The sequence below is a fragment of the Caulobacter sp. DWR1-3-2b1 genome (genome assembly GCF_049895765.1).
Lineage (GTDB): Bacteria > Pseudomonadota > Alphaproteobacteria > Caulobacterales > Caulobacteraceae > Caulobacter.
The window spans coordinates 1-112,215 of record NZ_JAFCSZ010000004.1; the positions used below are offsets into that span (position 1 = coordinate 1).

Sequence of the window (112,215 nt, forward strand, 5' to 3'; positions counted from 1 at the left end):
TACTTCAAGATCATCGGCTGGGGCTGGGTGTATCTGTCGACGATCCTGGACGACTTCTCGCGCTACGTCATCGCCTGGAAGCTGTGCACGACCATGAAGGCGGGGGACGTCACCGACACCCTGGAGCTGGCACTCAGCGCGTCGGGCTGCGACCAGGTCAGCGTCAGGCACAAGCCGCGTCTGCTGTCGGATAACGGCTCAAGTTACATCTCGGGCGAACTTGCCAACTGGCTGGGCAAGCAGGAGATGAAACACGTCCGGGGCGCGCCATACCATCCCCAGACCCAGGGCAAGATCGAGCGCTGGCACCAGACCCTGAAGAACCGCATCCTGCTGGAGAACTACTATCTGCCCGGCGACCTGGAGGCCCAGATCGGCGCCTTCATCGAGCACTACAACCACGCCCGCTATCACGAGAGCCTGGAGAATGTGACGCCGGCCGACGCCTACTTCGGCCGGGCCGCCGACATCCTGCGCCGCCGCGCCAGCGTCAAGCGACAGACCCTCGAACATCGGCGCTTGCAGCACCGCAAAATCGCCGCCTAGATATCAACCCCAGATGAGGCCAACCCTCCGCTAAATCCGCGACCCGGCTGTCTCAAAACTTCTGACGACGTACAGATCACCACATCCGCCGGGACTTCCGCGCCTTCGCCCTGACCACGCCAACCCAGCTTTCGGCGGCCGAAGCGGCGGCCCCCGAACGCCGGTTCGGCTTCCGCGAGACTTGAACGAGCCTAGCCCCGCCTGACCATCAGCTTGCTGATCGCATGGACGAAGTTGTTGGGCGCGATCTCCATCTCGCCGGTCGCCTTCAGATCGGGGAAGCGCGCCAGGATCTGGCGATAGGCCTCCTCCAGCTGGATCTGGGCCACGCGCTTGCCGATGCAGGTGTGGGGGCCGTAGCCGAAGGCGATGTGCTTGCCGGCGTTGGAACGGCGTACATCCAGGCGGTCGGGATCGGGAAATACCTCCGGATCGCGGTTGGCCGCGCCGTAGTACATGATCACCTTCTCGCCCTCGCGGATCTGCTGTCCATTGAGCTCGACATCGGTCGTGGCCGTGCGGCGCATGTAGATCACCGGGCTGACCATGCGGATGAACTCATCGACCGCGCCGCCGAGCAGGCCGGGATCATCGATCAGGGCCTGCTTCTGGTCGGGAAACTCGGTCAGCAGCTTCATCGCGCCCGACAGGGTGTTGCGGGTGGTGTCGTTGCCCGCGAAGACGATCAGCAGCCATGAACCGTCCAGGTACTCATCGGCCAGCAGGGCGCCATCGACCTGAGCGCGGGCGATGGCGGTCATAAGGTCCTGCCTGGGGTCCTCGCGCCGCTTGAGCAGCATGGTCCGGCCGTAGTCGAACATCTCCTCGACATTGGTGTTGAAGTCCTGGACGAACTGCATCAGCTCCAGGGTCGGGGTGATCGGGGCGGCGGCCTGCTGCACGGCCAGGTCCTGGGCCCGCTCCAGATAGTGCATCCATTTCAGGAATTTGCTGCGATCCTCGGGCGGCACGCCGAGGATTTCGCACAGGGTAAAGAGCGGCAGCACGCTGGAGAAGTGCTCGACCATGTCGATGGTCGCCCCCCCCTCCAGCAGCGGCTCCATGGCGTCCAGCAACCGGGTGACCTCGCCCCGCACCGCCTCGGTGATCCCGCGCAGATAGGACGGGGTGAAATAGGGCATGTGCTCGCGACGCAGCTGCAGGTGATGCGGCGCGTCGAGATTGATCATGGTGTCCATCGACGCCCTAAACAGCAGGGCGTGGCGGCGGTCGGGCGGGCCCATGGCCATCAATATGCCGCCGCGCTGCGAGGAATAGGTGGTTGGGTCGCCGTTCACCGTCATGACGTCGTCGTGGCGGGTCACCGCCCAGAAGCCGGGGCCGCCATAGGGTTCGGCGTGCCACATCACCGGCGCCTCCGCCCGCATGCGGGCATAGTCGGCGAAGGGCTGGCCCTTGGCGAAGCGGAAGATGTCGGCGAGATCGACATCGGGCAGGGTTGGATAGGTGGTCCCGGCGCCCGGTCCGGCCTTGCCGTCCACCACTGTCTGGCTGATCAGATCCACGCGTCTTCTCCCGGGAACATCGTTCTTTGAGACGACGATAACCGGTAAAAACGGGGCGCCAACGGCGCCGCGACGGCAACTGACGCAAGGTGAGCCTTTGCGTTCCCGCAAGTCCCGCGCATTGTGACTGAACGCCGATCACGCGGACACACGCGGACGGCTCTTGGGAGGAAGAGATGACCGGGATCGTCGAGGCAGACTACATCGTGGTGGGCGCCGGTTCGGCCGGCTGCGTGCTGGCCGCGCGGCTGTCGGAGAACGGGCGCTTCAAGGTGCTGCTGCTGGAAGCCGGCGGCGACGATCGGCCGACCAAGAACCTTTCCCAGTTCGCCTCCAACCTGATGATCCACATCCCGGTCGGCTACGCCTCGACCCTGAAGGACCCCAAGGTCAACTGGCTCTACACCACCGAGCCCGACCCCGGCACGGGCGGGCGCCAGCATGTCTGGCCGCGCGGCAAGGTGCTGGGCGGCTCGTCCTCGATCAACGCCATGCTCTATGTGCGCGGCCAGCAGGCCGACTATGACGGCTGGCGGCAACTGGGCTGCGAGGGCTGGGCCTGGGACGACGTCCTGCCCTGGTTCCGCAAGGCTCAGCACCAGGAGCGCGGCGGCTGCGATCTGCACGCCACCGGCGGCCCGCTGAACGTCGCCGACATGCGCGACGGCAATCCCATTTCCGAGGCCCTGATCGAGGCCTGCGACCAGGCCGGCATCCCGCGCTACGACGACCTGAACGGCAAGGAGCAGGAAGGCGCCACCTGGTATCAGGTGACCCAGAAGAACGGCGCGCGCTGCTCGGCCGCCGTCGCCTATCTGCACCCGGCCATGAAGCGCGCGAACCTGCGGGTCGAGACGGGCGCCCTGGCCAGCCGCGTGATCTTCGAAGGCAAGCGCGCCGCCGGGGTCGAGTTCGTCCAGAACGGCGTCAAGCGCACCGCCAAGGCGCGAGCCGAAGTGATCCTGGCGGGCGGGGCGGTAAACTCGCCGCAGCTGCTGCAGCTGTCGGGTATCGGCAATGGCGAGCTTCTGCGCCAGCACGGGATCGCCGTGGTCTCCGACATTCCCGGCGTCGGCGAAAACCTGCAGGATCACTATCTGACCGGCGTCCGCTATCGCCTGACGGCCGGCACCCTGACGGTCAACGAGATGAGCAAGGGCGGTCGCCTGGCGGCCGAGGCGCTGAAATATGTGCTGTTCCGCAAGGGCCTGCTGACCCTGTCGGCCGCGCACGTCGCCGCTTTCTGCAAGTCACGGCCGGATCTTTCGGGACCTGACATCCAGTTCCATATCCTGCCGGCCACCATGGATCTGGACAAGCTGTTCAACGAACAGAAGATGGAGCTGGAAGGCTCTCCGGGCATGACCATCGCCCCCTGCCAGCTGCGCCCGGAAAGCCGGGGCCATATCCGCATCAAGTCGGCCGATCCGTCGGACTATCCGGCCATCTTCGCCAACTACCTGTCCGATCCGCTGGACCAGGAAGTCGCCATCGCCGGTTTGAAATGGGCCCGCAAGATCGCCGAGCAGCCGGCCATCGCCAAGTATGTGGACCACGAGATGAACCCCGGTCCCGGCTTCGAGACCGACGAGATGTTGCTCGAATACGCCCGCGCCTCGGGGTCAACCCTCTATCATCCGGTCGGCACCTGCGCGATGGGTGCCGGGCCAATGGCCGTGGTCGACGCCCAGTTGAAGGTGCGCGGCGTGGACGGCCTGCGGGTGGTCGACGCCTCGATCATGCCGCGCCTGGTCTCGGGCAACACCAACGCCCCGACCATCATGATCGGCGAGAAGGGCGCGGCGATGATCCTGCAGGACGCCAAGGCGATGGCGGCGGCTTAAGGCTCAGGTCAAGGCGGAGACCAGATCGGTATGGGCAAAGTCATCGCCGACAAACAGCAGGGGTGCCCCGCGCACCTTGGCCAGGGCGTAGGTGAAGGTGTCGCCGAAGTTCAGCTGAGCCGGATGCCCTGTGCCCTTGCCATAGGCGACCCTGGCCTGGATGGCTGCGCGGCCCTGGGCTTCATCGACCGGGACCAGGGTGATGCTCAGGGATTGCAGAAAGGCGTCAAGCCGCTCGTGCGTCACACCGCGGGGCCCCAGCACCGAAGCGGCTTCGACATAGCTGGCCATCGAGATCTCTCGCGACGGGGCCGCCACGATGCGGTCCAGCAACCTATCCCCGGCCGGCTCGCGCAGGATGATCGCGACGACCGCGGAGGTGTCGACGACCATCAGCTGCGTTCCGCGGCCAACAGCGCCAGATCCACGTCATCGCCTCCCGCCTCAATCCATTCTTGGCGAGTGACAGGTCGGCGGTCGATCTCTCCCCAGCTGTCGATCAAGCGATGGACGCTCTCGATGAGGGCGTGCGGATCTTCGACATTTTTCGCCCGCGTCCGCGCCAGCCGCTCGCGCAGGGCTACGGTCACGGCTTCCGTCATCGTCTCGCCAGTCAGTCGGGAGAGGTCGCGCGCCAGGCGGTCGGCCTCTTCGGTCTTGATGCTAAGCGCCATCACCGCCTCCGCTTCTAGACAACCAATCTAGATCAATCCGCTCCAGAAGTCATCCAAGGTTCGCTGGCATGCACCCCTACCTCCACGCTCAGACCCAACCGCAAAAGCCCGCCTACATCATGGCCGGCTCGGGCGAGGTCGTGACCTACGCCCAACTTGATGCGCGGTCGAACCAGGGGGCACAGCTGTTTCGGTTCCTGGGCCTGGAGACGGGCGACGTCATGGCCATCCTGATGGAGAACAACGCCCGGTTCTTCGAGATCGCCTGGGCGGCTCAACGGGCCGGACTCTACTATGTGTGCGTCTCGACCAAGCTGACGGCGGCCGAGACGCAGTACATTCTGCAGGACTGCGGGGCTAAGGTGTTCATCACCTCGACCGCCATGGGGCCGCTGATTGACGAGATTCCGGCGCTGGTTCCAGGCCTGACGCTCTACGCCGTCGGCGGCGCTCACGGTCTCTATGCAGACCTCGAAACCGCCCGCGCGGCCATGCCTGAAACGCCGATCAGCGATGAGAGCGCGGGTTCGGACATGCTCTATTCGTCCGGCACCACCGGCCGGCCCAAGGGGGTGAAGCCGGCCCTGAGCGGGGGGCCGATCGACGCGCCCAACGCCCTGTTCATGATGGCCCAGGGCCTGTTCGGCTTCAGCGGCGACAGCCTCTATCTGTCGCCCGCGCCGCTTTATCACGCCGCCCCGCTGCGCTGGTGCATGAGCGTCCACAAGCTGGGCGGCACGGTCATCGTCATGGAAAAGTTCGATCCCGAGGCGGCCTTGGACCTGATCGAGAAGCATAGGATCACCTGCGGCCAGTTCGTGCCGACCCACTTCGTGCGGATGCTGAAACTGCCGCCAGAGGTGCGAGCGCGGTACGACGTCTCGTCAATGAAATCGGCGATCCACGCCGCCGCCCCCTGCCCTGTCCCGGTCAAGGAACAGATGATCGCCTGGTGGGGTCCGGTGATCTTCGAATATTACGCCGGCACGGAAGGCAACGGCTTCTGCTGGATCAATTCGCAGAACTGGCTGACCCACAAGGGCAGCGTCGGCCAGGCGGTGTTGGGGACCTTGCGTATCTGCGACGAGAACGGTGACCCGCTTCCAGTCCGCACCGAGGGCGGTGTCTATTTCGCCGACGGCCCGGCGGTGAACTACCACAACGCCCCCGACAAGACCGCCGAGAGCTACAATCAGCACGGCTGGACCACCCTGGGCGACGTGGGCTGGGTCGACGAAGAGGGCTACCTCTATCTGACCGACCGCAAGAGCTTCATGATCATCAGCGGCGGGGTGAACATCTATCCGCAGGAGATCGAGAACCTGCTGATCACCCACCCCAAGGTGGCCGACGCCGCCGTGGTCGGCGCGCCGTGCGAGGAGATGGGCGAGAAGGTCGTGGCGGTGATCCAGCCGATGGACTGGACCGGTGACCAGACCGCCCTGGCCGAGGAACTGATGACCTTCGCCCGCGCCAATCTCAGCCATGTGAAGTCACCGCGCCGGATCGACTTCATGCAGGAACTGCCCCGCCACGCGACGGGCAAGCTCTACAAGCGGCTGATCCGGGATGCTTACTGGGCGGAAGGTGGTAAGCGGATCGCCTGAAGGCGACCTTGCCGAAGACGGCGGGTCATGGGATCAATCAAACAACTGTTTACAAAAGACGTGTTTGGGAGAGCGCCATGAGACAAGTCGCCTATGCGGATATCGCCAGCCTGGTCGGTCAGGAAGTCGGCGTTTCGGACTGGGTCGAGGTCAGCCAGGAGCGGGTCAACCTGTTCGCCGAAGCCACCGGCGACCACCAGTGGATCCATATCGATGTCGAGCGCGCCACCCGCGAGATCGGCGGCCCGATCGCTCACGGCTACCTCACCCTGTCTCTGATCCCGATGCTGGGGGCCGGCATCCTGCACGTCAACGGCGTGACGCGCGGCATCAACTATGGCTGCGACAAGGTCCGCTTCACCGGCATGGTCCGGGTCGGCAAGAAGGTGCGCATGCGCCAGAAGCTGCTGAGCGTCGAGCCGAAGGCCGGCGGCCTGCAGATGAAGAACGAATGCACTATCGAGATCGAAGGCGAGGAACGCCCCGCCTGCGTCGCCGAGACCATCTCGATCATCTACGGCGCGTAAACGGCTAAGCCCCTCCCCGTGAAGGGAGGGGTTCCAGTCCTCAGACCAACGGTCCTGGGATTGCGATAGGCGCCGAAGATCGCGTCGATCACCGGCAGGTCGCAATAGTTGAAAGCATCGACGTCGCGCTCGTGGTGCACGGCGTGCATCTCGGGTCGGCCCACGAACCAGCCCAGCCATTGCGCCCGCAGAAACGGCGTCGGAGTGCCGATTGTCAGGTAGAGCGCGTCAGCCGCCAGGCCGATCAGCGGCTAGAGCGTTTTCCGATAAGTGTGAAACGGTTACCGGATCGTGGTTATCGCCGAGGGCGCGATCCTGCTGTCCAAGGCGCTGAGGGACCCCATCCAGGGCGGTCGCCAGATCCTGCTTTATCGCGACACGATCCGGCTGATCCTCTCGGCCTAGCGTCCGGTCGCCGCCCGCAAGGCGGCGGCGGTTTGCGGGTTGGCCGGCAGGAAGGTCTCGATGGTCAGCTCCGGCACGGTGACGTCCAGCGCCCCGCCGAAGGTCATGGTGGTGGTCAGGAACGACAGCTCGCCGGCGGGCGTATTCAGCCTCAGCGGCACGGCGATCATGCCTTCGCCGCCGCGCGGGTGGGCCTCGCCGCCGGGATAGGCCGATAGCTCCCTGATCAGGTCGGCCAGCCCGGCGTCGCCGTTGTCGGCCAGCTCCCGGCGCAAACGCGACAGGATGTGGCCGCGCAGCTCGGCGAGATTGGCGATCCGGCGCGCGACGCCGTCGGGGTGCAGGCTCAGCCGCAGCACATTGACCGGCCCCTCCAGCAGCTTGGGGTCGACACCGTCCATCAGCAGCCCAGCCGAGGCGTTGTGGGTCAGCATGGTCCAGCGCCGGTCGATGGCGAGGGCGGGGAACGGCATGTGGGCTTCCAGCAGCGCTTCGACGGCTATCTTCTCTGCCTCCAGCCCCGGGTCGTCCAGCGGCCGCTCGGGGAACACGGGCGCGAAGCCCGCGGCGAGCAGCAGAGCGTTGCGCTCACGCAGCGGCACGCCCAATCCTTCGGCCAATCGCAGCACCATGTCGCGACTGGGCGCGGCGCGACCGGTCTCCAGGAACGACAGGTGGCGGGTCGAGATCTCGGCCTCGCAGGCCAGATCCAGCTGACTGAGCCGGCGCTTCTGGCGCCGGAAACACAGTCGCTCGCCGATGGTGGGGACGGCGATGGTCATGGCCGCGAACGGTCCCTAGAGCATTTTCCGATAAGTGTGGAACGGTTATAGGATCGAAAAATGCTCTAAACTTCCGATTTAGAGCCCTTTTCGCCCAAATCTGATGAAGCCATCAGGTCGGAAAGGGCTCTAGCGCTGCTGCTCCGGCCGGGTGCGTGGCGCATAGAACTGCTCCAGCCCCTGGGCCAAGGCGGCTCGCTCTTCGGCCGAGAGCTTCGTCGCGAACGCCGCGAGGGAGGCTTCCACATTCGTGCGCGCCTGACCATCGAGCGCTCTCGCCGCCGCCAGATGCTGGCTGGCCACTGCAGGATCGTAGGGCTTGGCCCTGAAGGCCTGCAGCCCCGCCTGCCGCTCGGCCCGCGCCTGGCGGACGATCGGCTGATTGCGCTGATTGGCCTCTCGCAAAGTTCGCCGCATCGCCTGCCGGCTCTCCTGGGACAGGCCCCGGCCGGCCGTCCAAAGCGGCGGGCGCTTCTCGCCCGATGGCGCGACCTCGGCGGGAAGTGACGGTCGCTGCGGCGGCCGCTGTGGCGGCGACTGGACGGGCGGCGCGATCACCCCCGCGACCGGCGCGGCGGGCGGGAGCACGGGCGGGACCTCGATAGGCGTCGGAGGCGTCTGGCGCACCCACAGCACGCCGACCACCCCGCCGACGAGAAACACGTTGAGCGCCGCCGAGACGATCAGGCCGATCAGCAGCGAGCGGGAAACGGTCATAGGGCGGCGGGCTCCTCGAGGGCCTCGGACAGGTCGGCGGTGAAGTCGGTGGCGATCACGCTCTGAGCTGGATGCGGGTCGGCATGACCTGCCTGTGCGATCATCACGCCGACAGCGACCCCCGCAAGTGCCGCGACACCCAGGCCAAGAGCCGCGCCCGCGCCCGCCAGCCAGCGGCGCGCGGCGCTTGCGGGTTGCGGCGCCGCGGCGATCAGCCGGCCCAGCAGGGCCGCGTCTGCGGACTGGGCGGGGGCGAGGTCGAGCAGGCGGTCCAATCGCGCGGCGTCGGCCAGCACCGCTTCCAGGCGCAGGGGTGCGACAGCGAGCAAGGCGCGCGCCGTCTCGCGCTCGGCCTCGGGCCAGCGAGCGACGTCGCCGCCATAGATTTCAGCCAGGTCGGCGAACCGTTCGAGGGTCATGGTCATGCCCGGACCTCCTTCATCGTCCCTGCCCGGCCAGATCGGCCAGTGACGCTTTCAGCGCCCGCCGGCCGCGTCCCAGAAGGCTTTCCAACGCCTCGACGCTGATGGTCATCAGGGCGGCGGCCTCGATATTGCCCAGCCCCTGGTGGTGGCACAGCACTATGGCTTCGCGCTGGCGTTCGGGCAGGGCCGCCAGCGCCGCCTCGACCCGTCGCGACAGGTCTCCGCCCAGCAGGCCCGCGTCCGGAGCCGGGCCAGTGTCGACCTGTTCCGGCGGCTCGGCCGTGATCGTCTCGCGCCGCTTGCGCAGGCGGTCGTAGCAGAGGTTCAGCGCCACGCGGTGCAGCCAGGTGTCGAACTTTGCGGCGCCCGGCCGCCAGGAACGCGCCTGTTTCCAGGCCCGCAGGAAGGTCTCCTGCGCCACGTCCTCGGCCTCGCCGGCGTCGTTCAGAATCCGGCGGGCCAGGGCGAGAACGCGCGGCAAGCGTCGGCCCAGCAGCTGACGAACGGCGGCCGGGTCGCCCCGGCCTACCCCCGTTAGCAGCGCCTCGTCGGGATCGCTCCCCTCGGCCGCCAAACCTCACCTCGCCGCGCGCAGACACATCAGATCCCGACCTTCGCCTTGCCGGCGCCGGTCTTCAACTCCGCCATCGTCAGGGCGCCGTCATTGTCGGCGTCCATGCGCTTGAAGCGGTTGGCCAGAAAGCCATCCATCTCGCCGCGCGACAGCAAGCCGTCATTGTCGGCGTCGACGCGCGACCACATGCGGTCGGCGCCCTTTCCGGTCTTCGCAGCGGCCGGGGCGGGTGCATCGGCCTTGGGCTTTCGCATCGCGGAGAACTCCGCGCGCGACAGCTTGCCGTCCTTGTCGGCGTCGAGTTTGGTCATCATCTGGCCGCCGCGTCCGGCTTGGAATTCAACCAAGGTGACCTTGCCGTCGGCATTGGCGTCCTGCGCGGCCGCGCCCTTCGGCGCCGCCAAGGCGGGGGCGGCGAGCATCAGGATCGCGCCGGCGGCGATCAGTTTCATTCTAGGCACGTGACTTGCGTCTCCGATGGGTTGAAGCCGTCCCATTGCCCCTTTCAACGTCAAGCCCTGGACTTTCCGTCGCGCCGCACGATCGTCTCGAACGCCGCCCGCGCCTCGGCCTTGGCCTTGGTCAGCTTGGTTTTTAGCGAGCGGAATTCGCGTACATGGCCGGCGCGAGCCAGCAGGGCGCGGAAGGCCTTGGGCTCGGTCTCTGGATCGCCGCCGTCCTCCAGCGCCACCTTGATCAGTTGCGACAGGTCCTGCTCCAGCCGCCACGCAGTTTCCAGTGACGCCAGGGCCGCGTCGTTAGCCAGGCCCGCCGCCCTCAGAGCCGCCAACGCCTCGCCGGTATTCTGCGCGAGAGGCCCGCCATCGGCCGCGTGTTTGAGCTGCAGGAACTGAGCCACGAACTCGATATCGACCAGCCCGCCCGGCGTCAGCTTCAGATCCCAGACACCTTTGCCGGGACGCTCCTGTTCCATCAACTCGCGCATTTCCAGTACGTCGACGACGGTCTTCGCCGGATCGCGCGGGCAGCGCAGGGCCGCTTCGATGGCCGCCTCGGCCCGGGCTTTGAAGGCCGGCGAACTGGCCCACATTACCCGGGCGCGGGTCAGGGCCAGCAACTCCCAGGTCTCGGCCTCGCGGGCGTAATAGTCCTCGAAGGCCGCAAAGCTGACCGCGACAGGTCCCTTGGTGCCCGACGGCCGAAGCTTCAGATCCACCTCGTAGAGCGTGCCCTCCCCTGTCGGCGCCGACAGGGCCGAAGTCAGGCGCTGGGTGAAGCGGGCATAGAAGCTTTCGGCGCCCCAGGCCTTGATCGACGACATGGCTGCCGGATCGTCCGCCGCATAGAGCGTCATCAGATCGAGATCCGACTTGGCGGTCATCTCGCGGGAACCTGCCTTGCCCAGGGCCACGACCGCAACCTCGCCAGGGAAGTCACCGCCGAGGCGGACGGTCTCGGCGAGCGCCGCCGGCGCCAGACCGCCAACGATCAGGTCGCCCAGCCCTGCGAAGGCGGCGCCGACGTCACGGGCTCCGGCCGTACCGCTCATCACCCGCACGCCGATGCGGAAGCTCTGGTCGCGGAACAGACGGCGGGCGGCGTTCATCGCGCCCTCGAAATCCTCGGGATCCCCCAAGGCGATCCGGGGCGCGATCTCCGGCGTCTCCATGGGTCCGAAGAAGGCGGGGTCCAGCAGGGCGTCCAAAGCCGTCGGTCTTCGCGCCAGAGTGGCGGCCAGACGGGGCGCAAAGGCCATGACCTCGACGATCAACTCGAACAGGCGCGGCTGGGCCAGGAACAGCGACTGGATCTGCACGCCGGAACTCAAGGACGCGAAGAAGTCGGCGAAGCGGTTGAAGGCGCTGTCTGGCGCGCCCGTGGCGTTGGCGGCGTCCAGCAGGCGCGGGGCCAAGCGGGTAAAGAGCTCGCGGCTCCGTTCGGTGCGGGTGGCGGCGATACGGCCGTGGTGCCAGCTGCGGATGGTGGCGGCCACGCGCTCGGGGCTGGAAAAGCCCATGCGCTTCAGCGTGGCCAGGGTTTCTGGATCGTCCTCGACGCCGGTGAAGACCAGGCTGCCAAAGCGCGAGGACAGTTCCTCCTCGCCCGCGAACAGGCGGCCATAGCGCAGGTTCACGCCTTTCAGGATCTTGCCGACGGCGGCGTCGAAGCTGCGCAGATTGTCGTGGTTCCACAACGCCCCGACTCTCTTCCGGTCGGTATCGGACTCCGGCAGCTTGTGGGTCTGGTCGTCGGCGATCATCTGGGCGCGGTGTTCCAGCGCCCGCAGGTCCGTATAGGCCTCCGTCAGCCAGGCCGCGTCTTCGGGTGTGACGTGGCCAGCCTGCGACAGGGCGGCGAGCGCGTCCAGCGTACGCGGTCCGCGCAGGTCGGGTTGGCGGCCACCCAGGATCAGCTGCTGGGTCTGGACGAAGAACTCGATCTCGCGGATGCCGCCCCGACCCAGCTTCAGGTCCGCGCCCTTGGCGGTCAGGCGGTCGTCGACCTTATAGGTGTGGATCTGGCGCTTGATCGAATGGATGTCGGCGATGGCGGCGAAATCAAGGTTCCGCCGCCAGATGAAAGGCTGCAGTTCCGCCAGGAACGCCTCGCCCTCCTTGATGTCGCCGGCCGCGATGCGGGCCTTGATGTGGGCGGCGCGCTCCCAGTTCTGGCCGACGCTCTCGTAGTAATCCATGGCCGCATCGACCGGCATGGCGGGCGGGGTCGAGGACGGATCGGGGCGCAGGCGCAGGTCGATGCGGAAGACGTATCCGTCGGCGGTGCGCTCTTGGAGGATGCGCCCCAGATGGTTGGCGATCCGCACGGCGACGCCCTGGGGTTCGATTCCCTCCGCGACCGGCAGCTTTTCGGGCGCGTAGAAGATCGAGAAATCGATGTCGCTGGAATAGTTGAGCTCGAAGGCGCCGTGCTTGCCCATGGCGATGCAGAACAGGCCCGGCGCGGGTCCGGCATCGGTGTCGCCAACCTGGGTCAAGGCGCCGCGATCGACCTCCAGCCGGACCGCCTGGGCCAGGGCGGCGTTCAGGGCGGCGTCGGCAAAGCGGGTCAGGGCGCCGGTCACCGCGTCCAGATCCCAGACGCCGCCAAGGTCGCACAGAGCGGTCAGCAGGTGCAGGTCGGCCTTCAGTTCGCGCAGCACGCGGCGGGCGGTCTCGAAGTCCGGCTCGGCGGCGACGGCATCGGCGGCGGTCAGGATCAGCGCCAGGCGCGCATCCGGATCGGTCTCGAGGATCGACGGCAGGCGGCGTGCGTCTCGCCGCGCCAGGCCGGCCAGATAGGGCGACGCGGCAAACACCGGGGCCAGGGCGGGCCAGGCGGCTTCGACGATGGCCGAGCGCTCGCCGACGCGCTTGAGCACCGCCTCGTGGGCGCGTTCGGCCGCCTTGGGATCGACGATGGGGCCGCACGGGGCGAGGCGTTCAAGCAGGCGAGTCATGGCGCCACCGTGGCCCGCCCGGTCGGCTTGGGCAAGACACACGCTTGACGGGTGATATTACAGTTGTAACCATTGGGCATCCAAACCCGAAAACAGACATCGGGACTGGCCTTGGAGGGGAAAGCGAAGATGATCGAACTGCTCGCCTTGGCTCTGACACGGGTGCAGCTCGCGGCTGCAGCCGCGATCGTGCTGGTTCTGTTGCTGCGGGTTCCGGTCCGTAATCTGCTCGGCCCGCGCCTGGCTTACGGGCTTTGGGCGCTGGTGCCCGCCGCCGCCGCGGCCAGCATCTTTCCCAGCCTGGCCGAAACTCTGGAAGTCGGCGCGCCCACCGCCCCGCTGGCTCCGGGTCTGGCGCTCAAGGTTCTGGTCCTGTGGTTGGTTGGCGTGGCGCTCTTCGCCGGCTTCATGCTGTGGCAGGAATATGCCTTCCGACGCATGGCCGCCCAGGGCAAGGCCGGGCCGGCAGTGATGGGCGCCTTGTGGCCCCGGATCGTTCTGCCCGCCGATTTCGAAGTGCGCTTCGACACCCGAGAGCGTGGCCTGATCCTGCTGCACGAGCGCACTCACATCCATCGCGGCGATCCCATCGCCAATCTGGTCCTGGCCGCCTGCCGGGCCCTGGGCTGGTGCAATCCGCTGATCCATCTGGGCGCGGCCTTCACCCGTATCGATCAGGAACTGGCCTGCGACGCCACGGTCCTGGCCCTGCGGAACGACATCCGAGCCGACTACGCCAAGGCGCTTCTGAAGGTGTCGATGTTTCGCACGTCCTCGCCCCTCGCCTGCGGTTGGGGAACCCACCCGCTGATCCTGCGGGTGAGTTCCCTCAAGCGTCACGAGCCCAGCCAACGGCGCGAGGTCGCCGGCTTCATCGGCCTGATCGTCCTGAGCATGGCGACCTTTCTGGCGGTGTGGAGCGTTGCGCCGCGTGGTCTGGAGCCGAGAGCCCTGGCGCCAACCATCGACATGGAGGCCGTGCACGCCGCTCAGGCCGCCAGGGGCTTCGCCCTGCCGTACAGCGCGGCGATGGTCGCGATGGCGTCCTCGGCCTCGCTTCGGCTGGCCGTCTCGTTGTCGTCGTTATAGCCCCAGGCCTCGGTCTGCCCGACCTGTTGCACCACGATGCCATCGCGTCGCGCCAGGATCGACACGCCCTTGTAGTAGAGGCCGTAATGGACCTCGTGTTGTGGGATCAGCCAGGCGATCTGGCCGCGCACCGGGATGATGCTCTCGTCCTTCCACAGCGCCCGCGCGCCATAGCCGGTGCAGTTGACCACCACCTTCTGCTTCAACACCGCCAGATCGGCAGGCGTGTGGAAGGTCATGGTCTCGATCTTGCCGCCGGCCAGCAGATAGTCGGTCATCAGTAGGTGAGCATATTCGGCGATGTTGAACTGCATCGACGTGCCGCGCCGCGCATAGGGCGTCGGGAACGGGTGGCTGCCCGCCGGCAGGTCCAGGCCTCGAGGCGTGATGTCGCGCACCCGCTCGACATATTCGACGAAACGCACGTCGTCCGGGTGGTGCGACCCTCCCCTCTGGCCCGGCGGATTATCGAACAGGGTGTAGCGATCGGTCCATTCCACAGGATCGCCGGCCATGCCCAGATAGGTCTGATAGGCCTTGTAGGAGGTCCGGCACATCTCCTCCCATTGCGCCTCGAAGCCCGGCGCGGTCGCGCCAACGGCGGCGATGCGGGAGTCGGGCGACCATGTACCGGTGGCGCGGGCCGAGCGCGTGTCGGGCGTGCGCTCGCTGGCATAGATGGTGACATTGGCCCCGGCCCGGCGCAGCAGCGTCGCCGTGGTCAGGCCCAGGGCGCCGCAGCCGATCACCGCGATGTCGCGCTCACCGGTCGACATGGCGTTCTTCGCCGCGATGGTCCCCGAACCCCAGGACAGCGACCAGCCGCTGCCGCCATGGCCGTAATTGTGGACCACGGTCTTGTCGCCCACGGTCTCCACATCGAGACGCGGCCCTGCCTTGCGGAACGGGCGCAGGCAGGCGGTAATCTTCGAGATCCGGTCGGGCCTCATGCGGATCGGCGCCAGGGTCGGCAGGGCGTTGAAGTCGCCGAGACCCGCGACCAACCCGGGTCGCACGATCTGGCCCGGCGCGCAGCCGGCCACGCCCACCAGGCCCAGCCCGCCAAGCCCGGCCAGAAAGCCGCGACGATTGCGGATCGCGTCGATTTCGAAAGTCACGCTGATACTCGCGTTCATGGATTAGAGCGCCACCTTGGACCAGCCTCGCGCGAGCTTCGACCCTGAACCGACGGCCATCCACAGTTGCGAGAGTCTCGCCACCGAAACCGGCGCCCTGCCCGCTATTCGATCCGTGGCAGCACCAGGGCGACCCGCAGGCCCGGCCCCATGCCGTTGTACTCGCCCGGTCCTTCGGCCAGTTCCAGCCGACCGCCGTGCGAGGCGGCGACGGCCTGGACCAGCGACAGGCCCAGGCCCGCGCCCGGTTCGCTACGGCTGTTTTCCAGGCGCACGAAGCGCTGGACGACGCGGGCGCGGTCCTCGTCAGGGACGCCCGGGCCGGTGTCGGTGATCGAGAACTCCAGCTCGCCGGACGAACGGCGGCGAGCCCGCAGCATGATCGCCCCGCCCGAGGGGGTATATTTGATGGCGTTGTCGAGCAGGTTGGCCAGAGCCTGGGCGATGAACTCGCGATTGCCGCGGATGTTCAGGGCCGGGGTGATCTCGGCCTTGAAGTCCAGCCCCTTGTCCTCGCACGAGAACTCGTAGAGCTCGGCCATGTCGCGGGCCAGTTCCGAGGAGTCGAAGGATGTCTGGTCGGGCGCCTGGCCGGCGGCCTGCAGGCGGGCGATGGCCAGGACGGCGTTGAAGGTCTTGAGCACGCCGTCGGCGTCCTGAAGGGCCGTTTCCAGCGCCGCGACAGGATCGCCCTTGCCGTTCTCGGCGTCGATCAGGGCCACTTCCATGCGAGCGCGCAGGCGTGTCAGGGGGGAGCGCAGGTCGTGGGCGATGGCATCGCCGGCGTGGCGCAGCCCGCCCATAAGTCGCTCGATGCGGTCGAGCATATCGTTGAGGCCCTCGGCCAGCTCGTCATACTCGTCCCTGGCGCCGCGCACCTTGGCCCGGGCGTGCAGGTCGCCCGCCTGCACGGCGGCGACGAGGTCGACCAAACCCTGCATGCTTCGCGAGACGTTGCGGCTGATCAGAACACCGCCAGCCAGTCCCAGGATAATGACCAGGGCGCCCGCGCCCCAGAGCGCCCGGACGATCTTGCGGACATAGCCCTCGGACGCGGCCACATCGGCGCCCACGAACAGCACTTCACCGCCCGCCAGACGCTCCTGCACGCCGCGCGCGGCGTTGCGCATCTCGGCGCCGTCGAGATCAACCTCGGTGACCTTGAAGCTGGACCAGCTGGGGCCATCCCCCTCGAAGTCTTCCAGGGGCGAGGCTTCGATCGAGCCCGAGATCCGCTTGCCGGTCTTGTCGGCCAGGAAATAGAGGAACGGCCGCTCGCCGGTGGCGCGCTCGACGATGGTCTGGTTCAGCGCATTGACGCCTCCCTGACGGTAGGCGGCCTCGAGGCTCTCCATCTCGCGGCTGATCTCGGCGTCGGCGCGGCGGTTCACCTCACCGGCCGTGGCCACGTAGATATAGCCCAGGAAGGCGCTGGCCGCCGCTGCGAACAGGGCCAGGAACAGCAGGGTCAGCCGAAACGGCGTGGTGCGGAGGAGGCGCGGCAGACGCATGTCGGGTCTCGGCGGCGGACCGCCCTATCTCTTAGGGATCGAGCCGGTAGCCCGCGCCGCGCACGGTCTGCAGCATGGCGCGGTCGAAGCCCTTGTCGATCTTGCTGCGCAGGCGCGAGATGTGCACATCGATGACATTCGTCTGCGGGTCGAAGTGGTATTCCCACACCTTCTCCAGCAGCATGGTGCGGGTCACCGACTGGCCGGCGTGGCGCATCATGAATTCCAGCAGCTGGAACTCGCGGGGCTGGAGATCGATCTCCTTGCCGGCGCGATGGACCGTGCGGTTGATGAGGTTCATCTCGAGCTCGCCCACCTTCAGGGTGGTGGCGACAGCGCCGGTTTCGCGACGGCGGGACAGGGCCTCGACGCGGGCCGTCAGTTCCTGGAAGGCGTAGGGCTTGACCAGATAGTCGTCAGCGCCGGCCTTCAGGCCGACCACGCGATCGCTGACCTCGCCCAGGGCCGACAGGAATAGCACCGGGGTGTTGTCGCCTTCGCGGCGCAGGGTCTCGACGACCTCGACGCCATCCTTCTTGGGCATCATGCGATCGACGATCAGCACGTCGAAGCCGCCCTTGCCTGCCTCCTTGAGGCCCAGCTCGCCATCGGCGGCGTGAACGCACTCATAACCGGCCTCGGTGAGGCCGTGCGCCATGGCGGCGGCAGCCTCGATATCGTCTTCGATGATCAGAATACGCATCAGCCAATCCCTCATGCGCCCAGAAGCGGAAGACTGACGTTCTCCCGATTCGACCCTGGGGCGCGACCGTTGGCGATGGATACCGGTTTTGGGTCCGTCCGTCCCTTAAACCTTGGACAGATACAAGAAGTCCCGCCCCGGAAGCTCCGGAGCGGGACATAACCTAGCGCAGCGTTGCTCAGGCCGTGGCTACGGCGCGATCTTCAGCGGCACGAAGACCGGGCGGCCCTGACGGATCACCTTGGCCAAGACACTGGTCCGGCCACCCTTTTGAGCGGCGGAGATGGCGCCGGCGACTTCGCTGGTCGAGTTGACCGCCACGCCGCTGACGCTGGCCAGGACATCGCCCTTCACCAGGCCTTTCTCGCCCGCATCAGAGTCGGCCTTGACGCCGACGATCAGCACGCCGCGCACTTCGGGCGCGATCTTGTAGGTGGCGCGCGCCGTCGTATCGAGCGGCGCCAGGGTCAGGCCCAGGGCTTCGAACTTCTGGGTCTGGGGCTTGTCAGGGGTCGCCGGAGCGCCGCCGTCTTCACCGTCGTTGTTGGTCGCGCCCAGGGCGTCTTCGGCCGGACGAACGCCCGATTTGACCTCGACGGTGCGAGGCTTGCCGCTGCGCAGGATCGACATGCGGATGATGTCGCCCGGCTTGGCCTTGGCCACTTCGCGGGTCAGTTCCGAACCGCTCTTGACGTTGACGCCGTTGACAGCGGTCACGATGTCTTCCGGCATCAGGCCAGCCTTGGCGGCGGGCGCGCCGGCCACCAGTTCGGCGATAATCGCGCCCTTCACGTCGGGCATGCCCTGGGCTTCGGCCATCTCTTCGGAGAAGTCCTGGATGTTGGCGCCGATATAGCCGCGCACGACCTTGCCGCCGGCGATCAACTGCTTGGCGGTCGCCTCGGCCACGTCAGCCGGGATCGCAAAGCCGATGCCGACCGAGCCGCCCGTGGGCGAGAAGATCGCCGTGTTGACGCCGATCACGCGGCCATAGATGTCGAACGACGGGCCGCCGGAATTGCCCCGGTTGATCGGCGCGTCGATCTGGATGTAGTCGACAAACCGCGACGAGCTGTCGTTGAGATCGCGGCCATAGGCCGAGATGATCCCGGCCGTGGCGGTGCCGCCCAGGCCGAACGGGTTGCCGATGGTGATGACCCAGTCGCCGACCCGCGGCTTGGCGGAGTTCTCGAAGTCGACATAGGGAAAAGCGGCGCCCTTGGCCTTGGGGTCAATGACCTTGATGACCGCCAGATCGGTGCCTTCGTCGCGGCCGACCACGGTGGCCTTCAGCTCGCGGCCGTCCTTCATGACGACCTTGATCTCGTCAGCGTCGGCGACGACGTGGTTGTTGGTGACGATGTAGCCTTCGGCCGAGATGAAGAAACCCGAGCCCGAGGACTGCTGCTTGGGCGCGGCGGGGGACTCATCCTCACCATCGGCGCCCGGCTTCTGGCCGCGCGGCACGATGTCGAAGCCTTCCAGGCCAGGAATGCGCGGGCCGCGCGAGGGGCTGGCCTTGGAGGTCACGTCGATCTGGACAACGGCCGGGGAGACCTTCTCGAAGATGTCGGCAAACGACATAGGCGCGCCGGGTGGGGGGGCAAAGGACGGCGCAGCCGCCGTCGAGACGCGGATGGCGGCGGGGACCTCGGCCGCGCCGGCGGTCCCCATGCGCATGCCCATGCCCGCAAGAGCTGCGGCGGCGACGCCCGCGCCAGCAACGGCGCCTACAATAAAACCCGACTTCCTAGCGGTCATCTCTTGTCTTTCCTCACCCGCGACGCAGAGCGCCGGGACCTGTTCGCCCTCGGCGCTCGGCGCCGAAGAACTTTCTTCGCAGACGAACCTAGTCGCGATGGCGTAACGCGCAATGGTTCTCGAATTATCTTTCCGTCACGCGGAAGGTGCTTCTTGCGGTGTCTTTTCGGCGCAATCGTGGCCTTCGTCTTCCAGCAAGGCCGCCAGCCGAGTTTCCTCCTCCGAAGACAGGTCCGCCACATCCTCCGGTTCGGCGACCCCATCGTCGCCTTGCCGACGCAGAAGCGCCGCCATAAGCCCGCCGCCGGCGGCCAGAATTCCCAGCGGGGCCAGCCACAGCACGAAATTGCCGGCCGAGAACGGCGGCTTCAGCAGCACGAACTCGCCATAGCGCGCCACCAGGAAAGTGCGGACTTCGCGATCGCTACGGCCCTTGGCGATCTCCTGCCGGACGATTCGCCGCAGGTCGCCGGCGAGGTCGGCCTGGGAGTCGTCGATCGACTCGTTCTGGCAGACCAGGCAGCGCACTTCACGGAACAGGACGCGAGCGCGGGCTTCCTGGGCCGGATCCGGCAGGCGTTCGTTCGGCTCGGACGCGGCCGCCATGCAGGCCACCGCGGCAAGGGCGATGAAGAACAGCTTCAATCGTGAAGACAAGCCGCGCGCGAGCCTGGAGATGAACGAGTGTTCGCGATCATCTCCACCATCGTCATCCCGGGACTTGTTCCCGGAACCCATGGTCCAGCCCGCACGGAAGAGGGCTTTTCTGTCCCGCCCTTGCGGCGGCGCGATGGGTCCCGGGAACAAGTCCCGGGATGACGGGGATTGTAGCTGCGCCGTCATGCTCCCGCCTCTTTGGCGCGTCGCCCGACGCCCAGCCGCAGCCGGCGATCCGACAGCGACACCGCCCCGCCGATGGCCATCAGCAGCGGGCCAAGGAAGATCAGCCGCACCCACGGATTGACGTAGCCGCGCACCAGCCAGGCCGGCTGACCGCCCTCCCCGGCCCGGCGCTCGCCGAGCACGATATAGAGGTCGTCCAGGCCCTTGGGGCAGATATGGACCTCGGAGGTCGTCTGTCCGCCGGTCGGATAAAACCGGCGTTCGGGTTGCGCCTTGCAGACCAGCCGTCCGGCCTTGTCGGTAATCAAGACCAGGCCGCGCTCGGCCAGGTAGTTGGGACCCTCGACCGTGCCGACATCGGTCAGGGTCAGCGTGTAGGCGCCCAGCTTGAACGACTGGTTCAGGCCAAGCGCCTGGGCCTGCTCGACCCGCCAGGCGGTCTCGAAAGACGCGCCCAGAACGAACACGCCCATGCCGGCATGGGCCAGGGTCGTACCCCACGCGCCGCGCGGCAGGCCCGTGGCGCGCCGCCAGACCTGCGCCATCGGAGCGCGCAGAAACTTCAGGCGCTCGGCCAGCTCGACCAGCGCGCCGCCGATCAGCCAGAAGCCCAACGCGACCCCGGCGCTGGCCAGGGCCTTGCGCGGGGTGATGGCGGCATAGGCGACCAAACCCAGCAGGGCGGCGGCGGCCAGGGCGACCCACAGACGGCGCATCACCGCCGAGGCGTCGCCGCGCTTCCAGGCCAGCAGAGGTCCGGCTGGCAGGATGGCCAAGGCCAGCAACATCAGCGGTGTAAAGGTCAGGTTGAAGAACGGCGGGCCCACCGACACCGCCTCGCCGTCGATGGCCTCGCGGATCAGCGGATAGAGGGTGCCCAGCAGGACCGTTGCGGTGGCCGTCGACAGCACGATGTTGTTGAGGACGATGGCGCTCTCGCGGCTGACGGGAGCAAACAGGCCGCCCGAGTTCAGGCCCGGGGCGCGCAGGGCGAATAGCAGGAACCCAGCTCCCGCCGCGACACCCATCATGATCAGCAGCAAAACGCCCCGGCTAGGGTCGACCGCGAAAGCGTGGACGCTGGTCAGCACGCCCGAGCGGACCAGGAAGGCGCCCAGCATCGAGAAGGTGAACGCCGCCAGGGCCAGGAAGGCGGTCCAGCCCGGCAGGGCGCCGCGTTTTTCCATGACGATGGCCGAGTGCAGCAGGGCCGCCCCGATCAACCAAGGCATGAAGCTGGCGTTCTCGACCGGGTCCCAGAACCACCAGCCGCCCCAGCCCAGCTCGTAATAGGCCCAGAAGGCGCCGAGCGTGATGCCGATGGTCAGCAAGCTCCAGGCCGCCAGGGTCCAGGGCCGCACCCAGCGCGCCCAGGCCGCGTCGATACGACCGTCGATCAGGGCGGCCATGGCCAGGCTGTAGACCACCGAGAACCCGACATAGCCGGCGTAGAGAAACGGCGGATGCACCGCCAAGGCCCAGTCCTGCAACAGCGGATTGAGCGAACGGCCCTCGATGGGGACCTCGGTCAGCCGGGCCATCGGGTTGGAGGCGAAGACGGTATAGGCCAGGAACATCACGCCTACCGCGCCTTGCACCGCCACGGCATAGGCTCGCAGACGGGGCGGCAGGGTCGAACCGAACAGGGCCATGGCCGCGCCATAGCCGGTCAGAACCAGGCACCACAGCAGCATTGAGCCTTCGTGGCTGCCCCAGGCTCCGGCCACCTTGAACAACAGCGGCTTGGCGGTGTGAGAGTTGGACGCCACATTGGCGACCGAGAAGTCCGAGGCCACGAAGGCCCAGACCAGGCAGGCGAAGGCGACGGCCGTCGCTCCGAACGCCGCCAGAGCCGCGCCGCGACCGGCTCCGGCCAGCATGGGCGCGCGCCGAACGCCGGCGATCGCCGACAGGCCGCTCTGCGCGACCGACATGATGAGGGCGAGGACGAGGGCGAAGGCGCCCAGTTCGACGATCATGGGCGATCCTCCCCCCGTGGGGGAGGAGGCCGAAGGCCGGAGGGGGGCGTGGTCGAGGGCTGGGTTGAACGACTTCCCCCTCCGTCGCCTGCGGCGACACCTCCCCCTTGGGGGGAGGATCCGTAGGCGGGCGGGCCGGAGCCCTCGCCGCGCCACTCGCCCTGCTCCTTTAGAGCCTTGGCCACTTCGCGTGGCATGTAGCGCTCGTCATGCTTGGCCAGCACCTGTTTGGCGACGAAGATGCCCGAGGCGTCGAACGATCCTTGCGCCACGATCCCTTGGCCCTCCCGGAAAAGGTCCGGCAGGTCGCCGTGGAACCTGACCTTGGCGGTCGCCTTCTGGTCAGCCACCACGAACTCGACGTCGCCGCCCGGATATTTGACCACGCTGCCGGCCTGGACGAGGCCGCCCAGCTGCACTTTGCGGCCGGCCGGGACCTTGGCTTCCTGGGCCTGGGCGGGCGTGTAGAACAGCGAGATGGCGTCGCGCATGCCATACAGCGCCAGACCCACGGCCAAGGCCAGCACCGGAGCGATGGCCAGCAGGATGGTCAGGCGACGACGCGCTTTGCGGGATTTCGGCCGGAAGCTCATGGAACGGACTTTGCTTGGGGCGGCGTCTGGGCGGCTTGACGCAAAGCAGCCAGAACCTTTGGCTGATCGGCGTAGCGCCGGGTCGCCGAAGTCATGGCAGCGTCGCGCTTGGCGGTGTCGCCCAGCACGGCATAGGCCCGGACCAGTCGCACCCAGCCATCGGGATCGTCGGGCGAGGTCTTCAGGCGCGCGGCCAGGCCATCGACCATGCCGGCGATCATGCCCTGGACCTGGGCGGCTTCTTCGGGCGCGGCCTGGGGAGCGGGAATGCCGCCGGCGGCCTCGACCTGGGCGATCTCGCGGTTCATCGCCTCGCGGCGCGGGTCCTGGATCGCCAGACTGGCGGCCAGGGCGCGCCAGTCGGCCAAACCTCCGGCCACGTCGCCGTCGCCGATCTTGCCCCGCCCCAGATAATAGCGGGCCGACAGACTGTTTGGGTCGATCTTCAGGGCTTCGCGGAAAGCCAGCCTGGCGTCGGGGCCGACCTGACCCTTAGCCTCGGCCACAAAGGTCTCGCCAAGTCCGGTCCACAGGTCGGCGCGACCGGGGGCCAGGCGCACGGCCTTGCGCAGGGCCTGTTCGGCGCCGGCCAAGTCGCCCGAGGCGGTGCGGGCCAGGGCCAGGTGTTTGAGCGGTTCGGCGTCGTTGGGGCGCTGGGCGGCGATGGTTTCCAGCACGGCGGCGATGCGCGGCGGATCCAGCTGGCTGGGGTCGGTGGCGCGCCACTCGGCCACGCGTTTTGCATAGGGCTGGTCGGAGAAGCCCGGCGATCCGATGAACACATAGGCCGCCACGGCCAGCAGCGGCGCGACGGCGGCGGCGGTCACGGCGATCCGCCGCGATCCGAGTCCGTCCCGGGACCAGGTCTCGGCGGTGTCGGCGGCGGCCAGCAGGCGGCGGCCCGCCTCGGCCCGGGCGGCCCTATGCTCGGACTCGTCCAGCAGGCCGCCTTCGGCCAATCGGTCGATCTCGCCAAGCTGGCGCTTGTGGGTGTCCAGATCGGCCGAAGCGCCGTCGACGGCACCCGCGCGCGCCGCGCCGCGCAGAACCAGGGCGCCAGCCGCGGCCGACAGTCCGGCCGCCGAGATCCAGAAAGCGATCATGGGCCGCGTGTTAGCTTAAGGAAGCGATCCGCCGTTAGCGAAAAAAGCGCTTAAGGGACGGCGCGTCAGGCGGCGATGGCGGCGGCGGCGCGGCGGCGGACGATCTCGGCGGTCTTGTCGTCGCGGGTATGGGCGATGAAGCCGGCGGCGATGTCGAGATATTGCTGCGCCAGGGCCGGATCGCCGCCTTCGCCGGTGCGCGCCGCATAGAGGACGTCCTCGATATACTGATCGAGCCGGCTGTTGAGCTTTTCCAGAGCCTTGCCGCGCGTCGAGCCGTAGCCGCTCTGGGCCGCGCAGGGCCGCAGATGTTCGATGAAGATCAGGATGGCGGTGGCGCGGCGCACCAGCGCCTCGTCCGGCGGCGAGGTCAGCTTGGGCACGCCCTTGCCGCCCTTCTTGCCCAGGATCGAGATCGGTTTGGTCGGCAGGGCGTCGCCCAGTTCCTTGTCGGCGGTGCTCATCCGCAGCTCGACGACCTGGGCGATCTGCTGCTTGTACTTGCCCAGGCGCCGGCCCCAGGGGCCGTCCTTGGCGATGTTCACCGACTGCTCGAACTCGGTGATCTGCAGGGACACGCGCTGAGCGGCCATGGCCGCCTCGCGACCCAGCTTCTCGCCCTTGTCGAGGTCGAAGTCGCGGATCAGGTTGATGGAGGCGTCGATCTCGGCCAGCACGCGCTCGCCGAAAGAGCTGACTTCCGACGAGGCCAGATAGCGGTCGTTGGGCCGGTCCATGACCGCCGAGATCACCCGCAGTATCCGCCAGTCGTCAGGCAGATGGGCGGCCAGCATGTCGAACAGGCGCGCGCCGGAATCCTCTCGGATGGCGCAGGCGTCGCGATAGGCCAGGCGCGCGGCGGCGGCGCGTTCGCCGCTCATCCGGCTGACCCATTCGGACAGCTTGGGCAGGGCCGCACGGACGATGTGGCTGATCTCGAGGCAGTGGATAAGTTCCTCGGTTCCGCCCAGGCCGCGGGCCGCGTCGAAGGCCTCCTGCTCGGCGTCGCGCAGGCCCCGCGCGGCCATGCCGCACAGGTCGCCGAAAACATCCGGCGTTCCCTGCTCGAGGTCCCACGGATTGCACTTGGCGCCGGCTTCCTCGATGCGCTGTGGCGCGATGGTCTTCAGCGCCTTCCAGAGGAATGGGAGGACGCGCGGCGAAAAGCTGATCTGTCCGGGGCCGCGCACCGCGCACATCGGCACGATGGGAGCCAGGATGTTGTTGCGGACGAAGCGGTCGCTGGTCTCGTCCTCGACGAGACCGCGCACCTGCGCGAGGCCGCCAACGCTGCCGACGCTGGCCAGGGCCAGCTCCAGGCTGCGCAGGGCAGAGTCGGGCGCAGTTTCCACCAACATCCGAACGATCTGCAATTTATGCGCAGCGATTGCGGCCATGATCCCCCGCCGGATCGAAAAGACCGACAGCGTCAACCATGTTGGCAACGAGGTTAAGACTTTCCCAAACCCGTCAAAAAAGTCTCCGCATTCGCCGCTTCGCCGGAGGACGGAAAGGCCAAGGGCGCCAGAGGTTTAGCCCTGAGACGATATACGCCCTGCAACACAACCTGCGCGACAAGGAGTCGCTAGGTTTCCGCACGCGGAAGGTCGAGGCAAACGCGCAATCCGCCCAGCGGCGATTCACCAAGCGTCACCGATCCGCCGTAGGCGCGGGCCAGTTCGTCGACGATGGAAAGACCCAGGCCAGATCCCGGCGTGTGCTCGTCCATGCGCTGTCCGCGCTTGAGAGCATCGACCCAGCGTTCAGGCGGCAGGCCGGGACCGTCGTCGTCGACGATCAGGGTCCAGCGCTCGGCCGTGGTCGGCGTCGCCTCCGCGCGGATCTTGCCCTTGCACCATTTGCCGGCGTTTTCCATGACGTTGCCGGCCAGCTCCATCAGGTCCTGCTTCTCGCCCTGGAAGCTCAGGTCCTCGGGGCAGCGCCAGTCGATCTCGACGCCCTTGTCCTGGAAGATCCGCTCGAGGGTCACGGCCAGCTCGTCGAGGATCGGCTCGACCGGGGTGCGCTCGCCGAAGGTCTGGGAGCGGGCGGCGGCGCGGGCCCGGCGCAGATGGTGGTCGACCTGCTCGCGCATCACGTCAGCCTGGCGCGTCACCACCTCAGCCAGACTTCCCGGAGCCAGGGGGGCCGGCTGCTGGCTGGCCTCGGTCAGCATTACCGACAAGGGGGTCTTCAGGGCATGGGCCAGGTTGCCGACATGGGTGCGCTGGCGCTCGACCACTTCCTGATTGTGCGCCAGCAGCGCGTTCAGTTCGAGGGCCAGGGGCTCCAGTTCCTCGGGATAGGTGCGGGTGAGGCGCTCGGCCCTGCCGCGCCTTACCGAGGCGACCTCGCGGCGCAGCTGGAACAACGGCGCCAGGCCCACCCGCACCTGCACGACCACCGCGAAGATCAGGCCGCCGCCCAAGAGCAGCAGGGCCAGGGCGGTGATCCGGCCAAATCGCCCGGCGTCGGCGTCGATGGGCGAGCGGTCCTCGGCGGCGATGAACACCACAGGATCGGCGTGACCGGGCAGTTGGGTCAGGATCGCGGCGGCGCGCAACGGCTTGTCCTGCGGTCCGCGCATCTCAAAGAACAGGGTCTTGCCCGGGGCGGCCACCAGTCGATCGACCTGTTCGGACGACACCATCAGATCGCTGTCGAACAGCGAGCGCGAGCGCTCGATCACCTTCAGCGAACCGGCCTTCGTCTTGTCGAAGATCGTCCAGTAGCGGCCCGAATAGGCCCGCGTGGCGCGGATATCGGTCAGCGCGGGAGCCCTGACCTGGCCCTCCTCCACCGTCGACAGGGCGTAGAGGTCGTCGGTCAGCACGGCCAGGGACGAGTCGAAGCGGCGGATGGCGGCGTCACGGAACTGGGCGGTCAGGAAAGCGCCGGCCGCGACCAGAACCACGAGGTTCCAGACGACGGCCAGCAGCACCAGCCGACGAACCAGCGAGGGCCGGCGAAGGTCAAACACCGCTTAAGCTCCCGCTCGCAGCGTCACTCGGCCGCCTCGCCCTCCAGCGGGGTCAGGCGATAGCCCAGGCCGCGCACCGTTTCGATGCGGTCCGAACCCAGCTTCTTGCGCAGACGGCCGATGAACACCTCGATGGTGTTGGAGTCGCGGTCGAAGTCCTGATCATACAGGTGCTCGACCAGTTCGGTGCGGCCGATCACCCGGCCCTGGTGCATGATCATGTAGTGCAGCAGACGGTATTCCAGCGAGGTCAGGCGCAGGGGCTCGCCGTTGACGCTGGCCCGGGCGGCGCGCGGATCCAGGCGCAGAGCCCCGCACGACAGGCTGGGCGCCGCATGGCCGGCCGAGCGGCGCAGCAGGGCGCGCAAACGGGCCAGCAGCTCTTCGGTGTGGAATGGCTTGGCCAGATAGTCGTCGGCCCCGGCGTCGAAGCCGGCGACCTTGTCGCTCCAGGCGGCGCGAGCGGTCAGGATCAGCACCGGCGTGGCCACATTGCCGCGGCGCCAGCGCTCCAGCACCGAAACGCCGTCCACCTTGGGCAGGCCCAGGTCGAGGATCACGGCGTCGTAAGGCTCGGTCTCGCCCAAAAACTGGGCTTCTTCGCCGTCGGGCGCATGGTCGACGGCGTAGCCCGCGTCGGCCAGGGCCAGCTTCAGCTGACGCGACAGGTCGGGATCGTCCTCGACGAGCAGGATACGCATGCGAAGGAAACCTTTAGTTGGCGCTGAGGATCTGGCCGGTCTCGGCGTCGACGATGAAGTCGATGCGACGGCCGTCGGTGGTGGCCCACCGGACCCGATAGTTGCGGCCCTCCAGCCCAGCGTCGAGCACCCGGCCCGGCGTGCGGCGAGCGATGCGCTCAATCACCGCCGACAGGGGCACAAGCCGGCCCGACTGCACGCCGCCACGCGCCTGGTCCGACTGCGCGCGCCAATCGGCTCCCAGCGAATCCGGACGGCGTTGCGCCGACGCCGAACCCGGAAGGGTGGCGACGAGAGCAGCGACGACGAGAAGGGCGCGGATCGGTTTCATGCTGTCGGGTTTAGGGGGTCGGGCCTGAATGGAGACTGAACGGCCAGTATATGAACGGGGCGTGGCGTTCTGTCACGGCTGGACGACGCCAGAGGGCAAACCGCCTTCATTGCGGATCTCAAGAAGATCGACGCGCCTGTGCGGCTGATGCACGGCGACAACGACCGGATTGTTCCCATCGCCGACAGCGCCGTGCTGAGCGTCAAGCTGCTGAAGAATGAAATCCTTTAGGTTTATCCTGGTCTGCTGCACGGCAATGGCGACGACCCGTGCGGACGTGATCAACAGGACCTGCTGGCGTTCTTCGAGGCGTAGGTTGAGTTCCAAAAGGTTGTCATCCCGGCTCCGCGTCTCTGCGGCCGGGATGACGATTGTTTTGGGATTCAGAAGTTTAGTAACGCCTTCAGCTTGGCGCGAACCTCGGCCAGCACTTCCGGCGAGGCCACGCCTTTTCGCGTAGCGCGCCGCGCAACCCAATCCAGGCTCTTCACCTGATCGGCCAAGACGGCGCTCGGTTCCTGGCCCGGAACTACAACCTCGAAAACATAGCCCTTGATCCGGCTTGTCATCGGGCAGCAGACCATCATGCCGCGCCTTGCATTGTAGTTGGACGGCGACAGCACCAAGGCCGGCCGATGGCCGGCCTGCTCATGTCCCGCCTGCGGATCGAATTGGAGCCAGACAATATCGCCGGCTTCGGGAACGTAACGCCCCGTCACCAGACTTCTTCACCAACGGGTCCGCCAAAATCGGCGTCGTCAGGGAAAGTCTCCGGCGTCATCCGCGCCAGAAGATCGTTCAGATCATAGCTCGGCGCGCGGATCGGCTCGATGATGATCCGGCCGTTTTCCTCGCGCACGTCCACCGCTTGATCCAGGCCGAGCGAGGCGGCCGCCATAACCGTCGCGGGAATGCGGACAGAAGCGCTATTTCCCCATTTTTTGATCAGCACCTGCACGTAAGATCCTCCAGATTCAGCCGAAGGATTGCACGCGTATCGACAAATGTCGATACAACTACTTCCGCTTCGGCGAATACGGCTTCTGGTCGCGCCAGGCTTGCGCGAACTTTTCCAGGTCGCTGTCGGGCTCGTCGGGCAGGGTGACCACCAGCCGGGCCAGCAGATCGCCGCGCTTGCCCTTGGCGTCGGCCAGGCCCCGGCCCTTCAGGCGCAGGGTGGCGCCGCTGTTGGAGCCCTTGGGCACGGCCAGCATGACATTGCCATCGGGGGTGGGCGCCTCGATCTTGCCGCCCAGCACCGCGTCGGGCACCGAGACCGGCAGATCCATAACCAGGGTCTCGCCTTCACGGCGATAGATGGCGTGTGGCTTAATCGACAGCTCGATCAGGGCGTCGCCCTGGCCGCCGCGACCGGGGCTGCCCTGGCCCTTCAGGCGCAGGGTCTGGCCTTCCTGCGCGCCGAGCGGGATGGTGACGTCGATGGTGCGGCCGTCCGAAAAGGCCACGCGCTTCTTGCCGCCGCGAATGGCTTCTTCCAGGTCAATGTCGAGCCGGGCCCGCACGTCAGCGCCGCGCGGCGAGAAGCCGCCGCCGCCCCGCGGGCCGCGGCCCAGAATATCGCCGAACAGGTCGCCCAGGTCGATCTCCGGGCCATCGGCCGCCCCGCCGCGCGACTGGAAGCCGCCGCGATTGAAGCCGCCCGCCCCGGGATTGAACCCGCCGCCGCCAAAGCCACGCGCGACCTCGCGACCGTCCGCGTCGATCTCGCCGGCGTCGAACTTCTTCTTCTTGGCCACGTCGCCCAGGATGTCGAAAGCCGCGCTGACCTGCTTGAAGCGATCCTCGGCGGCCTTGTTGCCCGGATTGGCGTCCGGGTGGAACTGCTTGGCGAGCTTGCGGAACGCCTTGCGGATCTCGTCCGTGGTCGCGGTCCGGGAAACGCCAAGTTCCTGATAGGGATCGCGCGCCAAGGAAGGTCCTCAAAATTAAGTCAGCGGAGTCCGCCCTCACTTAGGCCATTCGCGGCGGCGCACAAGCGTCAGAGCGTTCGTGTCGCGGCCGCGCCCCAGCCCAAACTGGCCGAACCCTGAGCCACTTCGACCGTCAGGACGCCGCTGACGCCTGCCGCCAGGTCGGCCACGCGCATGGCGGCGGTGTGGGTGAAGGCGGGCGCTGAAAGCTCGACCTCACGGACCGCGACCGCGCCGTTCAGCACCCGCAAGCGCCAGGTTTCGGCGATTTCACTGAGCGGAACCTCGCCCTCCCAGACATCGCCGCCCAGGCGGTCGCGACGGATCCAGCTGATCAAACGGTCACTGCCAGAGACCCGCACGCGCAGGTGAGCGGGCGCTAGCGGACGCAAGGCCCGGCCGCGCCAGGTGGTCGTGATCTGGCTCATCGAAGCGCCCGAGGGCGGACCACCGGCCGGCGCGGCGCGAACAATCAGCGGGACGCCACGCTCGAACGGCGCGACCTCCAACCGGGCCAGCGCCTCGTCGAGCAGCACCACCGGTGCTCCGGCCGGAATCGCCGCCTCGCCCGCCGCGCCGTCGCGCTGGCCGCGCAGCAGGCCCGACAGGGTCCAGACATCCGCAGCCACCGCCTCGGCCGTGGTGAAGCCGATGACCTCCCATTCGCCCGAGGGCGCCAGCACCGCCAGGGCGTTGTCGCCCGCCAGCACGGCGGCGAGCGTACGGCTGGCCGGGGTGGCGCCCTCCAGCCGCACGGTCAGGCGGCCGGAACGATCCAGCCGGTGCGGCGAGGCCGGCGGAAGATCGTTCACCGTCTCGCCCAAGGTGGCCGGCGTGGCGATGCGAGCGCGAACCTTCAGGGTGTCCAGATCGCCTCCGGCATGGATGTCGAACGGCCGCCAAGGCTCGGCGGCGGCGGCGGCCCACGGTCTGGCGTCGTCATTGACGGCCGGCAGGTCGAGGACCAGCAGGGCCGGCGGACCGACCGGCTCGCGGGGCGGGGCCGGGGTCCAGTCGAGGCGGCCGTCCAGTTCGGAGCCGGCGGGGACCGGCGCGAGGGTGGCGCGAGGGTGCTCATCCAGATCAACCCGGACCACGCGCCAGGCCCCGCCTTCGAACGCGACACGGTCACCAGCCTCCAGCCGCAGGGCGGCCAGGGGCGACAGATGGACGATAGTCTCGCGCCGTGCCGACGCCGAGCCGTTCAACATTCTCCGCCCGGCCAGTTCCGCCTCGGCCGCGGCCATGACGATGGGCGCGTCGGCGTCGGCGGTCCCTTGTCCGTCGTCGCGGCGGACGATCAGGGCGCCGGTCTGGTAGTCGCGGCCGGCGTCGATGAAACGCAGGCGCAGGGCCTGGGCGGGTTCGACGAGCGTGCGACTGGTGGAGACGGCGGCGGGGCGGTCCTCGGGCCAGGCCAGGTCGGCCTCGTCCAGCGACGCGAGGGCGAGACCGGTTTGCGAGACCAGCCGCGCCTGCCCGCCCCGCTCGACAGTGTCGAGGCCGAAGGCGGCGGTGAGAGGCGCGAGGGCGTCGCGCAGACGCATGGGTCGGTCGATCACATAGCCGACCACCGCCCCGCTGGCCTCTCCGGGATCAAGCGTGACGTCAGCTCTCGCGGCCAGGGCCGCCACCAGCTCGGCCAGCGGCGCGATGCCCGCGCGGCCGTTCAGCCAGTGGCCCAGCGGCCAGTTGGGACCATCGCTCCAGACATTGGCGCGGGCGGGAAAGTCTGGAAACGGCCACGCGTCCCAGCACCAGGCGCTGGCCGCCTCGATCATCGGGCCGCCATAGCTGGGCGACAGCGGATTGGCGGCCGGGTCAGCCAGCCAGTCGAGCACCGCCTCCAGCATCCGGCGCTGGCCGAACTCGTCGCGCGCGCCGGTCGCCCAGGGCGGCAGGTGGCTCTCGGCGCTCTTGGGATCGACGAACAGGTTGGGCGAATTGGCGCCCTTGTCCACGGCCGGGCAGCCAAACTCGGTCAGGCGGATCGGCTTGGAGCGCGGGACCCAGGCGGTCGGCGTCGACGAGCGCCCGCCTGCGGGCCGGTCGTGATGGGGGCTGGACCACCAGGACTTCAGGTCCTTGGGCCGGAACATCCACGCCTCGCCATGGACGCCGTCGGTGATGGCGGTGCGGACCTGGGCGTCGCGGTCGGCGGGGCTGGCATAGTACCAGTCGAAGCCCTCGCCGCTGGTCAGGCGGGCGCGCAGATAGGCCGGGTCGTGCGGGCCTTCGAAGCCTGCCGTCGCGTCCAGATGATCCTCGCCGTCCCGCCAGTCAGTGATCGGTGGATAGAAGTCCACGCCGACGAAATCGATGGTCGGGTCGGCCCACAGCGTATCCAGATGGAACACGGCGTGGCCGCCGCCCGGCTGATGGCCGAAATACTCGCTCCAGTCGGCGGCGTAGCCGAGCTTGGTTCCGCCTCCGACCATGGCGCGCACATCGCCGGCCAGCGTTTTCAACGCCGCCACGGCCGGATAGGCCCCGCCGGCGCCGCGCACCGTGGTCAGGCCGCGCAGCTCCGAGCCGATCAGGAAACCGTCCACGCCGCCGGCCAGTTGTGCCAGACGCGCATAGTGCAGGATCATCCGCCGGAAACCCCAGCCGATGCCCGAGAAGCTCGGCAGGCCGTCGCTCGCGCCGACCTGAGCCGGCGTGGCGCCGCCGAAGAAGCTGGCGACTTGGGACGCTGCCGTAGCCCCACCATCCGGCGAGCCCGCTTGCCCGGGCGCGGGATGGCAGGTGATCCGGCCGCGCCACGGATAGGCGCCCTGCGCGCTTGCGCCATAGGGATCGGGCAGGCCCGAGCCCTCCGGCACATCCATCAACACAAATGGATAGAGGGTCACCTTCAGCCCGCGGCGCTTCAGCTCGGCTATGGCCTGCAGCACCGAGCGGTCGGACGGTGTGCCGCCATAGGCCGGGCCGCCGTCATGCTGCGAGATCACATGAGCGCCCGAACGATCGACACCGCCGGCCCGCCACTCGTGCGGGATCGTCGCCTTGAAGGCCTGATCGACGCCCGGCTTGATCTGGCAGGCCCCGCAGCGCAGGTCGGTCCCGAACCACGAGACCACCAGGGTGACATGATCCACCTCCGGCAGCTGCGCCTGAAGTTGATCCAGAGACACGACAAGGTCGGGCCGCCCCTCGGCGTTGTTGACGTTCTCGGCCGTGGTCCGGGTGATGCCGTCGCGGCGCAGGACGGCGTCGGTGGCGTAAACAAACTCGCCCGCGCCGGGGATCAGGCACACGCCCTTGAGCCGCGCCTCCAGCCCCGTGGGCGAGCCCGGCCGCCGGAAAACCTCGAACGACAGCTGCGGCGGGCGATTGCCGAAGGCTTCCAGGGCCAAGTCCTCAAACACCACATAGGCGAGGCCGCGATAGGCGGGGGCCTGCCCCTCCACAGCTTCGATCAGCGGGTCGGGCGTCTGGTCCTGCGTTCCGCGATGCAGGCGCATGGTTACGCCGGCCATGTCCATCACCTTGCCGTCAGCCCAGACCCGGCCGATCCCGTCGATGGCGCCCTCGCCGACCGCCACGGCGAACGACAGGCTGTAGGCATAGCTGCTGGTCTTCTGACCCTTGCTCCCGCCGACCCGGCCTTCGATCCGCTTTTCACGGAATCGCGCGGCCCAGATGATGTGACCGCCCACCCGGCCGCGTCCGAACACGCACGGGATCGCCGCGCCTTCGGCCGCGCCGGTGACGCGCAGTTCGGGGATGCGCGGGCCAAGCTGGCGGGCCGGCGACAGGGCGTTGATCACCGCGCTGTCGGCCGCCCGGCCCAGCATCGCGCCGACAAAGCCGCCGACGGGTCCGCCGAGGGCCGCGCCGACGGAGGAGAGGATCACCTGGGCCATCTAGGGGGCTCCGAATTTCTCCTTCTCCCCTTGCGGGAGAAGGTGGCGCGCAGCGCCGGATGAGGGGTCGATCGTTCTTTAAGCTTGGCGCCCGGCTTCATCGGCCGTCGCGGCGATCACGCCGTGCGACCCCTCACCCGGACCGCTGACGCGGCCCACCCTCTCCCGCAAGGGGAGAGGGATCTGGCTCCGGAAACCGGAACACCCCCGCCAACCGCTCCTTCCACCACCGTCCCAGCCAGCTTTCAACGCAGGCGCGGCCCCAATAGGCGTGGATCATGCGGCCCCCTTCGCCGATTGGCGCGGAGAGGATCGCGCAGTGCTTGGCGACCGCGCCGGGCTCCATGCGGAACACCAGGACATCGCCTGGCCTCGCCTCGGCGAGCGGCAGTGGGAGCAGCCAGCGGCCGAGGGCCTCCAGCAGGATTTCGGCGCCGCCGACCTCGGCCCAGTCGGGGCGGTAGGGTGGCGGGGTTTCGGGGTCTTCGCCGTGGAGTGCGCGCCAGACGCCCCGGATCAGGCCCAGGCAATCGCAGCCGACGCCCCGCAGGCTGGCCTGATGTCGGTAGGGCGTGCCCAGCCATTGGCGGGCTTCGGCGAGAATAAGGTCCTCCCCCTGAAGGGGGAGGCGGTTCCCAACTTGATTGGGGGCCGGTGGGGGAAGACCGCAATGAGTCAGCAGCACTTCCCCCTCCGTCGGCCCGTACGGGCCGACACCTCCCCCGCTAGGGGGAGGATCTTGCATAGCCACCCTCACCTTCTCCCCCCGTCATGCCGCTCGCCCTCGGACGGGTAGAGCGTCAGGAAGTCCTCGCCGGGCATGGCGGGAAAGCCCCGGAAGTTGATGCCATTGCCGAACGTCTCGACGCAGGTCCGCCAGCGCTTGTCGCAAGTCGCGTCCGGCCCTGCCGTGATCCCGCAGCGCGCGTCACCCAACGCCGCATCGCACAACCGGCCAAAGGTGCGCCCCGCCACACGGTCGAGGTCGGCCAGCGGCCCCTCGAGCTCGGCGGTGAAGGCCTGGCCTTCGCGGCGGATGCGAGCCACGCGCGCTGTCCACAGCCGCACGAACAGGTCCGGGCGGCGCCAGTCCACGCGCAGGCACGCCACCGACGCCCCGTCATAGAGCCCAGCCTCGATGTCCTCGGCGGTGACGGCGCTGTCGTCCAGAGCGCCGAGCGCGGCCGCCAGACCGGGCGAAAAGCCCGCCGTCGTCTCGTGGGCCCCGGCGGTCCAGCCGGTGGCGGCGTGGCAGGCCGCACCATCGACCACCAGATCGCGGTCATGATCGGTAAAGCCCAGCACCACCGCGTCGGTTCGGGTCAGGATCCAGGCGTGGCACAGGCTGGCCGCGCCGTCCTCAAGACGAGCAGCCAGTTCGGCGGGAACGGCGCGCATCAGGCCCGCACCTCGACCAGCGGACAGGCGCTGATCCGCGCCGCGGCGAAGCCCTCCATCTGCACGTCCAGCCGGTCGATGTCGAAGCGCACCGGGGTGTCGAACTCGAACCCTGCCCTGACGGCCGCGCCCGCAGCCGGAGCCGCGAGCAGGGTGACAAGACCGGTCGCCAGATCCACCGTGAAGGCGGCCGGGGCCAGGGCGACGCCGGCCACCGCGACCTTCACCGTCCCGGTGACCGGTCTGGCGATGGTGCGGACCGCCGCTTCGGCGCCGGTCCCATAGGCCTTGGTCAGCTGAAAGACCTTGCGCGCCCCGTCGCCGGTTCCGATGGCCTGATCCGCGGCCGCCGGCTGGGCCGAGGGCAGGCAGGACTTCAAATCGCTGGGGTCGCGGAAGCGAAAGCCGTGCAGCCGTCCGCGCCGGGCCTCGAAGAAGGCGACCAGCTCGGCCGCCTCGTCCAGCGGCCGGGTGGCGGTGGCGATCAGATAGCGGCGGCGACCTTGCGCCCATGGACTGGAGCGGCGCTCGTGGCCCGAGGCGAGCGTCACCACCTCGGTGCGCCGCTCGACGCCGCCCGTGCAGCCAAAGGCCAGCCGCGCAGGCAGGCGGATATCGTGGAAGGCGCTCATGGCGTCTCCTTTTGATGAAAGGTGGAGGAAGGACGCGGCAAGCAGCGCCGCCGAACATCGTTCGGAAAATGGTCTGGATCCCCGCTTTCGCGGGTGTGGGCGGGCAAGAGTTGAATGCTCGGAAAATGCCGCTCGCGATTAAGTCTGCGTCATGACCCGCTTTTCACTTCTTGCGCGGGGCGCCACCCCCTAGGTATGGGGTCACGAATTGGAGACCGACATGGACTGGAAGACCCTGTTCTTTTCGCCGGAAGGCCGCATCGGCCGGCAGGCGTTCTGGATCGGCTGGCTCTGCCTGCTGGGCGCGAACGTCGTGGCGGGCTGGGTGCCGTTCTTCGGTTGGGCCCTGTCGGTGGTCTCGATCTGGTGCTCGATCTGCATCCACACCAAGCGCCTGCACGACATGGGTCAGACCGGCTGGTGGCAGGCCCTGCCCTGGGTGTTCGGCCCGATCCTGGTGTTCGGTTCGGCGATCTCGATCGGCGTCACGGCGGCCCTGGCGGCGATCAATAATGGCGAGCCCGATCTGGCGGCGATCACCGCCCTGGGCGGTTTCTTCATCTCGCTGTTCGTCGCCTTCGCGGTGTGGCTGGCCTTCACCCTGTGGGTCGGCTGCAGCACCGGCCAGCCGAGCGAGAACAAGTACGGCCTCGCGCCGACGACGGCGGTGGCGATCTGATCTTCCTTCTCCCCTTGCGGGAGAAGGTGTCAGCCACTGGCTGACGGATGAGGGGTCGCGCGGACGGATCGGGAGAAACCCCTCATCCGTCCGCTCCGCGGCCACCTTCTCCCGCAAGGGGAGAAGGACTAAAGCCCCCTCGCCCCCAAACTTACCGCCCGCGCCAGAGCCTGCGCCAGCTGGGCGTCCGACCGCGCCAGACCCGCTGCGTCGCCACCCGACACATTGACCGTCACCGACACCACCCCGCCGCCCAGCGGCTCGACGCTGCCGGCCCCGGAAGGCCGAAAAACCTCCGGCCCGCGCTCGCCGACCAGATAGGCTCCGCCCGGCAGCACCGGACCGCCGTCTGCCCTCGAACCCGAAAAATTGGCCCCGCCGAAGCAGCCCGAAACCGCCTCCGCCAGACCCCCGCCCTTCATCGCCGCACCGGCCGCGCCGATCACCGCCCGCGCCAGTTCGGCCAGCGAGATCTCGCCGTCGGCGGCGGCGCTGGCCAGCGACTTGGCCAGGCTCGACCCGGCCCGGGCGAAGGCCTCGTCGATGGCTGAGGCGGCGCGCTGGGCCGGAGCTTTGAGGGCCTCCAGCGACGCAGCGGCCTCGGCGGCGCGGGCGGGGACGGACGACAGGCCGTCGGTGTCGAAACCGCTCATGGCGGGGTCTCCTCGTCGGGAAAGCGGGCGATCAGGGCGTCGAGGATCGGGCGGGTCAGGACCGGCGCGGCGGGCGCGGCGGTCAGCGTCCGCCACTCGCGCAGGGACAGCCGCCAGAACGCCTCGGGCGCGATGTTCAGCCGGACGGCCAGCCGCAGGGCGTCGGGCCAGTCGTTCATGCGCCCATCCCTGAGGTTGAAGCCGCGAGCGCTGCGGCCACAGCGGCCAGGGCTTCGGGGATGGTGACGCCGGAGAGGTCGGCCGGCTCGTCCTCGATCAGGGCGGCCAGCACGGCCAGCAGCTCGCGGGCCGACAGGGTCTCCATTCGGGCGGGCAGCTCGCGCCAGTCGGTGAGGGCCAGAGCGCCTTCGATACGGGCCAGGGCGCCGAGAGTCAGGCACAGGCGGCGCGGGGCGCCGGCCAGGTGGACGACGACCTCGCCTCGGGCGGGGTTTGCGGGTGGCATGGAAGGGCGCCTTTCAGATCCTCCCCCTGAAGGGGGAGGTGTCGCGGAGCGACGGAGGGGGAAGTTGGCCGGCGTGGGATGACTTCCCCCTCCGGCCCATTCGGGCCACCTCCCCCAGCAGGGGGAGGATTTGTCAGATCGCCGTAAAGGTCACCGCCCCCGCGCTCGCCAGGCTCAGCGCGAACGCCGCCTCGCCATCGTGGTCGCCGGCATATTCCAGGGCCGCGACGATGAACGGCCCTTCCAGGTGTCCAAAGTCCGGGATCGTCAGCCGCCACGTCCGGGCCGACTGGTCGAAGAAGCTTTGGCGCACCTGGGCGTCGGAAGCGGCGTCGCGGAACACGCCCGAGCCCGACACGGCGCAGGCGCGCACGCCGGCTCCGGCCAGCAGTTCCCGCCAACGGCCGGCGCTGTCGCTGTCGGTGGCGTCGATGGTCCTGGCGTTGAGGCTGATGGTCTTGGCCCGCAGGCCCGCGACGGTGACGAAGGTCGGCGTCGGGGCGCCGTCGTTGATCTTCAGCAGGATGTCCTTGCCGGCTTGAGCGGCCATGAGAGTGCTCCGTGTCTATAGGGGTTCGGTGACGGCCCGCACGCGCACGATCCCGAGGGTCAGTTCGCGATCGGCGGCGGGGAAGACGTCGGCATAGGCGACGCGCAGGTTCACGAGGCGCCGGCCAACGATGGTCGGGCGGGCGTCGTGGATCACCGCGCGGACGGCGGCGACCACGGCCCGGGCCTCCTCGGGGCCGCCAAACTTCGAGACGCAGGTCAGGGTCAGCAGATGCTCGATCACCTCGCCCTCGACGACGCGGCTTTCGGTGCGGCTGACGGCCAGGCACGGATAGGTCGGCACGCGCGGGGCGCGAGCATAGATGCGCTGGCCGAGGATGGCAGTGAGCGCCGGCGCGGCCTTGAGGGCGGCGACGAGGCTGTCGGCGAGGGCTTGATCGCTCACAGGCGAGCCTTTCGGTAAGGGGCCAGCCACGGCTCGACCAGGGCCAGCGAGGGCTCGCCGGACTCTCTGTGGGCGTAGGCGTGGGAGACCAGGGTCAGGATGGCCAGGCGCAGGGGCGCTGGGCTGGCGGGGGTCAGGATCAGGCCGGTCGCGGCGGCGACGCGGGCCTCGGCGGCGTCGATCAGCAGGCTGATCGTGGCGTCTTCCGAGGTGTCGGAGGCGCGCAGAAACGCCCGGGCCTCGGCCAGGGTCAGGATAGGGGCATGTGGGGGGTCCCAACTTTTCCTTCTCCCCTTGCGGGAGAAGGTGTCGCCGTGAGGCGACGGATGAGGGGTCGCGCAGCGCTTGTGGTGATCGCGAAGCAGATCGGACAGGTCACTGAGACCCCTCATCCGACCTGCTTCGCAGGCCACCTTCTCCCGCAGGGGGAGAAGGAAAACCCTAGCTCACCGCGAACTTCAGCAGCTTCACGGCGTCAAAGTTCTGCACCCCGCCGCCGACGCGCTTGGTGGTGTAGAACAGCACGTGCGGCTTGGCCGAATAGGGGTCGCGCAGCACCCGCACGCCGGCGCGGTCGGTGATCAGATAGCCCTTCTCGAAGTCGCCGAACGCCATGGCCAGGCTGTTGGCGGCAACATCGGGCATGGCCTCGATCTCGGTCACCGGATAGCCGAGCAAGGAGGCCGACTGGCCCGGCTGCAGGGCCGCGTTCCAGATGTAGTTGCCTTGCGCGTCCTTGAACTTGCGCACCGCGCTGACCGTGCGGCGGTTCAGCACAAAGCGGCCGTTCTGGCGGTACTGGGTCTTGGTCGCATAGATCAGGTCGATCAGCTTGTCGGTGGGGTTGGCCGCCGGGAAGCCGCCGGCGACGCCGGTGGCGAGGTAGCCCATCTGGCCCCAGGTGTAAGACGCGTCCGGCGCGGCGGTATAGGCCAGCAGGCCCTTGGGCTTGTTGACCCCATCGCCGCTGATGAAGGCCGTGGTCTCCTGGGCGGCGAAGGCGTCCTGCACCTCTTCGGCCAGCCACTCGTCGATGCTGACATAGGCGTCGTCGAGCAGGGCCTGGGTCGCGGCCGGACTGGCATAGAGTTCACCGGCCGGGAAATCGATGATGTCGAGCGTGGGCGCCGTGGTCTCGGGACGCGCCGCGGTCTCGGCCACCCAGGCGGCGGCGAGACCAGCGGGCGACACCGGCTTGCGGAACGTGCCGGAGCTGATGGTGCGGACCTGGCAAATTTCTCGCATTGGGCTGGTCGCCGCAAGGCGACGCAGGATCAGCCGCTCCAGCTCCGGCGGGGCGACATAGCCGCCGGCACTGGCGATGCCCGCCGACAGACCCTTGGCCTCGAGCAGCAGAGACGGGGTTTCGCCGGTCTTGATATAGCGGTCGAAGGCGGCCTTGCGCTCATCGACACGCGCCAGCGGGGCCTCGCCGGCCAGGGAAGGCCTGCGGCTGTCGGCCATCACCCGGTCCAGGCGGTCCTGGGCGCGGGACATGGCCTCGTCGATGCGGCTGACCTTCTCCTCCAGCAGCACATCGGCCCGCTTGGTCTCGATGGCCGAGAGGCGGGTGTCGTTGGCGGCCTTGAAGCTCTCGAACGCGGCCAACACCTCATGCAGCATGGCGCGCGCCTCCGGCGAAGCCGGGGCCTGTTTCGTCTCTTTCATGGAATTCTCCGAAAACGGATGGACCTTCTCCCCTTGCGGGAGAAGGAGGGACCCGCCGGCCGCATGGCCGGTGGGAGGATGAGGGGTTGCGCCGGCGACGCAGGGGAAACCCCTCATCCGGCCGCTGGCGCGGCCACCTTCTCCCGCAGGGGGAGAAGGAAACTTGGTTTGTCGGCTGGTTCAGGCGAAGCTGGCGAAATGACCGATCACGCCACGCCGAACCTGCCGTCCCGCGACTTCGAAACCACGGCCCGCTTCTATGCGGCGCTGGGCTTCGAGCAGGGCTGGCGCGACAACGGCTGGATGATCCTGACGCGCGGATCGCTGAAGCTGGAATTCTTCCCGTATCCAGACCTGGACCCGGCCAGCAGTTCGTTCGGCTCGTGCCTGCGGCTCGACGACGTCGACGCCTTCTACGCCGTGTGCCTGGCCGCCGACCTCCCGGAGAAGACCACCGGCCGGCCTCGCCTGCATCCGCCCAAGCTGGAAGCCAGCGGCCTGCGCATCGGAGCCCTGATCGACCCCGACGGCTCGCTGCTACGACTGATCCAGAATCCGGACTAGCCGCGCGCCGGGCAGCATCGGGAAGGTGACGATCGACACCTCCCAAAGTTCGACGCGCTTAAGCACCCGCAAGCTCCCGTCCTGACGCGCCTTCACCTGGCGAAAGCCGATGGAGAGGCCGTCCAGCGCGCCGGCCTCGACGAGGGCGGCGACGAGACGCCCCCTCGGCGTCGAGCGCAGGATCCGTCCACGGACGAGCAGGCCGCGCGCGTCCTCGACGATCTCGTCCCAGACGCCGATAGGCTCTGCGTCGTCGTGCTGATGCAGCATCTTGACGCCCGCCGCGCCGCTCTCGGCCAGACTTTCGGCGAAGGCCCCGGCGGCGGTGACGTCGTCATTGAGGTCGCGGGTCCAGAACAGCGAGGCGTGGCCTTCGATCTTCAGGTCATCCTTCATCGGCTACGCTCCAGCTTGGCTTCGATGCGGTCGAGCGAGGCCCGAGTGGCGCTGGCCTGCTCCTCCAGCCGGGCCAGGCGTTCGGCGACAGGGGCCTGGGCGCTGAGGCGGCTCTGCATCTCGTCGATCCGGGCCGAGGCGCGGCCGGCCCACATCAGGGCGGTCGCGGCCTGCAGGGCGACGGCGACGATCAGGGCGACCGAGATGTGGCGGTCCAGCCGCCATCGGTTGGGGGTGGTGGTCATGCTGGGTGATCCATCAAAGATCCTCCCCCTGACGGGGGAGGTGTCGGCGCAGCCGACGGAGGGGGAAGTTGGCCGGCGTGGGATCGCTTTCCCCCCTCCGGCCCTTCGGGCCAGCCTCCCCCGCTTGGGGGAGGATCTTGGTGTCAGCCCTCCAGTCCCGCCATGCGTCGCCGCTCCTCCAGCGTCAGGAAGCTCGCCGCATCCAGCCGCGCCCACAGGGCGTCGCGTTCGGCCGAGAAGGCCGGAACAGCGTCGAGGTCGGGCGCTATCCGCACGCCCGGGAACTTGACCTCCAGCCAGGCCGTCATGGCTCGCGCCGCCCGCTCGACCAGGGGCGCGACGGTGTGGCGCCAGAAGGCGGCGTTGGCCTCGCGATAGTTGGCGTAGGTCGCGTCACCCGGCACGCCCAGCAGTTGCGGCGGCACTCCGAACGCCAGGGCGATCTCGCGGGCGGCGGCGTGCTTGCCGTTGGTGAAGTCCATCTCGGCGGGCGACAGCGACATGGCCCGCCAGTCGAGCCCGCCTTCCAGCAGCAAAGGCCGACCGGCGTTCGAGGCCCCGGAATGGGCGCCGGCCAGTTCGGCTTTCAGGCGTTCGAACTGCTCCTCGGAAAGCCGGTCGCCGGCCTCGCGGTTGGAATAGACCAGGGCGCCGGACGGGCGGGCAGAGTTGTCCAGCAACGCCTTGTTCCAGGCGCTGGAGGCGTTGTGCACGTCGATGGCGAAGGCCGCCGCCTCAAGGGGCGACAGGCCGTAATGATCGCTGGTGGGGTTGAACAGTTTCAGGTGCAGCACCGGCAGCCAGCCGTCGGCGTCGCGGGCGATGCGAACCGTGCGGCCGCCGGCCTGGTAGTCATAGGCCAGCGGCCAGCCGCGCGGTCCCGGCACCAGGGTCATGCGGTCGGGGCGCAGGGCGTAAAGCTCCTCCGGCGTCTCGCTATCGCCGCCGGCTTCCAGATAGGCGTTGCCGGCCGTCTGGAGGTTCCCGAAGAACGCCTCCATCAGGTCGGGGCCGCCCTGCTCGGGATTAGGCTTGCGCAGCAGCTTCTGCAGCGGATGGTCGAGCGCGCGCTGGCCGTCGTGGAAGACGATCAGCGGCGTCGCCGCAGCGGCCTCGGCGATCATCCGCACGCAGCGATAGACGACGGGGTTCTTGGCGAAGCCCTCAGACGCCAGGGCGGCGTAGTCGCGCGGCGTCCACTGCGGGCGGCCGCTGGTGGTGAGAGCGATCAGGCGGGCGGCGCGGGAATCTTTGATTTCCGGCGGGCGGGGTTTTTGGAACAGGGGCATAGCGAACTCGCGGTTGAGAACAAATAAGGAACATGTTAGGGTTGAAATGGCATAGATCCTCCCCCTAGCGGGGGAGGTGTCGGCGCAGCCGACGGAGGGGGAAGTGATGCGAACCGACAAGCCGCGCGTGGCGCGCGCCAGAGCCCTCCGGCGCGAAATGTCGCTGCCAGAAGTCTTGCTGTGGGCCGAGTTGTGAGGTGGTCGCCTAGGCGATCTGAAGTTTCGGAGACAGCATCCGATTGGACCTTATGTGCTTGATTTCTATTGCCCGGCCATGCGCCTCGCCGTCGAGATCGACGGCGAGGCGCATGCCTTCGGTGATCGCCCCGAACAGGATCGGATCAGGGACGAACGCCTCGCCGAGCGCGGTGTCATGACCTTGCGAATTCCTGCACGCGACGTGCTTCAGTCGGTGGACAGCGCCATTGCCGCGATCCGCGAATCCATCTGGCCGTGGCGCCCAGATCCTCCCCCTGACGGGGGAGGTGTCGGCCCGTAAGGACGACGGAGGGGGAAGTGGTAACCGCGGAAAATCTGGCTGTAGATCAGCCTTGGACACTTCCCCCTCCGGCGCTTCGCGCCACCTCCCCCGCTAGGGGGAGGATCTTAAAGACTGCGGAGCCTGGGGCTGCGCCCCACCCCCAGCATCAACTCGCTCACCGCCCAGACCAGCGCATCGGCCCGGTCGGGACTGTGGCCGAGATCGCCGGTTCCCAGCCCCATCAACTCCTCCTCCAGCGCCGGAAAGGCCGCGCAGTGAACCACCCGGCCCTGCTCGTAGAGAGCCGCCACCGGCTCGGCCCGCGCCCGTTTGCCCACCGAGGCCCGCACCAGTTTCACCGCGCACGGCGGGTCGGCCTGGACCAGAACCGCGCGGACCATGTCGCCGCCCTGATTGGCCTCGGCGACCAGGGCGTGAGCGTCGAACTCACGCGCGGCGGCCACCGCCCGGCGCGCCCAACCATTGGGCGACAAGCCCTTTGCCGAGCGGTCGGCCAGCACAAAGGCGCGGCCGTCCAGCGTGCCGACCACCACGATCCCGCAGGCGTCGCCAGTGGCGGTGGCCGGCGGATCGACCGCCACCACCACCCGGTCGAAGCGCGCGGGCCGAGCGCCCCGGCACCGGGCCAGATCCTCGGCGCGGAACAGGCCGCCCTCGTCCTCGACGATGACGCCGTCCAGCTCCTGAGCCGCCAGACGGGTGCCGCCATAGAGCGCCTCCAGGGTCGAGAGAAACGCCGGCGCGAGGTTGCCGGCATTGGCCGCCGTGCCGGCCCGGGTCACCGCGACGCCTGGTTCGGCGATCAGGGTCTTCAGCGCCCGGATCGGCCGGGGCGTGGTGGTGACCACCAGCCTCGGATCGTCTCCGAGCCTCAGGCCAAACCGCAGCATGGCAAGCGTCTCGGCCGGCTTGGGCCAGGCGCAGAACTCGTCGGCCCAGGCGGCGTGGAATTGCGGGCCGCGCAGGCTGTCGGGGTCTTCCGCCGAGAAGGCGTAGGCGACGGCGCCGTTGGGCCAGAGCAACCTTTTGCGCGAGGTCTCCCAGCGGGGGCGAAAGCGGGGACCGCTCATCGCCCTCAAACCCGATGGGCCGTCGATCATCACTTCGCGAACATCGTGCAGCGTGGCGCCGACCAGGGCGAGGGAGGGAACCTCCAACGCCGTGTTCACCAGCCAGCGGGCCCCGGCGTAGGTCTTGCCGGCGCCGCGGCCGCCGAGCAGCAACCACGACGACCACGGCTTGAGGCCGGGGTCCTGGTGAGCCAGCAACTCACCCTGACAGACGCTGAGGAGCCAGTGCATTTGCTCTATGGTGAGACTGTCCCAGTACGCTTGGGCCGTCGCTTTCATCTCGTCGCTTGCGCTCGAGCAACTCAGCGATGCCAGTGATCTTGGACTTAAGAGCGGCGTCCAGTGCCTCGGGGTCTTCAGGATGGTCGTCATGCATGGGGGCCTCTTCCTCAGACGCCGGCTTGGCGAGCTTTCGGGCGACAGGCTTGGCTTCGGGGACCATCACCATGATCGACCGCGTGGTGCGGGCGTGCACGCCATAGGTCTCCGCCTTGCGCTTGGACAGCACGGCGACCGGGACCTCGGTCGCGGCCTTGGTGATCGCCCACTCGGCGTCCATTTCCTTCATGAGCCGGTCCTGGTGCATCTCGCCCCACTCCCGAACTCTCTCGCTTCTTCCGGCCATGACACAAAGATACGGGACTAGCGGGCGCCTCTGATCCAGAGGTGCGAGAAAGTTACAAGCTATTGATTTCGCGAGATTCGATTCGCTGAACGCGGAGGATAGAGGGCAGCTTATCCCCGTACTCGCCCCCTCCTGGCTGCTTCGCAGCCGTCCTCCCCCGGAGGGGAATACGCTCTCATCTTCCCCCTCCCGGGGGAGGAGCGCTGCAGGCGCGGAGGGGGCAAGTCCATTGACCCGGCTGCGCGCCCGGGGAACCTTGCGAACATAACAGTCCCTCACGAGCCCCTCCCATGACCCTCCACGCCCTGACCGTCCCGACCTTCGCCCAGATGCTGAAAGGCCTGTCGGCCCAGATCGACAAGGGCGCGGCGCTGGCCAAGGACAAGGCGTTCGACCCGTCGGTACTGGTCAATGGCCGCCTGGCGCCGGACATGTTTCCGTTCTCGGCCCAGGTGCGGTTCACCTGTTTCCAGGCCACGGATGCGGTGGCCAAGCTGGCCGGGGTTACGGGTCCCGGCATGCCCGAGGGCGAGGCCAGTCTGGAGGACCTCACAGGCCACATCGCCGCCGCCATCGCCTTTGTGGAAAGTGTCCCGGCGGCCGCCTTTGACGGCGCCGAGGACCGCCAGATCGTCCTGAACCTGCCGGGCGGACTGGTCTTCGAGATGACCGGCGCCCAGTTCGTCCGCGACTGGGCCCTGCCGCAGTTCTATTTCCACGCCGTGACCGCCTACGACATCCTGCGCCACAACGGGGTGGCGCTGAGCAAGCGGGACTATGTGGCCCATGCGGTGGGGTATCTGAAGAGCTGAGAGGCTGTGGATAACTTGTCTCTTCCCTCTCCCCTTGCTTGCGGGAGAGGGTGGCCCGTGAAGCGGTCGGGTGAGGGGTCGCGCGGGCTCTTCCGACAGGACTTTCCACCCCTCATCCGGCGCTGCGCGCCACCTTCTCCCGCAAGGGGAGAAGGAAGGTTCTAATCCTCATCCGGATCGTAAGCCTCGTCTCCGCGATCGGCCATCAGGTCCAGGGCCACGAAGTCCATGGCGTCCTCGGCATCCTCGAACGACAGCTCGCTGACGGTCTGGTCCCGCACCGATATCCCCTGCTTGTGGGTGCTGTCGGGGTCGCCGGTGACCAGCGGATGCCACTGCGGCAGGTCCCTGCCCTCGTGCAGCCGGCGATAGGCGCAGGAGGGGGGCATCCACTCCAGGTTCTCGATATTGTAGGGGGTCAGCTTGATGCAGTCCGGCACCGTCTTGCGGCGGTTCACGTAGTCCTTGCAACTGCAGCGATGCTCATCAAATAGCTGGCAGTGCACACGTGTGGGGATGACTTCGCCGGTATCTTCGTCTTCGAAGCGAACCAGGCAGCAAAGACCGCAGCCGTCGCATAGACTCTCCCATTCGGGGACGGTCATCTGCTGGAGGGACTTTGTCTCCCAGAAAGGTTTGCGCGGCATCATGCGCGCGTCCTAAACCGGATTTAGGCTGAGACCAAACAGGGCCGTATCGAAACCGTGAACGACTGGACGCTTCCCCCTTACCGTTTCGAAGATGGCTCCAGGCCACAGCAGAAGCCGGAGGTTTCTTTCGGCGCGTCTCCGCCTCCGCCTCCGCCGCCGCCTCCGCCTTACGAAGACCCGTTCGCGCCGCCGCCGCCGCCGCCGGAACCCCCGCCAGAGCCTGAAGCGCCGTTCCGCGCCGACCTGAACCACCAGAAGGCCCGCCGCGAAGCCAATCGCTTCGGCTGGATCTGGATGACCCTGCTGATCGGCGTGATCCTGGGCGTTCTGGCCGTGGGCGGCGGGGCTGGCTATGTATGGTGGAAATATCTGCGCGACACGCCAAAACTGCCGACCCGCGAGGCCCTGTTCGCCGTCAACCGCGCGCCAGGCATCCGCTTCGAGGACAAGAACGGCCAGGTGATCGCCACCCGCGGCCCGCGCTACGGACAGCGCGTCACCCTGGACGGCCTGCCCAACTATGTGCCGCTGGCCTTCATGGCCGCCGAGGACCGCCGGTTCTACAAGCACGGCCCGATCGACCTGCGCGGCATCGGCCGCGCCGCCGTGGTCAACTGGAAGGCCGGCCGCACCGTCCAGGGCGCCTCCACCCTGAGCCAGCAACTGGCCAAGGGCCTGTTCCTGACGCCTGACCGCACGGTCAAGCGCAAGCTGCAGGAAATGGTCATGGCCCGCGAACTCGAGAAGGTCCTGACCAAGGACGAGGTGCTCGAGCTGTACCTCAACCGCGTGTTTTTCGGAGCCAACACCTTCGGCGTCGATGGCGCCTCCCGCACCTATTTCGGCAAGCCGGCCAGCCAGCTGACCCTGTCGGAGGCCGCCCTGCTCGCCTCGCTGCCCAAGGCCCCGTCGCGCCTGGCCCTGACCCGCGACATGAGCGGCGCCCTGGCCCGGTCGCGGCTGGTGCTGGCCAATATGCGCAAGGAAGGCTGGATCACCTCCGAACAGGAGAGCCGGGCGCTGGACGACACCCCGCGCCTGTCGCCTCTGGCCGTGCAGGACGAGGGAATTTACGGCTGGGTTCTGGACTACGCCACCAACGAAGCCGTGCGGATCGCCGGCCAGAACGCGCCCGATCTGGTGGTTCGCCTGACCATCGATCCGGGCCTGCAGAAGCTGGGGTCGGAGACCGTGCGCCAAGCCATCGCCTTCGACGGCGAGCAGGCCGGGGCCGGCCAGGCGGCGCTGCTGTCGCTGTCGGCCGACGGCGCGATCCGGGCCATGGTGGGCGGCACGGACTATATCGAAAGCCCGTTCAACCGGGCCGTCCAGGCGCGTCGCCAGCCGGGCTCGACCTTCAAGCCGTTCATCTACGCCGCCGCTCTCGACAAGGGGGTGCTGCCCACCGATATCCGCGTGGACGCGCCGGTGAAGTTCGGCGACTGGGAGCCTGAAAACTACGCCGGCGGCTATCGCGGTCCGATGACCGTGGAACAGGCCCTGGTCAATTCCACCAACACCATCGCCGTGAAACTGGGCCAGGAAGCCGGCGGTCCGGCCATCGGCGAACTGGTCCGGCGTTTTGGCATCACCACCCTGCCGCCCAGCCCGGATCTGTCAGTGGCGTTGGGCTCTTATGAAGTCAGCCTGCTGCAGCTGACCTCGGGCTTCCAGGTGTTCCAGCAGGGCGGCAATCGCCTTGAGCCCTATGTGATCGAAAGCATCGTCACCCAGGGCGGCGCGCCGGTTTTCGCACGGCAAGCCCAGCCGACGCCGCTGGCCGTCTATGACGTCGCCCGGGCCTCAATGATGGTCAAGATGATGAAAAAGGTCGTGTCCCAGGGCACCGCCAAACGCGCTGCCTTTGGTCGCCCCACGGCGGGCAAAACCGGCACCAGCCAGAACTGGCGCGACGCCTGGTTCGTGGGCTTCACCCCCGACTACGTCACCGGTGTCTGGGTGGGCAATGACAACGACAAGCCGATGAACAAGGTGGTTGGCGGCGATATGCCGGCCAGCATCTGGCGGCGGTTCATGATGGCCGCGCACGAGAACCTGGCCATCCGAGACTTCCCGTGGCTGCTGCCCGATCCGGCCCCCGAAAGTACGCCCGACCCCCGCAACGGCTATTACGAGACCCTGGCGGCGGAGTTCAGTCGCGTGGCGGCTGAACTGGAAACGGCGGCCATACCGCCGGCGCAGGAGCCGGTCCAGCCGACGCCGGAGGACCTGCCGTACTAGATTTCCCTCTCCCCTTGCGGGAGAGGGTGGCCGTCGAAGGCGGTCGGGTGAGGGGTCACGCGGACGTTTCCGACAGGGCTTTCAACCCCTAATCCGGCGCTTCGCGCCACCTTCTCCCGCAAGGGAAAAAGGGCCGCCCAACGGCGCTCTCGACATTCCTCCCCGCCGCCGCCACCTTCCTGGCCTAACTCCGCGAGCCCCACCATGACCGACCAAACCCTCGCCGGCCGCATCCTGCTGGTGACCGGCGCCTCCTCCGGCATCGGCGCGCACCTGGCCCTGGCGGCCTCGCGGGCCGGCGCGGCCGTGGCCCTGGCGGCGCGGCGCACCGACCGGCTGCAGGATCTGGTCAGCCAGATCCAGGCGGCCGGCGGCAAGGCTCAGGCCGTCGCCATGGACGTCGAGGACGAGACCGCGGTCATCGCCGCCTATGACGCCGTCGAGGCCGACTTGGGCGTCCCGGACTCGGTGATCGCCAATGCCGGGATCAGCATCCAGGGCTCGGCCCTCGATATCGCGGTCGAGGATTTCGACAAGGTCCTGGCGGTCAATACCCGCGGCATGTTCCTGACCGCCCGCGAGGGCGCCCGGCGGATGATCAGGGCGGGATCACCGGGCAGCGCTCGCGGCCGGGTCCTGCTGGTCGCCTCGATCGGGGCGCACACCGTCCTGCCCGGCCTGACGGCCTACTGCACTTCCAAGGCCGGGACCGCCATGATGGGCAGGAGCCTGGCCCGCGAATGGGCCCGTAAAGGGATCAACGTCAACGTCCTGTGCCCCGGCTATATCCGCACCGAGCTCAACAGCGACTGGTTCGACGAAGAGGGCGGCCAGAAGCTTGTCGCCAGTTTTCCGAGGAAGCGCCTGATGGCCGAAAGCGACCTGGCGCCCATGGCCCTGCACCTGTGCTCCGACGCCTCAGCGGCGATCACCGGCGGGGTGTTTACGGTGGATGACGGGCAGTCTTTGTAGGACTGCAGGCGCCGGGACGCCCCCTCCGTCACGTCGCGTATCCGCGCCGCGCCACCTCCCCCGCAAGCGGGGCAGGAGGTCAGGCTGATCTTCTCCTGCCCCGTAGCGAAGCGTGCGGGGGAGGTGGCGCGCTGCGGATACGCAGCGTGGCGGAGGGGGCGTTCAGCGTTTGCGATACAGCCAATCCGCCGGCAGCCCCATACGCTGGCAGGCCTGGGCGGGCGGCGCGCCCGGCACGGCGATACGGTCGGCGATGCGCCCCGCCAGCCCGATTGCCTTCCGCTCAAAGGGCCGGGGCATCCATTCTGGCCCAAGTCCCAGCAGATCGCGAACCTGCGCCGGAACAAGCCCCACCGCCGCCCGGATCAGGGGCCGCTGCAGCAGGCTGACGGCGCCGGGCGCGATCTTCGTCTCCCGCATCAGGTTCAGGAACTCCAGCACGATCTCGGAGCGCTCCAGGCGCGGGATCATGGCTGCCAGCTGGGCCTCCCAGGCGGCGCGCGAGTCCGGCGCCCCGAGCGCGCCGTACAGCCGCGCGGCGGGGGCGGCCTCGGCGTAGAACAGGTCTTTCTCGGCGTCGGTCAGGGGCGCGACCAAGGCAGAATAGGCCTCCATGAAGCCGAAGCTGGCGGTGGCCTGCACCCAGTCCAGCAGGTCGACATCGTCAGCCCGATAGGCCGCGCCGGCGGGCGTCTGGCCGGCCACCCGGGCATGCTGGCGCCCTACTCCGGCGATCATCGCCTCGGCCGCCGACCGCGCGCCATAGACGGTGACCATGGCCGCCAGACCGGTGCGCTTCAGCCGGGTCAGGGGATCGGTGCGGAAGGTCGAATGGTCCCAGACGCCAGAGCGAACCTTGGGCTCGGCCAGCTCCAGAATCACCGCCGTCACACCGCCCACGAACAGGGCGACGGGGTTCTTGAACACCCGCCACGAAACCGAGTCCGGCGCGGCCAGGGCGGGCTCGCCGGCGGGCGCGGTGAAGTCGACGCGCGGACCGCCGGGGGTTTCGATCAGGTTTCGGACGGAACGCGCCAGCATGGCCCCTAAACGTCCAGGCCGGGCTTGACGAATGGGCCGCGGGTCGTCGTCATCGGCAATCCGATCTCCTCGCGCCTCGCGTCTTCAGAGTGGTATGGCATGGCTCTCGATCCAGACAAGGCCGGCGCGCGGATCACGCCCCTCTCGGCGAACGCCGTCATGCTGCCAGCCCGGCCAGAGCCGATCCCGGTGGACCCCGCGACCACCGCCGTGATCGTCATCGACATGCAGAACGCCTATGCCTCGCCCGGCGGCTATCTCGACCTGGCCGGCTTCGACATCAGCGGCGCGGCGGCGGTGATCGAGCAGATCGCGGGCGTCCTGCCCGTGGCCCGCGCGGCCGGCATGCAGGTGGTCTATTTCCAGAACGGCTGGGACGATCAGTATGTCGAAGCCGGCGGCCCCGGCTCGCCCAACTGGTGGAAGTCCAACGCCCTGAAAACCATGCGCGCCAGGCCGGAGCTACAAGGCAAGCTGCTGGCCCGCGGCCAGTGGGACTATGAGCTGGTCGAGGCCCTCAAGCCGCAGCCGGGCGACATCTGCCTGCACAAGACGCGCTATTCCGGCTTCTTCAACAGCCAGCTGGACAGCGTGCTGCGGGCGCGCGGCATCCGGCACCTGATGTTCGTTGGCATCGCCACTAATGTCTGCGTGGAGTCGACCCTGCGCGACGGCTTCTTCCTCGAATATTTCGGCACAGTGCTGGAGGACGCCACCCATCAGGCGGGCCCGGACTTCGTGCAGAAGGCGGCGCTGTTCAACATCGAGACCTTCTTTGGCTGGGTCACGACGACAGCGGATTTCAAGGGGACGTTCGGACAGCTGGCGCCGGGGTAGATGCTAAATTTTCCCGTCATCCCGGGACTTGTTCCCGGGACCCATGATTCAGCTTCATCGTGAGCGTGTTTCCTGGGGCCGCCCCTGCGGCGGACAAATGGGTCCCGGGAACAAGTCCCGGGATGACGATAGTTTGGAACCCCATCCGCCAGAGTCCTTTCCGACCTGATGGCTTCATCAGGGTCGGGCGAAAAAGGCTCTAAATCAAAAGTTTAGAGCATTTTTCGATCCGATAACCGTTTCACACTTATCGGAAAATGCTCTAGCCCTCCCCCGAGTTTGAAAGAGGAAGAACACCATGCCCAAGACCGTCATCACCCCGCCTGGCACGGGCACGCCCATCGCCCCGTTCTCGCCCGGCACGCTGGCCGACGGCATCGTCTATGTCTCAGGCACCCTGGCCTTCGACAAGGACAACAATGTCGCCCATGTCGGCGACGCCGAGGCCCAGACGCGGCAGGTTCTGGAGACCATCAAGTCGGTCATCGAGACCGCCGGCGGGACCATGGAGGACGTGACCATGAACCACATCTTCCTGACCGACTGGGCCAATTACGGCGCGATCAACAGGGTCTATGCCGAGTATTTCCCCGGTGAAAAGCCGGCGCGCTACTGCATCCTGTGCGGCCTGGTGCGACCCGACTTCCTGGTCGAGATCGCCAGCGTCGCCCATATCGGAAAGCGATAAGCCGCATGACCTCGGGGACCGTCGACGGCCTCCACTATGAACTGCATGGCGGTCCCGTGGCTGGCCGCACGGCCGTGGTGCTGTCATCAGGCCTGGGCGGCTCGGGAGCCTTCTGGGCCCCGCAGATGGCAGCCCTGACCGCGAAGTTCCCGGTCGTGCTCTACGACCACCGGGGTACGGGTCGCAGCGTCCGCGAGCTGACCCAGCCGCACTCGGTGCAGGCCATGGCCGACGACATCGTCAAGGTGATGGACGCCCTGGGTCTGGCGAAGGCCCACGTCGTCGGCCACGCGGCCGGGGGCAATGCGGGCCTGGCCATGGCGCTTTCCCACCCCGACCGTCTCGCCAGGCTGGTGGTGGTCAACGGTTGGTCGCGGCCCGATCCGCACATCAGGCGCTGCTTCGACACGCGTATCCATCTGCTCAACGACAGCGGGATCGAGGCCTATGTCCACGCCCAGCCGATCTTCCTGTATCCGGCCAGTTGGCTGTCGGAGAACCATGAGCGGCTGCAGGCCGAGGAGCCGCACCACGTGGCCGGCTTCCCGCCCAGGGACGTTATGCTGGCCCGCATCCAGGCCCTGCTGGATTTCGACATCGACGACCGCCTGGGTGAGATCCTCCATCCCGTGCTGGTTAGCGCCAGCGCCGATGACATGCTGGTGCCGGTCGGCTGCTCGATGCGTCTGGCCGAGGGCTTGCCCAACGCCCAGCTGGAGGTCGCGCCGTGGGGCGGGCACGGGTTTACCGTGACCGATCCGGAGACCTTCAATTCGGCGTTGCTGAGTTTTCTGGAGGGCGACGGATGAGGATCCTCCCCCTGATGGGGGAGGTGTCGGCGCAGCCGACGGAGGGGGCAGTCCTGATGACCTCGCCTCTTCCCCCTCCGGCGCTTCACGCCACCTCCCCCGCTAGGGGGAGGATCTTGAAATCCGGCGTTCGCCGGGATGGCACTTCACGTGAAAGAAGGGGGCAATAATCCCATGCAGGTCGGCGTCTTCATCCCCATCGGCAACAACGGCTGGCTCATCTCCGAGACTTCGCCGCAGTACATGCCCAGCTTCGAGCTGAACAAGACCATCACCCAGAAGGCCGAGAAATACGGCTTCGACTTCGCGCTCTCGATGATCAAGTTGCGCGGTTTTGGGGGCAAGACTCAGTTCTGGGAGCACAATCTCGAAAGCTTCACCCTGATGGCCGGCCTGGCGGCCGTGACATCGAAGATCAAGATCTTCGCCACCGTCGCCACCCTGACCATCCCGCCGGCCATCGCCGCGCGGATGGCCTCGACCATCGACTCCATCGCCCCGGGCCGCTTTGGCCTGAACCTGGTGACTGGATGGCAGAAGGCCGAATATAGCCAGATGGGCCTGTGGCCGGGCGAGGCGCACTATACCGACCGCTATAACTACCTGGCCGAATACACGACCGTGCTGAAGGACCTGCTGGAGACCGGGGTTTCCAACTTCAAGGGCAAGTACTTCCAGATGGACGACTGCCGGGTCAGCCCGCATCCCAAGGAAACCAAGCTGATCTGCGCGGGCTCTTCCAACGAGGGCCTAGCCTTCACGGCGCAATATGCCGATTACAGCTTCGCCTTGGGCAAGGGGACCAACACCCCCACCGCCTTCGCCTCGGTCAATGACCGCCTGAAGGCCGCCGCCGAGAAGACCGGCCGGGACGTGGCCAGCTTCATCCTGTTCATGATCATCGCCGACGAGACCGACGAGAAGGCCATGGCCAAGTGGCAGCTCTATCGCGAGGGCGCCGATCAGGAGGCCCTGGCTTGGCTGACCCAGCAGGCGGCCCCCAACGCTGCGGCGGGTTCGACCACCAACACGGCCCAGCTGGCGGCGCCGGAGTCGGCGGTGAACCTCAACATGGGCACGCTGGTGGGATCCTATGAGAGCGTGGCGCGGATGCTGGACGAGGTCGCGGCGACGCCGGGCACGGCCGGGGTGCTGCTGACCTTCGACGACTTCGTCGAGGGGGTGGAGAACTTCGGGACGAAGATCCAGCCGCTGATGACGAGCCGGAAGTAAAGATCCTCCCCCTGAAGGGGAAGGCGGCCGCAGGCCGGTGGGGGTAGTCGGCAATGACTGCCGTCACTTCCCCCTCCGTCGCCTGCGGCGACACCTCCCCCGCTAGAGCATTTTCCGATAAGTGTGAAACGGTTATCGGATCGAAAAATGCTCTAGACTGCTGATTTAGAGCCTTTTTCGCCCGACCCTGATGAAGCCATCAGATCGGAAAGGGCTCTAGGGGGAGGACGTCGCGCCCTTCATCAATCCACCGCCAGCATGCCCAGCAGTTGCAGCCGGAACGTCATCACGCTGCCCGCCGGGATCGGGCCGACGTCGCGGTCGCCATAGCCCAGGGCGGGCGGCACGTAGAGCACCCACTCGTCGCCGACCTTCATCATCGGCAGGGCCTCGAGCCAGGCCTGGACCAGACCGTCCAGCGGCATGATCGCCGACTGCTTGCGCTCGAAAGAGCTGTCGAACACCGTGCCGTCCAGCAGCTTGCCTTCGTAGTGGACCTTGATGATGTCGCCCGGCCTGGGCGAGGGACCGGATTCGGGGCCCGAGGCTACGACCTTGTACTGCAGACCCGAGGGCAGAACGACGACGCCGGGGGCCTTGGCGTTGGTCGCCAGGAAGGTCTGACCCGCCGTCGCGGTGGCCGTCGCGGCGGGCGGAGCGCTGACCGGCGGCGCGGCCGCGGGCGCCTGGGCGGCGGCGATTCCCCCCATCGCCAGAGTCAAACCAAGGGTCAAACAGGCAAAACGAAGCATTCGGGGTCCTGACCAAGAATCTTTTTTCGGAGCGGTAGACTAGGCGGTCTTCACAGTGACGCAACCTTAGATGACACATAAAACGTATATGTATCAACAGGTTGATGCCAAATTTCCCCTACCGGGCGAGTTGGATGAACGCGCTCGTTGTTGTTTCACGGCGACTTGTCGAGAATGTGACCAATATTAACCAAGCATTAATATCCGTTTTAGGTCACAATTGCCGCCTGGATCGTCCAGCCAAGCAAGAGGCGGAGGTAAGTCATGCCTAAACATACCGGCGCCTGCGCCGCACAACGCCACTGGTGGCAGCGCTATCCGATGTTCGCCCTGGCCGCGGGCTGGGTGATGATCGCCGTCGTCATGACGGCCGGCGTTTCACAGCTGCGTATCTAGCGGCTCAACGCTTTTTCTCGGAATTTCGACGTGACGAGGGGCGCTGGGACGCCCCATCGTCACGCTGCGTATTCGCGGCGCGTCACCTCCCCCGTAAAACGGGGAGGTGGCATGGCGCGAATACGCAGCGTGACGGAGGGGGCGTCCCGCGCTCGACACAGGCCCACGGCGCTCAAACCAACCCCCTTCTCGCCGCTTCCAGCGCTGCCTCCGCCCGCGAGCAGATGTTGAGTTTGCGGTAGATCGCCTTGACGTACCCCGCGACGGTCTGCTCGGCGACGCCCATCACCTTGGCCGCTTCGCCCGAGCGCAGGCCCCGGCCGATCAGGCGCAGAACCTCGGTCTCGCGCGGGGTCAGGGCGGCGGCGGGTTCCAGACTTTCCAGCACGCGGGGCTTGTCGCGAAAATAGCCCAGCATGCGGCGGGCGATGGCCGGCGACAGCGGTGTCTCGCGCTCCTCTAGCCGGCGCAGGTAGCGCACCAGGTCGTCGGCCCCCATGTCCTTGAGCAGATAGCCGCAAGCTCCAGCGGCGATGGCGTCGAACAGGTGGTTGTCGTCGGCATAGATGGTCACAACCACCGCCCGGGTGTCGCCCGGCCGCTCGGCGATCTGGCGCAGCAGGTCGATACCGCTGCCGTCGGGCAGGACCAGATCCACCAAAGCAAGGTCCGGCGTCCAGGGCGGGCCGGCCACAGGGTCCAGCAGGTCGCGGGCCGTGCGCAGATCGCCCGCGCCCCGGGCGTCGATGCCGGGGAAGGCCGAGGCGAGGGCCGAAAGCAGATGCTGACGGGTCTCGGTCTGGTCCTCCAGGACCAGAGCCGTGGCGGGGGCGGCCGTCATGCCGGCGCCCCGCCGTCCAGCGGCACGGTCAGCCGCACGGCCGTGCCCTTGGCGGTCTCGGGGAAGGCGACCACGCCGCCGATCTCGCCTAGCCGTCGCTCCAGATTGGCCAGGCCGCTGCGACGTCCGCCAGGCTCGCGCGGCAGGCCGACGCCGTCGTCGCTGATGGTCATTTCCAGACGCTCTTTCGTATGCAGGACGGTGACGGCGACCTTGCCGGCGTCCGCGTGGCGAATGGCGTTGGAGATCACCTCGCGACAGGCCGAGGTCAGATTCTTGTAGACGCGATAGGGGGCCGGCACGCTGGGCTCGCCCAGGTCGGGCGGCGGCCAGTCCAGTGAGAGGCCGGCGGCGGCCAGGCGCTCGGCGGTCTCGTGGCGCAGGTCGGCCAGCACCTCGTCCAGCGGCAGTTCGTGGCCCGACAGGCCCGAGACGATGGCACGCAGGTCGCCGATGGCCCCGCGCATGGCCTCGTGGGTCTGGTTCAGCTCCTTGCGGTGCAGGCCTGACAAGAGGCGCGCGCCGACGTCGTCGTGCAGGTCGCGGGCGATCCGCAGACGCTCCTCGACCACGCCTCGGGCATAGGCGTCGCGGCCCTGCTCGATCTGGGCCAGCAGGGTGACCAGCTGGTCGGCCAGCTGCACCTGGGCCGTGCCGAACAGCCCCCTCCCCCGGGCGGGGAAACGCAGCAGCAGGGCCGGGGCGCCGGCGGCCGGCGGCAAGCTCATGGCCACGCCCTCGTCGACGATTTCGGCCCGGGCGGCCACCGAGGGCGAGGTCGCTACCTCCAGCGGCTCGTAGACCCGCGCCAGCAGGTCGCGCCAGGCGGCCTCGCGGGCCGGGGCCTGATGGGTCAGGGCCACCTGGGCGACGGCGGCGAACATCTCGTGATCCTTCATCGTGCGCCGGGCCACGGTGCGCCGCCACAGCACGTCGCGGAACGGCAGATAGGCGAAGGCCACGACCAGCAAGGCGGCGCCCAGCGAGGCCTGGGGGCTGTAGCGCAGCACCGCCAGCAGCACGGCGTCCAGCACCAGCAAGGCGATACCGGCGCCCAGATAGAACAGGATCCGGAACGCCCACTGGTCCAGCTCGAACAGCTTGTGCCGCCTCAGGCCCACGGCCATGCCGACATAGATGATCACGAAGAAGCCCAGGGCGAAGCGCGGGTCGATCAGGGCCTCGCGCCCGATCATGGCGGGCGTGGCGACCGAGGCGATGAAGGCGCCGGCCCCGATGATCACCGACAGGCCCAGCCACCGGGTGGCGGCCATGGCGGCGGGGTCCTTGCGGCTGGCCAAGGCCTGGACGCCGATGGCCACGACGATCAGGGCCATCTCCACCACGGTGAAGCCCTGACCCATGGCGGAGATGCTGGGATTGCCCGGCAGCAGCGGCATGGCCGCCCACAGGGCCACGGCGGCGGGGGCCGTCAGCAAGAGCACCGGGGCCGGAACCAGCCGCTTGGGATAGCAGAGGAAGAAGGCGATCATCGCCCCGCCATAGGCCACGGCTCCCGCCATGTTCAGCCACATCACCGGCCCCAGCAGGGCGGTGTCCATGGCCAGCTCCTGCGGCGAATGCACGGCCCAGCCCAAGGTGAAGGCCAGCATCGACAGGCCGGTCAGGGCGAACAGCTGGGTGGCCAGCTCCAGCGGTCGCAGCGCCCATACCCAGCCGCAGATCAGGGCGGCGATCAGGCCAAACGACAGGTTGGCCCAGAACTCCGCGCCAAGGCTGAAAAGCGGTCTTGGGCGGTCGTCCAGGGTGACGATCCGGCTAACCCCGGCGACGTCCCGCACCTTCAGGCGCAGGGGGCGGGCCTTGAGCGCTTCGGCGGCGATGTCGTGGCGACGCATGCCTGCGTCGGCCGCCGTCTGGGTGGGGCTGTCATCCTCGTCGAGCATGTCGCCGGTCAGAGGCGTCTGGCTGCCGTCGGGGGCGACCACGGCGATCAGGCGCTCGCCAGCCTTGATCCCCGCGACGGTCGCAGGGCCTCTGGGATCGAGGCCGCGCACGACCAGCGGCTCCGTCGCTTCGGACGCGTGAACGCTCAGCCCCAGCCAGGCCGGAGCCGTCGCCAGGCTGATCGCCGCCAGCGCCGCCGCGATACAGAAGAACACCACCCCCAGCAGGAGGGTGCTGGGAGATGAAACCCGCATAGGGAATGGCCCCGCCGAACCTTGGCCAAGCCTAGAGGCATTGGCCCGCCGCCGTCCACCCGCAGAACCGCGTTCGACTACCCCTGTTCAGGGGGTTTACGCGGGCCCCGCCACCTGCTCGCGCGCCGCCTTGTGGAACAACCAGGCGGAGGCCAGCCAGATCAGGACGAAGACGCCGGTAAAAACGACAACCGGGTGTCCCGCGATCGCGCCAACCACGGCGGCCAGCCCCTGCCATGGCGCGGGCCATGGCGCCGGACTTGAAGCCTGCGACGACCGCTCCGACGAGCCCGACCGCCAGCACGCCGAAGAACATCAGGTTGAGGGGGTTGTTCTCGTTGCCGGTGATGCCGACCGCGAGGTTGACCCAGGTCAGCAGGAAAGCCGCGCCCAGGGCGACGACCACGGCGGCCCGATAGGCCAGACTGCCCGTCGCCCGCAAGGTCAGCTCCAGGATCGCCAGCGGTACCGCCATCACCGCGCCCATGATAGCGAAGTCGAAGCCGGTCCAGTTCACCTCGTCGGTGAACCGCCCGGCGATGAGCGGCGCCAGCAGAAAGGCCCCCGCCCCACCCCAGACCGCGACCCGCCACAATCCCTTGCGCCCGGTCTGCGACTGTTGCACCTGGAACAGGTCATGCGCGGTCCTTTTGGCGCCACGCCGCTCAGCGGAGCGCGTAGAAGAGGTTTCGAACCTACGGTTGTGACTGGCGGGAACAGAGACCTCGACGAACCGCGAGTCTAGCGCTCATCGACCGAGAGCTTGAAGGGCTTGGGCAGCGTCAGGGCGTCATGGTTTGGCGAGTTGATCTCAAAGCCCTGGCTCTTGAGCCGCTCCAGCGCGGCCTCATCGACGCCGCCCACCAAAAGCAGCTGGTCCCAGGACTGGTAGGGACGCCAGAAACCGACCTCGCGAACAATTGCGGGATCCAAGCCCGCCGCAGTGATATCGGCAAGGCTGGCGCTGTTTAGATCGGTCATCGCCCTAAAGTGCGCGTCTAAGGCCAAAGTTCCATCCCTGACGCGACTGAGCTGGGGGCCAATCCAACGCATTTTTACTGGCCACAACGCCCCATCACCGCTAACCGCCCGGTATGATCCAACCTCATCTCTCGGGCGGCTATATCCTGGAAGAGCTCGTCGTCGGGATGGTCGCCGAGAAGCGCGTCATCGTCACGCAGGAGCGCATCCAGCGGTTTGCCGAGGCCTCTGACGACTTCAATCCCGTGCATATGGACGAGGCCTTCGCGTCGCGGACCGCCTATCGCGGACGCATCGCCCACGGCCTTTTGTCGGCCTCGTTCGGATCGGCCGTGGTCGGCACCATCCTGCCCGGCGCCGGCGCGATCTATCTTGGCCAGACGATGGCCTTCCACAAACCGGTGCGGATCGGCGACGAGGTGGTCTCGCGCGTCACCGTTGCGGCCATCGACGAAGCCAGCGCCCGGGTGGTCCTGCGCTGCGAGGCCTTCGTCGGCGAGGCGCTGGTAATGGATGGCGAGGCGACCGTTCGCGTGCCGCGTCGTCGTCGCCCCTTCAAGGCTTGAAGCCCAAGGCCTGAGCAGCCAGCGCGGCCGCACACCTGCGCACTCCATGCCGCCTCGAAAGAGCCACGCAAACGGTGCTATAGGCGGCTCTCGTCACGACCCTGTCCGAAGACCGCCTTGCCCCCGATCAGAACCGCCCTCCTCGCCGCCTCCGCCCTGCTGGGAGCCCTGGTCCTCGCCGGCTGCGCGACCGAGACCCATGAGACGGTCTATATCCCCGTGGTCGCGCCAACCCCGCCCAGCTCGCTGACGCCGCAGCCGGTGGTGCTGTTCAACCAGACCAAGGCCGGCCGCAAGCTGTTCACCCTCGACGCCGAGTTCCCCTATTGCGACGTCGAGACCGGCAAGGTCGTCGTCGTGCCGCGCTGGTACGTCACCGACTTTGCCAGCGTGCCTTGGTACGGCCAGGGCTTCATCGACCCACAGGGCCCGACCGCCCGCGCCGCCATCGTCCATGACTGGCTCTATGCCGTGGGTGAGCCGGGCAAGCGCGAGGAGGCCGACGCCATCTTCTACCGGGCCATGCTGCGCTACGGCGTCTCGCCGTTCCACGCCAACATCGCCTACCAGGCCGTGCGGGCCGGCGGCGAGAGGGGCTATGGCCTGCCTGGCGACTGGTGGTTCATCGATCCCAAGCGCCAGGAACTGCGCCAGCCGGCGCCCTTCGCCAGGCCGCGCACCGGGGCGGTTCGGGTCCTGCCGCGCTGCCAGGGCTTCGGCGCCCTGATCCAGAGCGGCTGGCGCGCCTATCCGGTCAAGGCCCCGAGCGTCTATGTGCCGCCCCCCGTGGTGGTGACCAAGACGCCGCTGGACCAGGTCAAGCAAAGGCTGCCCTGGGGCGACGACCGCAAGAAATAGCGCCCGCCGGTGACCTTACGCCGCAGCCCCGCCATGGCGCTGGAATCACGTGGCACTTGCCTTTGCTTGGAATCAGTCGGCTGAGTGTTGTCAGGGGATGTTCGTAACAGGCTGCATGAGATGGTCCCACGTCACGCACTGATTATCGAAGATGAGATCCTGATCGCCCTGGAAGTCGAAGCCTTGCTTCGAGAGCAGGGCTTCACCTCGATCGATGTGGCCGACAACGCCCGTGAGGCGCTTGATCTGGCTCTCCGCCGCAAGCCCGACCTGATCACCGCCGACTACCGCATCGTGGGCGGCACCGGCGAGGACGCCGTCTCGGCGATCATGGCCCATCTTGGCCCCATCCCGGTGGTCTATGTCACCGGCAACGCCTGCTCGATCTCCAGCCGCAGCACCATCCCGGTGGTGGAAAAGCCGGTCTCGCCGATGCGCTTGGCGCGGGCGTGCCAGATGGCGATCCAGACGGCGGCTTAGGGGGCGGGGCTCAGGGCGTCTGGTCTTGTCGGGCCTGCTCCGGCATGTTCGACCTGTTGCGGACAGGCGTCGCGGCTCTGCACAGGTGTAACGAGGATGCTCCGATCTATCCTGCTGCTCTTGTGCCTCGGGGTGGCGGCTTGCGAACAACCCACCCAGGCGCCGGCAGACCGGACCGATCCCGCAACCGAAACTCGGCAGCCGGCCTCGCCGCCTACCGCCGCACCTTTCGCGCAGGTCAGCAGTCTGGCTGGCGAATGGCGCGTTGCGGGGATCGATGGCCTTTCGCTGGATGAGCCGATCGGGTTGTCGCTGACGGGTGACGATCAGCAGCTGTGGTGGCAGCCGCGATGCGCCGGGATGGCGCGTAACTACCGCGTCGACGGTCAGATGATTTCGTTCGGATCCACCCTGCCCCCGGCGCCCGCAGGCTCGCCGCCGCCGCCCGTCTGCGCCATCGGATTGCCGCCCCGCCTTTCGGAGGTTTTCCGGGCTCTGGATGACGCGGTCAGCATCACGCGAACGCCAGAGAATGGCGTCGTGATCTCAGGTCCCAGCCACAGCCTGACCCTGTTCTCGCAATAGCGACCGACCGCGTGCTTGATCTTATCGTCACGCGCCCTGAGACGGGATCGCAGTGTTTGCCGTTACTCAAGCCAGCCTGACACGTCGTTGCCCCCAAACACCATGCGACGGATCATCGGCGCCGCTAACCCAGCGGTGAATCCCGGCTCAGGGGCGCTGGCGGCGTCGAGACGCGACATCTGATCGTCGCTGAGTTCAAATTCCAACGCAGCGATATTGCCGGCCAGTTGGGCGACGTTACGCACCCCGATCAACGTCGAGGCGACGCCGGGACGCTGCATGACCCACCGCAGCGCAACCTGCGCCAACGGCCGGTCGGCTTCGTCGGCGACAGATCGCAACGTGTCGAGCACGACCCAGTTGCGGTCAGCGAACTTGCTCTGGCCGAACGGGTTGGCTCCGCTGAGGCGCCCGCTGTTTGTGGTGTCTTCCCGTCGGTATTTGCCGGTCAGGAAACCGCCAGCCAGCGGGCTCCACGGCACGACACCCATTCCGGCTTCCCCCGCCGCCGGGAAGTGCTCGGCTTCGACATCGCGGGCGACGAGAGAATATTCGACCTGGATCGCTATCGGGCCCGGCACGCGCCGTTCAGCAGCGATGGTGGCGGCCTTCATGGCCAACCAGGCCGGCATGTCCGACAGGGCGTAGTAGCGGATCTTTCCGGCTCGAACGAGGTCGCCGAGCGTCTGAACGATCTCTTCGACGGGCGTGACGCCATCCCAGATATGCATCCAGTAGAGGTCGATATAGTCGGTCCCCAACCGCTTCAGCGATGCGTCGAGCGCTCGGTGAATGTTCTTGGCTCCCGCGCCGCCGGCGTTCGGGTTGCCGCCTCCTTCCCGGGTCGCCGTCAGGGGGCTGGCCGACCCATTGAAGGCAAACTTTGTCGCCAAAACGATTTCGTCTCGCGATCCGGTCTCTCTTATGAACTGGCCGACGAGGCGCTCGCTCTCGCCCCCGGAATAGATGTCGGCGGTATCGACGAAGTTTCCCCCGGCGCTACGATAAGCCTCAAATATCTTACGCGAATCCGCTTCGTCGGCGCCCCACTCGCCCGGGCCGAACGTCATCGTCCCAAGGGCCAAAGGACTGACAACCAAGCCGGAGCGGCCCAATGTGCGAAAGGTGGTAAGCGACATGATGTGGCTTTCATAGCGGTTGATACGAAACCTGATGACCCTCTTGCGCGGAACGGTCAAGGTGTTTCATAGTGATCGATATGAAAAATTCCGATCCGCCACGCCGGCCGGGCCGTCCGCTCTCTTTTGACCGCGACGTCGCGCTGCGACAAGCGATGCTCACCTTCTGGCGACACGGCTATGAGACCACTTCGATCACCGATCTAACGGCGGCGATGGGTGTCACCACGCCCAGCCTCTACACGGCCTTCGGAGACAAGAAGCAGCTATTCCTGGAGGCGGTCCGTCTCTATGCGGGCGACCCGAAGATGATGGCTGACGCCGTCGGCGTGGCGCCGACCGCATGCGACGCCGCGCGAGACCTGATGACCAGCGCCGCCTTCGCCTACACCGGCGAGGATACGCCCAGCGGCTGCCTGCTGGCCAGTGCGACGGCCAGCGGTTCGGCGGGCTCGGCTGATGTGCAGCAGGCCGTGGCGGACATCCGTCGCGGCGTCCAGGCCTGCCTGCGAGCGCGGATCGAGCAGGACATCGCGAAAGGCGCAATGCCGCCGGCGACGGACCCGGCCGAGCTGTCGGGTCTGGTCATGGCGGTTATTCAGGGCATGTCAGTTCTTGCGCGGGACGGAGCCGACCGAGCCGCACTTCTTGCGATCGTTAGCGGCGCCCTGCGCGCCTGGCCGGCCTTGCCGGGCTAAAAAGCGAACGTGAAAGTCCATCCAAGGGTCGGACTTTCGTCCGCCCCCCTCAGCACGCCGGCGTCGGAACCCCATACCGTGCATGCACCACTTTCGGCGCGGCCGAGCCGGCGAGTTGGATGACCGTGATCTGGTCGTACTCACAGTCAGTCGGGGCTTGAGCGGCGGTGTCGCCGAGGGCCTTGGCGATGTCGGCGACGGTGTTGCTGTGGCCAACGATCAGGACCGTGGCGTCGGTCGGGGCCGTGCGGGCCTGGCCGGCGAGGCGCTGGGCGTGGGCCGCGTCGCCGCCGTCGAAGGGCGCGGGGACCACCGTGACGCCAGCGGCCTGGGCGGCTGGCTGCGCCGTCTGCTGGGTGCGCTTGAGCGGGGTGGCCAGAACCATGGCGATGCGGGCGCCCGACAGGGCCTGGGCCAGAGCCTGGGCGCGGGCCCGGCCGGCCGCCGACAGGTCGGGGTCGCCCTTGGGCGCGACCTTCTCGCCGTGGCGGACGATCACCACAGTCTGGGCCATAGCAGAGGAGGCAAACAGGGCGGGCGCGAGGGCAATAGCAACGATGTGGCGGATCATCCGCCGAGCCTAGAGCATTTTCCGATAAGTGTGGAACGGTTATCGGATCGAAAAATGCTCTAAACTTCTGATTTGGAGCCCTTTTCGCCCGACCCTGATGAAGCCATCAGGTCGGAAAGGGCTCCAGCCGTGGGCGCCCGAACCGACAAGCCGGGCCGCCGCGCGGCCAGCGTCGGACGCTCCCTCCCCCGCAAGCGGGGCAGGAGAAGAGCGATTGAGGCGCTACTTCGCGCCGCTCGCATAGACACCGAACATCGCCCCGACGAACCCGCCGGCCTTCTTGGTGCTCAGCATCGTGCCGTCCGCCCCGGCCTTGAGAACCTTCCAGTTCCCCGGCTTCACGGCATAGGCGAAGTCGTACTCGCCGGCCCGAGCGGTGATCTTCAGGTCCACAGGGCCGGCGCCCGTCAGGGGCGTCTCAGCGACCACGACACCGTCGACCGGGTCGCTCGCCCCGGCCCTGCGCTCCAGTCGCAGGACCGGCTTGCCGCCCGAGCGCACCACGCCCAGGAAGTAGAAGAACTCGTCGCTCTGCAGCGCCGTCAGGCCCGCGCGGTCGCCGTCGGCCCTTGGTGCGAAACTGACCCGCACTTGGGCCGAGGCGTTGATGTGCTGCTGGCGGCGGCCCCAGAACGAGGGCTGGTCGGCCAGCTTGTCGGGGCGGGCCTGCAGGGTCAGGGCGCCCTTCCCCACCGACCACCAACGCTCGGTGGGAATGCGGATGGTCATCCAGTTCAGCGGCAGGTCCGGGCCCTTGAAGGTCTCCACCGCCTTGAAGGCGCCGGTGGTGGGCGGCGGCAGGACCTTTGGCGCGGGCAGGTTCGGGGCCGTCGCCACATAGGGGATGGTCTTGCCGTTCTCGAGGATCACCGGCCAGCCGTCCTTCCACTCGACCGGCAGCAAGAAGGTTTCGCGGCCGGTGTTGTAGAGGTCGTCGCCATAGGGCCGGACGGCCAGGAACGTCGCCCACCACTTGCCGTCGGGCGTATCCACCAGATCGGCGTGACCGGCCGAGGTGATTGGCAGCATCCGGTCCTTGGGCAGGCCGCGCTGGGTCAGGATCGGGTTGTTCTTGTACGGAACATAAGGCCCCAGCACGCTTTTGGCGCGCAGGGCCACCTGGCTGTGGCCCTCGGCCGTGCCGCCCTCGGCGGCGGTCAGATAGTACCAGCCGTCCTTCTTGGTGATGTGCGGCCCCTCGGGCCAGATCGGCTTGGTCGAGGGATCGACGCCCTTGTCCAGCAGCACGGTGCGCGGGCCGATCGTGACCTTGGCCTTGGGATCGTATTCCTGGATCCAGATGGCGCGGTGGCCCTGATATTCGGCCAGGCCGGGGGGATCGTCATTGTTCAGTATCCAGGCGCGGCCGTCGTCGTCGAAGAACAGCGAGGCGTCGATGCCGCCCACGGTCGGCAGCCACACCGGATCCGACCACGGCCCCTTGGGATCCTTGGCGGTGATCAGGAAATTGCCCTGGCAATCGACGCAGGTGTTGAGGATGTAGAACGTCCCCTCATGCTCCTCGATAGCCGGCGCGAACACGGCCCGCGACAGGCCCAGACGCTTGAAGTCCAGCATGCCGGGGCGGTCGATGGCGTTGCCGATCTGCTTCCAGTGGACGAGGTCGGTCGAGTGCCAGACCGGCAGGCCGGGGAAATAGGCGAAGGTCGAATTGACCAGATAATAGTCGCCGCCCACCCGGGTGATGCTGGGGTCGGGATAGAAGCCCTTCAGGATCGGGTTGCGGTACTGGCCGGGGGCGAGGGCGACCTGGGCGTCGACAGGGTCTGCGCCTTCATAGGTGAAGTTGGTGAACGCCGCCGTGCCGGGTTTCGGCGCGGCCTGGGCCGTCGCAGCGGCGGTCGCCGTCAAAGCCAGAGCGATCAGGGCAGAGCGGATCATCTGTGTACTCCAGATAGTCGGACAGGCCGGGACGCCCCCTCCGTCACGATGCGTATCCGTATCGCGCCTCCTCCCCCGCTTTGCGGGGCAGGAGAAGATTCTCCTCCCCCGAGAAACGGGGGAGGTGGCGCGGTGTCGATAGACGCCGCGACGGAGGGGGCGTCCAGCGTAGGCAAGCTCACCGAACCGGCGCCGCCTTCAGCGCCGCCGCCACGGCCTCGCGCAGCGGCTTTGGCTGATAGTTGTCGTCGTACAGCGTCGGGCGCTTGGGCTTCTTGTCCTCGCGCAGCCACTGGTTCTGCAGCCAGGAATATTTGTCGACCATGCCCCAGGCCAGAACCTCCTTGGTTTGACGATAGGACAGCATCAGGTCCAGATACCCCTTGGCATAGGCCGCCACTGCTGCGTCCCGGGGGGCGAAGTCGTAGGTCAGGCCCTTGTCGTGAACGTCGAACTCGGTGATCAGCAGGTCGTAGCCCATGCCAGTCGCCTCATCGAGGAACGCCCGCCATTCCTTTTCCTGCGGCTTGCCGAAACCGGTGAAGCTGTCGGCGTTCTCGGCGCCGATATGGGCCTGGACGCCCAGCGCGTCGACCGGTGTGCCGCGTTTCCTGAACCCTTCCAGCAGCTTGAGCACGCCGTAGCGGTGCTTCTCATTGCCGACTTCCCAGCTCATATAGTCGTTATAGACCAGCCGGGCCTTGGGGGCGGCGGCGCGGGCGGTATGGAAGCACAGGTCCAGGGTCTCGTGCTGGCCCAGGATGTCGGAGAAGACGGTCTTGCGGATTGAGCCGTCGGCCGGATCGACCGTCTCGTTGACCACGTCCCACGAGATCATCTGCGGATAGTGCTCGCAGACCTTGTTGATGTGCTCGACCAGCATCGCCTGGGCGGCGGCCTTGGGCTGGGCGCCGAAATCGTGGGTCTTGATCCAGTCGGGGAACCACTGCGGGTGGTGCCAGACCAGGGTGTGGCCACGCAGGGCCTGGCCATTGGCCTTGGCGAAGGCGGCGATGCGGTCGGCGCGCGAGAAGTTGAAGGCCTGCGGGCCGGCGGCGCGGATCACGTACCACTTCAGTTCGTTCTCGGGCACGAGCACGCTGCACTCGTCCTTGAGGATCTGGCGATAGCGGGCGTCCTCGAACGAGCCGGTGAGGGAACCGACCGGACCGGCGCCGACGGCGCTGCCAAAGTGCAGGCCCTTGGCGCGCGCGAGGCTGGCCAGGGATGGCCCTCTTTGAGCAAGAGTGGTCGCGGCCAAAGCCGGCAGGGCGGTCATCGCGCCAGCGGCGGCGCCCAGGCCGAGGGCCTTGCGGCGGGAGATGACCGTGGGAAAGGAACGCATCGCCTTTAGCCTTCTCAAAAAAAACGCGCACCGCCAGGGACGATGCGCGGGAAGAGGGAGTTGGAGGTAGCCGAGCCCTCCGGAGAGGACCCATTTCCCGAAAGTCGCGCCGGCCCGGGGGAGACCAAGCCGGCGCGGTTCTCGAGGAACCTAGAAGCTCGCGCGCACCACGACGGTGTAGCGACGGTCGTTCATGAACCAGGAACGGCCTGTTTTCAGGAGTTCGTTGTTCAGGACCTGGCTGGTCATGGTGGTCTCGTTGAGCAGGTTCACGCCCTGCACGCCGATCTTCACCTTCGGATTGACCGTGTAGAACACCGAGCCGTCCAGCGTGCCGGTGGCCTCGTTCATGATCGGCGCGAAGGGCACGATCACGTCGCGGACCGTCAGCAGGAAGTCCGAGCGCCAGTTATAGGCCAGACGGGCCGAGATCGGACCCTTCTCATAGATGGCCGCGAAGTTGGCGTTGTGCTTGGACAGGCCCTGCAGCGGCAGGTTGGCGGTGTTGACCGTCGTCACGCGGCCGGCGGCCACGTCCGGATCGGTCGCTGACAGCGTGCTTTGCGGCACGCCCTTGCTTTCGATGTAGCTGTAGTTGGCGTTGATGCCGAAACCGTCGAAAGGCTTGGGCAGGAAGTCGTAGAACTGCTGGTAGCCGATCTCGAAGCCCTTGACATTGGCCTTCTGGTCAGAGTTGCCCGGCGTGGTGACCAGCACATCGAACGTCGCGCCGTTGTTGGTGAACGGCATGCGCAAGGTGGTGTTGGTGGCGACGTCAGTCAGCTCCTTGTAGAAGGCCGCGAAGGTCAGCGAGCCGACGGAGTCGAAGTACCACTCTACCGAGGCGTCCAGGTTCGTCGACTTGGTCGGCTTCAGATAGGCATTGCCCACCGTCACGTTGCCGCTGGGCTGGCCACCGCTGATGCCGTCGGCGTTCGTGTTGATGGCTAGGTTGTAGTAGTTGCGCGTCAGGCCGATGTCAGGCGGGGTGACCGTCTTGGATGCCGCCAGACGGTATTGCAGACCGTTTGGCATGGCGATCTTCACGTTGAAGCTGGGCAGCCAGTAGGTGAAGTCGGCTTTGACTGTGGTGGGGTTTACCGCGCCGTTGGCCCAGCGGCGGGCCGCAGCCCGCACGGTCGGGGTCAGCATACAGAACGGCGTCGGAGTTTCACCCACGGGCACCACGGCGCACGCGGCGTCGGTGGTGAAGTTGGCGTTCGGGAAGGCCTGGAAGCCGTCGGCCTCGCGCGTGGTCGTGGTGTAGCGCAGGCCGATATTGCCGCTCACGCGGGCCTCGCCCATGTCCCCCTTGAAGCGGGTGACGACATAGGCCGCCTTGTTGACCTCGTTAACCGGGTTGATTTCCTGCGGCAGGAAGGGCGAGCCGGCGACGACATTGCATCGCATGGCCAGCGGCACCCAGTTCTGCGCGCAACCGTTGGCGCCGTTTCGGGCCCGCCATTCGTCACCGACCGACAGGGCGAAGTCCGAAGCCGCCTTGTAGTTGTCGGCCGTGTTGCCTGCGTAGAACAGGCGGGAGTCGGTGCCGGTGGGCAGCGGGGTCTGGCCGCGCATGAAGTTGGGGAAGCCGTTCATTAGCGCCTTGGCGGTGCTATCGGTTCCCGTCGTGCCGGGCAGGCCGCCGGCGTTGGGCACGCTGTCGATCCTGTCGGTCATCCAGACCGGGCCGCCCTCGCCCCAGATCTCGCTGAGCACGCCCCAGTTATAGGTCGAGAAGCGGGTGGTCTGATCGCGCTCGGCCCAGCGGACGCCGGCCTTGACGGAGTCGAACCAGGTGTCGTCGCCGAACTTGTATTCGACGTCGAACTTGACCGCGTCCTCGGTGCCTTCCGACTGCTCGATGTGGTCCATGGCCGAGCGCCAGAAGCTGTTGTAGGGCGAGCTCAGATTGTTGTTCATGCCCTGGGTGTAGGACGGGCAGCTGGCGCTAAAGGTCGCGCAAGGCGTCGGGGTCGGGCCATTGCCCGGAAGCGTGAACAGGACGGTCGGCAGATCGTTGCCGTTCAACGTGATCGCGGCGTTCTGGAACGTCGAGGCCCAGATGCCCATGCTGAGCACATCGACCTTGGAGTCCACGTGCTGGGCGTCGAACTGGAAGCCCCACTTATCGTTCGGCGTCCACTTGAAGTTGAAGCCATAGTCCGACGTAACGTTGGTGATGTTCTCGTCGCGACGGATATTGTTGGATTGCAGGCCGTTGATCGGCGTGCGCGGGTCGGCGCCGTTCTGGTCGGAGCGCCAGCCGGTCGTGCCGGTGATCGCGCCGTTGGTGAACACGCCGCTGTTGTCGAAGGTGAAGCTGGTGCCGGCCACCGGACGCGAGTCGCCGTTGCTGGCGACGTTGTCAGTGGCGATTTCCATCGCGTGTTCGCTGGTGTTGCTGGTCGATTCCGAGCGCAGATACTGGAACGCGGCCTGCATCGTGCCGTCGGTGCTCTTCCATTGAACGGCCGCCGCTCTGCCTTCGCGTTCGCGTTCGGTGGCCGTCGAGCGGAAGGCCGCGCCGCGCGGGAACCACACGCCCTTGGCGCCATTGCCGCAGTCGGCGGCTGCGGAGCCCAGATTGGTGCGGCAACCGAAGTTCGACACCTGGATGGCGTCGGCGCGGGTGTCGAGCTTGGAATTGACGTAGCTCAGCAGCAGGCCGAACTCGCCGGCGCTGGTGTCGAAGCGGTCGCTGTAGAGGAACGAATAGGTCGGCGTCCACGACTTGGACATGTCGCCATAGCTGGCCTCAGCCGACATCGACAACAGGCGCTTGCTGCTGTCGAACGGCAGGCGGGTGCGCAGGTTGACGGTGCCCGAGATGCCGCCTTCGATCATGTCGGCGGACGGGCTCTTGAACACGTCGACGCCGCCCATCAGCTCGGAGGGCACATCGGCGAAGCTCAGGCCTCGGCCGTTATTGGCCGTGAAGCTGTCGCGGCCGTTCAGTTCGGAGCGGACGAAGTTCAGGCCGCGCACGACCACGCCGCTGCCTTCGGCCGAGAAGTGGTCGGGGTCGACGCCCGCGGCGAAGCGGTTGATCGACACGCCGGGCACGCGGGCCAGGGCCTCGGTCACCGACCGGTCCGGCAGGGCGCCGATGTCTTCGGCGGTGATCGAGTCGCCGATGATGTCGGACGACTGCTTCAGCGCCTGCGAGCTCTTCAGGCTCTGGCGGATACTGGTGACCACGACCTCGTCGACGACGGCCGCGTCATCGGCCTTCGTCTGAGCCTGGGCCATCGCCGGGACGGCGAACATCGCCGCGCCAAGCGCCACGGCGGAAACGCCGGACTTCAGGCCCGATATGAATGAATTTTGCCCGCGCTGCGCGGACGACCTCTTTACAGAGTTCATGTATCTCACTCCCCATTCTTTTTTGGATAGCGCGACGTTAGCGCTACCATTGGTCATGTTACCGTGACCATTATTGGTCAGATCATATGACAGAGCACCGACTGTCAAGCGTTGCCACGAAGGGTCGGCTCACGTAGCTGTGCATGGGGAGAGACTGGAACAGCAGATCAGCCAAGGTTGTCGCCTGCACGACAATCATACCCCCGGAGTCTGCTCGACCTTAGGTTTCCCCCCGATGGTTTGACCACCTGAGCCGGAACTTGCCGTCCGGTGACATAACGATGACCCCCTAAGACAGCGTTGTCAATTTCGACTTTGACCCTATGGTCATTTTGAGTAGAGGCCCCGCGCAGATGGGGCGAAAGGACGTTGGGGATGGATGAGAGCGGCGTGAGAGTCGATGCGATCCGCAAGATCGTCATCGTAGGCGGCGGAACCGCCGGATGGATGACCGCCGCCGGCCTGAGCGCGGTTCTGGGCGACGGGGCGGTCGCGATCCAGCTGGTTGAGTCCGCCGAGATCGGCACGGTAGGCGTGGGTGAGGCCACCGTGCCACACATTCGAAATTTCAACGCCAAGCTCGGTCTCGACGAGGCCGACTTCATGCGCAAGACCCAGGCGACCTACAAGCTGGGCATCGAATTCCGCGATTGGGGCCGCAAGGGCGAGAGCTATATCCACCCCTTCGGCGCGTTCGGGCAGCCGATTGGCGGTGTCGCCTTCCACCAGCATTGGCTGCGGGCGAAAATGCTTGCCCAGAAAGAAGGCGGCGAGGCTGACGACGTCGAGGCCTACAGCCTGCCGATCATCGCCGCGCGCCTGAACCGGTTCGCCCCGCCCTCCTCCGACCCGCGCTCGCTGGGTTCGACCTTTTCCTACGCCTACCAGTTCGACGCTGGCCTCTACGCCCAGTATCTGCGGGCCTATTCCGAGGCGCGCGGCGTCAAGCGCATCGAAGGCAAGATCCAGGACGTCGCCCTGCGCGGCGAGGACGGCTTCGTCGAGGCCGTCACCCTGGAGAGCGGCCAGCGGATCGAAGGCGACCTCTTCATCGATTGTTCGGGCTTCCGAGGCCTGCTGATCGAGCAGGCCATGAAGACCGGCTACGAGGACTGGACCCACTGGCTACCGTGCGATCGCGCGGCCGCCGTGCCTTGCGATTCGGTCGAACCGCCAACGCCTTATACCCGCGCCACCAGCGACGAGGCCGGCTGGCGCTGGCGCATCCCGCTGCAACACCGGGTCGGCAACGGCTATGTCTATTGCAGCAGCTATATCAGCGACGACGAGGCGGCCCGGGTGTTGGTCTCAAAGCTGGACGGCAAGGCCCAGCAGGATCCGCGCTTCCTGCGGTTCGTCACCGGTCGCCGCAAGAAGCAGTGGAACAGGAACGTCGTCGCCATCGGCCTGGCGTCGGGTTTTCTGGAGCCGCTGGAAAGCACCAGCATCCACCTGATCCAGGTGGCCATCACCACCCTGCTGGAGCTCTTCCCCGAACGCGGCTGCGCGAAGGCCGATCAGGATGAATACAACCGTGTCATGGACCTGGAGTTCGAGCGGATCCGCGACTTCCTAGTGCTGCACTATCACGCCACCCAGCGCGACGACTCGGCCTTCTGGCGCGACAAGGCCGCCGCCCCCATTCCCGACAGCCTGGCCTACAAGATGGAGCTGTTCCGCGACCGGGGCATGGTAGTGAAGTATCGCGACGGCTTCTTCCTGGAGCCCTCGTGGCTGGCCGTCTATCTGGGCCAGAACATCCTGCCACGCGGCTACGACCCGATGGCCGACTCGGTGGATCCGGGGGAGGCTGCCCGGCGGTTGGCCGCGCTGAAGGCGGCGGTGCGCCGCACGGCTGAGGCCATGCCCGCGCATCAGGCATTTATCGAGCGGTTCTGCGACGCGCGGGGATCGGCATGAGGCAAGCGCCGTCCAGCGCCGACACATGCCACCAAAACCAAGGCGCAGAAGCATGACCGCCCCTCCCCTCGGACGCGTCGCCATCGTTGGTGGCGGCGTCGAGGCCTGGATGACCGCCGCAGCCCTGGCCCGCGCCACGGGAGGTCAGGCGCAGATCCGCGTCGTCGAAACCGGGCCAGCCGTGAAGGGCGCGCTCTCCACTCTGCCCGCGCTGCGGTCATTCCATGCCTTGCTGGGCCTGGACGAGACGGCGCTGATGGCCGCCACGCGGGCGACCTACAAGCTGGGCTCGCGGTTCAGCGGCTGGACGCCGGGCGCCAGCTTCTGCGACGCCTTCGGCGAGATCGGCGCCAGTCTGGAAGGGGTGGGCTTCCACCACTACTGGACCCGCCTGCGTCAGGCCGGCGAGGCTGCCTCGCTGGACGACTACAGCCTGGCCGCCGTCATCGCCCAGCTGGGTCGGTTCTCAGCCCCCGATCCCGACCCGCGCTCGCCGCTCTCGACCCTGGCCTACGGCCTGCACTTGGACGCCGAACTCTATGTCGGCGTGCTGCGCAATCTGGCCCTCCGAGGCGGCGTGGCCGCCGACGCCGGCGAGGTGGCGCAGGTTATCCGCGACGGTGGAAACATCGCCGCCGTGGTGCTGGCCGACGGCGAGCGGGTCGAGGCCGAGCTCTTCGTCGACTGCACCGGTTCGGCCGCCCTGCTGATCGGCGACGAGCCGTTCGAGGACTGGTCGTCCCTGCTGCCCGCCGACCGCGCGGTGCGGATCATGGCGGAGGCCCGTCGCGACGCTCCGCCCCTGACCGAGATCGAAGCCGCCGCCGAGGGCTGGCGCTGGCGGATCCCGCTGCGCGACCGGCTGGACAGCGGCCTGACCTATCGCGCCGATCTGACCAGCGACGAGGCGGCCGTGAAGGCGGCCAAGGTTGGCATGCCCAAGCACGGCGTTTCCGAGCCGGAGTTCCTGCAGATCCGCAATGGCCGACGGGTCCGCTCGATGGTCGGTAACTGCGTGGCTATCGGCGGCGCGGCGGGCATGGTCGAGGCCATGGACTGCGCCGACATCCACCTGATCCAGAGCGGCGTCACCCGCCTGATCGCCCTCTTCCCCCGCCCTGGCGGCGCAGCCGTGGCCGCCGAGGAATATAACCGCCTGGGCTCGGAGACGATTTTGCAGATCCGCGACCGAGCCATCCTGCACTATCGCCGCGCGGGCCGTCGCGACGGGGCGATCTGGGACTTGGGCCGCGCCGCGCCGGTTCCCGAGCAACTGGCCTATAAGATCGCCCAGTTCGAAAGCCGCGGTCGGGTGGTGATGTACGACGAGGAGACCTTCCTGGAGCCCAGCTGGATCGCCGCCTTCATCGGGCATGGCGTGATGCCCGGGCGCTATGATCCGCTGGTCGACCGGATGCCCGTCGAACGCATCAAGGCGACGGCCGAGCGGATGCGGGGGATTTTCCGCCAAACGGCGGAGCGGTTGCGGACCCATGCGGAGGCATTGAACCGTGGGTAGCTCTGGCTTCCCTTCTCCCCTTGCGGGAGAAGCTGGCGCGAAGCGTCGGATGAGCGCTCGCGCGAGCGCTCGTGGCGGAGCGCGTCCAGGCGGACGGGCTGATCGACCCCTCATCCGTCGACCTTCGGTCGCCACCGTCTCCCGCAAGGGGAGAAGGACAAACCCCTTGTCAGTTACGGGTCTTCCACGATGAACACCAACCCCGTCCGAAAGGTGCTGATCGTCGGCGGCGGCACAGCCGGCTGGATGACGGCGGCGGCGCTGTCGAAGGTGTTGAAGAACGTCGAGATCGTCCTGATCGAGAGCGACGCCATCGCCACGGTCGGGGTCGGCGAGGCGACGATCCCGCCGATCACTACCTTCAACCAGATCCTCGGCATCGACGAAGCAGACTTCATGCGGGCCACCAAGGCCAGCTTTAAACTGGCCATCGAGTTCGTCGACTGGACTACGCCGGGCTCGCGCTACCTGCACCCGTTCGGTGGTTTCGGCCTGGATATCGAGGCCATCAAGTTCCACCAGTTCTGGCTGAAGGCCCAGTCGCAAGGCTCTACCCAGCCCCTCGACGACTTCAACCTGTCGGCCACGGCGGCCAAGCTTGGCAAGTTCATGCTGCCCAGCAAGGACCCCGGCCAGGTTCTCTCCAGCCTGAAATACGCCTTCCATTTCGATGCTGGCCTCTATGCCCGCTACCTGCGCGACTACGCCGAAAAGCGCGGCGTGATCCGCCGCGAGGGCAAGGTGGTGGATGTCTCGCTGCGCGGCGAGGACGGCTTCATTCGCTCGGTCACCACCGACGGCGGTGACGTCATTGAGGCCGACCTCTTCATCGACTGCTCGGGCTTCCGCGGCCTGCTTATCGAGCAGGCGCTGGACATAGGCTTCGAGGATTGGGGCCACTGGCTGCCCAATGACCGCGCCGTGGCCATGCCGTGCGACACTGGCGGCGACGGCCTGACCCCCTATACCCGCGCCACGGCCGATACGGCCGGCTGGCGTTGGCGTATCCCGCTGCAGCACCGCACCGGCAACGGCTATGTCTATTCCAGCCAGCACATCAGCGACGAAGACGCCCTCGCCCGCCTGCGCGCCACCCTGGACGGCCCGGCCCGCGCCGAGCCCAATTTCCTTAAGTTCCGCGCCGGACGACGCAAGCAGATCTGGGTCAGGAACTGCGTGGCCATCGGTCTGTCGTCGGGCTTCCTGGAGCCGCTGGAAAGCACTAGCATCCACATGATCCAGGCCGGGATCACCAAGCTGCTGGCCCTGTTTCCGGACAAGGGTTTCGACCCCGTCGAGATCGCCGAATATAACCGCCTGACGATCCTGCAAACCGAGCTGATCCGCGACTTCATCATCCTGCACTTCAAGGCCAATGAGCGCCCCGAGCCCTATTGGAAACAGGCGCGCGAGATGGCGATCCCGGAAAGCTTGCAGCGCAAGATCGACCTGTTCGCCGCGCGCGGACGGCTGTTCCAGTCCGACTATGACCTGTTCGCCGAGCCCTCGTGGATCGCCGTGCTGCTGGGCCAGAACATCCGGCCGCGAAACTACGACCCGCTGGTCGACGCCCTGGACGACGAGATGGTGCGCGGCCAGATGCAGCGCCTGGCCTCGCTGGTGCGGCGCACCGCCGACGCCCTGCCCACCCACGAAGCCTTCATCGCCCGCTATTGCGCGGCGCCTGAATTCGAGAAAGCCCGATGACCAGCGTCAACCGTCTCCGCAAGGTCGTCATTGTCGGCGGCGGCACCGCCGGCTGGATGACCGCCGCCGCCCTGGGCCGCTTCCTGACCAGGGACGGCCAGACCAGCGTGACCCTGGTCGAGAGCGAGGAAATCGGCACGGTGGGGGTGGGCGAGTCGACCATCCCGCAGATCAACATCTTTAACCGCATGCTGGGTCTCGACGAGAACGACTTCATCCGCAAGACCAAGGCCACCTACAAGCTGGCCATCGAGTTCGTCGACTGGAAGGCCATCGGCCACAGCTATCACCACCCGTTCGGCCCCTACGGGATCGACATGGAGGCGGTGTCCTTCCACGCCTATTGGCTGAAGCTCCACGCCATGGGCGAGGACCACGACTTGGGGGCCTATTCGCTCAATACGGTGGGCGCTCGGCTGAGCAAGTTCATACGGCCCAACGGCCAGGCCAATTCGCCGCTGGGCTCGATCGCCTACGCCTTCCAGTTCGACGCCGGACTCTATGCCAAGTACTTGCGTGACTATTCCGAGGCGCGGGGCGTCGTGCGCCAGGAAGGCAAGATCGCCACGGTCCAGCAGAACCCACTGAACGGTCATGTCGCGTCCGTGACGCTGGAAAGCGGTCAGGTGGTCGAGGGCGACCTGTTCATCGACTGCTCGGGGTTCCGGGGGCTGCTGATCGAGCAGACGCTGAAGGCCGGCTACGAAGACTGGAGCCAGTGGCTGCTGAACGACCGCGCCGTGGCCATGCCCTGCGCCCTGGGCGGCTCGACGGCGCCGGTGACCCGCGCCACCGCCCGCTCGGCCGGCTGGCAATGGCGCATCCCGCTGCAGCACCGCCTGGGCAATGGCTACGCCTTTTCCAGCGCCCATATCAGCGAGGACGAGGCGACCGCGTTCCTGCTGGCCAATCTGGACGGCGAGCCCCTGGCCGGCCCCAACCTGCTGAAGTTTACCGCCGGTCGCCGCAAGAAGAGCTGGGACAAGAACGTCGTCGCCATCGGCCTGTCGGCCGGCTTCATGGAGCCTCTGGAGAGCCAGTCGATCCATCTGATCCAGGTGGGCATCTCGCGCCTGCTGGCCATGTTTCCGGACCGCGAGTTCCGCCAGCCCGACATCGATCGCTACAACCGGGTGATGACCTTCGAATACGAGAAGGTCCGCGACTTTCTCATTCTGCACTACAAGGCCACGACCCGGAACGACACGCCCTATTGGGACTATGTCCGCGAGATGCCGGTTCCCGACTACCTGGCCGAAAAGATGGCGGTGTTCGAGAGCTACGGCCGGATCTTCCGAGAGAACGAGGAGCTGTTCAACGACACCTCATGGTTCGCGGTGATGGTCGGCCAGGGGGTGGTTCCCAAGGGCTACGACCCGATGGTCGATGTGATGAGCGACGACGAACTGCGGCGGCGGATGGCCGAGATCCGCTCGGTGATCGCCAAGTCGGCCGAGGTGATGCCGGGGCATATGGAGTTCATCCGCGCGAATTGCGATGCGATGGCCTGATCCCTTCTCCCTTGCGGGAGAAGGTGGCCGCGAAGCGGACGGATGAGGGGTTCACCCGATCTGTCCGAACGACCCCTCATCCGTCGCCTGACGGCGACACCTTCTCCCGCAAGGGAGAGGGGATCAATACCGATAGACATGTTTACATTTTAAACTTGTCTGCGCATAATTCCTTCGACAAGGCGCTTCAGCCTGGGAGGGATGTGATGACCGCTCTGATTTCGACGGCTCCGGACGCCGAGCGCTTCCATGCGATGGATGTCTTGCGGGCCGGGGCGCTGCTGCTGGGCGTGGCGTTCCACGCGGGCTTCGCCTACACCCAGCCGCACTTCTGGGTGGTCAATGACAGCACCTCCGACCCCGCTATCGGGGCGATAATCTTCGTCTCGCACATCTTCCGCATGAGCCTGTTCTTCGTCATCGCCGGCTTCTTCGCGCGACTGTTGCTGGAGAGGCGCGGCGTGAAGGGGTTTGTCGGCAACCGGCTCAAGCGCATCGCCTTGCCCCTGGCGACCTTCTGGCTGCCGGTCTTCGCCGCCATCGTCGCCTTCATGATCATGGCGGCCCTGAAGGCCGATCCGAGCCTCGCCACCAAACCGCCGCCGCCGACGCCACCCCTGACGGCCCAAAACTTTCCACTGACCCACCTGTGGTTCCTATATCTGCTGCTGATCCTCTATCCGGTCGCCCTGGCCCTGCGCGGCCTGGTCGCCCTGGTTGACGGCGGCGGCGCCTTGCGAAGCATGGTCGACAAGGCCCTGGCCGCGACTCTGCGCCTTGGCTTGGTTGGCCTGGCGCTGAGCCTGCCGCTGTTCGTCGCCCTGATCTCGCGAAACAGCTGGCTGTACTGGTTCGGCATCCCCACGCCGGACATGAGTCTAATCCCCAACACCGCCGCCCTCGCTGGCTTCGGCATGGCCTTCGGCTTTGGCTGGCTGCTTCACCGCCAGCAAGAACTGCTGGAGATCCTAAGGCGCCAGTGGCCGATCCAGCTGGCCCTCGCCTGCGCCCTGACCGGCTATTGCCTGTGGTCGGTGGGTCTGGCTCCTCGCCTCGACTCCGTCCCCGGCCGTGAGAAGATCGCCTATGCCGCCGCCTATGTACTGGCCGTCTGGTCCTGGATCTTCGGCTTGATCGGTCTTGCCGTCCGGTTCCTCAACACGCCCAGCGCCGCCTGGCGTTACCTAGCCGACGCTTCGTACTGGATCTACATCGTCCACCTGCCGCTGGTGCTGGCCCTGCAGTATGCGGTGCTGGACCTGCCCGCCCCCGCCGCGATCAAGTTTCTGATCGTCACGATCGGAACGCTGCTGATCGCGCTCGCGACCTGCCAGCTTCTGGTAAGACACGGGTTCCTCGGCGCGATTCTGAACGGCAAGAAGACAAAGGCTCCCCGCAAGGCTCTGCAAGGACAACCCGCATGACCAGCGATCTGCGCGACACCCAGGACGACCTGGCCTTCATCCGCGCCCTGGTGACCGACACCCCAAGGACCCAGGCTTCGGGCGGCTGGCTGTTCATGGCCGGCGGTGGCCTGTACTGCCTGACCGCCGGGCTCGCCTTGCTGCTGTTCATGGCCCTGCCCGGCTGGATCATGATCCGCCAGGCCGCACGCAAAGCCGTCTGACCAAGATGGCCGCCTTTGACGTCACAAAACTGGACGAGGCCATCCACGGGCGCCTGCGCCTGGGGATCATGGCCTATCTCGCCGACGCCGAGGCCGCCGACTTCAACGAGCTGAAAGCCGTGCTCGAGGCCACGCAAGGCAACCTCTCCATCCATCTGCGCAAGCTGGAGGAGGCGGGCTATGTCGAGATCGTCAAGAGCTTCCAGGGCCGCAAGCCCCTGACCCGGGCCCACCTGACCCCGGCCGGTCGCAAGGCCTTTGCAACCTATCTCGAGGTGCTGTCAGGCCTGATCGGCAAGGCCTGAGTCTCGCCAACGCGTTGTCTGACCTTAGCCGCCAATCCGCTTGAAAATGGGCAGCGTCGACGCGCGCCAACCTCAACCGTGACCGCAATACCCCACCCTGGGAGCAATGGTCTAACCAGCCCTGGTTTCGAAGGTATGACCACGTTGACTTAAAAGGCCTTACCTCGTAATCCTCTGCGTCTGTGACCGCTACCATCGAAACACTGCGGCCAAGGACGAACGAGCGCGCACAGCGCCGTCTCAAGGGGAGAGAAACATGTCTTCATCTTTACGCCACCAGTCTGGCCGTCGCCTGGCCCTGATCAGCGCCACCTGCCTGTCCTCGGTCTTCATCGGCTTCGCAGCCCAGGCGCAAACCGCCGCCGAAGCCGATACCGTCGAAGAAGTGGTCGTTACCGGCTTCCGCAAGAGCCTGACCGACGCCACCAACGCCAAGCGCGAGAGCGTCACCTTTACCGAATCCGTCTTCGCTGAAGACATCGGCAAGTTCCCCGACGCCAACATCGCCGAGTCGCTGAACCGCATTCCCGGTGTGCAGCTGACCCGCGAAATCAACGGCGAAGGCCTGAACGTCGCCATCCGTGGTCTGGGCACCAACTTCACCAAGGTCCTGCTGAACGGCGCTCAAGCCGCAGTGGCCTCGTCGGGCCGCACCGACAGCCAGAACCAGAACCGCGAAATCGATCTGGACCTCTATCCGACCGAGCTGTTCACCCGTCTGGATGTCCACAAGACCCCGACCGCCGGTCAGGTCGAGGGCGGCGTCGCCGGCGTAGTCAATATGCGCAGCGCCCGCCCGTTCGACTACAAGGCGCAGGGCCAGCTGATCTATTCGATCCAGGCCGGCAAGAACAATCAGGCCGACGACATCAGCCCGCGCGGCTCGTTGATCGCCTCGAAGACCTGGGAAACCCCGGTCGGCGATTTCGGCATCCTGGCCGGCGCCGCCTTCGCCCGCAACAAGTCCACCACGGTCGGTTTCGAGACCATCGGCTGGACCAACGCCAACATGACCTGCACGGGCTGCAACACCACCGGCGGCAACGGCTTCAACTGGGCCTCGACGGTCCCGGCGGGCGTGACCAGCAATGGCCTGACGCCCGGCCAGACGGTCGACAACGCCTTGCTGGCGTCCCTCAACCCCGGGACCAGCCTGGTTCAACTGTCCGACGCCCTGATCCCGCGCCTGGGCCGGGACTCATGGAGCTCGGGCGAGCGCAACCGAGACTCGTTCGTCGTCTCGCTGGAATGGCGCCCGAACGACGCCGTGAACGTCTATCTCGACACCCTGTACTCGAAGGCCAGCCGCGAGTTCGAGCGGATCGACATGAACTGGGTGGCGCGCAACTCCAACTTCATGGTCCCGGTGGGCGTGAAGGTCGACAGCAACAACGTCGTCACCGAGGGCACCTTCCTCAACTCGCAATTCTTCCTCGAATATCGTCCCTATAAAGAAGACGTCGAGGTGCTGAACCTCAACCCGGGCTTCACCTGGCGTCCGAACGACTGGATCAAGCTGGACGGCCAGATCAACTGGAGCCGCTCGGTCTTCTTCCGCGAAGCCCCGACCGTGCTGTTCAACAGCCCGCTGGGCCAGGGCATGACGGTGACCTACGCCAACAATGGCGGCGACCGTCCCTCGATCAAGCCGAGCAAGAACCTCAACGATCCGGCCCTGGGCTGGGTCTGGGCCGGCGGCCGCGCCAACATCCAGAACGAGAAGCGCGTCACCTCCACCGAGGGCGCCCATTTCGACCTGACGATCGGCGACGAGAAGGGCATGAACTTCAGGGTCGGCGCCGCCTATGACGACGTCAGCCGTCGGATCACCGCCATCGACAACAGCGCCCGCTGGCAGACCTTCACCTGCGGCGGCGGCGGCGTCACCCCGCAGAGCCCGGCCCCGACCCCGGTCCCCGGTTGCGACGGCCGCGCGGGCTCGGCCGTTCCGCTGGCCAGCCTGGCCAGCTACATCCTCCCGGGTCCGATCGGCTTCATCACGCTGGACAAGGACAAGATCTTCACGGCCACCAACTACGCCGCCTTCAACGCTGCGGCGCCGTTCTCCAACTCGGCCGCCACCGGCGCGGCCTCGGGCTTCATCCGCGAAACGACCACCGGCGCCTATATCGAGTTCAACGGCGTCACCCAGGTGCTGGAGCGCGACCTGCGCATCAATGGCGGGGTGCGCTACTACAATACCGAGCAGACCATCGAAGGCCCGCAGACGGTGAACGGCGTCACCTCGTTCCTTAGCCGCGTCAACAAGTACGACGGCATGCTGCCCTCGTTCAACGCGGCCTGGAACCTGAAGGAAGACATCATCCTGCGGATGAGCGCCTCGCGCACCATCACCCGCGCCAACCCTTCGGCCATGCTGCCGGGCACCACCTTCAGCGACCCGTCGGCCCAGCAGGCCAACCAGGGCAACCCGAACCTGCAGCCCTATCTGTCGAACAATTTCGACATCGGCGGCGAATGGTACACGGGCGGCGCGGGCTATGTGGGCGTGGCCCTGTTCCGCAAGGAACTGACCGGCTTCACGATCAGCGGCAACAACACGATCCCCTTCCTGCAACTGGGCGTGCCCTACGACCAGCTGACCAACCTGCAGCAGCAGGCGATCACCAACCGGGGCGGTCCCAACGCCGCCACCGTGACGGTCAGCCAGCAGATCAACGCCGACGGCGTCCTGACCATCCAGGGCCAGGAAGTCACCTGGGTTCAGCCGCTGGACTTCGTGGTCGACGGCGCGGGCTTCACCGCCAACGCCACCCATGTCGAGCAGAACCCGCGCGGCACGGGCGCGCCGGCCAAGGCCGTGGGCGTTTCGCCCTGGGCCTACAATGTCACCGGCTATTACGAGAAGCACGGCGCTACGGTCCGCCTGTCCTATGTGTGGAACGACGCCCAGATCTCCTCGGGGCCCAACCAGAACGGCATTCCGCTGGCCGAGCTGGGGACTGATGCTCGCGGCCAATGGGACCTCTCGGCCAGCTACCAGTTCGAGAACCTGCCGACCTCGCCGCGCGTGACCCTGGACGTGATCAACATCACCGAAGAGCCGCAGCGCAACACCTTCCAGTACGACAACGCCGCCTTCACCTTCTACCAGCCGGGTCGTCAGATCATGCTGGGCATCCGCGGCAAGTTCTAGGTTTCGCCGACCCCGTCGTCGCCCCGCGCGGCGGCGGGGTACTTCTCCCCCCGGCGTCTTTCGCGCGAAAAACCTTCCCAGATTCGCGTGATTTTCACGGCGCATTCCTTCCCGGGGATGCGCCGTTTTTTTGTGCTTGTGCTCAGGCCAGCGCCGGACGCTCCCGTTTCACGGAGCAGGAGGCGACGCTTCTTTTCCTGCCCCGCATCGAAGCCTGCGGGGGAGGTGGCGCGGCGCAGATACGCGACGTGACGGAGGGGGCGTCCCGGCGGCGGCTTAGATTCCCGGCGCGTAAGGAAAGCTCATCGCCTCATAGGCCTCGAGCGAAAGCGGCGGCGCCTTCTCCCCCGCCGGCAGCGGACGCCTCGAGAAGGTCTGAAAATAGGCCACCGACGCATCCCGCCACCACTGGGCTTCGTTGCGCTGGATCTTCAGGAAGTTGCTCACCTGGCCGTGGCGCTCGGCGTCGACATAGGGCGACATGTCCGCCCAGGTCTCGCCCATGGCGTCCACGCCGGCCACGCCGCGCGAATAGCGGGTGACGAGGCCGTCCCACAGGGTCTGGCCCGACTTCAGTTTGTAGTCCCACGACAGGTGGTGGAACCACAGCAAGTCCTTCTCATCGACGCATTTGAGGTTGGCGAAACAGGCCCCGACCGGCGGCGCGTACTGGGCTACGGCGTTGCTGCCCTTGGCGGTGCGGTCAAAGCCGACGCCGTCGGCGCCGGCCTTGGCGTAGTAAACACTGGTCCAGTCGGCGCGCTCGCCGCCCTTCACCCAGGGACCGGGGCCATAGTGGTGGCTGCGGCCCATCTGGTGGTGCAAACCCAGCGGCGTCATATAGTCGACCAACGTCTCGCGCGAGACCATCATCATATCGACCACGGGTGTCACGAAGCGCTGGTCATTGGAAAAAGTTAAGCGCGCCCAGTCGGCGGCGATGTCGCGAGTTGAGGCTTCCGGATCCCAAGCCAGGCGGCCAAAGGCGTACCAGTTGGCCTGGTCGAAGTGCGAGCCGCTCCAGTTCCTGTCCATGCCGATATTGGCGACCCCGGCCATGACGGTCAGCTTGCGGCCGTCCAGCGAGCCGTCGATCACCTTGGCCACCGTCGAGCCCTTGCCCTTGACCAGGGTGTCGGCCCGCAGGGTCTCCTCGTACATCGGGCCGAGATAGGCCAGGTGCGTGGCGAAGCCGAGATATTCCTTGGTGATCTGGAACTCCATGCCGAGGTTCGATTTCGGCATGGCTCCAAACAGTGGATGGAAGGGCTCGCGCGGCTGAAAGTCGATGGCGCCGTTCTTGACCTGGATCACCACATTGTCTCGGAAGTGGCCGTCAAAGGGCTTGAACTCCGAGAAGCCCTGCTTGGCGCGATCATCCGGCTGCTCGTGCGAATAGACGAAGGCCCGCCAGATCACGACGCCGCGCCCACCGATGGCGTCGGCCAGCATGTTGGCGCCGTCCACATGGGTCGCGCCATAGTCCTGAGGACCAGGCTGGCCCTCAGAATTGGCCTTCACCAGGAAGCCGCCGAAGTCTGGAATGACCTTGTAGATCTCGTCGGCCTTGGCCTTCCAGAACGCCTTCACCGCTGGGTCGCGCGGGTCGGCGGTCTTCAGCCCGCCAATCTCGATGGGCGAGGAAAAGCGGGCCGACAGATAGACCTTGATCCCATAGGGACGGAACACATCGGCCAGGGCGCCGGCCTTGGCGATCCAGGGCGCCGTCAGGCTGAGAGACTTGGAATTGACGTTGTTCAGCACCGTGCCGTTGATGCCCAGCGAGGCGTTGGCGCGGGCGTATTCGGCATAGCGGGGGTCGGCATGGTCAGGCAGCTTCCACCAGTCCCAGATCGACTGGCCCGCATAGCCGCGCTCGACCGTGCGATCCAGATTGTCCCAGTGGTTCAGCATCCGTAGGCCGACCTTGGGCGCCGAGGCGATGGCCAGCCTATCCACAGGCTGGCGGGTCTGTATCAGGCTCAGATAGCGGAATACGCCGTACAGCACGCCGACCTCGCGGTTGGCGGCGATCACGGTGGTTTGCTTGCCATCGATGCTGACCGTGCGGATCAGATAGCCCTCGTCGCCGGCGTCCTTCATCGGCAGGGCAAGACCGGCGATGGCGGGCGAGGTCGCCGGCGTGCCGATCAGGATGACGCCATCTCGGCTGCCGGCCTCGGCGACCATCGGCGCGGCGCCCAGCAGGCCCGAAAGACCGCGTTCCAACTCGGCATGGGCGATGGACAGGGTCGGGGTCCGGGCCGTCGGCGCCACGGCCGTTCCGGCGGCGGCGTAGGGCGCCCGGGCGGGGCCCTCGACCGGTCTGTAGCGCAGCCAAAGGTCATGGCCGTCCTCGGCCTTTGCTGCGGGAGCCAGGGCAAGGCCGGCCAGCACACACATCACAGTCAGCAGGCGCATCGTTTACTCCCAGACTATTTCCTTCCGCTCTCCCCGGCGAAAGCCGGGACCCAGATTCACCCCGAGAGGTGGGTCGCGACGCGCCATCGGCATCGCCACGTCCCCATCGCCGGCAGGTTCGATCTGGGCCCCGGCTTTCGCCGGGGAGAGCGGTCGTTTGTAACTCCGAGCCGTTTCGCTGCAGAGGTCGAGACACCGACATGTAGTGGTCTGACCATTGGGTTGACAACCCATTCTCCACCGTTAAACCGATGTTCATGTCCAAGATCATCGCCGCCAAGACCATCGTGACCTGCCCGGGGCGCAACTTCGTCACGCTGAAGATCGTCACCGAGGACGGGACCTACGGCATTGGCGACGCCACGCTGAACGGCCGCGAACTGGCGGTCGAAGCCTATCTGACCGAACACGTCATCCCCTGCCTGATCGGCCGCGAGGCCCACCAGATCGAGGACGTCTGGCAGTACCTCTACAAGGGCGCATACTGGCGTCGGGGTCCGGTGACGATGTCGGCCATCGCGGCGGTCGACATGGCGCTGTGGGACATCAAGGGCAAGGTGGCCGGCCTGCCGGTCTATCAGCTGCTGGGCGGCGCGTGCCGCACGGGCGCGATGGTCTATGGCCACGCCAATGGCGAGACGATCGAGGAGACCCTCGACAACGCCGCCGTCTATGTCGAGCAGGGCTACAAGGCCATTCGCCTGCAGTCGGGCGTGCCCGGCATGAAGGGCACCTACGGCGTCTCCAAGGACAAGTTCTTCTACGAGCCGGCCGACAGCGACCTGCCCAAGGAAACCCTGTGGTCCACGGAAAAGTACCTGCGGGCCGCGCCTGAGCTCTTCAAGGCTGCCCGCGAGCGCCTGGGCTGGGACGTCCACCTGCTGCACGACGTCCACCACCGCCTGACCCCCATCGAGGCCAGTCGCCTGGGCAAGGACCTGGAGCCCTACCGTCCGTTCTGGATGGAAGACTGCACCCCGGCCGAGAACCAGGACAATTTCCGCTTGGTCCGCCAGCACACCACCACCCCCCTGGCCGTGGGCGAGGTGTTCAACTCGCTGTGGGACTGCAAGAGCCTGATCCAGGACCAGCTGATCGACTATATCCGCGCCACGGTGGTCCATGCCGGCGGCATCACCCACCTGCGCAAGATCGCCAGCTTTGCCGAGATCTACAACGTCCGCACCGGCTGCCACGGGGCCACCGACCTGTCGCCGGTCAGCATGGCCGCGGCCCTGCATTTCGACCTGTCGATCCCCAATTTCGGCATCCAGGAATATATGCGCCACACGCCCGAGACGGACGCGGTCTTCCCCCACGCCTACACCTTCAGCGACGGCATGCTGCACCCGGGCGAGGTGCCGGGCCTGGGCGTGGATATCGACGAGACCCTGGCCGCCGGCCATCCCTACAAGCGCGCCTATCTGCCGATCGCCCGGCGGGAAGACGGCTCGATGCACGATTGGTGATCGGCCAGCAAAACGGGCCACCACCGGTGAAAAGGCGAGCGAAGTGGGAGAATCTGCGTGATACTTGAGGTGAAACCGATCTGACCCGGCCCCAGCGCCACCCCGAGACCAAGCACCCGTCCATGGCCGATAACGTCAAGCTCTATCGTCGTATCGCCGACACCGTGGCCGGCGCCATCGAGGCCGGACAATACAAGCTTGGCGACCGCCTGCCGACCGAGCGCGAACTGGCCGAGCAGTTCGGGGTTAGCCGCCCCACCCTTCGCGAGGCGATGATCGCCCTGGAAATGCTGGGCATGATCGAGGCCCGCCACGGCCTTGGCATCTATGTCACCAGCAATGCCCGTCCAGCCGCCCCGACCAGCGAGGTCGACTTCGAGATCGGCGCCTTCGAACTGATCGAGGCCCGCCGTCTGTTCGAGGGCGAGGCCGCCGCCCTGGCCGCCACCAGCATCGACGACGACCAGCTGGCGCAGCTGGAAGCCCTGATGGTGCGCATGCACGAGGAAGAAGAGATTGCCGGCGAGGAAGCCGACCGCGAGTTTCACATGATCATCGCCCGGGCCACCGGCAACGGCGCGATCATCGCCACCATCGAGAACCTGTGGGACTGGCGCAACCGCTCGCCCTTGGCCCGCAACATCCTGGCCCGGGCGCGCGGCATGGGCCTGGAGCCGCGCATCAACGAGCACCGCCGCGTGGTCGATGCGCTCAAGGCCCGCGACCCGCACGCTGCTCGCCAAGCCATGCGCGACCACCTGGAACGGGTGATCGAACACCTGCTGCACGCCACCGAGACCGAAGCCGTCCAGCGCGCCCAGCAGGAAACCAGCGCCCGCCGCAGCGCCATCGCCAAGCGGGTGGCGATCTAGGTCTCTGACGGTCCCCACCACAATGCGGAGAATGGCCTCATTATTCTCCGCATTTTGTGCGGCGATGACTGTTGCCATGCGAGGCCAGCCCGCGACGCTTTACAGCATGTCGGCGCAGATCCAGCTGGAGCGGAAGGACTACTATGCCCGGCTGGGGTCGGCCCAGAAGGGCGATCTGGACATCACCGCTTGGCTTGAATGGTTCCTGGGATGCCTCGACCGGGCTTTCGACGGCGCGGACGGCGTCCTCGGCGTTGTACTCGACGCCGCGCGTTTCTGGGAAAGCCATGCGCGGGAAACGTTCAACGAACGACAGCGCGTCATGCTGAGCCGCCTGCTCGACGGATTCGAGGGCAAGCTAACCTCATCCAAATGGGCCGCCATCGCCAAGTGCTCGCAAGACACCGCCGGGCGCGACATCGACAATCTGCTGAAGCGGGGCGTCCTGACAAGGGACGCGGCTGGCGGACGCAGCACGAGCTATTCGCTCGTTACGCCGGCGACCTGACGCCTCCCGCCGCATGCCGCTACGGCCCGCCCGGCGACGCCATGTGGCGGTGGTCACCTCAGCGGCAGTCTGTCGATCAGGACGCAGATTGGCCCTCTGTCGGCGATGGCGACGCGCAGCGAGCGGCCCACAGGCTGAGTAAAGACGGTCTCTGTTCCACCGATCGTGACCCTGACGGCTTGAGGGCTGCTGAATTGGCAGACCGCGTAGTCCTTGCGGCCATGACCAAGGTCATAGCGGCGGCGGACGCACTGGATGAAGCCCGAGCGGCGGTCGAACCTTGCGCCGCCATAGCTCGCCGCCATCGGCGGACGCCCTCCGTGCAGGGCTTGATTGTCCGCGAGGGGACAGGGCGGGTGGTGCAGGCTCCACGCGGCGGCTTGCTCTGCGTCGGCCTGGAGTTGTCTGAAGACCACGGCGCCGACCAGGGTCAGTGCGAGCAAGACCGCGAAGGCTATCCACGCCGCCAGCTTCGCAGGCCTGGGCCGAGCGGCGACCCGCAGCTCACCGATCAATCCGTTACGGGTCATCGTCGCCTCCTGTGCAAGGATAGCGGGCAAGAGGCCAGATCGCTACGAAAAGTTTACAGCCATAAATTCTATCGCCGCACGCTCCCCACCGGCTCCAGATAGCTCCCGGGCAGCGGCCCCGCGACCCGTTATCGGCGGCGCGTTGTCGATCGAGAGGGCGGAGCGCAGACCCTCGTCGCCCCAAAAGTAGAACGCCGCCTGTCCGCACCATTGACTCAGACTACAGGCGTAATCCAATATCCGACTGTTCGCGATGTCGGAGCAGGAAATGACCTTCAGGATCTGGGCGATAGCTGGCCTCGCTAGCCTGGCCTTGACGCCGGGCGTCTGCGCCGAACCGCTGCCGCCGCTGAAGATCGTCTCCGAGGGGCCCGCCTCGCAAAGCCGCGCCGTGCAGCTAATCGTTCACTCCAGGCGGGTGGGTCGTGACTTCGCCATACAGGTCACGACGCCTCACACCCCGCCGATCCTGCCCGGCCAGACTGCGCCGGCGGTCTATGTGCTGGACGGCGGCTACGACATCGCGGGTCCGACGGGGTGGTTGCTCGGTGGCGCAGGGTCCATGGCGCCGGCCTACATCATCGCGATCAACTATCCACCCGACGGCCCCTCCATGCGTGAAACTGACCTGCTGTTTGGTCCCGGAACACGTCCCGACGGTACGGTGGCCGAGGGCGGCGGTGGGGCGGCGTTCCGCGCCTTCCTGCTGGAGGAGCTGAAGCCGTTCATGGAGGCCCGCTATCCGCTAGACCCCAAGGCCGCCGTGCTTTTTGGCCATTCCCTGTCGGGGATCTTCACCGCCAACGTGCTGGCCGACCGGCCCGACGGCTTCAGCGGGTACCTGATCGCCAGCCCCTCGGTCTGGGCCGATCCCGGCGTGATCCAGCGGCTGAAGGCGGTCCGCGCCAAGGCTGGTGGCCGCAAGGCCTTCGTCGCCTGGGGCGCGGCCGAGGACGCGTACATGATCGACGGCGGGACCAAGGTGTCGGCTGCGTTGTCAGGCGATCCGGACCATCTGACGCTGAGAACCCAGGCCTTCGCGGGCGAGCAGCACATCTCTTACTATCCGCTGGTGATGTCGGCGGCCTTGCCATTTCTTCTGCCGCGCGCGGCGCCGATCAAGCGCCCCTCGCCGATCACCTTGAAGCCCGAGCAGATCCGCCGCTATTTCGGGGCCTACAGCCTGCCGGACGGCAAGACCGTGACGATCGGGGAGGACGAGGACGGCGTGCTGCTGGAGGTCGCCGGCTTTCCCGCGACCAACATCCTGTCCGAGGCCCTGGACAGGTTCTATCTCCATGGTCAGGACGCGCGGGTGACGTTCGAGCCCGGGGGCGGACCGGCCGGCTGGCTGACGCTCTACGTCAACGGCGCCGAAGCTAGAGCAGTACGCAAGTAGAGCAATCCAGCCGATGTCGGCCTACCGCCGAACGCTCTCTACTGGCCCCAGATAGCTGCCCGACAGCGGCCCGCGCGACAGCACCAGCCGCTGGAACACCACGCCCGGATCCACGCGCCACAGCTTCACGCGATGTGGACCGGCCGAGGGGACTTCCAGCCGGGTCGTCAGAACGCGGACATTGTCAGCCACGGCGGTGTTCCAGGCGCGTTCGGACGGGTCGGGCATGATGTTGACGGTCACCGGCGGCGCATCGTCGAGGGAGACGGCGTAGCGCAGGCCTTTGTCGCCCCAGAAATCGAGGCTGGGCGAGACGAAGACCGTCAGGTCAGTCGGGCCGGCCTTCTCGAAGTCGATCAGATAGTCCAGGGCCGGCCCCTTGCCGGGAACGCTGGGCCCCGCCGTCGTGGGATAGGCCGCGACGCCAGACAGGGTGCGGCCCAGATTGGGGATGGTCTTCCAGGTCACGCCATCGACCGACGTCGCGCGGGCGTGGTGCTGCGCCTCGATGGCGACGATCCCGCCGGCTTCGACGAAGGCGCCCTTGGCCGGCTGGCGCGAGGGATTGTCACTCACGGCGGTGATCGTGAAGCTATTCGTCACGCCCTTGATGGTGATCGGCGCCCAGGCCAGACCCTTCGGGGCCACGGCCCAGTCCACCGAGACTTCAAGCCGCGCGTCGCCATGCGGATCGGGCGCCCCGCGCGCGACCTTCAGCCAGGGTGCGCTCGTCGAGACCTCGAACGTCGCCGGCGAGAAGCCTGTATCGAAAACGTCGATCCAGCGTGAGGGGGCGCCGTAGCGGTGCAGAACAGGTAGCTCGGCCGCTCCCGCCACTGCCGCCTCTCGCCCTTCGATCGCCACGCCGATCCTGGCCAGCGGTGCGCGCGGCGGGCTGGGCCGCACGGCGGCGGGCATGGTGTTGCGGTCGGGCTGTTGCCAGCTGGTGTAGCCGATGTGCGTCTGGTCCATCATGTGGATCCACTTTCCGCCAGCGATGGCGTCGTGCTGGCGGGTGAGTTCAGCGTCCCGCTTGAACAGGGTCTCGACCAGGTCGGCCTGGACGTAGGCTCCTCCGAGACGCCCCTGCGCCGCATAGAGCCGGTTGCGACCGGCGGCGATGTAGAGCCGGGTCAGGTTGGCGCTGGCCTTCACCGGGAACCAGACCAGTTGGAAGAAGGCGTCGTCGGCGGTCTTGGGCAGGAGAGCCCGCACCGCGTCGGCGCGGCGCTCCAGGTCGGCCCATTCAGCCTCGACCCGCTCGGCCTCGCGGTCATGGACCAGGCTGAAGGTCGAGGGGTCGATCAGCTCCGGCTTTCGACGCGCATTGAGCCTGGTGTAGCCGTCCAGCAGGGCCGCGATCTCGGTCGCGTGGTCGGACCCGAACTGCGCCGCCGCCCAGTCGCGGGTGTAGGTCGGCAGTTTTTCCAGCGGGATCGCGTCGGGGTTCCACGCGTAGTCGAGGAAGAATTCGGTCGGCAGCTCCATGGGCTTCAGGTCGCCCACATTGACGATCCAAAGCCGGTCGGCGCCGTAGTCGTCGGCCAGCTTCATCTGCTCCCACACGCGCTCGATCTGGTTGGTGTTGAGCCACTTGTAGTTCCGGGGGCCACCCACATAGTCGAAGTGGTAGTAGACGCCGTAGCCGCCCGGCCGCGTCTTGCCCGGTTCCGGAAGACGGCGAATGTTGCCCCAGTTGTCGTCGGCGAACAGCAGGGTCACGTCGTCAGGCACGCGCATGCCGGCGTCGTAATAATCCTGAACTTCTTTGTAGAGCGCCCAGACCTGCGGCGTCTTTTCGGGTGGCTTGCCCGTCACCTCGCTGATGATCTTGCGCTGGTCGGCGACGATGGTTTCCAACAGCTGGGTGGCCGTGCCTTCACTCATCGGCTCGTCGCCGTCGCCGCGCATGCCGACAGTGACCAGGCTCTCGTTGCCGCCCTTCCGGGTGATGCCCTCGCGCCAAAAGTCGCGCAGCTTTTCTGGGTTCTTCGCATAGTCCCAGCGGCCGGAGCCATGGCGCTCCCACTCTATGTGAGCCCGCATCATCGGCTCGTGGTGCGAGGTGCCGATCACCACGCCCATCTCGTCGGCCAGAGGGGCGTTCAGCGGGTCGTCGTCATACAGCGCCTTGCCCCACATCGCCGGCCACAGATAGTTGCCCTTCAGGCGCAGGGTCAGCTCATAGACCCGCTCGTAAAAGGCGTGATTGAAGCCCCCGAAGGTCTTGTTGGCCCAGCCATACAGGGCCGGGTTCTCGTCGTTGAGGAAGATGCCCCGGTACTTGACCCTGGGCTTCTGGACGTTGGCGCCGGGGGACACGAAGGCGTCCTTGCGGACGATGACCGGCGCGTCGGCCCACCAGGTCCAGAGCGAGACGCCGGCCCGCTCGGACAGGTCGTAGGCGCCATAGATCGTGCCGCGCTTGTCGGCGCCGGCGATGATGAGGGCTTGCTCCAGGCCGGGTCGCGGGTTGTCGATCACCTGCTGCACGAAGCCGTCCCACTGGCCGGTGACCTTGGAGACGTCGAGCTTGCCGGACGCGATCAGGGCGTCGATGGCGGCGCTCTTGCCGATGGTGCCGATGATGACGACCGGGGCGTCTTTGGCGGGGGTCTGGGCGCCGGAGAGCTTGGCGAGATCGGCCTTGAGATCAGCGATGGCGCGCAGCGCGCCGGGGTGGTCGGTGACGTCGGCCTCGATCCGGGCGGGCTGGCCGGCGCGGATCAGGGGGAAGGCGCCAGGGGTGATGGTTGCGGTGACGGCGGCGGGTTCGGCGGCGCGGGCGGCGGTCGGGACGAGCAGAGCGACGGCGGTGGCGAGCGCTGCGGCGAGGACCAAGGCCGATATCGCCGGCCAGATCCCTCTGTCCCGCTCTCCCCGGCGAAGGCCGGGGTCCAGATCGAACCCACGAACCCCTTTGTTTTTCACTCCGCCCGCAGGCGAGTCACCCCCAAAGGCTTCCGATGAAGCTGGGCCCCGGCCTTCGCCGGGGAGAGCGGGGATAAGGGTCACGGTCGCACATCCATCTCGAACGGCACGGCCGGCAAACCCGCGCTGTCGAAAAGATTGAAGGTCGGGCTATCTGCCCATGCAAACCGCACCTTGGCGGCGGGTGCGCCGGTCGGAACGGCCAGAACCACGGTCGCACCATCGATCCGGGCGTCGGCCCAGCGGCAGGCATTGGCGGCGTCGCAGAGCTCGAAACCGATCACCCCGTCAGAGCCGCGCGAGACCAGAGTCCCCCCAATCTGGTCGAAGGTCACGACGACCGTGTCCCCTGCCCGCCTGGCCGAATCCGGCGCCGGACCCGTAGTCACCGCCTCGCCGGCGATGCGGCGGGCGGCGAGGGCCAAGCGGCGGCCGACCTCCTGCTTGTTGGCGGGGTGGATGTCGAAGGGGTCGCCGATGTCGGTGGTCACGGCCAAGCCCGCGCGAGCGTCGGCGGCGACGGCCCGGCGCTGGGCCTCCCGCAGGGACGCCGAGCCCGAGGCGCCTGGCGTGGTCGCGAACGCGCCGTAGCTGGCGAGCTGGGCCACCACCACCGGTATATCCGGCGCCATACCCGCGCGCCGCTCGGCGATGAAGGCGGTCAGCAGTGGCGCATAGGTCTGGTCGCGACCGACATTGGTCTCGCCCTGATACCAGGCCAGGCCCGAATAGGCGTAAGGCCCCATCGGCGCGAGCATGCCGTTATAGAGGGTTGAGACCCCGGCCAGGGTGTCCCAAGGCGCACGCGGCGGGTCGGCGCCGACCCGGGGTTCGATGCGATAGGTCCAGGCCTCCAGCGGCAGACGCGACCCATCGGCCAGCACCAGCGCTCTTTTCGAGGGATCACCATACATTCCGCCATTGGCGTAGGTGTCGTAGACGCCAACCACGATGGTGTTTCTGCCCGCCTTCAGCGCTCCAGCGGCCAGCGGATAGGACCGGTCCAGCCACGCACCGGAGGTCGCGCCAACGCCGACACCGTTGAGATAGGTGGTGTCCATCTCGTCGACCTGGCCGACGCTCAGGGTGGCGGCCTGACGGGCCTGAGCCGCGGTCAGCACGACCTCGGTCTTGAACCAGACGACGCCGTTGAACTCGGCCAAGGCCGGAACGCCCCATCGTTCCCAGATGCCCAGGCCTCTGGGCGCGGCAGTCCACGCGCCGGTGCCGGTCCCCCCGCCGAGCCAGGGCGCGACAGCCGCCTCGCCCGGATGCTTGGGCGTCCACCAGGCCTTGATCGTCTCGCCCCAGCGGCGGCTGGCGGCGACGGGGTCGGTGATCGACAGGTTCAGAATGTCGATGGCTTCGTCATAGCCACCGACCTTGCGCAGGGCGGCCGGGCTCATCCAGGCCTCGATGCCCGACCCGCCCCACGAGGCGTGGACCAGGCCCAGTGGCACAGTCCGGGTCTTCTGCAGCTCGCGGGCGAAATAGAAGCAGGTGGCCGAGAACGACCCGACCGTTTCCTTGGTGGTCGGCTTCCAGACCGGCGGCTTGGCGAAGGCGGCTTTGGGCGCGCGGCCGTCGGCCTTTTCGATGGTCGCCATCCGGATAGTGTCGTTGGGCGCGCCGTTGTTGATCTGGTTCCAGGCGTCGCCGGAGGCCTGGACCTGCATCTCCATGTTCGACTGGCCCGAGCACAGCCACACATCGCCGGCCAGCACGTCGCGGACGGTCTGGGTCTTGGAGGGTGTGGTGGCGGTCAGGTCGTAGGGGCCGCCGGCCGGGGTGGCGGGCAGATCGAGACGCCAGGCGCCGTCGGGGCCGGCCGTGGCGGTCGCGGTCTTGCCGGCGAAGGCGACGGTGACCGCCTCGCCCGGCCTGGCGGTTCCGAACACCGGCAGCGGACGGTCGCGCTGGATCACCGCGTGGTCGGAGAACAGGGCGTTGAGGAGGTCCTGGGCGGCGGCGGGGCTGGCCAGTAGAGCGGCGGCGATCAGGCCCGAAGTCAGGCGGCGCATGGTGATCCCTATCTACTCCGCTCTCCCCGGCGAAGGCCGGGGCACAGCTTCATCCTGAGCCCTTGGGGCTGATGCGCCCTCAAGCCTCGATCAAATCCGCCGATGTTCGCGGGTCCGATCTGGGCCCCGGCTTTCGCCGGGGAGAGCGGATGTTTGTTGTCGCCGAGCTGTGTCGGATCAAACGACCGTCAGCGTGACCTTCTTCAGATCCACCGAGTTCGGCCCGACCATGATCTCAAACGCGCCCGGCTCGACCACGCGTTTCATCTCCAGGTTCCAGAACCACAGGTCCGACGGTGCGATCTCGAAGGTCACGGTGGTCTTGGCGCCGGCCGCCAGCGTCACGCGCTTGAAGTGCTTCAGCTCGAGCAGCGGACGGGTCACCGAAGCGGCCATGTCGTGGATGTAGAGCTGGACCACTTCGTCACCAGCGAGCTTGCCGGTGTTGGTGACATCGACCTCGACCTTCACCTTTTCGCCCTGACCGATGCTGGCCTTGGCCAGTCGGGGGCCCGAAATGTCGAAGGTGGTGTAGGAGAGGCCGAAACCGAACGGATAGAGCGGGCTGGTCTTTTCGTCGAACAGATAGCCCCGGCGCGAGGTGGGCTTGCGGTTGTAGTAGATCGGCAGCTGGCCGACGTTGCGGGCGATGCTGACGGGCAGCTTGCCGCCCGGATTGGCGCGGCCAAACAGGATGTCGGCGCCGGCGGTTCCGGTCTGCTCGCCCAGATACCAGCCCTCGATGATGGCGTCGGCGCGCTCGGCCAGCAGATTGATCGACAGCGGGCGGCCGTTCAGCAGGAACACCACCGTGGGCTTGCCCAGGTCGAAGATCGCCTTGGCCAGGTCGTTCTGCTGGCCGATCAAGTCGAGATCGTTGCGGTCACCCAGGTGGTTGTCGGCCCAGGCCTCGCGGCTGGTCTGCTCGTTGTCGCCCAGCACCATGACCACCACATCGGCCTTCTTGGCCACCTCGACGGCTTCGGCGATCAGCTTGGCGTTGACCGCCGGGTCGACCAGCTTGACCTCGTCGGCGGCCCAGACCCGGCGCTCGGTGATCCGCACGGCTTCGGCATAGTCCAGAGCAAAACCCTGGGCCTTGGCCTCGGCGGTCAGGCCTTCCAGCAGTGAGACCACATGCTTGGGCTCGTCGGAATAGCCGCCGATCGGGGTGTCGCGAGCGTGGGTGCCAAGCAGGGCCATGCGCTTGATCGCCTTGCCGTTCAGCGGCAGCAGGCCCTTGTTATTCTTCAACAGCACGACGGACTTGCGGGCGGCCTCGCGGGCCAGAGCGATGGCCTCGGCCGTGTTGTTTTTGGCCTCGGCGGTCTTCTCGTCGGCATAGGGGTTTTCGAAGAAGCCGCCCTCGAACTTCATCGTCAGCACCCGGGCGACGGCGGCGTCGACCTGGGCCAGCGAGACGCGGCCTTCCTTCACCAGTTGCGGCAGCAGGGCATAGGCCTCGCCATCCGGCAGCTCAACATCGACGCCGGCATTGATCGCCATCACGGCGGTGTCGGCCATGCTATCGGTCATCTTGTGGCGGCCGGCCAGTTCCTTGATCGCGAAATAGTCGCTCTGGACAGAGCCCTGATAGCCCCATTCATCGCGCAGGATGTCGGTCAGCAGCCAGCGGCTGGCGTGCGAGGGCACCCCGTCGATCTCGTTATAGGATGGCATTACCGACCGGACCGGCAGCTCCTTCACCGCCCGCTCGAACGGCGGGAAGAAGTTCTCGCGCAGGGTCCGCTCGGCGATCTGGGCCGGGCCGACATTGGTGCCGTTCTCGGGCTGGCCGTGACCGGTCATGTGCTTGAGGGTGGCGAACACCTTGTCCTTGGCCAAGGGCAAGGTCTTGCCCTGGAAGCCGCGAATGGCGGCCAGGCCGATCTCGGCGCACAGGTGCGGGTCCTCGCCATAGGTCTCCTCGATCCGGCCCCAGCGCGGATCGCGGGCCACATCGACCACGGGGGCCAGGGCCATGTTGGAGCCGCGCGCGCGCATCTCTTTAGCGGCCATCGAGAAAATCTTCTCGACCAGCTCGACGTCGAAGGTCGAGGCCAGGGCGATGGCCTGCGGATAGCTGGTGGCGTCGCGGGCCACATAGCCGTGCAGGGCCTCGTCGTGCATCAGCATGGGGATGCCCAAGCGGGTCTTCTCCATCGACCACTTCTGGGCGGCGTTGGTGTAGCGAGCGGTGTCCCTGGCGTTGCGGCCCTTGGTGCCGTCCTCGGCCCCGGCGGCGGCGTCGACCACGGTGGCGGGCTTGAGGCCCCGACGGTCGGTCGGGCGCGAGATCTGGCCCAGACCGTTGGGGAAGCTCTTGCCGGCCGCCTCGGGCGAGAACTCGCCCTCCGGCGTCTGGATAGCGGCCTTGGTCAGCCAGATGCCGATCAGCTGGGCGGCCTTTTCCTCGACCGTCATGCGGGAGAGCAGGTCCTTGACCCGGGCGTCGACGCTCTGGGTCGGATCCTTGTAGAGCGGCCTGTCGCCAGAAGCCTTGGGCGCGGCGAACGACAGGCCGGGGGAGGTCGCGGCGGCGATGGCGGCGAGGCTCGCGCCGAACAGGCGGCGGGTGATGGCTTGGGTCATCTGGTTCGTTTCCCCGGAGGTCGCGTCATTGGGTGGCGGGTCAAAGCCTGCCTTGGCGACGACTATGCGGGAGGTTGCCAGACCACTCAAGCAAAGAATGGTACCGGTCTCATTTGGGTTGCGAGGAGCGCGGCGACAGGTCTCGCCGGCTCCTCGACCACTTCAAGGCTAGCGGGCCGACGTGCAGCCCGCGACGCGCGCCACCCAGCAGACATAATAAGGGACGCCCGTGCTGTCGTGCTTCACGGCGCAGACCTCTTCGGCCTCGACCATGCAGTCGCTGACAGCCGAGGCCCGCATTTCGCCGGCCAGCAGCGTGCGAATGGTTTCCATATGCGCCTTGGCCTCATCCTCAGGTGGGGCGCAAAATAGAGCTTCGGCCGTCTTCCGAAGTTCGTCGCGCGCATGTGGAGGGGCAGCTGCGAGCAAGGCGCTCAACGCCTCCTGGGTATCGACGTCGGACATCGGAATTCTCCCGTAAATTGCGAAATGCAATGGCCGGAAAATCGGCCTTCCGATGGATCGGGCAATCCCGAATACAGGGTATGGACTTTGCACAACCTTGACGGGGGTCGGGATTTTGCTCGCGCCCCTACCCCTCCCACCCGTCGATCACTCGATCCAGCACCGTCAGCGGCACAGGCCCGACCAGCAGGCCCGCGTCGTGGAACCGCCGGATGTCGAACCTGGCGCCCAGCCGCGCCTTGGCCCGTTCGCGGGCCTTGGCCCAGACCGTGTGGCCGACCTTGTACGAGCAGGCCTGACCCGGATTGGCGCAGTAGCGTTCGACCTCGCTGGTGATGCGGCCTTCAGGCTCGCCGCCGGTTTCCATCATGTAGGCGATGGCCTTTTCGCGGCTCCAGCCCTTGGTGTGGATGCCGGTGTCGACCACGCAGCGGGCCGCGCGGAACAGACGGGCCTGATACATGCCCAGCAAACCAAGGTCGTCGTTCTCGTAGACGCCCATCTCCATGGCCACCTGCTCGGCATACAGCGCCCAGCCCTCGGTATTGGCCGAGAAGCCCATGTTCTGGCGCAGGCGCGGCAGACTGCTTTCTGCGACGAGCGCCAGCTGGAAGTGATGGCCCGGCGCGGCCTCGTGATAGGTCAGGGTCGGCAGCGACCAGCGCGGACGTTCGGCCGTGTCGCGCAGGTTGATATAGAAGGCGCCCGGCCGCGAGCCGTCCAGCGCGGGCCGCTCATAATAACCGCCCGCCGCGCCGGCCTCGGTATAGGCCGGGATGCGCCGCACCTCGACCGGGGTCTTGGGCGTGACGCCGAACCACTTGGGCAGCTGCGGCGCCAGGTCGGCGATCAGCTTGTTGCAGTAGGCCAGCATCTGGGCGCGGCCTTCGTCGGTATTGGGATAGGTCTGGGTCGGGTCGGTATTCAGCGAGGCCACCCGCGCGCCGACGCTGGCTTGGGTCAGGCCGCGCTTGCGCAGGATGGCGTCCATCTTGGCGCTGATCTCGGCGCCCTCCTCCAGGCCCAGGCGGTGGATCTGGTCGGCGGTCATGTCCGTGGTCGTGTAGATCTTCAGCAGAGCCGCGTAATAGGCGTCGCCGTCCTTCAGGCGGTTCAAGCCCGCGTCGTGAGTGGCCTTAATGCGGGCGGCTTTCAGCACCTCGATCTGCCGGTCGAGGGCGGGATGCACCGTCCCGGCCAGCAGGGCCGCGGCCTTGCCTTCATAGTCGCCGTAAGGCTTGGCGCGGCGGGCCAGGGAGGCGACCAGCACGTTCTGGTCGGCCGGTAGGGCGCGGAACTTGCCCAGCTGGGCGATGGCCTTGTCGAGCATGAAATCGGCCGGGATCACCCCCTTGCCGGCGTCGGCGGCGAACCGCTCGCTTTCCTCGTCCAGCACGGTGCCGAACGCAGCCATGCGGGCCAGAAAGGTTTCGGCATCGGCGGCCGAGGCGATCTTGTGCTTGGTGTCCAGGAAGCTGGGCGTTGAGGAATAGGCCCCGTAATACTGGGTGATAACATAGGGCCGGCTGATCGCGCCGTAGTCGAAGCCAGCGACCGCCGCGCGGCTCTCGTACTGGAACATGGCGGTGTCGTAGTTGACGGCGTCATCGCCGGAGAGCGCCTTGCGGTCGATGGCCTTCAGGCGCTGGACGCGCTTGCCGGGCTCGGCGCGGTCCTTGATCCAGGCAGCGGTCGAGCGGTCGCCCAGCTTGCTCCGCGCGCCGGCATGGGCGCCGGTGTCGAGACCCAGATTGGTGGCCTGTTCGGGACTGTCGGACAGGTCCTCGTCGAAGAAGGCGTCGAACAGCTTGTAGAGCTCCACCTTGGCTTCGGCTGCCTGGACGGGAAGCGCGGTGGAGAGCGCGGTCGCGGCCGCCCCCATCATGATCTGACGACGGTCGAACTTCGACATGCAAAGGGCCCCTGCGACTGAACGATCCCGCAACTGGCGGGGGCAAATCAGTCACCCGGCAAGGGCATGTCGTCAAGGCGTGGGCTAACGGAACAAGCGCCCAAGAAAAAGGGCCCGCCTGGGCATGACGGGCCCTTCAACTTTGGAGATGTTCGCAGGTTGGAGGACCCTGAACAGCACGACCCTACGCCCAACCGCGGGCAGCGGCACCTTAACATATTGTCGCGGGGGGCCGGATTCCCGACTTTTTCTCTAGAGCCCTTTCCGACCTGATGGCTTCATCAGGGTCGGGCGAAAAGGGCTCCAAATCAGAAGTTTAGAGCATTTTTCGATCCGATAACCGTTTCACACTTTACGGAAAATGCTCTAGGGCCCTGTTTCCGCGACTATTTTCGCGCCGCCAGAATGTCATCCAGCCGCGCGGGTGTTCCAGCGATGCGTTCCAGGCGCGGATAGCGCAGGCCGCCGCGATAGTCGATCTTGACCATGCGGTAGCGCGCGCCTTCCTTGACCAGCAGCTCGACCAGTTGGCCCTCCGGCTTGGCGGCGGCCTTGACCGCGTCCTTCAGCTTGTCGCCGTCGAAGGTCTCGCCATTGACGGCCACCAGGGTCAGGCCCTGGGTGAGGCCCGCCTTGAAGGCCGGACCGCCCCACTGGACGTCGGTCAGCACGCCGTCGGCGCCCACCGTCAGGCCTAGCGAATAGGCCAGGCTGGTGTTCTTGGCCCGGGTTTCGGCGGTCTTGTTGTACTCGCTCTGAGTGTCTGAATAGACCAGCTTGTAGCCGCCGCGGGTGATCCCATCCAGCGGGGCCTTTTCCGACACGCCCTCGATCCGGGTCTTCAGGAAGCCAGCCCAGTCGTGGGGCGTGACGTCGTTCAGGGTCTTGACTACGTCCTCGAACGTGTAGGTGCGCGGCACATAGGAGCCGCTTTCGATCCCGAAGAAGGCCTTGGCGAAGTTGTCGAGCGACTTCTTGCCGCCGGTCTTTTCGCGGATCAGCGTGTCGGCGTCGAGCCAGACCAACTGGCCTTCGGAATAGTAGTCCTCGCTGCGCTGGTAGGAGAGCCAGGACAGGGGCTTGCGACCAGCGATGATCGGGTCGTTGGTGGTGTCGGCGACGTTGCGCCAGTCACGGCCGCGGCGATTGTCATAGGCGGCGGCCGTCAGGGCCAGGGCGTCCAGACTCTGTTGCTTGGTGTGCAGGTTGGAGCGCGCCGACAGCACATTGCCCCAGTACTGGGTCTGGCCCTCATAGACCCACATCAGGCTGTCGCGCATGGGCTCGTTCAGGGTCGCGGTCCACAGGTCGGCGCCCCGGCGGAACTTGCCGTTCCACGAGTGGGTGAACTCGTGGGGCAGCAGGTCGCGGCCGACATAGGTCTTTTCCCAGTCGGTGAAATATTTGGGGGCCACGCGGTTTTCGCTCGAGCGGTGATGCTCCAGACCGATCCCGCCCAGGGTGTCCGACAGGGCCACCAGGAAGTCATAGTGGTCGTAGGGATGCGAGCCGTAGAGCTTGTAGGACTGCTGCACGAGGTCCTTGTGGGCCTGGATGTGCTCGGGCTTGAACTCCAGAAGTTCCGGCTTGTCAGCCATCATGTTCAGGCGCACCGGCACGGGACCGTTCGGGTCCAGCTCGACGGTCTTGAAATAGCGGCCGGCGAACATCGGCGAGTCGACCAGGGTTTCGAACGGCGTGACCTTGAAGGTGGTCGTCTGGCCCTCGGTCCTGGCCACTTCCAGGGCCGAGGCGAACTTGAAGCCGTCCGGCAACTTGACGCTGGCCTCGACCGGGATCTGGCGGGTGAAATAGCCGGCCGGATAGAAGCCCATCTGCAGCCACTGCAGGTTCAGCATGTCGGGCGTCATCACTTGGCGGCCAACCTTGGCCTCGACCGGCGACAGGAACTGATAGCTCAGCTGAAGCTCCGAGACGCCTTCGGGAACCTCGACGTGGAAGGCGAACACCTGGACCGGATCGCGCGTCCAGGCCAGACGCTGGCCGTTGGCCGTGATGACCAGACCCGCCACCTTGTCCAGGTCATTGCGCGGCGAATGACCGCCCGGAACCCATTGCGGATAGAGGATCGTGAACTTGCCGGCCTTGGCGACGGGGATGGTCTCGCGGATCTGGAAGATCTTGCGTTCCAGGTCGGTGGCGTCGACCGACAGCTTCAGCGTCCCCGGATAGGGAATGTCCTGGGCTGCGGCGATGGCCGGCGTCGGAGCCGACGGCTGCGGCATTTGCTGGGCGACGGCCGCCGTGGCGGCCAAGGTCAGAAGCGAAACAGAAAAGAACAACGTTCTCACAAAACACCCCAATGCAGCCCGCGAATATGCGCCTCGCGGTTAAGAGGCAGCATGTTTCACCCCTTAATTAGGGCTTGTCGAGAGCGAGGCGTGGCGAGGCTGGAAACGACCCCGGTCATGATCTAACGAAGGTCAGCAACGGAGCAATGTCGTGCTTGTCCGCCGCGCGCAGGGCTTCGACATAGAGCCGGCGGGTCTGGGCCGGGACAACTAGGTTGGCGCTGCCCCAGGTGAAACGCGGTCGTCCGAGGCGCACAGCAAGCAGATCGGCTGCTAGGCGAGCGTGGCGGCCATTTCCGTTTTGGAACGGATGGATCCAGACCAGCTTGTGGTGAAAACGCGCAACGATTTCATCAGGCGAGAACGTCGCGTTGTCGATCCAGTATTGGACGTCATCTGTCAGTTGGCGAAGCTGAACACCGATTTGGATCGGATCGACGCCGATATTGCGACCCGTCGTGCGAAGCTCGCCCGCCCACCGCCAGACCTCGCGAAACATTCGCCTGTGCAGCGTCAGGAGGAAGTTCGTATCGAGTACATCGCCGCGTTTCCTTGAAAATACCCATCGGTCGGCGTCGGAAACGCCAATATGTTCGATCTCGTTCAATTCCGCGCGGCTGATGATGTAGGTCGGAATGAGCTGTTCCCGCTCCTCGGCCTGCAGAGGCTTGGCGGCGTCGTCAGCCGCGTCGAACAGCGGATCGCTCACGGCGTATCCCAGAGTCTCTTGGGATCGCTCCTCAACAACGCATCGATCAGCCGTTCGCGCTCGGCCGCCAGCGCCTCCTTGCCCAAAGCCTGGTTTTCGAGACCCATCGTGTGATGGGTTCGGGCGAGTTGCCTGTCGGCGACTTGGCCCGCCTTGGCCTCAAGCGTCTCCTGCAGCGGTCGATTGGGGATCAGCACATAGCCGAGCGTGCAATCCAGCGCCTCGGCCGCCTTTCGCAGGCGTCCCAGTGTGATGCTGTCCCGGAGCTCATCCTTTTCAAGGGCCACGATCCGAGGTTGGGAGACGCCAAGGCGCTCGGCCATCTGACGCGTCGTCATGCCGAGCGCGTCACGGATAGCCCTGACCCAGCCCCGAGGCGGGCGCGCCAGGACATCGCTGGTGCGCAGTGCGGTCAGGCGACGGTCAAGATTGCTACGCGCTAGCGCTTTGCTGTCCACGTGATGACCCGGCTCGTGCGTTCAAAGAACGATACCTTATAGCACATCAAAGACTCAAGATTTGATAACTTATAAGATATCGAATTAGTCTATTTTGATAACGTATATCGTATCAAGAAATGCAGACACAGCCTGACGCGCGCCGCTCGTCAAATCCCAGCTTGAATTTGCAAGTCGTTCTCAAGTATGGACAGGGCCTGTTCCCGCTCAAGGTTTCCGCCTCCTCGTGTCGACCGCCACCGCTCAGCATCGCCGCTCGTTCTGGCTCAAGCAGCTGCACCAGTGGCACTGGATCAGCGCGGCCCTGAGCCTGATCGGCATGCTGCTGTTCTCGATCACTGGCATAACCCTCAACCACGCCGGCCAGATCGAGGCCCAGCCGCAGGTGGTCAGCCGCAAGGCGACCCTGCCGACCGAGCTGATCGCCGACTTGGCCAAGGGGCCCGCCGAGGGCAAGCGCCCCCTGCCCCTGAAGCTGCAGCACTGGCTGGACAAAGCCGTCGGGACCGACATCGCCGGACGCGAGGCCGAGTGGTCCGACGCCGAGGTCTATGTCGCCCTGGCCCGTCCCGGCGGCGACGCCTGGCTGTCGATCGACCGTGATACTGGCGCCGTCGAGCACGAGAAGACCACGCGCGGCGCGGTGTCCCTGCTTAACGATCTGCACAAGGGCCGCAATACCGGCAAGGCCTGGGCCTGGTTCATCGACATCTTCGCCGCCGCCACCATCGTGTTCACGATCACCGGCCTGATCCTGTTGCAATTCCATGCCAGGGCTCGCCCCCTGACCTGGCCGTTGGTCGCCGCCGGCCTGGCCGCCCCCGTCATTCTCGTCATTCTCTTTGTCCACCTCTGAGGTGAAATCCGTGAAGCGTTCCGTCTCCCTGTTGACCTTCGCCGGCGCAGCCGTCGCGGCCCCCGCCATGGCCGCCGATCTCAACGTCACCGTCGAGATCCCCCGCATGTCGGTGGCCGAGTACCACAAGCCCTATGTGGCCATCTGGATCGAAAAGCCCGACGCCACCGCCGCCGGCACCCTGGCGGTCTGGTACGATCCGGACTCCAAGGAAGACCACGGCACCAAGTGGCTGAAGGACATGCGCCAGTGGTGGCGCAAGGCCGGCCGCGAGATGAGCTTCCCGGCCGATGGCGTCAGCGGCGCGACCCGCGCGCCCGGCTTGCAGAAGGTGGTGTTCAGCGGCGCCAAGGGCGCGCTGAAAAACCTCAAGCCCGGTCAATACAATCTGGTGGTCGAGGCGGCCCGCGAAGTCGGCGGCCATGAGGCCGTCCGCGTACCCTTCGTCTGGGGCAAGCCCGGCAAGCCCGCTTCGGCCAAGGGCTCGGCAGAGCTCGGCGCCGTCACCGTCTTCGTCAAGTAAGCGAGAAAACCGATGTTCCTGAAGACCCGCCTCTTCGCCGTCGCCGCAGCCGGCCTCGCTCTGACCCTGCCGCTGTCGGCCAACGCCCACCGTGGCTGGCTGCTGCCCTCGTTCACCGTGCTGTCGGGCGACGGCTCGTGGGTGACCGTCGACGCGGCCATCTCCAACGAACTCTTCTATCCCGACCACCGCGCCATGCGCGTGGACGGCGTGGTCGTCACCGCTCCGGACGGCACGATCTCGAAGCTGCAGAACGCGTCCACCGGCCAGTACCGCTCGACCTTCGACGTGCAACTGAACCAGGCGGGCACCTGGAAGATCGGCTCGGCCGCCAATACAGTCACGGCCAGCTGGACCGAGAACGGCGAGATCAAGCGCTTCCGCGGCACGGCCGATGAGTTCGCCAAGGCCGTTCCGGCCGGCGCCGCCGACCTGAAGACCATCAAGGGCTCCAACCGCAACGAGACCTACGTCTCCCGCGACAAGCCGACGACGGATGTCTTCAAGCCGACCGGCAAGGGCCTGGAACTGGTTCCGGTGACCCACCCCACCGACCTCGTCGCCACCGAGGCGGCGACCTTCAAGTTCCTGCTGGATGGCAAGCCAGCCGCCGGCCTTGAGGTGACCTTTGTGCCCGGCGGCGCGCGCTGGCGAGCCACGCCGGGCGAAATCAAGGTCAAGACCGGCGCCGATGGCGCGGTGACCTTCACCCTGCCGGACGCCGGCATGTACTGGGTCAACGCCACGGCGCGCGGCGGCGAGAGCGCTGGTCGCGGCTCCGGCGGCGGCATGGGCGGCGCTCCGGCTGCGCCGGGCGCGGCGCCGGGCGCTCCGGCTCCCGTGACGGCCCTGGCCGGCGACGGTTTCTCGGCCAGCTACACCGCCGTGCTCGAAGCGCAGCGGCCTTAGCCTCAAAGACTGTCATCCCGGTCTGGCGCGCAGCGCGCCGGGCCGGGATGACAGGTTTGGTTGCCATGACCCGCGTCCTCGTCCCCCTCATCGCCCAGCCCCCCGCCCGCCCGCTGGGCGGCGTGGTTCATGCGCTCACGGGTCAGACCATGGGCACGACCTGGTCGGTCAAGCTGGTCGCCCAGCCGGCCGCCGACGTCCCGGGCCTGACCGCCATGGTTCAGCGCGCCCTCGACGCCGTGGTGTCCGAGATGAGCCCGTGGGAGCCGCTGTCGGACCTCTCCCGCTACAACCGCGCGCCGGCCGGGAGTTGGACGACCCTGCCGCCCGGCATGGCCAGCGTCGTGCGCCGCGCCATCGCCATGGCCACCGTCACTGACGGAGCCTTCGACCCGACCCTGGGCGCGCTTACTGATCTTTGGGGCTTCGGTCCCCGTCCGTTCTCCGGCCAACCGCCGTCGCGCGAGGCCGTGGCGGCCGCCCGCGAAACCGGCGGCTGGACTCGCCTGGCACTGGACGGCGACGCTCTGTTCCAGCCCGGCGGGCTTCGCCTCGACCTCAACGGCATCGCCAAGGGCTTCGGCGTCGACCAGGCCGCCGCAGCCCTGGGACGGGCCGGCGTGAAGAGCTACCTCGTCGAGGTCGGCGGCGAGCTGCGCGGCACGGGCGCCAAGCCCGATGGCCAGCCCTGGTGGGTCGAGCTGGAGCGCGCCCCCGCCATGTCCGTGGCAGCCAACGACACGCTCGAGACGGTGGTCGCCCTGCACGATCTTTCGGTGGCGACCTCCGGCGACTATCGGCGCTTTTTCGACCATGACGGCCGGCGCTACGCCCACACGCTCGACCCGGCCTCCGGCGCGCCCAGCGACCAGGGCATGGTCAGCGTCACGGTGCTGGCCGAGACCTGCATGAACGCCGACGCCTGGGCCACGGCCCTGACGGTGATGGGTCCCGACACGGCGCTGGAGTTCGCCACGGTCGCCCGCCTGCCCGTCCTGATCGTCAGCCGCGCCGACCCCCAAGCCAAGAGGGGTGGCCTGGAAGAGCGCCTGTCGCCCGCCCTGTCGGCGATGCTGGACGCATGATCGACTTCGCCGCCCTGGATCCCGAGACCTGGCGCCACGCGGCGGCCGGCGCGGTGGCCCTGGCCTGGGTCGCCTTTTGCGGCCTCATTGCTGGCCGTCAGGCCCTGCGCCGCCGCGCCGAGCGTCGCGAGGCCGCCGCTCTAGCCACGGGCTCGGGCGAGCCGATGCTGGTCGCCTTCGCCAGCCAGACCGGTTTCGCGGAGGAACTGGCCCTGGCCACCGCCAAGGCCCTGACCGCCGGGGGCGCGCCCGTCACCCTGCGCGACCTCTCGACCGTGACCGCCGCAGATCTGACCTCCGCCGGCCGCGCGCTGTTCGTGGTCAGCACCACCGGCGAGGGCGACGCCCCCGACCCGGCTCGCGCCTTCATCCGCGACGTGATGGCGGCGGAGCCCGACCTCTCGTCCCTGCGCTATGGCGTGCTGGCCCTGGGCGACACCGAGTACAGCCACTTCTGCGTCTTTGGCCGCACCCTGGACGCCTGGCTGGCGCGGCGCGGCGCGGCCCCTCTTTTCGACCGCGTGGAAGTCGACAATGGCGACGAGGCCTCGCTGCGCCACTGGCAGGCGCATCTGGGCGTCCTGACCGGCCATACCGCCGCGCCCGACTGGAGCCGTCCGGCCTATGGTCAGTGGATGCTGGCCCAGCGCCGCCTGCTCAATCCCGGCAGCCCGGGGGGGGAGGCCTGGCACATCCGGCTGGAGCCGCAAGACGGCGCCCTGGACTGGACGGCCGGCGACATTGTCGAGATCGGTCCGCGTAAAGACCCGGCCGAGGTCGCCGCCCTCATCGCTCGGCTGAGTCTCCCGGCGACGATGACCGAGGCCTTGGCGACGCGCCGCTTGCCGCACGACACCGAGCCCCTGGTCGGCCTGACAGGCGAGGCGCTTCTGCAGCGCCTGTCCACCTTGCCGCATCGCGAATATTCCATCGCCTCCCTGCCAGCCGACGGCGGGATCGAGCTGATCGTCCGCCTGATGCCGCGCGCCGACGGCAAGCCGGGCCTTGGCTCGGGCTGGCTCTGCCATTTCACCGCCGAGGGCGCGGCCATCGACGCCCGGGTGCGGGTCAACCGCAGCTTCCATGCGCCGGATGGCCATGCCCCGATGATCCTGATCGGCGCGGGCACTGGCCTCGCCGGCCTGCGCGCCCATCTGAAGGCCCGCGCTGCCAAGGGGCAGGGCCGAAACTGGCTGCTGTTTGGCGAGCGCACGGCGGCGCATGACGCCTTCCACCATGGCGAACTGACCGACTGGGTGCTGGCCGGGGTGCTGGAGCGTCTGGATCTGACCTTCTCTCGCGACCAGGCCGAGCGGGTCTATGTGCAGCACCGCCTGCGCGAGGCCGCCGACGCAGTGCGGGCCTGGGTGGCGGACGGCGCGACCATCATGGTCTGCGGCTCTCTCGAAGGCATGTCGCGCGAGGTCCACGCGGCGCTGGTCGATATACTCGGGGCCGAGGGGCTGGAGAAGCTAACCGACCAGGGCCGTTATCGGCGAGACGTCTACTAGAGCATTTTCCGATAAGTGTGAAACGGTTATCGGATCGAAAAATGCTCTAAACTTATGATTTAGAGCCCTTTTCGCCCGACCCTGATGAAGCCATCAGGTCGGAAAGGGCTCTAGTCGCCCGGGCTTAGCGCAGTTTCGGCTCGGCCTTGTCCAGGGACGCCATGGTCAGCTTGGGGGTGTCCTCGCCCGCGATGACCGAGCCGCCATCGGCCAGCATGCGGTCGATGCGCGACTTCTTGGCCTTGAACGAGGCCAGTTCGCCGCCGCCCAGTATGGTGCCTTGCGGCACCTTGGCGCCGATCGGATTGACCCGCTGGCCGTTCAGCCAGACTTCGTAGTGCAGGTGCGGACCGGTCGACATGCCGGTCGATCCGACATAGGCCACGACCTGGCCCTGGCGGACGCGCATGCCGGCCTTGATGCCCGGGGCGTAGCGCGAGATGTGGGCATAGCCGGTGTCCCACTTGCCGGCGTGACGGATGCGCAGCCAGTTGCCGTAGCCGCTCCAGCGGCGGGCCTCGACCACGACGCCGTCGCCGGCCGCCAGGATCGGGGTGCCGGTGCCGGCGCCGAAGTCCACGCCCTTGTGGGCGCGGTTGAAGCCCAGGACCGGGTGGCGGCGCGCGCCGAAGGTCGAGGTGATGCGGGCGCCGTCGACCGGCGTGCGCAACAGGAAGCCCTTGATGTTCTTGCCGGCTTCGTCAAAGAACTGGGTCTTGCCGTCGCGCTCGAAGCCATAGAAGCGCTGGCCCTTGACCTCGGCATATTCCAGATCGCCGGCCTCGATGGTGCGGCCGCTTTCGGTGACCTTGCGGTCGAACACCAGGCAGAACTTGTCGCCCTCGCGGATGTCGCGCGAGAAGTCGATCTTGTGCGAGAACAGCTTGGCCGCCTCGCTGATCACCCGGGGCGTGCCGCCCACATTGGCGACGCTCTCATAGAACGAGCCATTCATCTCGCCACAGGCGACCTTGGTCTCGTCGCGCACCTCTTCCTCGAGCTCGCGCAGCTTCAGCGCGCCGTCGAAGGTGCGCGAGACGGTCAGGGTCGAGGACGGGCTGGTGCGCATCGACAGGCCGATCAGGCGGGCCGGGCCACGCTGGCTGCGACGCTGGGCGATGGCGGCTTCGAAGGCCATGCCGGCCTTGATATTGACGGTGTCGATGGCGCCGTGGAGGGCGGCGACGACCTGACGGGCTTCTTCGGGGGCGACGCCGGCGCGCTCGACGGCCCCTTCAAGGGTCTCGCCGGGGCGCACCTTCACGGGGATGCTTTGCGGACGGTCGAAGCCCGGCTGGGCCTCGGCGCTGGCGAAGGCCACATGCTGCAGGGCGATCAGGGCGGCGGGGTCGAGGGCGGCCTTGACCGGAGCCGGGACGTCGGCGTCCGTCAGCTTCCAGCCCAGGGCCAGAGCGGCCAGGCCGGCGACGGCTGTGAACAGCCGGGGCGCCAGACGAAGGGTCGGGCGTCGCGGATCAAATTCTTGCATCGGTCCCCCCATCGGTTTCGATGCCGCGCAAGGTCAAAATGACACGGCTGGGTAGCCCCCCAGCAAACACTGCGCCGGAACATGGCCGTGGCCCTCTCCAGCGGCAAGCACTATTCGGTGCTTCGGTCGTTTTGTCACGGGCAGGGTTAGCGGGCCAAGTCGCCCACGGTCAAGCTAATGAATTAAAACGAAAAACGCCCGCCTTTCGGGACGGACGTTTTCCTTGTGCGGAAGGTCTTTCGCGCCGATCAGGCGGCGGCGACTTGCTCGTTCGGATCGCGCAGCACATAGCCGCGACCCCAGACCGTCTCGATATGGTGCTTGCCCTGGGCCGAGGCCGCCAGCTTCTTGCGAAGCTTGCAGATGAAAACGTCGATGATCTTCAGTTCGGGCTCGTCCATGCCGCCGTACAGGTGGTTGAGGAACATTTCCTTGGTCAGGGTCGTGCCCTTGCGCAGGGAGAGCAGCTCCAGCATCTGGTATTCCTTGCCGGTCAGGTGAACGCGATTGCTGTTCACTTCGACCGTCTTGGCGTCCAGATTGACCACGATGTCGCCGGTCTTGATGACCGACTGGGCGTGGCCCTTAGAACGACGGACCACCGCATGGATGCGAGCGATCATCTCATCCTTGTGGAAGGGCTTGGTCATGTAGTCGTCGGCGCCGCCGGAGAAGGTCTTCACCTTTGTGTCGATTTCCGACGAACCCGACAGGATCATGATCGGTGTGTTCACCTTGCCCACCCGCAGGGTGCGCAGAACATCGAGGCCGCTCATGTCGGGCAGGTTCAGGTCGAGCAGGATCAGATCGTAGTCGTAGATCTTGCCCAGATCGACGCCTTCTTCACCAAGATCCGTCGTATAGACGTTGAAGCCTTCAGACTTCAGCATCAGTTCGATGGTCTGCGCAGTTGCGCTGTCATCCTCGATCAACAGTACGCGCATGAGCCCCTCCACGCCACTCGGTGGCGTTATTCGACGTCTCGGCGGAAGCCGCCCGTTAAACTCGTCCTGCACTTTGCGGGACAGTTAATTTAAGACTGGTTAATGGTGAATGATCTCGATGTCCGAATGGTTAATATGATTTGCGAATCGGGTGCAAGCGGTCCCTGAGTCGCACCGCCAATTCGGCGGGGATGGTTTTCAATCCCCCCAAAGCGGATTCTCCCTCCCCGCGAAATCGCCAAAACCCAGCCCCTTCACGGTTCTGGAGTCCTGCGCCTTCCGCCGCCGCCCTGCGCTGGAGCGGTCGCATTGCGGCGCGATTGCGGCGTTCTGTCGCTGGGATTTTAGACGGCTTTTCGACGGCCCCGCGAAAGGCCAAGCTTCTGGCCGCGACAGCGCGCCGCGGACTGAAAAATTCAAGATTCCGACGGCAGCCAGCCAACCTGTCGAAGCTTGGCCACGGACGCGCGCGAAACCGGCGCCTGGAGGCCGTTGGAAAGCTCGAGCTTGAGGTTGCGGCCATCGGCCCTGACCCCGACCACGGCCGACCTTGCCACCCACCAGGAGCGATGGATGCGCATGCCTTCCCGGTCACCGAGGCTGGCGATCACCCGTTCGAACGGACCGGCGACGAGGCGTGAACCGACAGCAGAATGGATCCGGACATAGTGATCCTCCATCCGCAGGCACAGCACCTCGTCCAGAGTGGCCGCAGCCGAAGGCGCCGGTTCGAGGACAGAGAGCGTGGGCGCGACGACCTTGCCCTGGTTGCGGGTCAGAGCCCAGCGCACGCCGACATAGGCCGCCAGAGACGGAGCCGAAATGATCAGGCACTGACCATACCAGTCCAAGGCGCTCAGACCGGTCAGGCCAGGCCAGAAGCTCCGCGCGCTGAGGGCTACCAGGGCCGCCAACGGCGCGGCGCCGATCAGCAGGCCCGCGCCCAGCGTCACCACCGCCGGTATTCGCCACCGCTGGGCCGCGGCCAGGCCAAGGCGCGCGACGAGGCCAAAGATAAGCACCGCGCACCAGCTCGACAGCACCCAGTGTGCGATGCGCACAGCCGCCGACCCGTTGATGAAACTGCCAAACGGGCCGACCAGGCCAAAGAACAGGCCGATTACCGTGGCCACGGCCAGATCGATCGCCCAGTCGCGGGCGGTCCCCAGCAGCGATGGCGAGGTCTTGTTCATGATCGTCCTATAAACACCGTTCGCCGCTTCGCGAACCCGTTCGCCCATTCGCGCAAGCCCGCTGGCGAGCCCCGGCCAGACCGATCAAGCCTGACCCTGTCATCACAACAGGAGATCGCCCATGCGGTTCGCCCCGACCCTCTTCGCCCTCGCCTTTCTCGCCTTCGCACTACCCGCCGCCGCAGAGCCCAATGCCGGCTTTCAGGTGATCCAGGTCCCTGATCCTCAAGGCCCGCCGATCGAGGTGGGCGTCTGGTACCCCACCGATGCGCCGGCCACGGCGCCGGCCCGGGGCATGGGCAATATCAAGGTCGCCTACGGCGCGCCGCTGCAGGGCCAGAAGCTGCCGCTTGTGGTGATGTCGCACGGCAATGGCGGCTGGTTCGGCGGCCATTACGACACCGCCATCACCCTGGCCAAGGCCGGCTTCGTGGTCGCCGCCCTCACCCACACCGGCGACAATTACAAGGACCAGAGCCGCGCCACCGACATGGCCAACCGACCGCGCCAGCTGCACGTGCTGATCGACTACATGCTCGGCGACTGGACGGAGCATGCTCGCCTCGACCCCAAGCGGGTCGGCGCGTTCGGCTTTTCGTCGGGCGGCTTCACCGTGCTGGCCGCAGCCGGTGGCGAACCTGACCTGCGGCGCATCGAAGCCCAGTGCGGCGCCCATCCCAGCCACTATGAGTGCCAGATGGTCAAGCGGTCGCCCGTG

General features: G+C 67.2%; 104 protein-coding genes and 3 pseudogenes (1 of these 107 only partly in view). 39 read left to right on the plus strand and 68 right to left on the minus strand.

Going from position 1 to position 112,215, the window contains the following annotated elements; translation table 11 throughout:
- Positions 1 to 546 (plus strand): annotated as a pseudogene (locus ACP69S_RS05150) (IS3-like element ISCc3 family transposase); the annotation flags it as partial.
- Here ACP69S_RS05150 and ACP69S_RS05155 read toward each other — a convergent pair.
- A pseudogene (locus ACP69S_RS05155) lies at positions 543 to 620 on the minus strand (hypothetical protein); the annotation flags it as partial. The pseudogenes ACP69S_RS05150 and ACP69S_RS05155 overlap by 4 nt on opposite strands.
- Before the next feature lie 117 nt (positions 621 to 737).
- Positions 738 to 2,072 (minus strand): cytochrome P450, encoded by a 1,335-nt coding sequence (locus ACP69S_RS05160; protein ID WP_425995500.1) that lies wholly within the window; start codon positions 2,070 to 2,072, stop codon positions 738 to 740.
- 176 nt (positions 2,073 to 2,248) lie between these two features.
- Here ACP69S_RS05160 and ACP69S_RS05165 point away from each other — a divergent pair, with 176 nt between their 5' ends.
- Entirely contained in the window at positions 2,249 to 3,916 is a 1,668-nt protein-coding gene (locus tag ACP69S_RS05165) for a GMC family oxidoreductase (RefSeq protein WP_425995501.1), read from the plus strand.
- Positions 3,917 to 3,919: 3 nt separating this feature from the next.
- On the opposite strand, the gene ACP69S_RS05170 is transcribed toward ACP69S_RS05165, so the two are convergent.
- Complete coding sequence (locus tag ACP69S_RS05170; protein ID WP_425995502.1) at positions 3,920 to 4,309, minus strand: type II toxin-antitoxin system VapC family toxin; 390 nt, start codon at positions 4,307 to 4,309, stop codon at positions 3,920 to 3,922.
- On the minus strand, positions 4,309 to 4,590 hold the full coding sequence (locus tag ACP69S_RS05175; protein ID WP_425995503.1) for a type II toxin-antitoxin system VapB family antitoxin: 282 nt from the start codon (positions 4,588 to 4,590) through the stop codon (positions 4,309 to 4,311). Before ACP69S_RS05175 ends, ACP69S_RS05170 begins: the two co-directional genes overlap by 1 nt.
- 68 nt (positions 4,591 to 4,658) lie before the next feature.
- Between ACP69S_RS05175 and ACP69S_RS05180 the strand changes: the two genes are divergently transcribed.
- Both ACP69S_RS05180 and ACP69S_RS05185 read left to right on the plus strand, forming a co-directional pair.
- Complete coding sequence (locus tag ACP69S_RS05180) at positions 4,659 to 6,197, plus strand: acyl-CoA synthetase (protein WP_425995504.1); 1,539 nt, start codon at positions 4,659 to 4,661, stop codon at positions 6,195 to 6,197.
- Positions 6,198 to 6,274: 77 nt separating this feature from the next.
- Entirely contained in the window at positions 6,275 to 6,724 is a 450-nt protein-coding gene (locus ACP69S_RS05185; RefSeq protein WP_425995505.1) for a MaoC family dehydratase, read from the plus strand.
- Here ACP69S_RS05185 and ACP69S_RS05190 read toward each other — a convergent pair.
- From ACP69S_RS05190 to ACP69S_RS05220, 7 genes are all read right to left on the minus strand, one after another.
- On the minus strand, positions 6,712 to 6,888 hold the full coding sequence (locus ACP69S_RS05190; protein ID WP_425995506.1) for a hypothetical protein: 177 nt from the start codon (positions 6,886 to 6,888) through the stop codon (positions 6,712 to 6,714). The genes ACP69S_RS05185 and ACP69S_RS05190 overlap by 13 nt on opposite strands.
- Positions 6,889 to 7,125: 237 nt before the next feature.
- Positions 7,126 to 7,911, minus strand: coding sequence for a helix-turn-helix domain-containing protein (locus ACP69S_RS05195; RefSeq protein ID WP_425995507.1), 786 nt, complete (start codon positions 7,909 to 7,911; stop codon positions 7,126 to 7,128).
- A gap of 129 nt (positions 7,912 to 8,040) precedes the next feature.
- Positions 8,041 to 8,628, minus strand: a complete 588-nt coding sequence (locus ACP69S_RS05200) for a periplasmic heavy metal sensor (RefSeq protein ID WP_425995508.1) — start codon at positions 8,626 to 8,628, stop codon at positions 8,041 to 8,043.
- Positions 8,625 to 9,053, minus strand: coding sequence for a hypothetical protein (locus tag ACP69S_RS05205; protein WP_425995509.1), 429 nt, complete (start codon positions 9,051 to 9,053; stop codon positions 8,625 to 8,627). The genes ACP69S_RS05200 and ACP69S_RS05205 overlap by 4 nt, the downstream gene beginning before the upstream one ends.
- 13 nt (positions 9,054 to 9,066) lie before the next feature.
- Positions 9,067 to 9,627: an RNA polymerase sigma factor gene (locus ACP69S_RS05210; RefSeq protein WP_425995510.1), complete on the minus strand. Its 561-nt coding sequence runs from the start codon at positions 9,625 to 9,627 to the stop codon at positions 9,067 to 9,069.
- Positions 9,628 to 9,653: 26 nt separating this feature from the next.
- Positions 9,654 to 10,079, minus strand: a complete 426-nt coding sequence (locus tag ACP69S_RS05215; protein WP_425995739.1) for an EF-hand domain-containing protein — start codon at positions 10,077 to 10,079, stop codon at positions 9,654 to 9,656.
- A gap of 59 nt (positions 10,080 to 10,138) precedes the next feature.
- Positions 10,139 to 13,045, minus strand: coding sequence for a bifunctional [glutamine synthetase] adenylyltransferase/[glutamine synthetase]-adenylyl-L-tyrosine phosphorylase (locus tag ACP69S_RS05220; RefSeq protein ID WP_425995511.1), 2,907 nt, complete (start codon positions 13,043 to 13,045; stop codon positions 10,139 to 10,141).
- 129 nt (positions 13,046 to 13,174) lie between these two features.
- Between ACP69S_RS05220 and ACP69S_RS05225 the strand changes: the two genes are divergently transcribed.
- Positions 13,175 to 14,134: a M56 family metallopeptidase gene (locus ACP69S_RS05225; protein ID WP_425995512.1), complete on the plus strand. Its 960-nt coding sequence runs from the start codon at positions 13,175 to 13,177 to the stop codon at positions 14,132 to 14,134.
- Here the strand turns inward: ACP69S_RS05225 and ACP69S_RS05230 are convergent.
- The 20 genes and pseudogenes from ACP69S_RS05230 to ACP69S_RS05325 form a co-directional block, all read right to left on the minus strand.
- Positions 14,035 to 15,270: an FAD-dependent oxidoreductase gene (locus ACP69S_RS05230; protein WP_425995513.1), complete on the minus strand. Its 1,236-nt coding sequence runs from the start codon at positions 15,268 to 15,270 to the stop codon at positions 14,035 to 14,037. The genes ACP69S_RS05225 and ACP69S_RS05230 overlap by 100 nt on opposite strands.
- Positions 15,271 to 15,374: 104 nt before the next feature.
- Positions 15,375 to 16,781 (minus strand): sensor histidine kinase, encoded by a 1,407-nt coding sequence (locus ACP69S_RS05235; RefSeq protein ID WP_425995514.1) that lies wholly within the window; start codon positions 16,779 to 16,781, stop codon positions 15,375 to 15,377.
- A gap of 31 nt (positions 16,782 to 16,812) precedes the next feature.
- The gene (locus tag ACP69S_RS05240) at positions 16,813 to 17,484 is read right to left on the minus strand and encodes a response regulator transcription factor (RefSeq protein WP_425995515.1); all 672 of its coding nucleotides are present in this window, start codon (positions 17,482 to 17,484) and stop codon (positions 16,813 to 16,815) included.
- Positions 17,485 to 17,673: 189 nt separating this feature from the next.
- A complete protein-coding gene (locus ACP69S_RS05245) occupies positions 17,674 to 19,245 on the minus strand; it encodes a trypsin-like peptidase domain-containing protein (RefSeq protein ID WP_425995516.1) in 1,572 nt (523 codons plus the stop codon).
- Positions 19,246 to 19,380: 135 nt separating this feature from the next.
- The gene (locus ACP69S_RS05250; RefSeq protein ID WP_425995517.1) at positions 19,381 to 19,902 is read right to left on the minus strand and encodes a cytochrome c-type biogenesis protein; all 522 of its coding nucleotides are present in this window, start codon (positions 19,900 to 19,902) and stop codon (positions 19,381 to 19,383) included.
- Positions 19,903 to 20,084: 182 nt separating this feature from the next.
- Complete coding sequence (locus ACP69S_RS05255) at positions 20,085 to 22,067, minus strand: heme lyase CcmF/NrfE family subunit (RefSeq protein ID WP_425995518.1); 1,983 nt, start codon at positions 22,065 to 22,067, stop codon at positions 20,085 to 20,087.
- Positions 22,068 to 22,183: 116 nt separating this feature from the next.
- Positions 22,184 to 22,660, minus strand: a pseudogene (ccmE, locus tag ACP69S_RS05260) (cytochrome c maturation protein CcmE); the annotation flags it as partial.
- Positions 22,657 to 23,763: a c-type cytochrome biogenesis protein CcmI gene (gene ccmI, locus ACP69S_RS05265; protein WP_425995519.1), complete on the minus strand. Its 1,107-nt coding sequence runs from the start codon at positions 23,761 to 23,763 to the stop codon at positions 22,657 to 22,659. The pseudogene ccmE and the gene ccmI, both read right to left, overlap by 4 nt.
- 65 nt (positions 23,764 to 23,828) lie before the next feature.
- The gene (locus tag ACP69S_RS05270) at positions 23,829 to 25,160 is read right to left on the minus strand and encodes a hypothetical protein (RefSeq protein ID WP_425995520.1); all 1,332 of its coding nucleotides are present in this window, start codon (positions 25,158 to 25,160) and stop codon (positions 23,829 to 23,831) included.
- Between the two features lie 188 nt (positions 25,161 to 25,348).
- Positions 25,349 to 26,743 carry a sensor histidine kinase gene (locus ACP69S_RS05275; protein ID WP_425995521.1) on the minus strand — a complete coding sequence of 465 codons (1,395 nt, stop codon included), beginning with the start codon at positions 26,741 to 26,743 and terminating at the stop codon, positions 25,349 to 25,351.
- A gap of 23 nt (positions 26,744 to 26,766) precedes the next feature.
- Positions 26,767 to 27,444, minus strand: coding sequence for a response regulator transcription factor (locus tag ACP69S_RS05280; protein ID WP_425995522.1), 678 nt, complete (start codon positions 27,442 to 27,444; stop codon positions 26,767 to 26,769).
- 13 nt (positions 27,445 to 27,457) lie between these two features.
- Entirely contained in the window at positions 27,458 to 27,775 is a 318-nt protein-coding gene (locus ACP69S_RS05285) for a PepSY domain-containing protein (RefSeq protein WP_425995523.1), read from the minus strand.
- Positions 27,776 to 27,847: 72 nt separating this feature from the next.
- Positions 27,848 to 28,102 carry a hypothetical protein gene (locus ACP69S_RS05290; RefSeq protein WP_425995524.1) on the minus strand — a complete coding sequence of 85 codons (255 nt, stop codon included), beginning with the start codon at positions 28,100 to 28,102 and terminating at the stop codon, positions 27,848 to 27,850.
- Between the two features lie 56 nt (positions 28,103 to 28,158).
- Complete coding sequence (gene mazF / locus ACP69S_RS05295; RefSeq protein ID WP_425995525.1) at positions 28,159 to 28,494, minus strand: endoribonuclease MazF; 336 nt, start codon at positions 28,492 to 28,494, stop codon at positions 28,159 to 28,161.
- Positions 28,491 to 28,733 (minus strand): AbrB/MazE/SpoVT family DNA-binding domain-containing protein, encoded by a 243-nt coding sequence (locus ACP69S_RS05300; protein WP_425995526.1) that lies wholly within the window; start codon positions 28,731 to 28,733, stop codon positions 28,491 to 28,493. The genes mazF and ACP69S_RS05300 overlap by 4 nt, the downstream gene beginning before the upstream one ends.
- A gap of 58 nt (positions 28,734 to 28,791) precedes the next feature.
- Positions 28,792 to 29,706: a DnaJ C-terminal domain-containing protein gene (locus ACP69S_RS05305; RefSeq protein WP_425995527.1), complete on the minus strand. Its 915-nt coding sequence runs from the start codon at positions 29,704 to 29,706 to the stop codon at positions 28,792 to 28,794.
- Positions 29,707 to 29,774: 68 nt separating this feature from the next.
- Positions 29,775 to 33,575, minus strand: coding sequence for a baseplate multidomain protein megatron (locus tag ACP69S_RS05310; RefSeq protein ID WP_425995528.1), 3,801 nt, complete (start codon positions 33,573 to 33,575; stop codon positions 29,775 to 29,777).
- Between the two features lie 133 nt (positions 33,576 to 33,708).
- Entirely contained in the window at positions 33,709 to 34,260 is a 552-nt protein-coding gene (locus tag ACP69S_RS05315; protein WP_425995529.1) for an NlpC/P60 family protein, read from the minus strand.
- Positions 34,261 to 34,328: 68 nt separating this feature from the next.
- Positions 34,329 to 34,973, minus strand: coding sequence for a baseplate hub protein (locus tag ACP69S_RS05320; protein WP_425995530.1), 645 nt, complete (start codon positions 34,971 to 34,973; stop codon positions 34,329 to 34,331).
- Positions 34,973 to 35,605, minus strand: coding sequence for a phage distal tail protein, Rcc01695 family (locus ACP69S_RS05325; RefSeq protein ID WP_425995531.1), 633 nt, complete (start codon positions 35,603 to 35,605; stop codon positions 34,973 to 34,975). The genes ACP69S_RS05320 and ACP69S_RS05325 overlap by 1 nt, the downstream gene beginning before the upstream one ends.
- Before the next feature lie 220 nt (positions 35,606 to 35,825).
- On the opposite strand from ACP69S_RS05325, the gene ACP69S_RS05330 reads away from it, so the two are divergent.
- A complete protein-coding gene (locus tag ACP69S_RS05330) occupies positions 35,826 to 36,284 on the plus strand; it encodes a DUF805 domain-containing protein (RefSeq protein WP_425995532.1) in 459 nt (152 codons plus the stop codon).
- A gap of 128 nt (positions 36,285 to 36,412) precedes the next feature.
- Here the strand turns inward: ACP69S_RS05330 and ACP69S_RS05335 are convergent, their stop codons facing one another.
- The 7 genes from ACP69S_RS05335 to ACP69S_RS05365 all read right to left on the minus strand — a co-directional run bounded on the left by ACP69S_RS05335 (position 36,413) and on the right by ACP69S_RS05365 (position 40,026).
- Positions 36,413 to 36,937 (minus strand): phage tail tape measure protein, encoded by a 525-nt coding sequence (locus ACP69S_RS05335; protein WP_425995533.1) that lies wholly within the window; start codon positions 36,935 to 36,937, stop codon positions 36,413 to 36,415.
- Positions 36,934 to 37,116 carry a phage tail assembly chaperone gene (locus ACP69S_RS05340; RefSeq protein WP_425995534.1) on the minus strand — a complete coding sequence of 61 codons (183 nt, stop codon included), beginning with the start codon at positions 37,114 to 37,116 and terminating at the stop codon, positions 36,934 to 36,936. Before ACP69S_RS05340 ends, ACP69S_RS05335 begins: the two co-directional genes overlap by 4 nt.
- A complete protein-coding gene (locus tag ACP69S_RS05345) occupies positions 37,113 to 37,403 on the minus strand; it encodes a GTA-gp10 family protein (protein WP_425995535.1) in 291 nt (96 codons plus the stop codon). The genes ACP69S_RS05340 and ACP69S_RS05345 overlap by 4 nt, the downstream gene beginning before the upstream one ends.
- 133 nt (positions 37,404 to 37,536) lie before the next feature.
- Positions 37,537 to 37,953, minus strand: a complete 417-nt coding sequence (locus ACP69S_RS05350; RefSeq protein ID WP_425995536.1) for a phage major tail protein, TP901-1 family — start codon at positions 37,951 to 37,953, stop codon at positions 37,537 to 37,539.
- A gap of 15 nt (positions 37,954 to 37,968) precedes the next feature.
- Positions 37,969 to 38,358, minus strand: a complete 390-nt coding sequence (locus ACP69S_RS05355; RefSeq protein WP_425995537.1) for a DUF3168 domain-containing protein — start codon at positions 38,356 to 38,358, stop codon at positions 37,969 to 37,971.
- Complete coding sequence (locus tag ACP69S_RS05360) at positions 38,355 to 38,615, minus strand: head-tail connector protein (protein WP_425995740.1); 261 nt, start codon at positions 38,613 to 38,615, stop codon at positions 38,355 to 38,357. Before ACP69S_RS05360 ends, ACP69S_RS05355 begins: the two co-directional genes overlap by 4 nt.
- Positions 38,616 to 38,799: 184 nt before the next feature.
- Complete coding sequence (locus ACP69S_RS05365; RefSeq protein WP_425995538.1) at positions 38,800 to 40,026, minus strand: phage major capsid protein; 1,227 nt, start codon at positions 40,024 to 40,026, stop codon at positions 38,800 to 38,802.
- Positions 40,027 to 40,224: 198 nt separating this feature from the next.
- On the opposite strand from ACP69S_RS05365, the gene ACP69S_RS05370 reads away from it, so the two are divergent.
- Entirely contained in the window at positions 40,225 to 40,590 is a 366-nt protein-coding gene (locus tag ACP69S_RS05370) for a bleomycin resistance protein (RefSeq protein WP_425995539.1), read from the plus strand.
- Here the strand turns inward: ACP69S_RS05370 and ACP69S_RS05375 are convergent.
- The 3 genes from ACP69S_RS05375 to ACP69S_RS05385 all read right to left on the minus strand — a co-directional run bounded on the left by ACP69S_RS05375 (position 40,564) and on the right by ACP69S_RS05385 (position 42,520).
- On the minus strand, positions 40,564 to 40,986 hold the full coding sequence (locus ACP69S_RS05375; RefSeq protein WP_425995540.1) for an HK97 family phage prohead protease: 423 nt from the start codon (positions 40,984 to 40,986) through the stop codon (positions 40,564 to 40,566). The two genes, ACP69S_RS05370 and ACP69S_RS05375, sit on opposite strands and share 27 nt — an antisense overlap.
- Positions 40,983 to 41,231, minus strand: coding sequence for a hypothetical protein (locus ACP69S_RS05380; RefSeq protein WP_425995541.1), 249 nt, complete (start codon positions 41,229 to 41,231; stop codon positions 40,983 to 40,985). Before ACP69S_RS05380 ends, ACP69S_RS05375 begins: the two co-directional genes overlap by 4 nt.
- A gap of 143 nt (positions 41,232 to 41,374) precedes the next feature.
- Positions 41,375 to 42,520: a phage portal protein gene (locus tag ACP69S_RS05385; protein ID WP_425995542.1), complete on the minus strand. Its 1,146-nt coding sequence runs from the start codon at positions 42,518 to 42,520 to the stop codon at positions 41,375 to 41,377.
- Positions 42,521 to 42,770: 250 nt separating this feature from the next.
- Between ACP69S_RS05385 and ACP69S_RS05390 the strand changes: the two genes are divergently transcribed.
- Positions 42,771 to 43,019, plus strand: a complete 249-nt coding sequence (locus ACP69S_RS05390; RefSeq protein WP_425995543.1) for an endonuclease domain-containing protein — start codon at positions 42,771 to 42,773, stop codon at positions 43,017 to 43,019.
- 107 nt (positions 43,020 to 43,126) lie between these two features.
- Here the strand turns inward: ACP69S_RS05390 and ACP69S_RS05395 are convergent, their stop codons facing one another.
- Together ACP69S_RS05395 and ACP69S_RS05400 are read right to left on the minus strand one after the other, a co-directional pair.
- Positions 43,127 to 44,323: a DNA-packaging protein gene (locus ACP69S_RS05395; RefSeq protein ID WP_425995544.1), complete on the minus strand. Its 1,197-nt coding sequence runs from the start codon at positions 44,321 to 44,323 to the stop codon at positions 43,127 to 43,129.
- A complete protein-coding gene (locus tag ACP69S_RS05400) occupies positions 44,292 to 44,660 on the minus strand; it encodes a hypothetical protein (protein WP_425995545.1) in 369 nt (122 codons plus the stop codon). Before ACP69S_RS05400 ends, ACP69S_RS05395 begins: the two co-directional genes overlap by 32 nt.
- A 347-nt stretch (positions 44,661 to 45,007) precedes the next feature.
- Here ACP69S_RS05400 and ACP69S_RS05405 point away from each other — a divergent pair, with 347 nt between their 5' ends.
- Positions 45,008 to 45,529 (plus strand): DUF1993 domain-containing protein, encoded by a 522-nt coding sequence (locus ACP69S_RS05405; protein WP_425995546.1) that lies wholly within the window; start codon positions 45,008 to 45,010, stop codon positions 45,527 to 45,529.
- A gap of 161 nt (positions 45,530 to 45,690) precedes the next feature.
- On the opposite strand, the gene ACP69S_RS05410 is transcribed toward ACP69S_RS05405, so the two are convergent.
- On the minus strand, positions 45,691 to 46,179 hold the full coding sequence (locus ACP69S_RS05410; RefSeq protein ID WP_425995547.1) for a YcgN family cysteine cluster protein: 489 nt from the start codon (positions 46,177 to 46,179) through the stop codon (positions 45,691 to 45,693).
- 54 nt (positions 46,180 to 46,233) lie between these two features.
- Between ACP69S_RS05410 and ACP69S_RS05415 the strand changes: the two genes are divergently transcribed.
- Entirely contained in the window at positions 46,234 to 48,420 is a 2,187-nt protein-coding gene (locus tag ACP69S_RS05415) for a PBP1A family penicillin-binding protein (RefSeq protein WP_425995548.1), read from the plus strand.
- Positions 48,421 to 48,624: 204 nt separating this feature from the next.
- A complete protein-coding gene (locus ACP69S_RS05420; RefSeq protein ID WP_425995549.1) occupies positions 48,625 to 49,392 on the plus strand; it encodes an SDR family oxidoreductase in 768 nt (255 codons plus the stop codon).
- A gap of 162 nt (positions 49,393 to 49,554) precedes the next feature.
- On the opposite strand, the gene ACP69S_RS05425 is transcribed toward ACP69S_RS05420, so the two are convergent.
- Positions 49,555 to 50,433, minus strand: a complete 879-nt coding sequence (locus tag ACP69S_RS05425; RefSeq protein ID WP_425995550.1) for an oxygenase MpaB family protein — start codon at positions 50,431 to 50,433, stop codon at positions 49,555 to 49,557.
- Positions 50,434 to 50,532: 99 nt separating this feature from the next.
- On the opposite strand from ACP69S_RS05425, the gene rutB reads away from it, so the two are divergent.
- The 4 genes from rutB to rutA all read left to right on the plus strand — a co-directional run bounded on the left by rutB (position 50,533) and on the right by rutA (position 54,000).
- Positions 50,533 to 51,270 (plus strand): pyrimidine utilization protein B, encoded by a 738-nt coding sequence (gene rutB / locus ACP69S_RS05430; RefSeq protein ID WP_425995551.1) that lies wholly within the window; start codon positions 50,533 to 50,535, stop codon positions 51,268 to 51,270.
- Between the two features lie 298 nt (positions 51,271 to 51,568).
- The gene (gene rutC, locus ACP69S_RS05435) at positions 51,569 to 51,958 is read left to right on the plus strand and encodes a pyrimidine utilization protein C (protein WP_425995552.1); all 390 of its coding nucleotides are present in this window, start codon (positions 51,569 to 51,571) and stop codon (positions 51,956 to 51,958) included.
- Positions 51,955 to 52,767, plus strand: coding sequence for a pyrimidine utilization protein D (gene rutD / locus ACP69S_RS05440; protein WP_425995741.1), 813 nt, complete (start codon positions 51,955 to 51,957; stop codon positions 52,765 to 52,767). Before rutC ends, rutD begins: the two co-directional genes overlap by 4 nt.
- A 174-nt stretch (positions 52,768 to 52,941) precedes the next feature.
- On the plus strand, positions 52,942 to 54,000 hold the full coding sequence (rutA, locus tag ACP69S_RS05445; protein ID WP_425995553.1) for a pyrimidine utilization protein A: 1,059 nt from the start codon (positions 52,942 to 52,944) through the stop codon (positions 53,998 to 54,000).
- A 242-nt stretch (positions 54,001 to 54,242) separates the two neighbouring features.
- Here rutA and ACP69S_RS05450 read toward each other — a convergent pair whose 3' ends face one another.
- Entirely contained in the window at positions 54,243 to 54,752 is a 510-nt protein-coding gene (locus ACP69S_RS05450; RefSeq protein ID WP_425995554.1) for an FKBP-type peptidyl-prolyl cis-trans isomerase, read from the minus strand.
- A gap of 264 nt (positions 54,753 to 55,016) precedes the next feature.
- Between ACP69S_RS05450 and ACP69S_RS05455 the strand changes: the two genes are divergently transcribed.
- Positions 55,017 to 55,148, plus strand: coding sequence for a hypothetical protein (locus ACP69S_RS05455; protein WP_425995555.1), 132 nt, complete (start codon positions 55,017 to 55,019; stop codon positions 55,146 to 55,148).
- 172 nt (positions 55,149 to 55,320) lie between these two features.
- Here the strand turns inward: ACP69S_RS05455 and ACP69S_RS05460 are convergent, their stop codons facing one another.
- From ACP69S_RS05460 to ACP69S_RS05475, 4 genes are all read right to left on the minus strand, one after another.
- Complete coding sequence (locus ACP69S_RS05460; RefSeq protein WP_425995556.1) at positions 55,321 to 55,989, minus strand: response regulator; 669 nt, start codon at positions 55,987 to 55,989, stop codon at positions 55,321 to 55,323.
- Positions 55,986 to 58,151, minus strand: coding sequence for an ATP-binding protein (locus ACP69S_RS05465; protein ID WP_425995557.1), 2,166 nt, complete (start codon positions 58,149 to 58,151; stop codon positions 55,986 to 55,988). The genes ACP69S_RS05460 and ACP69S_RS05465 overlap by 4 nt, the downstream gene beginning before the upstream one ends.
- 31 nt (positions 58,152 to 58,182) lie before the next feature.
- Positions 58,183 to 58,776, minus strand: coding sequence for a hypothetical protein (locus tag ACP69S_RS05470; RefSeq protein ID WP_425995558.1), 594 nt, complete (start codon positions 58,774 to 58,776; stop codon positions 58,183 to 58,185).
- Between the two features lie 116 nt (positions 58,777 to 58,892).
- A complete protein-coding gene (locus ACP69S_RS05475; RefSeq protein WP_425995559.1) occupies positions 58,893 to 59,132 on the minus strand; it encodes a hypothetical protein in 240 nt (79 codons plus the stop codon).
- Positions 59,133 to 59,245: 113 nt separating this feature from the next.
- Here ACP69S_RS05475 and ACP69S_RS05480 point away from each other — a divergent pair, with 113 nt between their 5' ends.
- The 4 genes from ACP69S_RS05480 to ACP69S_RS05495 all read left to right on the plus strand — a co-directional run bounded on the left by ACP69S_RS05480 (position 59,246) and on the right by ACP69S_RS05495 (position 61,621).
- On the plus strand, positions 59,246 to 59,698 hold the full coding sequence (locus tag ACP69S_RS05480; RefSeq protein ID WP_425995560.1) for a MaoC family dehydratase: 453 nt from the start codon (positions 59,246 to 59,248) through the stop codon (positions 59,696 to 59,698).
- Positions 59,699 to 59,815: 117 nt separating this feature from the next.
- Positions 59,816 to 60,556, plus strand: coding sequence for a DUF1353 domain-containing protein (locus tag ACP69S_RS05485; RefSeq protein ID WP_425995561.1), 741 nt, complete (start codon positions 59,816 to 59,818; stop codon positions 60,554 to 60,556).
- Positions 60,557 to 60,676: 120 nt separating this feature from the next.
- Positions 60,677 to 61,036: a response regulator gene (locus tag ACP69S_RS05490; RefSeq protein WP_425995562.1), complete on the plus strand. Its 360-nt coding sequence runs from the start codon at positions 60,677 to 60,679 to the stop codon at positions 61,034 to 61,036.
- Between the two features lie 96 nt (positions 61,037 to 61,132).
- Entirely contained in the window at positions 61,133 to 61,621 is a 489-nt protein-coding gene (locus tag ACP69S_RS05495; RefSeq protein WP_425995563.1) for a hypothetical protein, read from the plus strand.
- 62 nt (positions 61,622 to 61,683) lie between these two features.
- Here ACP69S_RS05495 and ACP69S_RS05500 read toward each other — a convergent pair whose 3' ends face one another.
- Positions 61,684 to 62,820, minus strand: coding sequence for an aldo/keto reductase (locus tag ACP69S_RS05500; RefSeq protein WP_425995564.1), 1,137 nt, complete (start codon positions 62,818 to 62,820; stop codon positions 61,684 to 61,686).
- 95 nt (positions 62,821 to 62,915) lie between these two features.
- On the opposite strand from ACP69S_RS05500, the gene ACP69S_RS05505 reads away from it, so the two are divergent.
- Positions 62,916 to 63,458 carry a TetR/AcrR family transcriptional regulator gene (locus tag ACP69S_RS05505; RefSeq protein WP_425995565.1) on the plus strand — a complete coding sequence of 181 codons (543 nt, stop codon included), beginning with the start codon at positions 62,916 to 62,918 and terminating at the stop codon, positions 63,456 to 63,458.
- Positions 63,459 to 63,507: 49 nt separating this feature from the next.
- On the opposite strand, the gene ACP69S_RS05510 is transcribed toward ACP69S_RS05505, so the two are convergent.
- From ACP69S_RS05510 to ACP69S_RS05525, 4 genes are all read right to left on the minus strand, one after another.
- Positions 63,508 to 64,029 (minus strand): histidine phosphatase family protein, encoded by a 522-nt coding sequence (locus ACP69S_RS05510; RefSeq protein ID WP_425995566.1) that lies wholly within the window; start codon positions 64,027 to 64,029, stop codon positions 63,508 to 63,510.
- Between the two features lie 222 nt (positions 64,030 to 64,251).
- Positions 64,252 to 65,931, minus strand: coding sequence for a glycoside hydrolase family 43 protein (locus tag ACP69S_RS05515; RefSeq protein ID WP_425995567.1), 1,680 nt, complete (start codon positions 65,929 to 65,931; stop codon positions 64,252 to 64,254).
- 178 nt (positions 65,932 to 66,109) lie between these two features.
- Positions 66,110 to 67,276 (minus strand): endo-1,4-beta-xylanase, encoded by a 1,167-nt coding sequence (locus ACP69S_RS05520; protein ID WP_425995568.1) that lies wholly within the window; start codon positions 67,274 to 67,276, stop codon positions 66,110 to 66,112.
- 150 nt (positions 67,277 to 67,426) lie between these two features.
- Positions 67,427 to 70,642 carry a TonB-dependent receptor gene (locus ACP69S_RS05525; RefSeq protein WP_425995569.1) on the minus strand — a complete coding sequence of 1,072 codons (3,216 nt, stop codon included), beginning with the start codon at positions 70,640 to 70,642 and terminating at the stop codon, positions 67,427 to 67,429.
- Between the two features lie 447 nt (positions 70,643 to 71,089).
- On the opposite strand from ACP69S_RS05525, the gene ACP69S_RS05530 reads away from it, so the two are divergent.
- The 8 genes from ACP69S_RS05530 to ACP69S_RS05565 all read left to right on the plus strand — a co-directional run bounded on the left by ACP69S_RS05530 (position 71,090) and on the right by ACP69S_RS05565 (position 82,388).
- Entirely contained in the window at positions 71,090 to 72,562 is a 1,473-nt protein-coding gene (locus ACP69S_RS05530) for a tryptophan halogenase family protein (protein ID WP_425995742.1), read from the plus strand.
- A gap of 52 nt (positions 72,563 to 72,614) precedes the next feature.
- A complete protein-coding gene (locus ACP69S_RS05535; RefSeq protein WP_425995570.1) occupies positions 72,615 to 74,081 on the plus strand; it encodes a tryptophan halogenase family protein in 1,467 nt (488 codons plus the stop codon).
- Positions 74,082 to 74,270: 189 nt separating this feature from the next.
- Entirely contained in the window at positions 74,271 to 75,788 is a 1,518-nt protein-coding gene (locus ACP69S_RS05540) for a tryptophan halogenase family protein (RefSeq protein ID WP_425995571.1), read from the plus strand.
- Positions 75,785 to 77,299 carry a tryptophan halogenase family protein gene (locus ACP69S_RS05545; protein WP_425995572.1) on the plus strand — a complete coding sequence of 505 codons (1,515 nt, stop codon included), beginning with the start codon at positions 75,785 to 75,787 and terminating at the stop codon, positions 77,297 to 77,299. Before ACP69S_RS05540 ends, ACP69S_RS05545 begins: the two co-directional genes overlap by 4 nt.
- Before the next feature lie 206 nt (positions 77,300 to 77,505).
- Positions 77,506 to 78,723 (plus strand): acyltransferase family protein, encoded by a 1,218-nt coding sequence (locus ACP69S_RS05550; protein ID WP_425995573.1) that lies wholly within the window; start codon positions 77,506 to 77,508, stop codon positions 78,721 to 78,723.
- Complete coding sequence (locus ACP69S_RS05555) at positions 78,720 to 78,926, plus strand: hypothetical protein (protein WP_425995574.1); 207 nt, start codon at positions 78,720 to 78,722, stop codon at positions 78,924 to 78,926. Before ACP69S_RS05550 ends, ACP69S_RS05555 begins: the two co-directional genes overlap by 4 nt.
- A 5-nt stretch (positions 78,927 to 78,931) precedes the next feature.
- Positions 78,932 to 79,231 carry a winged helix-turn-helix domain-containing protein gene (locus ACP69S_RS05560; RefSeq protein WP_425995575.1) on the plus strand — a complete coding sequence of 100 codons (300 nt, stop codon included), beginning with the start codon at positions 78,932 to 78,934 and terminating at the stop codon, positions 79,229 to 79,231.
- Between the two features lie 256 nt (positions 79,232 to 79,487).
- Complete coding sequence (locus tag ACP69S_RS05565) at positions 79,488 to 82,388, plus strand: TonB-dependent receptor (RefSeq protein WP_425995576.1); 2,901 nt, start codon at positions 79,488 to 79,490, stop codon at positions 82,386 to 82,388.
- A 276-nt stretch (positions 82,389 to 82,664) separates the two neighbouring features.
- Here the strand turns inward: ACP69S_RS05565 and ACP69S_RS05570 are convergent, their stop codons facing one another.
- On the minus strand, positions 82,665 to 84,791 hold the full coding sequence (locus ACP69S_RS05570; RefSeq protein ID WP_425995743.1) for an alpha-glucuronidase family glycosyl hydrolase: 2,127 nt from the start codon (positions 84,789 to 84,791) through the stop codon (positions 82,665 to 82,667).
- Positions 84,792 to 85,066: 275 nt separating this feature from the next.
- Here ACP69S_RS05570 and manD point away from each other — a divergent pair, with 275 nt between their 5' ends.
- The 3 genes from manD to ACP69S_RS05585 all read left to right on the plus strand — a co-directional run bounded on the left by manD (position 85,067) and on the right by ACP69S_RS05585 (position 87,658).
- Positions 85,067 to 86,278, plus strand: coding sequence for a D-mannonate dehydratase ManD (manD, locus tag ACP69S_RS05575; protein ID WP_425995577.1), 1,212 nt, complete (start codon positions 85,067 to 85,069; stop codon positions 86,276 to 86,278).
- A gap of 122 nt (positions 86,279 to 86,400) precedes the next feature.
- Positions 86,401 to 87,150 (plus strand): FadR/GntR family transcriptional regulator, encoded by a 750-nt coding sequence (locus ACP69S_RS05580; protein ID WP_425995578.1) that lies wholly within the window; start codon positions 86,401 to 86,403, stop codon positions 87,148 to 87,150.
- Between the two features lie 76 nt (positions 87,151 to 87,226).
- A complete protein-coding gene (locus tag ACP69S_RS05585; protein ID WP_425995579.1) occupies positions 87,227 to 87,658 on the plus strand; it encodes a Fic family protein in 432 nt (143 codons plus the stop codon).
- A gap of 53 nt (positions 87,659 to 87,711) precedes the next feature.
- Here the strand turns inward: ACP69S_RS05585 and ACP69S_RS05590 are convergent, their stop codons facing one another.
- Entirely contained in the window at positions 87,712 to 88,188 is a 477-nt protein-coding gene (locus tag ACP69S_RS05590) for a hypothetical protein (protein ID WP_425995580.1), read from the minus strand.
- Positions 88,189 to 88,456: 268 nt separating this feature from the next.
- On the opposite strand from ACP69S_RS05590, the gene ACP69S_RS05595 reads away from it, so the two are divergent.
- A complete protein-coding gene (locus ACP69S_RS05595; RefSeq protein WP_425995581.1) occupies positions 88,457 to 89,587 on the plus strand; it encodes an alpha/beta hydrolase in 1,131 nt (376 codons plus the stop codon).
- Between the two features lie 21 nt (positions 89,588 to 89,608).
- Here ACP69S_RS05595 and ACP69S_RS05600 read toward each other — a convergent pair whose 3' ends face one another.
- The 8 genes from ACP69S_RS05600 to ACP69S_RS05635 all read right to left on the minus strand — a co-directional run bounded on the left by ACP69S_RS05600 (position 89,609) and on the right by ACP69S_RS05635 (position 102,987).
- A complete protein-coding gene (locus ACP69S_RS05600) occupies positions 89,609 to 92,428 on the minus strand; it encodes a glycosyl hydrolase 115 family protein (protein ID WP_425995582.1) in 2,820 nt (939 codons plus the stop codon).
- Between the two features lie 170 nt (positions 92,429 to 92,598).
- Positions 92,599 to 94,539, minus strand: a complete 1,941-nt coding sequence (locus ACP69S_RS05605) for a sialate O-acetylesterase (RefSeq protein WP_425995583.1) — start codon at positions 94,537 to 94,539, stop codon at positions 92,599 to 92,601.
- A gap of 177 nt (positions 94,540 to 94,716) precedes the next feature.
- The gene (locus ACP69S_RS05610; RefSeq protein ID WP_425995584.1) at positions 94,717 to 97,131 is read right to left on the minus strand and encodes a glycoside hydrolase family 3 N-terminal domain-containing protein; all 2,415 of its coding nucleotides are present in this window, start codon (positions 97,129 to 97,131) and stop codon (positions 94,717 to 94,719) included.
- Between the two features lie 168 nt (positions 97,132 to 97,299).
- Positions 97,300 to 97,596 (minus strand): hypothetical protein, encoded by a 297-nt coding sequence (locus ACP69S_RS05615; RefSeq protein ID WP_425995585.1) that lies wholly within the window; start codon positions 97,594 to 97,596, stop codon positions 97,300 to 97,302.
- Between the two features lie 127 nt (positions 97,597 to 97,723).
- Complete coding sequence (locus ACP69S_RS05620) at positions 97,724 to 99,508, minus strand: DUF885 domain-containing protein (protein WP_425995586.1); 1,785 nt, start codon at positions 99,506 to 99,508, stop codon at positions 97,724 to 97,726.
- A gap of 386 nt (positions 99,509 to 99,894) precedes the next feature.
- Positions 99,895 to 101,820, minus strand: coding sequence for a M61 family metallopeptidase (locus tag ACP69S_RS05625; protein WP_425995587.1), 1,926 nt, complete (start codon positions 101,818 to 101,820; stop codon positions 99,895 to 99,897).
- A gap of 115 nt (positions 101,821 to 101,935) precedes the next feature.
- Entirely contained in the window at positions 101,936 to 102,529 is a 594-nt protein-coding gene (locus ACP69S_RS05630) for a mobile mystery protein B (protein WP_425995588.1), read from the minus strand.
- Positions 102,526 to 102,987 carry a mobile mystery protein A gene (locus ACP69S_RS05635; RefSeq protein WP_425995589.1) on the minus strand — a complete coding sequence of 154 codons (462 nt, stop codon included), beginning with the start codon at positions 102,985 to 102,987 and terminating at the stop codon, positions 102,526 to 102,528. The genes ACP69S_RS05630 and ACP69S_RS05635 overlap by 4 nt, the downstream gene beginning before the upstream one ends.
- A gap of 226 nt (positions 102,988 to 103,213) precedes the next feature.
- Between ACP69S_RS05635 and ACP69S_RS05640 the strand changes: the two genes are divergently transcribed.
- From ACP69S_RS05640 to ACP69S_RS05660, 5 genes are all read left to right on the plus strand, one after another.
- Positions 103,214 to 103,843: a PepSY-associated TM helix domain-containing protein gene (locus tag ACP69S_RS05640; RefSeq protein ID WP_425995590.1), complete on the plus strand. Its 630-nt coding sequence runs from the start codon at positions 103,214 to 103,216 to the stop codon at positions 103,841 to 103,843.
- Between the two features lie 10 nt (positions 103,844 to 103,853).
- Positions 103,854 to 104,366, plus strand: a complete 513-nt coding sequence (locus ACP69S_RS05645; protein ID WP_425995591.1) for a DUF2271 domain-containing protein — start codon at positions 103,854 to 103,856, stop codon at positions 104,364 to 104,366.
- 12 nt (positions 104,367 to 104,378) lie between these two features.
- A complete protein-coding gene (locus ACP69S_RS05650; RefSeq protein ID WP_425995592.1) occupies positions 104,379 to 105,275 on the plus strand; it encodes a DUF4198 domain-containing protein in 897 nt (298 codons plus the stop codon).
- A gap of 65 nt (positions 105,276 to 105,340) precedes the next feature.
- Positions 105,341 to 106,360, plus strand: a complete 1,020-nt coding sequence (locus ACP69S_RS05655; RefSeq protein WP_425995593.1) for an FAD:protein FMN transferase — start codon at positions 105,341 to 105,343, stop codon at positions 106,358 to 106,360.
- Positions 106,357 to 107,871, plus strand: coding sequence for a sulfite reductase subunit alpha (locus tag ACP69S_RS05660; protein WP_425995594.1), 1,515 nt, complete (start codon positions 106,357 to 106,359; stop codon positions 107,869 to 107,871). Before ACP69S_RS05655 ends, ACP69S_RS05660 begins: the two co-directional genes overlap by 4 nt.
- 124 nt (positions 107,872 to 107,995) lie before the next feature.
- Here ACP69S_RS05660 and ACP69S_RS05665 read toward each other — a convergent pair whose 3' ends face one another.
- From ACP69S_RS05665 to ACP69S_RS05675, 3 genes are all read right to left on the minus strand, one after another.
- Positions 107,996 to 109,360, minus strand: a complete 1,365-nt coding sequence (locus ACP69S_RS05665; protein ID WP_425995595.1) for a peptidoglycan DD-metalloendopeptidase family protein — start codon at positions 109,358 to 109,360, stop codon at positions 107,996 to 107,998.
- A 248-nt stretch (positions 109,361 to 109,608) separates the two neighbouring features.
- A complete protein-coding gene (ctrA, locus tag ACP69S_RS05670) occupies positions 109,609 to 110,304 on the minus strand; it encodes a response regulator transcription factor CtrA (RefSeq protein ID WP_425995596.1) in 696 nt (231 codons plus the stop codon).
- A 416-nt stretch (positions 110,305 to 110,720) separates the two neighbouring features.
- Positions 110,721 to 111,497: a LytTR family DNA-binding domain-containing protein gene (locus ACP69S_RS05675; protein WP_425995597.1), complete on the minus strand. Its 777-nt coding sequence runs from the start codon at positions 111,495 to 111,497 to the stop codon at positions 110,721 to 110,723.
- A 121-nt stretch (positions 111,498 to 111,618) separates the two neighbouring features.
- On the opposite strand from ACP69S_RS05675, the gene ACP69S_RS05680 reads away from it, so the two are divergent.
- Positions 111,619 to 112,215: the 5' portion of an alpha/beta hydrolase family protein gene (locus ACP69S_RS05680; RefSeq protein ID WP_425995598.1), read on the plus strand. It continues 393 nt past the right edge of the window; 597 of the gene's 990 nt are visible here — the first part of the coding sequence; the start codon lies at positions 111,619 to 111,621; the stop codon falls past the right edge of the window.

What these genes read in the sequence shown, in the direction of transcription:
- ACP69S_RS05375 (WP_425995540.1), bottom strand. Translation starts at nt 40,986, where the DNA reads ATGAAGGATGACCTGAAGATCGAAGGCCACGCCTCGCTGTTCTGGACC.
- ACP69S_RS05340 (WP_425995534.1), bottom strand. Translation starts at nt 37,116, where the DNA reads ATGAACGACTGGCCCGACGCCCTGCGGCTGGCCGTCCGGCTGAACATC.
- ACP69S_RS05525 (WP_425995569.1), bottom strand. Translation starts at nt 70,642, where the DNA reads ATGAACTCTGTAAAGAGGTCGTCCGCGCAGCGCGGGCAAAATTCATTC.
- ACP69S_RS05400 (WP_425995545.1), bottom strand. Translation starts at nt 44,660, where the DNA reads ATGAAGGAAATGGACGCCGAGTGGGCGATCACCAAGGCCGCGACCGAG.
- ACP69S_RS05335 (WP_425995533.1), bottom strand. Translation starts at nt 36,937, where the DNA reads ATGAGCGGTTTCGACACCGACGGCCTGTCGTCCGTCCCCGCCCGCGCC.
- ACP69S_RS05380 (WP_425995541.1), bottom strand. Translation starts at nt 41,231, where the DNA reads ATGACCACCACCCCCAACCGATGGCGGCTGGACCGCCACATCTCGGTC.
- ACP69S_RS05585 (WP_425995579.1), top strand. Translation starts at nt 87,227, where the DNA reads ATGCGAGGCCAGCCCGCGACGCTTTACAGCATGTCGGCGCAGATCCAG.
- ACP69S_RS05320 (WP_425995530.1), bottom strand. Translation starts at nt 34,973, where the DNA reads ATGCGCGCCGTTCCCGCCGAACTGGCTGCTCGTCTTGAGGACGGCGCG.
- ACP69S_RS05225 (WP_425995512.1), top strand. Translation starts at nt 13,175, where the DNA reads ATGATCGAACTGCTCGCCTTGGCTCTGACACGGGTGCAGCTCGCGGCT.
- ACP69S_RS05325 (WP_425995531.1), bottom strand. Translation starts at nt 35,605, where the DNA reads ATGAGCGCCTTCCACGATATCCGCCTGCCTGCGCGGCTGGCCTTTGGC.
- ACP69S_RS05185 (WP_425995505.1), top strand. Translation starts at nt 6,275, where the DNA reads ATGAGACAAGTCGCCTATGCGGATATCGCCAGCCTGGTCGGTCAGGAA.
- ACP69S_RS05530 (WP_425995742.1), top strand. Translation starts at nt 71,090, where the DNA reads ATGACCGCCGCCGGCCTGAGCGCGGTTCTGGGCGACGGGGCGGTCGCG.
- ACP69S_RS05520 (WP_425995568.1), bottom strand. Translation starts at nt 67,276, where the DNA reads ATGCGTTCCTTTCCCACGGTCATCTCCCGCCGCAAGGCCCTCGGCCTG.
- ctrA (WP_425995596.1), bottom strand. Translation starts at nt 110,304, where the DNA reads ATGCGCGTACTGTTGATCGAGGATGACAGCGCAACTGCGCAGACCATC.
- ACP69S_RS05505 (WP_425995565.1), top strand. Translation starts at nt 62,916, where the DNA reads ATGCTCACCTTCTGGCGACACGGCTATGAGACCACTTCGATCACCGAT.
- ACP69S_RS05555 (WP_425995574.1), top strand. Translation starts at nt 78,720, where the DNA reads ATGACCAGCGATCTGCGCGACACCCAGGACGACCTGGCCTTCATCCGC.
- ACP69S_RS05655 (WP_425995593.1), top strand. Translation starts at nt 105,341, where the DNA reads ATGACCCGCGTCCTCGTCCCCCTCATCGCCCAGCCCCCCGCCCGCCCG.
- ACP69S_RS05410 (WP_425995547.1), bottom strand. Translation starts at nt 46,179, where the DNA reads ATGATGCCGCGCAAACCTTTCTGGGAGACAAAGTCCCTCCAGCAGATG.
- rutA (WP_425995553.1), top strand. Translation starts at nt 52,942, where the DNA reads ATGCAGGTCGGCGTCTTCATCCCCATCGGCAACAACGGCTGGCTCATC.
- ACP69S_RS05385 (WP_425995542.1), bottom strand. Translation starts at nt 42,520, where the DNA reads ATGCCCCTGTTCCAAAAACCCCGCCCGCCGGAAATCAAAGATTCCCGC.
- ACP69S_RS05350 (WP_425995536.1), bottom strand. Translation starts at nt 37,953, where the DNA reads ATGGCCGCTCAAGCCGGCAAGGACATCCTGCTGAAGATCAACGACGGC.
- ACP69S_RS05285 (WP_425995523.1), bottom strand. Translation starts at nt 27,775, where the DNA reads ATGAAACCGATCCGCGCCCTTCTCGTCGTCGCTGCTCTCGTCGCCACC.
- ACP69S_RS05405 (WP_425995546.1), top strand. Translation starts at nt 45,008, where the DNA reads ATGACCCTCCACGCCCTGACCGTCCCGACCTTCGCCCAGATGCTGAAA.
- ACP69S_RS05650 (WP_425995592.1), top strand. Translation starts at nt 104,379, where the DNA reads ATGTTCCTGAAGACCCGCCTCTTCGCCGTCGCCGCAGCCGGCCTCGCT.
- ACP69S_RS05580 (WP_425995578.1), top strand. Translation starts at nt 86,401, where the DNA reads ATGGCCGATAACGTCAAGCTCTATCGTCGTATCGCCGACACCGTGGCC.
- ACP69S_RS05615 (WP_425995585.1), bottom strand. Translation starts at nt 97,596, where the DNA reads ATGTCCGACGTCGATACCCAGGAGGCGTTGAGCGCCTTGCTCGCAGCT.
- ACP69S_RS05510 (WP_425995566.1), bottom strand. Translation starts at nt 64,029, where the DNA reads ATGATCCGCCACATCGTTGCTATTGCCCTCGCGCCCGCCCTGTTTGCC.
- ACP69S_RS05425 (WP_425995550.1), bottom strand. Translation starts at nt 50,433, where the DNA reads ATGCTGGCGCGTTCCGTCCGAAACCTGATCGAAACCCCCGGCGGTCCG.
- ACP69S_RS05345 (WP_425995535.1), bottom strand. Translation starts at nt 37,403, where the DNA reads ATGCCACCCGCAAACCCCGCCCGAGGCGAGGTCGTCGTCCACCTGGCC.
- ACP69S_RS05660 (WP_425995594.1), top strand. Translation starts at nt 106,357, where the DNA reads ATGATCGACTTCGCCGCCCTGGATCCCGAGACCTGGCGCCACGCGGCG.
- ACP69S_RS05550 (WP_425995573.1), top strand. Translation starts at nt 77,506, where the DNA reads ATGACCGCTCTGATTTCGACGGCTCCGGACGCCGAGCGCTTCCATGCG.
- ACP69S_RS05205 (WP_425995509.1), bottom strand. Translation starts at nt 9,053, where the DNA reads ATGACCATGACCCTCGAACGGTTCGCCGACCTGGCTGAAATCTATGGC.
- ACP69S_RS05570 (WP_425995743.1), bottom strand. Translation starts at nt 84,791, where the DNA reads ATGTGTGTGCTGGCCGGCCTTGCCCTGGCTCCCGCAGCAAAGGCCGAG.
- ACP69S_RS05175 (WP_425995503.1), bottom strand. Translation starts at nt 4,590, where the DNA reads ATGGCGCTTAGCATCAAGACCGAAGAGGCCGACCGCCTGGCGCGCGAC.
- ACP69S_RS05215 (WP_425995739.1), bottom strand. Translation starts at nt 10,079, where the DNA reads ATGAAACTGATCGCCGCCGGCGCGATCCTGATGCTCGCCGCCCCCGCC.
- rutB (WP_425995551.1), top strand. Translation starts at nt 50,533, where the DNA reads ATGGCTCTCGATCCAGACAAGGCCGGCGCGCGGATCACGCCCCTCTCG.
- manD (WP_425995577.1), top strand. Translation starts at nt 85,067, where the DNA reads ATGTCCAAGATCATCGCCGCCAAGACCATCGTGACCTGCCCGGGGCGC.
- ACP69S_RS05170 (WP_425995502.1), bottom strand. Translation starts at nt 4,309, where the DNA reads ATGGTCGTCGACACCTCCGCGGTCGTCGCGATCATCCTGCGCGAGCCG.
- ACP69S_RS05230 (WP_425995513.1), bottom strand. Translation starts at nt 15,270, where the DNA reads ATGAACGCGAGTATCAGCGTGACTTTCGAAATCGACGCGATCCGCAAT.
- ACP69S_RS05200 (WP_425995508.1), bottom strand. Translation starts at nt 8,628, where the DNA reads ATGACCGTTTCCCGCTCGCTGCTGATCGGCCTGATCGTCTCGGCGGCG.
- ACP69S_RS05455 (WP_425995555.1), top strand. Translation starts at nt 55,017, where the DNA reads ATGCCTAAACATACCGGCGCCTGCGCCGCACAACGCCACTGGTGGCAG.
- ACP69S_RS05235 (WP_425995514.1), bottom strand. Translation starts at nt 16,781, where the DNA reads ATGCGTCTGCCGCGCCTCCTCCGCACCACGCCGTTTCGGCTGACCCTG.
- ACP69S_RS05270 (WP_425995520.1), bottom strand. Translation starts at nt 25,160, where the DNA reads ATGGCCGCAATCGCTGCGCATAAATTGCAGATCGTTCGGATGTTGGTG.
- ACP69S_RS05675 (WP_425995597.1), bottom strand. Translation starts at nt 111,497, where the DNA reads ATGAACAAGACCTCGCCATCGCTGCTGGGGACCGCCCGCGACTGGGCG.
- ACP69S_RS05255 (WP_425995518.1), bottom strand. Translation starts at nt 22,067, where the DNA reads ATGATCGTCGAACTGGGCGCCTTCGCCCTCGTCCTCGCCCTCATCATG.
- ACP69S_RS05665 (WP_425995595.1), bottom strand. Translation starts at nt 109,360, where the DNA reads ATGCAAGAATTTGATCCGCGACGCCCGACCCTTCGTCTGGCGCCCCGG.
- ACP69S_RS05330 (WP_425995532.1), top strand. Translation starts at nt 35,826, where the DNA reads ATGGACTGGAAGACCCTGTTCTTTTCGCCGGAAGGCCGCATCGGCCGG.
- ACP69S_RS05480 (WP_425995560.1), top strand. Translation starts at nt 59,246, where the DNA reads ATGATCCAACCTCATCTCTCGGGCGGCTATATCCTGGAAGAGCTCGTC.
- ACP69S_RS05180 (WP_425995504.1), top strand. Translation starts at nt 4,659, where the DNA reads ATGCACCCCTACCTCCACGCTCAGACCCAACCGCAAAAGCCCGCCTAC.
- rutC (WP_425995552.1), top strand. Translation starts at nt 51,569, where the DNA reads ATGCCCAAGACCGTCATCACCCCGCCTGGCACGGGCACGCCCATCGCC.
- ACP69S_RS05165 (WP_425995501.1), top strand. Translation starts at nt 2,249, where the DNA reads ATGACCGGGATCGTCGAGGCAGACTACATCGTGGTGGGCGCCGGTTCG.
- ACP69S_RS05560 (WP_425995575.1), top strand. Translation starts at nt 78,932, where the DNA reads ATGGCCGCCTTTGACGTCACAAAACTGGACGAGGCCATCCACGGGCGC.
- ACP69S_RS05535 (WP_425995570.1), top strand. Translation starts at nt 72,615, where the DNA reads ATGACCGCCCCTCCCCTCGGACGCGTCGCCATCGTTGGTGGCGGCGTC.
- ACP69S_RS05515 (WP_425995567.1), bottom strand. Translation starts at nt 65,931, where the DNA reads ATGATCCGCTCTGCCCTGATCGCTCTGGCTTTGACGGCGACCGCCGCT.
- ACP69S_RS05395 (WP_425995544.1), bottom strand. Translation starts at nt 44,323, where the DNA reads ATGCACTGGCTCCTCAGCGTCTGTCAGGGTGAGTTGCTGGCTCACCAG.
- ACP69S_RS05540 (WP_425995571.1), top strand. Translation starts at nt 74,271, where the DNA reads ATGAACACCAACCCCGTCCGAAAGGTGCTGATCGTCGGCGGCGGCACA.
- ccmI (WP_425995519.1), bottom strand. Translation starts at nt 23,763, where the DNA reads ATGATCGCTTTCTGGATCTCGGCGGCCGGACTGTCGGCCGCGGCTGGC.
- ACP69S_RS05450 (WP_425995554.1), bottom strand. Translation starts at nt 54,752, where the DNA reads ATGCTTCGTTTTGCCTGTTTGACCCTTGGTTTGACTCTGGCGATGGGG.
- ACP69S_RS05490 (WP_425995562.1), top strand. Translation starts at nt 60,677, where the DNA reads ATGGTCCCACGTCACGCACTGATTATCGAAGATGAGATCCTGATCGCC.
- ACP69S_RS05220 (WP_425995511.1), bottom strand. Translation starts at nt 13,045, where the DNA reads ATGACTCGCCTGCTTGAACGCCTCGCCCCGTGCGGCCCCATCGTCGAT.
- ACP69S_RS05595 (WP_425995581.1), top strand. Translation starts at nt 88,457, where the DNA reads ATGACCTTCAGGATCTGGGCGATAGCTGGCCTCGCTAGCCTGGCCTTG.
- ACP69S_RS05240 (WP_425995515.1), bottom strand. Translation starts at nt 17,484, where the DNA reads ATGCGTATTCTGATCATCGAAGACGATATCGAGGCTGCCGCCGCCATG.
- ACP69S_RS05370 (WP_425995539.1), top strand. Translation starts at nt 40,225, where the DNA reads ATGACCGATCACGCCACGCCGAACCTGCCGTCCCGCGACTTCGAAACC.
- ACP69S_RS05475 (WP_425995559.1), bottom strand. Translation starts at nt 59,132, where the DNA reads ATGACCGATCTAAACAGCGCCAGCCTTGCCGATATCACTGCGGCGGGC.
- ACP69S_RS05365 (WP_425995538.1), bottom strand. Translation starts at nt 40,026, where the DNA reads ATGAAAGAGACGAAACAGGCCCCGGCTTCGCCGGAGGCGCGCGCCATG.
- ACP69S_RS05245 (WP_425995516.1), bottom strand. Translation starts at nt 19,245, where the DNA reads ATGACCGCTAGGAAGTCGGGTTTTATTGTAGGCGCCGTTGCTGGCGCG.
- ACP69S_RS05605 (WP_425995583.1), bottom strand. Translation starts at nt 94,539, where the DNA reads ATGCGCCGCCTGACTTCGGGCCTGATCGCCGCCGCTCTACTGGCCAGC.
- ACP69S_RS05495 (WP_425995563.1), top strand. Translation starts at nt 61,133, where the DNA reads ATGCTCCGATCTATCCTGCTGCTCTTGTGCCTCGGGGTGGCGGCTTGC.
- ACP69S_RS05460 (WP_425995556.1), bottom strand. Translation starts at nt 55,989, where the DNA reads ATGACGGCCGCCCCCGCCACGGCTCTGGTCCTGGAGGACCAGACCGAG.
- ACP69S_RS05620 (WP_425995586.1), bottom strand. Translation starts at nt 99,508, where the DNA reads ATGTCGAAGTTCGACCGTCGTCAGATCATGATGGGGGCGGCCGCGACC.
- ACP69S_RS05420 (WP_425995549.1), top strand. Translation starts at nt 48,625, where the DNA reads ATGACCGACCAAACCCTCGCCGGCCGCATCCTGCTGGTGACCGGCGCC.
- ACP69S_RS05310 (WP_425995528.1), bottom strand. Translation starts at nt 33,575, where the DNA reads ATGGCCCAGGTGATCCTCTCCTCCGTCGGCGCGGCCCTCGGCGGACCC.
- ACP69S_RS05590 (WP_425995580.1), bottom strand. Translation starts at nt 88,188, where the DNA reads ATGACCCGTAACGGATTGATCGGTGAGCTGCGGGTCGCCGCTCGGCCC.
- ACP69S_RS05565 (WP_425995576.1), top strand. Translation starts at nt 79,488, where the DNA reads ATGTCTTCATCTTTACGCCACCAGTCTGGCCGTCGCCTGGCCCTGATC.
- ACP69S_RS05545 (WP_425995572.1), top strand. Translation starts at nt 75,785, where the DNA reads ATGACCAGCGTCAACCGTCTCCGCAAGGTCGTCATTGTCGGCGGCGGC.
- ACP69S_RS05610 (WP_425995584.1), bottom strand. Translation starts at nt 97,131, where the DNA reads ATGACCCAAGCCATCACCCGCCGCCTGTTCGGCGCGAGCCTCGCCGCC.
- ACP69S_RS05195 (WP_425995507.1), bottom strand. Translation starts at nt 7,911, where the DNA reads ATGACCATCGCCGTCCCCACCATCGGCGAGCGACTGTGTTTCCGGCGC.
- ACP69S_RS05465 (WP_425995557.1), bottom strand. Translation starts at nt 58,151, where the DNA reads ATGCGGGTTTCATCTCCCAGCACCCTCCTGCTGGGGGTGGTGTTCTTC.
- ACP69S_RS05280 (WP_425995522.1), bottom strand. Translation starts at nt 27,444, where the DNA reads ATGCGTATCCTGCTCGTCGAGGACGATCCCGACCTGTCGCGTCAGCTG.